Consider the following 101,083-nt stretch of genomic DNA (forward strand, 5'->3'; position numbering starts at 1 on the left):
TTTAGCTTATGACCTCGAGGGGCTAGCCGCCAGAGCTGGACAAGTCTCACCTGTCTCGCTTTTCCCGCAGGAGTCTTCGTCTTGCACTCCAATCACCTGCTAGAGTAGGCCAAACATCCACGCTATTCAATTTCATAGAGAAAAGAGTTAAACTAAACGCCCCCACGTTTTTAAGGTTTTTCATCATTTTTTAATTAAACCTGACTATAATCAGGCTTGTAAAGATAAAATAACAAAAGGAATATCTGATGAAAGGATGATGGTAGATGGGATATTATGATGATCAGGATATAAATAGAGAAGGCAGAACCAAGCAAAAAGGCAACCGGGGCGGCATGTTCCTTGCCGGGCTGCTTGGTGCGATCCTCGGGGCTATTTTAATTATTATCGCGATTCCTCAGTTACATAACCTCAATGTATTGCCATATTCAATCCAGCCGGATCAGGATTTGAAGGAAACGGACGAAGAGTATCATAATGGCACAAAGAAGAATGTTTCTGTGAACGTCACCACGGATGTGACCAAGGCGGTTGAGAAATCCAGTGACTCGGTCGTCGGGATCTCAAATATCCGTTCGCAAAGCTTCTGGGGACAGAGTGAATCCCAGGATCAGCAGGCTGGGACAGGATCAGGAGTCATTTATAAAAAAGAGGGGAATAAAGCCTATATCGCAACCAATAACCACGTCATTGAAGGCGCTGACCAGCTGGAAGTGACATTGTCCGATGGTACGAAGGTGCCGGCGACCCTGCGCGGTGCGGATGTGTGGACAGACCTTGCCGTACTCGAAATTGACGGAAGCAGCATTGCAAAGGACAGTGTGGCCGAAATCGGTAATTCAGATGAATTGAAAGCCGGTGAACCGGTCATCGCGATCGGGAATCCATTGGGTCTTCAGTTCTCGGGTTCAGTGACACAAGGAGTGGTGTCCGGAGTGGAAAGAACGATCCCTGTCGACATCAATCAGGACGGGATGGAAGACTGGAACGCCGAGGTCCTTCAAACAGATGCAGCCATCAACCCGGGTAACAGCGGTGGTGCTTTGATCAATATTTCAGGTCAATTAATCGGAATCAACTCCATGAAAATTGCCCAAGAAGCAGTAGAGGGCATCGGACTTGCGATTCCAATCAACTACGCGAAGCCGATCATCGATGATCTTGAACAATACGGTGAAGTGAAAAGGCCAGCCATGGGTGTCATGCTTGAAGATGTGAACCGGATTTCTGCTTATCACCAGCAGGAAACGCTAAAACTTCCGAAAGAAGTCAATTACGGTGTGATGATCAGACAGGTGGTTCCAAATTCTCCTGCAGCACAAGCGGGTCTACAGGAAATGGATGTAATCGTTGAACTTGATGGAGAGAAAGTAGAGAACCTGATTGATCTTCGAAAACATCTGTACAACAACAAAGACGTCAATGACCAAATGAAGGTCACGTACTACCGGAACGGAGAAAAGAAAGAACTGACGATGAAATTGACGGATGAATCACGTTTATAATCCATCGTTGTGGATAAGTAAGAAGCAGGAGGGGAAAAGCACCTTTCCTGCTTTTTCTTTACGTGATATGATAACCTGTGGATAAATATTTTGAATTATATTTTATTAAAAATAAGGAGGAATCCGCTTTGATTTACTGCTGTTTAGAGCACGTGGAGCTTGCAATGGATATCATTGTAGACGAGCATGAAGTAGCGCCGGATCTGAAAGAACTGTCCAAAGAAGAACAGTTATCCACAACCTGTGAATATTGTGGGAATAACGCAATATATATTGTGGCGAACTAATATTCCCATACAGCATGTGGACGGTTGATGTGGATATGTGGATAAGTTCTGTGGATAATGTGTTTGTAAATTGTTTGTAAAGCGAGGATGAAGTGTGAATATCACGATTGTAACGGTTGGGAAACTGAAAGAAAAATATTTGAAGCAAGGAATCAGCGAATATGTAAAGCGTCTCGGAGCCTACGCCAAGCTGGATATCATCGAATTGGCAGATGAAAAAGCACCGGAAGTTTTGAGCGATTCAGAAATGGAACAGGTCAAAAATAAAGAGGGAGAACGCATCCTGTCCAAAATCTCCCCCGATCACCATGTCATCGCCCTCGCCATCCAGGGCAAAATGAAATCATCCGAGGAATTGGCTGACAACCTGGACAAGTTGGCCACCTACGGAAAAAGCAAAGTCGCCTTCGTCATCGGCGGATCACTCGGGTTAAGTGATGAGGTAATGAAGCGGGCGAATGATACATTGTCCTTTTCAAAAATGACGTTTCCTCATCAGTTGATGCGGTTGATCCTGGTGGAGCAGATTTACCGGGCATTCCGGATTAATCGGGGTGAACCGTATCACAAGTGATGGTAAAGCAGAAAGTTGAAATTATTTTTGATAAAAAGGTTCTGGATTTACTTTTTCATTAAATAAAAAAAGGCTTGATGTGTAATCAAGCCTTTTTTTATATGTTTCATCAAGATTTTGAAGAAACTTTATTTATTTTGGAGATTAGTGTAAGTACCGATTTATACTCTGGATTAAAGACTGAACTTTCATAAACATATTCATTCTCTGATGCGTCAGTTATCCATGTTGTTGCCTTTACAATTTCGTCTTTAAATTCTTCTTTTTTATAGTTCTGTTTTATTAGATCAAATGCGATGCTTCTTTTATCTAAGTCAGAACCAGTATCTTTGATCTTTATACTATTTGAAAAAGATTTAGTTATTTTATTATTGTTATCTGAAAACACTACTGCAAAAGTATCATTATATTGTTCAACTAAACGGTTACAAAGAGATGTTAAAGAAACTTTATACTTTTCATCTGCCAACTGTTTTAGGTTAGATAAACTTGCATTTTTAGATTTGTAAATTGATAAATCCTTTTGTAAGTCTTCAGGTGGTGTAATGAGATTTGTTGTAAATGTATTTGCTTCCATTTCCTCTGTATTATCTGTTAATAGCGTCGATTGACCTTTCTTTCTATAATAGTAAATTTCATTAGTGTGCCAAGGAAGTATTAAATGTCCTATTAAGGTTGTAATAGCAAATTTAGTTCGAGATTCGTGCTTAAGTTTTTCATCTAAAATTATGGTGTGATTACTTTTAAATAATATTGCGTCAGCATCTTCTCTAATATTCCCATAAAGAATATTTACATTTAATTCGGTTGCAAGATTATATATATCTATTGGTAGTTTTTTGTCAAAATACTGTGAGTAGATATATGCTGCATATTGTTTTGGATCTGTAGACAATATTTCAGTTTGTTTTTTTTGTCCAGTTAATAACATTGCATAATTTATTATTTCTTCTTTTTTAGATACTGTTAAGCTTTGAAAAATCTTAATTAGTACCTCACTCATTGAATCAAGAGAATAATCACTTTCATCTTTAATTCCAGATATTAAGTAATCAACTTTTACCCCTAAGGCATTAGATAATTTAAGCAGTGCATCATAAGATGGATTTCTTGCTCCAGATTCATATTGACTTATTGCTGGAGGTTTTAGCCCTGCCCTTTTTGCTAATTCCGTTTGATTAAGACCTAATTCCTTTCTCTTTTGAATAATTCTATCTTTAACATTCATTGAAATGACCTCTCTCTTTAACATATCGTTAATATATAAAATAACATATGTTATTTTTTCTTGACAAGTATTATAACGAATGTTATTTTAATTATAACAAGTGTTATAATAAGATGGTAAGGAGTGGAAAAAAGTGAAAAAATTAATCACGGTAATCATTAATGCTGAGCCAAAGCAAGTTGAAAAGAGAGACTTCTCTTTTCAAGATGTAGTAATACTTGCATATGGAAACTTTGATGATTCTCAAAAGTCCTACACTATGGTGTCTACACTGAAAAATGACAAGGGTGAAAAGCACATCCATGAATATTCATTTGGTGACATGATTAAGATGAAAGAAGGAATGAGGATAAATGTCGATTCAACTAATAGATCATAATGAAGATTTAAAAAAGTTGAAAGATGAAGGATACAATATATCTATAATCAATGATAATATTGTTGTGAAAGGGATTCCATATGTTAATAAGGAAAAAAAGATAGTGTTTGGCACTATCTTTTGCCCTTTTACTTTATCAGGAGAAAATAAGGTGCTTCAACAAAACCATACTGTTAGGTTTGCTGGGGAGTTCCCTTGTGATCAATTTGGGAAAGAGGATAAGTCTTATGTTAATAGTCCGCAAACTTTTCCGCTTACAAATGACATTATAGGGAATTATTATTTCTCATCAAAGCCGCTGAGTGGGAACTATCCAGACTTTTATTCTAAAATTAAAAGATATGTACATTTGTTATCTGCACCAGCAAAGTCAATTGACCCTAGTGTAACTGCACAGAACTTTGATTTCGAAAGTTATAATGAAGTTAGTATATTTAATTATCCAGATACCAATACAGCTAGAGCTGGTTTAACACATATATCAGGAAAATTAAAAAACCAAAAAGTTGCTATAGTCGGATTAGGTGGAACTGGCTCTTTTGTTCTGGATTTTGTCAGTAAAACTCCTGTTAAACACATTTCATTGTTCGATGGTGATGTTATGTATAATCACAACGCATTTAGAATTCCTGGGGTAATAAGTGAAGAGGAACTAAGTCAAAGACCGAGTAAAGTATCTTTTTTAAAAAATAGATACGATAATTTAAGAGGTGGCATTATGCCATATGAGGTTTTTATTGATGGTTCAAATGTGAAACTATTAGAAGGACATGACTTTGTGTTTTTAGCATTGGATAAAGCAGAAGCCAAAAGTGTAATCATAGATTATCTAATGACTTCAGGGATACCATTTGTTGATTTAGGGATGGGATTATCAGTTGTGGGCGATTCAATAAGAGGAAGTGTAAGAAAAACTTTAGTTACACCTGATAATAGTTCAGCTTTAAATAAAATAGCCATAGGACAAGCAGCAGATAATGATGTTTACTCACAAAATATTCAAATATCTGAGTTGAATGCGTTAAATGCTATCCTAGGAATATTAGCTTGGAAAAAAATGAACGGATTTTATATAAGTGAAGAAACCATCTACAATTCTACTTTTATAGTGGACGAAGAGGAAATTAGTAATGCAACATAAATTCGTCGAATTCATACCAGCAGAAATTGAAGAGAACCTTCTATATATATCATTGGAGTATGATGTAGCCAAACACAAATGTGCATGTGGGTGTGGTGCCGATATTGTCACATCTATTTCACCTGCAAGATGGAAACTAACATATGACGGTGAAACTGTATCACTTTCCCCATCGATCGGTAACTGGAGTCATCCTTGTAAATCTCATTATTTTATAACAAACAACCAAGTGGTCTGGTCCGGCTCTTTCTCCGAGGATGCAATAAGAAATGTTATAAAAAATGACCGAGAAGATTTAAAAAGACATGTTGTATACGGTAGAAAAGGTAATCGTTTTCTTAACTTTATTAGAAATTTTTTTAAATAGGAATTTCTTATGGGAAAATGCATTAAATTTGTAGCGTTTCTGTAAATACAGAAACGTTTTCTTATTTTTAGAACTCGTTATAGAATATTAGTCAAATTTATTATCTTCTTAGTTACCATCAACAAATCTACAAATATGAACCTTATTCATGTAAACTATTAGTATTGCTTAAATAAGAGCGTACTAATAAATTTCATTTTTCAGTTTTATAGAGAGCGGTGGTAATAATGAATACGAACATTTCCAAAGAAAAAAGGGAACAATTAATTAAAAAGATTACAGAAGTAAAAAAATTCCTAGAAGATAGTGCTGATGATAAAAATAAAAGACACTTATTAAGCTACATAGCTGAAATAGAGAATGACATTTTTGCGAAGAAATATGGACTTGTATTTGAAGAACATGAAGAAGGAATAGATAAAAAATTAAAGGATAATATCCCTGTACTATCTGAAGAAAAGGAATTATTTATTAACAATGGTAAAAATATTAACTTTTTAATTGAAGGGGATAATTTGGCATCCATAGAGTTATTGAAAAAGACACATAGTGGGATGATAGATTTAATTTATATTGATCCTCCATATAATCGTGGGGATAACGACTTTGTTTACGATGATAAATATGTAGATAAAGAGGATACCTTCAAACATTCAAAATGGCTTTCTTTTATGGAGAAACGTCTTTTACTTAGTAAGGAATTGTTATCAAAGAGTGGAGTTATACTCATTCATATAGATGAAAATGAGGTTTTTAATTTAGTTCCGTTAATGAATGAAATTTATGGAGAAAAAAATGATTTAGGAATGATTGTCTGGAATAAAATGAATCCTAAAGGTGACCCAAAAGGTGTATCAACTATGCATGAATATGTTGTTTGTTTCGCAAAAAATAAGAGTGAATTTGCGAATTTGGAAAATACATGTATGCGAAATAAGCCCAATGCTGAGAAAATTATTAAAAAGGCAAATTCTTTATTTAAACTTTTAGGGAAAAAACGAATTCCAGAAGAAATTAAAAAAGTTGTAAAACCTTTTAATTACTCTAAAGCGTTACTAAAAGAATTTGAGGTTGAGTATACGTTAGAGTTAATAAATGAAGAATTTAAGGGTTGGTTGTCTCAACAACCATTCTCCAAAGGTGAAAAAGCCTATAAGTTTATTGATGAAAATGGCGAAGTTTATCGTGGTGTATCAATGGCTTGGCCAAATAAAAAGAAAGCCCCTGAAGATTACTTCATACCACTTATTCATCCAGATACTAAAAAACCATGTCCAGTTCCAAGAAGGGGTTGGAGGAACCCCCCTTCTACAATGAAAAAACTTTTGGATGGTAAGCGTATTTTGTTTGGGGATGATGAAACAAAGCAGCCAGAAAGGAAATACTTTCTTAAAGAGAATATGGCTGAAAACACACCTTCAATTTATGCTAGTGCAGCGAGTGACGACGACTTTTTCCTAGAGGAAGGACTCAATTTTGAATATGCTAAACCAATTGATACTTTACAATATTTTATTACCTCAATTCATCCAAATGCTAAAATGATTGTTGACTTTTTTGCCGGGTCTGGCTCAACTGGACACGCTGTAATGGAGCTAAATAAAAAAGATAACGGAAGCCGAAAATTTATATTAGGAACAAATAACCAAAATAATATATGTCGAGAGACAACATATAAAAGATTAAAAAATGTTATTGAAAAAGAAGGATATAGTGAAAGTCTAAAATATTATAAAGTGGACTTTATCGAAATAACTGACAAACTTTACTATGAATATGCTGATGAGCTTCTTCGACATGTGAAAGAACTAGTTGAGCTGGAAAATGGAATTAATTTCAGTGAAACCGAAGAAATTTCAATTATTCTAACAGAAGAAGAATTAGAGGAGTTTACTAATAATAAAGAGAAGTTAGCAGAGTGTAAAACGTTGTATTTGGGACATGATGTTCTTACTACTGGCCAACAAGATTATCTCTTTAAAAGTAATAAGATAAAAGTCAATGTTATTCCAAATTATTATTACAAAGAGGTTAGGGGGTAATATGAGTGGTTAATTTAGCAGATTTTCAATTAAAAGCAATGGGTAGTTTAATTGAAAGTATGGATGATACCAATCAAGAAGTTATGTTTAAAAGTCCAACTGGATCTGGAAAAACCATTGTTCTAACTCATTTTATGTACCAATACGGACAAGGTCACTTTAATAATGTATTTGTTTGGCTTACTCCTGGGAAGGGAGAATTAGAGGAACAGAGCAAGGATAAAATGGATAAATACATCCATAATTCTTCAACTAAGTTATTAGAAGAAGTTATGACTGAAGGATTTAAAGAAAATGATGCTTGTTTTATAAACTGGGAGAAGCTAACTAAAAAGGGCAATAATGCTTTAAAAGAAAGTGAGAAAGAGAATTTTCAAGATCTTATAATCAATGCACATAATAATGGACTTGAATTTATTATAATTGTGGACGAATCTCACCAAAATGACACTGTAAAAGCAAGTGATATCATTGATTTATTTAAACCAAAGAAAATTATAAGAACTTCCGCTACCCCAAGTGATTACCCAAATGCTACATTGATTGAAGTAAATGAGGAGGACGTAATTGCAGAAGGTTTAATTAAAAAAATGATTGTGATTAATGAAGATTTTGGTCAATCTTTAGAAATTGATAGCCAAGTAGGCTTTCTCCTAGATAAATCAATGAATAAACAAGAAGAATTAAAAGCTGCACTTAAGCAAAATGACTCAAGTGTCAATCCTTTAATCGTTGTTCAACTTCCAAATAATAGTGAGGTTATGCAAGACGAAGTTGAACGTTATCTAGCAACTAAAGACATAACTTATGAAAACGGCTTGTTAGCTGTTTGGTTAAGTGATAAAAAGCAAAACCTAGAAAATATTGAGGGAAATGATGCAAAGCCGATTGTAATAATAATAAAACAAGCAATAGCTACTGGTTGGGATTGTCCAAGGGCACATATCCTAGTGAAATTAAGAGAAAACACTGGTGAAACATTTGAGATACAAACAATTGGTAGAATAAGGAGAATGCCAGAATTAAGACATTATGATAATGATTTACTCGACTCGTGTTATTTGTATACATTTGATGAAAAGTTTTCAGAAGGTGTTCAGTTACATTTCGGTAATGGTGCTTTGAAAGGTAAGAAATTATTTCTAAAAAAAGAATACAGGGACTTTACTCTTATCAGTGAGCAAAAATCAATCTTAGGAGCTCCAAAAGACGCCCAGCAGTCCTTAAAAACACTTGTTTCGTATTATGATCAACAATATGGTACTTCTACCAAAACAACAGAAAATAAAACTCGAATGGAGACAAAAGGCTACATATTCTCTGATAAAATTATAAAAAATACATTTAGTGGAAAAATACACACTTTAACAGTAGAAGAATTCCAGAATCTTGATAAAATAGGGATGGTTGAACCACTTAATACACATACACATGGACGAGAATATCATAACCGTGTAAGTACTCTAGGTACAAAAATAGGCTTGTCTTATGAGCAGATGAATACAATTGTAAGAAGGTTATTTGATAAAACAGTTAATTATAGTCGTAAGATTCTTAGGTTAGATACACGTGAGGTTTACGCTTTTGTTATTAATAATTTTGAGAAATTAAAAGAAGATTTTAGAGAAGCAATGGCAAGTACATTTTTACAGATCACTTCTGAATTACCAGTAGTATCAGAAAAACCATTTTATATTCCCAAAGAAGTATTGTTTACATACAATGAAAAGAATAGAGTTCAAAGGGAATATATAAGTAATGTCTATAAAGGATACCTTTCTTCTGCTGAGGTGCGTTCAGACTCGGAAAAGACATTTGAAAAATATTGCAATGAATCAGAAAAAGTTGATTGGATCTATAAAAATGGGGATAAAGGAAATGAATATCTTTCAATAGTATATAGAGATAATTCAGGTACTCAAAAGTCATTCTATCCAGACTATATAGTTTCAAAAAGCGGGGAAGTTTGGATTATTGAAACAAAAGGTGGGTTTAACAGGAGTGGAGCAAGTGAAGACATTGACAAATTTTCTCCTAAAAAGTTTGAAGTTTTAAAACGTTATATAGATAAACATCAATTAAAAGGGGGATTTGTTAGAAAAGATAAAAGCAACAACGAACTATTTATTTGTATGAATAATTATAACGATGACATTCAAAGTGAAGAGTGGAAATTATTAGATGATTTTTTATAAAAACTACTATTTATGGAGCCAATTAATTGGCTCCATTTTTAAAATTTAGAATAAAATTTTAAAAATGGGAGGTATTTACAACGGGAGTATTGTACTATATTATAGGTGCCTCTATTTCAGGAGGAAATATAATTGAGTAAATACTATAAATCTAACGGTTTATATGACTATCTAGATAGTAATCCTAATCCTTCTTTAAAATTCCCCAAAGGGGAGTTATGGGCTCTAATATATGCTGATAAAGAAGATAACTTTGAACCTAGAGTACTTGCACTAGTAATTGGTGTAAATGAGACAGGAAAGATAGTTAATAACGCTGTAGAAACAAGAAAATTATTGAGACAAATAAGTACGAGGACGGGTTTACCTTTAGTTACAATAGTATTTAGAACTGACCTACCAACTATTGAAGAAGTAGATTATTCAGTGGGAGATAATAAACTTATGAAAATCTCCTTGAAGCAGCTCGCCGATGAGTTAAAAGACCTTGGCTTACCATTAAATGATCTACCTACAAGCCATGCTATTAATAAAGCCTCTTCAAGCGCTTATCAAAACTGGCAAAGAGAAAATTTAGGAAACAAAATTGTTGCAGTAGATATTGATATGTTTAAAGTATCAGATCAAGGTGATCTTGTAAGGTTTTACGAGTTAAAGCGTTCTTTTCAATCCTTTGAAGATTGGAAGCCTTATGTGGATGATTATAACAATTTCAGGGCGTTATCTAAGTTAGCAAACCAAACTGGTGTTGAATTTGATATTGTTTATAATATAAGAACTAATAACCCGTGGAATGATAATGTTCAAGAGTTAAACGTTTTTAATGTGGATTTTAGTAAACAAACTCCAATCTCAGAAGGTAGAAGGATTAGCTTATCGGATTTTATGGAATATTAATCTTAACCATCATAAATACTTAACAAATATTAGGGGCACCAACATTACATATTACAAATCTAGAAAATAAACCTTGGGATAGTCTAAGGTTTATTTTTTAGGTGAAAAACCTTTTCTCTTTGTTTATGAAAAAATATGAAAAGGTATCACTTTTGGAGAGAATTTTTTTTGATGTTATGCTTACGTACTTTTAAAAAATAGGAGTGCGTATAGATGCTGAAATATGAGAGTGCCAAAAAGGATAGACGATTAAATGCTTATTTGAATGAGAACTTTATAAAAAGAGGAGATATATTTTTAATTCAAGGAGAAGGAATTGATTATTATAAAAGAGAAACTGTTCCAGCTTTAGTATTACAGAACAATCGTGGGAATAAGTTTGCACCAACAACAATTGTTGCTCTTGCAATATATCAGTGTGAACTACATAAAGGGATAACTAAGTTTGACTTTATGAATATCACAACAATCGATAAGAGAAGGATTATAAGAAAAATTGGAAATTTTCCAAATTCAAAAAATATTAATTTAGATCAGGGGATAAGACATTCTGTAATTAATAGAAATTTTACAGATGTTATATTTGTTTGAGAAATTATTTGTGAAAAACGATAAAGAAAGCACATAGTAATGTACTTTCTTTATCGTTTTATATTTCGCTAAGTTTATTTATATACTTTCTTTTATCGTCCATACTAGGGGAAGCATATCTCAATGTAGTATTTACATTTGAATGCCCCATTAAGGAAGATAGTATATTAATAGGTATTCCAGAAGTTTGTAATAAATTGTTTGCAAAAGTCGCCCTTAAACGAATCGGGTATAGTTTAATATTTGTTTTTTGCTCAATTCTTTTCAATATTAGTTGAATACCTCGTTCACTAAGCCTTTCATTCCTTTGTGATGTGAAAACAAACTCACTACTTTGGTGATATATTTTTTCTGATCTATTCCTTTCATACATCCAACTATTCAATGCTTCTACAACATCTTTGGAAATTGGAATATACCTACTTTTTTGTCTCTTAGAGTTTTTAACAAGTATTGTAGGGTTTTCATTAAGAAGTATATCACTAACCCTCAGATTAGATACCTCGCTCACCCTAATTCCAGCTTTCATTAATATTAGTACCAAAGCATAAGTTTTCATTCCCATTTCTTTTGCTGTACTCAAAATTGATAACTCCTCCGAGCGAGTAAGGTACTGGCTATCAAAGTTATCTTCTATTTTTTGCAATTTAATGTTATTTGAAGGATTCACATTAATTTCACCTTTTTCTTTTAAAAAATGATAATAGGTTTTTATAGCGGACAATTTTTGATTAACGGATGAAGGAGAAAATTTCAGTAATAATGACTCTCTATATAATTTGATTTCTCTAATAGATATAATTTTCAGGTCATATATTTGATAACAATTGATTAACCAGAATTGGAACTTTTCAATTGTATCTAAATAGCTTTTAATAGTATTTAAACTTTTATCCTCATTTTCTAGAAATAATTTAAACTCTATTAAGTAATTCATAAAACTATCCTCTCCTTTTGTTATACGCTCAGTTTATATGGTACTTATAACGATGAGTTTATAAGGAAAACTACTGAATTATATATTTAATCACTTCTTTTTCAAAATTTCTTATCGCATAATAATATTTATAAGTTGAGTAGAAAGAATTTATTAAATAAAAAAATAAACTTTATTGAAACAGTTAATATAATTAATGGCTTTGTGAATATAACTAGAGTGGGATTAGTGAGAAAAAAAGATTGGTGGGGAAAGTATGAGAAGAAAGCTGTTCTGAGCAACTATGTAAGACAGGGATATTTAATTCCCTGCTATCTTAAAAGATAAAATTTCTTGGGCAAACGTATTTTGAGTGTCAAGGAGTAGACAGTTTTTCATTTCAACAGAAACTCTAAAGAAATCGTACTTACTTGCATCAATACTAATGATATGTCTGCAATAAACCAGGATAATATCAAATTTTATGCAATCGTATCTCAAAGTATCTAACATTATCTTATTGCTTGCAGGAGAGTCAACGTAGAAAAACAATTTTATGTTTGTGTGATCGTAAGGTGTTAGGAATTTTTTTATAGCTTTTTTTTGCTGCGAGAGTAATGAATTATGGTTGTAATAATAGATTGCTATGTTCATATTACCTCCTAAATTTTCTCTCTAATTTTCTTTGGTTAAATTCATCAACTAAATATGAATGGTTTTTATTTAGTTTACTACCATATTTCTTCACTAATTTTTCAGACAAATAAAAATCATCTTTGAAAAGTTCAGGTTTCTTATATCCCATATACAGATAGATTTTCTCAGTAATCATTAGACATAGGCCAGATAAGACACTTAGTAGGCTAAAAGCAATAATAAAGTTCAAGTCAAATAAAAACTCCATATTCAATCACACCCTTCCAGTTTATTCCATTATAAGGTATCTTGAAATCCTAGTAAATGAAAACTTCTAAATAGATTAATAGTATTTGTATTGGTGATACTAAAGAGTAGTTGAGTAAAGAGTAGTAAAGTTAGTTATAGAAGGCTATTTGATGATTAGTAGAAACGATGATGGATTAATAATATAATAGAAAAAAATTGAGGTATAATAAAAAAAAGATATAAACTTTGTTAAATTTTTCAAACTGTAAAGGATTGAGATATATTATTCATTAGATATATATCATATATATCTAACATATCTAACAGATATCTTCTATCTTATATATCTAATACATCCAATATCTTCATAGTATTAGTAAAGAAGCAACTAAAGTTGCTTCTTATTAATTATAGTTTGAAAAGATTCAGAGGAGCTTAACTTGTAAGGACTATGTAAACATTTCCATAAACCAATTCCAATAGCGTCACTTACATTATTGTCTAATTCACTTACATGATTGATTTGTGAATTTACATACTTATTCCAAATGATTTTATTATTTTTACTTAAGTCGCAAAAATGACCAACTGCACTACGCCAAGAATTTACTTGAACAAATTCGGATTCTAGATTATTACATAGGGAATAATATCTAAGAAAGAATTGTAAAAATGACAATTTTTTATATACAGCTACACCAATTTTTTTTTGATATTGTATATCTTCGACGATTAAATGAGTAATTTCTCTATTTGAATTAAGGATTTTATTTAAGTATCCTTCTATTGTTAGGATTCTATCAAAGTACTCTAGTTTATGATCTAATTTGAATTTACCAAAGGTTAATAAGCTACATTCATTTTTATCTACGTAATAAATAGAGTATCCAACTATTGATAAAGAAGGATCTAGGGCTAAAAGAAGCATAGTTAATTAGCCTCGAAAAGTAATTGCTCAAAATCTTCTCTATCACCATATTCTAGATACTCTTCATAGAATTCATCAGATCTTTCGTTTTCCTGACTCTTACTTTCAGCTGCAGATAAAAGAGAGAATAATCTAGTTTGGTAATGGTAGTCTTCAAATTTAATACTATCTAGATAATATTCATTAATTTTGTCTTTCAAAATATTTATTTGGATATCAACCGGTTCATTCTTCAATGTACCTTCTAATACTTCCAACTTCTTTTTATTTTCCTTAGTCAATCTACTTTCTGTTTGTTTGCGCTTTTCTTCAAGAGAAGACTCTTTCAAAGCCTGTTCAGATATTCCAAATTCACGAGCTAGTTCACTAATCATGTCGGTCTGAAAAAACTTATTTAGCTGTCCATATATAGTCTGCATATTGTCTCCTCGTTTGGAGTAGTTATATACTTTTTGGACTGTTTTTTCTATTTCAATATACCCTAAGTTCCCGCCTTGATTTTCCTTAAAGCAATGATGAATGAACATGTTAAAAAATTTAAATGATTCTTCAATATTTTTTTGTACGTCAATACCAGATCTACCGAGTAAACAGAAAAATTTAAAGCAGAGTTTAGCTCTTTTTACTTTCTCAGTATCTTTTTCAAAAAGAGTATAATTGTTAATGTTTTCCTTCGTAAAGTCAACAGTACTAACTTTTTTTACGACATTTGTTTCGTATGTGCCGTTGATTTTTTCTTCTAAATTATTTATATATTTAAGTGTTTTCTCTTTGCCGAATACTTTTTTATAAAAATAACCTAAGTTTACTAAGTCTTTCTCATTTGCTAGCTCTTCAACAAATAAGGGAATCGCCACTTTTGTAGACATGTAAAAATCAGTTTCTTTGACGCTATTCAAGGTTTTAACCTTTAAATGATTCTTACTATTTATAATAAAACCTATTCTATGAAGTTCATCCCAAACTGTGCCATTCCTGCCTTTTGTCTTTTTTCTTAAGGAATCTGCACTTACACCAACATCATTCGCTATTTTATACTTCTTATATTCATATACAAAATAGTTGCTAAGTAATATTGTATTATTTGAACTCAATTTTGAAGCATATTCATAGAGTGTATCGCCAATTAAAAAGGCAACCGGAGAAATTTCCCCTCTATGCAAAATACGAAACCTCTTCCAAGCGTTAGTAATTAAATCATTTTGGCTATATCCCATAATAAAGTTCTCTCCCAATAAGTATTTTTAAATATAATATATTGGGAAATAGAAATGTCAAATTTCTTAGGAAATCTTCCGGACAATTAATATAAGGAAATTTTCCTGTATAGAAACAGTAAATTTCAGTACTATAATTTTAGAATTATTAGCTTTAACAATCAAAATTATATTATTGTGAAGATGTCCTCCCTATAAATATAGAAGTAATAATCTAATTAAAACAATAAACCCTCCTCCTTAATAATAAAAATTTTCAAAGAATTTATTGACAAGAAAGAAACATCTTGCTAGGATGTATATTACCAACAAATGAAAGGTGGTAATTTATAGAAGACTACTTATAATTTTATTTTTAATAGACTAATTTATTCCAATACCTTCACTGGAAGGTGTTGAAATGCTAGATACCATACAACACAAAAATTTTTGTTTAGTATGGGGATCTAACTGTTAAATATGATGACTACTACCTATAGGACAAATGTGTTCATTTTGCTATTAGGTAAACTTACTCCTTATTAGGGAGTAGTATGCTCATTTAACAGTTATGCATTTTAGGTATTGGAATGGATTGGTCTTTTTTTTATACCAATCTTTAAGGTCTCCAATACTTTTGGGGACCTTTTTTGGTCTGTATAGAACTATTGCTCATTGACATTATTTAGTTAAAAGGAGATAACGGATCTCCATTATCAAAACGTATAGGGAAAGGGTCGTAAATGATAAATCCTATTCCCGAACTAGAAACATTATATATATTCAAAAGTAACCTTATTTTGTATTCGAATTAACTATTTGAAAAAGTTGTGAATAACTTGGAAAGGAAGATTAAAATGACAAGACAAATAATGCAGGATATGACTTGGGTTTTCAGGGTTCATAAAAATGAGTTAATTAGCGGAGAACTAGACATAGAATTATTAGCATCATTATTTCCATTCTTAGAAAAAAACAAAAGCAAAGATAAGTTTGAAATGAGATTTGATGGTTATCAAAATTTGCAACAATTGTACTTATCAAAAGAAATAAAATACCTATTTCAAGAGTTTTTCATTAGTTGCCCGTCCTTCTTATTTCTTTTAACAGAAAGGACCTTATTATTAGCATATCTTTGTCTCAAAGACAATGGATCTGTCAGACAATTATTAAATGATAGTTTAGAAGATTATATAGTTATGAATTTTTGTGTACCGAAGAAAACGAATAAAAAGAAGAAATATAGAACTGATTTACGTTTAAAACTTAAAGATGCTGAACAAATTCTACATACATCTGACTTTATAGATTTTCAAGAAGTTTCAAAAAAACGAGGTGAAAAAAATGAATTTAATAAATATTAAAATGACAAAGTTTCAATTGATTAATTCTGACTGGAACATTGAAATAGAATTTGATGTTGAAGCCCATATGTATACCTATACTTCAATTTATACCTTTAGTACAAGTGATTATAACTTATATTTAAACAGTATTTCCTATGTTGGGAGCCCAGATAAAAAAGCAGATGTTCAATTAAAAGAAATAAATGATAATATCCCATATATTATTAAGGAATTGAAAGAAAATAAAGAAATAGAATTAGGTTACATCCTTAAACTATTAAATAAACTTCCAAATAAAGACAAGAGTTTCGACGATATCCTGAACTTAATAAATATTGAGGAAAGTTATAATACCTTAGGTGGTGACTTTGGGGAACAGCCATTTAATGAATTAAAATACCAAGTTTATGACCAAAAAATGCTTAATAAGCTTTATGACTTAATTTTCACCAAAAATATAGATGGAGATTTTAATTTTATAAGGACATCACTCCATCAGGAAGGGAACTATCTTAGCATTATCTTTTTTGTGCATGAAAGTCAATATGATGATGAAGTTATGCACATATATAGATTCAGAAATGATGAATATGTCTTAACAGGATATTTTGAAGAATAGATTTAGCAGCTTTATAAAAGTAACTATGGAGAGTGATATTAATGTTTAATAAAAAAGAAATAATAGAATATATTAACAATAATAAAAATTGCGATTTTAATGTATTTGAAGAAGTTATGACATCTTGTGGCTATAAAGGTTTATGTATAGTGTCGAAAAAGCCAAATGTTAATAATGCATACCAAGTTTCAGCGGATTTAATACTAAATGAAGTTATAAGTGAGGTAGCTGTATTAGACTTTGTTAGATGTAAAGTATATACACATTACAGAGATTATGGGTTCGGGATTGGTAAAGTTATAAGATTTGAGCAAGAAGATTTTGAGAGATATGCAAGAAAAGATCCAAAAGCTATAGGGCAAGGAGTTCATATTAGAATTGAAACTTTAGCAATTCAGGAAGACGAATTGAAGAAAATTAGCGAAATGAATGAAATTGAAGATGTTATCAACTTCCTTCAAAATCTTTATCCAATGTCTAAGCCAAAACCCATTATAGACGGAGAGCCAACAGATTATGAATTACTTGAGAAGATTAATTATGAAGATAAGGATTTTAAAATTAGAGAATTTATAAATTGGGATAACATTGTTGATGGGTACTTAATAGAGGGTAAACTTACTGGAAATATACCAATCCGTCTTGAAGAATTAATAAATGGTGATAACGAAATAATAGAAGCAGTGATCTTTGTGAAAGATAAAGAGAATAAAGGATATATCAAATCTAAAAACGACGAAAGGTTTGTTGGTTTTGATCTTCCTGGATACATAAATCAGCCTAAATTAGATATAGATGATTCATATGTTGTTATCAAACTCTCTCTTAGTTTAGAAGATTTGCAGGAGATTTATCAAATGAACAATTTTGAAGAGGTTTTTAATTTTTTGGAAAGTAAATCTTTAATGTTGAACGGATAACAATTTAGTTATAAATATATGAAAAAGTTGCTAGATACTAGGAGATCCTTTCTTTTTCTAAATAGCAATAATATGTAACTCAAAACAATTAAGGAGAGATAATAATGAATGCTAAAAAAGAATTTAAAGAGATGAAATATTTATTAGAAAATGAATTATTACCAATGCTAAGTATATCCAGGGAGTACTCGTTATATAATTTATTTATATTTCAAGAAATGTTCAAAAGAATTGATAATAAAGATGATTTAAAGTCACATTTTTTTCTCGGGATTTATTTAGGAGAATTTTTACTTGGTAATTTCGAAAATTCAGGTTGGAAAATTGAGAAAAATGATTATTTCTATGACTGGAAAGTAACTATATTTTGTGATAATGATACATCTTTAACGCTTTTCCCTTGTAGGAGGGCTAGAAAATACTTGAACAATGAAGATTATGATCTAATTTCTTATGTTGAAGGAATAAAGTACTCTATGAAGGATCCAAATACTATAGCTCAAATTGAAATCTTTAAACATAACGGGGTTAGTTATAATATAAAAGAACTGAAAGACCGACTTAACAAAGATAATAAATAAAGTTTCCTACTAAGGGAAAAAGAATTCGTCCTTTATTAACAAGGGGAGAGTACTTAAGATTATAATGAAATACCTTTAAATAATTGAAATTTTGTTTTATAGAAACGTACATATTAGAGTTTTTCAGAGGACATGGATGTCCCTTTTTGTATAAGGAGTAGATAAAAAATGAGTTCCACAAACAATTCATATAAAAAATCAAATCTTATTATTTCAAACCAAGAAGAGTTAAAAAAGCAAGAATTGATTGATACACTTGCAGGATTACTGAAAAAATACGCTAATAAAAACAAATTAGATTGAATAATAGGGTGTGCGGGTAGTCACAAGCCTCCACACCCTTTTGATAAATAAATTTACTCTGTAGCTATTAGATAAAATTGAACAATCTTAACTTGAGGACAGATCCACAAATCTGTCCTTTTTAAATAAAGGAGGGTATAAAGATGAACAATAATAATAAAAAAGCAGCGTTATATATTCGTGTTTCTACGGAAGAACAAAATCAAAAAGGATATTCACTAGCAGGGCAAGAAGAAGAACTGAAAGAATATGCCAAACATAAAGGCTATGATGTACATGCCATCTATTCTGATGGTGGGTATTCTGGGAAAAACTTCAATAGACCTCAAGTACAAAGAATGTTTAGAGATATGTCTAACAAAATGTTTGATGTAATAATTGTTTGGAAAGTTGATAGACTGTCACGAAGTAACAAAGATGTTTTAAGCTTAATCGATGACGAATTAAAACCTAGGAATATGAAACTTCTAATTAAAACTTGTGATATTGATAGTAGTACACCAAATGGATATATGTTTATTTCTTTGTTAGGCACATTTGCTCAATATGAACGATCTATCATAATTGAAAGAGTAAATTCAGGAATGGAGAGGGTTGCAAGAGTAGGCAATTGGAACGGAGGAAAAGTTTTAGGGTATAATTCCGTTAATAAAAAATTAGAAATTAATAAAGAAGAAAGTAAAATTGTTAAAGATATTTATAAAATGAGAGCAGAAGGGCTTGGGTATAAAAAGATTGCAGATAATTTAAATGCAATTGGGAAAAAAACAAAAAAAGGTAACCCATTTAGTATTCCTGCTATAAAACTGATTTTAGAGAATGAAATCTATATTGGGAATATAATTTGGGGGAAATATAGAAATTGGGAAGAAAATAGACGTGGCGGTAAAAGTGAAAATCCTATTAGGGTAGAGAATAAACATGAAGCAATAATTGATATAGAGCTTTGGAATAAGGTACAACAAATAAAGAAGATTAACAAAAATACCTATTCAACAAACAGAAATTTTAAAGGTTCCTTATTCTTAACTGGTGTGCTTAAATGCCCTGTATGTGGTGCTGGAACTGTTATGAGTAAAACGCGCAAACGAAATAAAAAAGGCTATCATGTGTACTATATGTGTCAAAACTTCCACAGTAAAGGGAAATATATTTGTAAGCCTAATCTCATAAAAAGGGAAATTATTGAAGAGAAAGTACTGAAGGTAATAAAAGGCATAATAAGTAGTGATAATATTGTAAATGAAGTAATAAATCGATTAGAAGTAAGCAAAAGTAACGATGTTGTCGAATTAAAAGGTGAATTAACCATATTAAAAAGAGAGTTAAAGAAATCTGAAGAAGATCAGTTAAATTTAGATAAACGATTGCTAAATGGCGATAAACGTTTAAAAATTGATCATTTTAACCGTATTTCCGACCAAATTCAAGAGAAAATAAATGAGTTAAGTTCAAGTATCGAAAACATTAAAAGGTTAATTCAAAAAAATGAGTCTAATGTAACCTTGAATAGGGATGTAATTATAAATACTTTAAAGAATTTTGATACTTTATTTGAAAAGGCAAACGGAGAGGAGAAGAAGCTTTTGATTAGGTCTTTAGTGAAAAGTATTGAAATGGAAAAAGACAGAAAAGAAATAAAAAACATTGCTTTCTGGTTTTCAGACGGCGAAGACCTTCAACTGTCAAATGATTTACCACCTAATAAAGTTCGGAGAACCGTACCACAAGTAAAAAAGGTAACCTAAAAAAATAGATACATCACCGTTTCATGTATTGTGGAATGTGGTTTGGTGGCAAAGTTAGCTGTAACAATACAAAAAGGTAAACCGTCCACGTTCTGCCAACAAATAAGTCAGCCCCCCCCTATGTTACACACAGGGGGGGCTGACTCTTTTTTAGCACTTACTTAGATCCTCTTCCTTTACTACAGCTGCCATACTCAAGATATTTCTATATGAAATTTTCGATCCATCTTTTTTACCATTCTTTAGGCACATAGTTTAATTCTCTGAATAGTTTTGTGCGCTCCTTCTTTGATAAATCTCTCCATTGTCCAGGAGGAAGGTTGCCTAAATGAATATTCATGATTCGTGTTCTTTGCAATCGGTAAACTTCGTATCCTAATTCAGCGCACATACGGCGAATTTGGCGATTTAGGCCCTGGGTCAAAATGATTTGGAAATCAAATTTTGATAATTGATCCACTTTACATGGAAGTGTTTTTGTACCCAATATTTTGACACCCTCTGACATCTTCTTCAAAAATTCAGGAGTGATTGGCTTGTCTACTGAAACGATATATTCCTTTTCATGCTTATTTTCAGAACGAAGTATTTCGTTAACAATGTCGCCATCGTTCGTAAGAAGTATTAGGCCATCTGAATCTTTATCCAGACGTCCAATATTAAATATCCTTAATGGGTGGTTGACCAAGTCTACAATATTTCCTTTTACACCTTTTTCTGTGGTGCTTGTAATGCCCACAGGTTTATTTAAGGCAATATAGACGTTATTCCTTGCTACCCGCACTGGATTTCCATCTACTTTAACGTCATCTCCAGGTTCAACCTGGCTGCCTATAATCGCACGTTTCCCATTAATCGTAACCCTTCCATCGGCTACTAATTTATCTGCACCTCGTCTAGAAGCTTTTCCGGCTTCACTTATATATTTATTAATACGCATGTTAACACATCCTTCATCTACGATTGTCTTATTAAATACTAATATATTTTAAGTGAATTACAAAATCATATTTAAATGAACGGAAGCCAATGACCAGGGGGAAAATGATTTAAAAACAATAATTATGAATAATAACTTGGCAATTTTGGTCTTCTACCCTGTTTCTTGAATGCTGTACCTGTGTTATACCAGCCCATCATCTGGATTTATCAAATTCTTAAGGGAAAAGGAAAACATCATTGGTTCATGCACTGATTGTGGTCATTATTCAGAAAAATCAGGTATGATGGATACTAACGAATCCAATAGGAGGAAAATGTCCATGATAAACAAAAAAATCCGATGGGGAATCATCGGCTGCGGAGATGTGACGGAAAAGAAGAGCGGCCCTGCTTTTCAAAAGGTTGAAAACTCGGAACTTGTTGCAGTCATGAGGAGAACGGGTGAACTGGCAAGGGATTATGCAGAAAGACATCAGGTTCCGAAATGGTACGATGAAGCCGATGCATTGATTAATGATCCTGACGTGGACGCGGTCTATATCGCTACCCCGCCAGGCTCACATAAGGAATATACGCTGAAGGCAGCCGCTGCGGGGAAACCTGTCTATGTGGAGAAGCCGATGGCTCGCAACGCAGAGGAATGCAGCGAAATGGTGGCTGCCTGTAAAGCGGCAGGGGTTCCTTTATATGTGGCTTACTACCGCCGGGCGCAGGAGCGCTTTTTGAAAATAAAAGAATTGCTGGATCAAAAGGCGATTGGGGACGTTCGTTTTGTCTCCTCGACCCAGTATCAAAAAGCAAGGGATGATGTGCAGGACCCCGACCAACTTCCATGGCGCGTGCAGCCTGAAATAGCGGGTGGCGGCCTGTTCTTTGATCTGGCGAGCCATACCCTTGATATTCTCGATTTCCTGCTCGGACCGATCCAGGAAGCAAAAGGCTTCTCTTCGAATCAAGCCGGCTATTATGAGGCGGGAGATATGGTGACGGGTACATATCAGTTTCAATCCGGCGTCCATGGGGTTGGAAAATGGTGTTTCACTGCGTTTGAAGACGTGGATATGAATGAGATTGTCGGAAGTGAAGGGAGAATCAGCTTTTCTACATTTGGGGATGACCCCGTCATCTTGACGACCAGTGAAGGACAGCAGCAATGGAGCTTCGAACGCCCAGAGCATGTCCATCAGCCCCTTGTTGAAACGATTGTGAAAGAGTTGACTGAGGGCGGCAACTGGTGTCCAAGCACCGGAGAATCGGGTGCCAGAACCAACCGCGTGATGGATGAAGTTGTCGGGAAGTGAAAAATCTGAATAAGAAATGTGGTGAGTATATTATGAAAACCCGTAACCTGGGGAATACAGGAATCAGCGTGTCAGAAGTGGGGTTTGGCGCGTGGCAACTTGGCAATCAGAAGGATTGGGGAAATATGACCGATGAGGAAGCCATCTATTTAGTACATAAAGCCATGGATATGGGATGCAATTTCTATGATACTGCGCCTAACTATGGATCCGGTAAAAGTGAAGAACTTCTTGGAAAAGCATTGAAGGGAAAAAGAGAGAGTGTGGTCATCAGCAGCAAATGTGGACATCACTCCAATGATGAACAAAGCTTCGAGCCAGCGAAAATGATTTTGTCAGTGGAAGACAGTTTACGAAGATTACAAACTGGATATCTTGATAGTCTTCTACTCCATAATCCTCCTTTTTTGACCCTTAATGGAGACTCCCCGCAATTTGAAGTACTGGAGAAATTGAAAGAACAAGGGAAAATCAGAGCTTATGGGGCTTCAGTGGATACTGGAAAAGAGATGGATGAATTAGTAAACAAGACAGACAGTCAGATTATTGAGGTCATGTTCAACCTATTCCATCAGGAACCAGCCGCAGCCATGAAATCAGCTCACAAACAAGGGGTTGGCGTAATCGTCAAGGTTCCGCTCGATTCGGGCTGGCTTACCGGCAAGTATGATGCCACAAGTACATTCAGTGGAATCAGAAGCAGATGGAGTGAAAAAGAAATTCGGAGAAGAGGAATGCTGATAGAGAAAGTCCGTCGTATCCTCGGAGATGACATCTCCATGGCACAAGCAGCCCTGCAGTATGTCCTTTCACACGAAGCGGTGTCTACCGTAATTCCCGGAGCAAGAAATATTCAGCAATTAAATCAGAATATCTCTGCATCAGAAGGAAGCTTACCATTAAAAGTAATGAAAGAATTAGAGGGTATTTGGGACGAAGAAATAAAGGATTCCAAGTTAACATGGTAGTTGATCAAAGTGATTTAGATCTTCAGTGTCAGCGTAGCAAGTTTCTCCAACAAATAAAGAAGAAGTTTATCCACATTGAGATAAACTTCTTCTTTTCTTTTAACGTGTACAAATGTATTAACGTGCATCAGCAGACAACAAAACGTTCTTCTCCACTTCCAGTTTCCCGTACACTTGGGCAATGAACCACGCTGGCAAGCTGCAGCAAGCATTCCGATGGATGAAGGCATATCTTGGCTCAATTCCATTAAAAACTCTCCGAATAGTGACAATCTCTATAAAGATTTTATCAATCCAACTCAAATGTATGAATTGAAATTAAAACCCCGCCAGCGCCCTGGCATATTCAAAAGGGGTAGGCAGTATATAAGGAAGCACCCGGCGTTCATCCATGGTTCGCTTTGCTTTCCTTTCAGCAGCATAATTTGGCTGCATCTCTAACACCCAAACTTTGCATTTTTCATCTAATATGAAATCAAAAGCAACATCCCCGAGGTGTGTTTCTTCATCATTCTCCATCACGCTTAAAATCTTCATACATAATTGGGTGATTTCAACTGTTTTTTGTTTAACTTGATCTTCACTCAGAAGATAGATTTCTTTAAGAGCTGCTTCTCCCGGCATCACTTTCTCTCTGTTGCTTGAGTTTGAGATTACACTTCCGGCCTTTGCTACTTTCGTTTCCATCCCTGAATACTTCCAGTTTTTTGTTTCCTCCTTTTGAAGGTACAGCCGGAAGTCAATTTTTTTCCCAGAGTGGTTAAAAGGGATTTCCTGTTGAATGATATATCTACTATTTTTCATGATGCTTGAATGTAGTCTCTCTTCCAACGACTCTATGGATTCGATAAGAACCTTCTCTCCGGTACTGCTGGATAATAAATATCCTTTATCCGCTTTTTTTATATGGAAAATTCCCCTGCCTCTACTCAATGAGGCAGGTTTCAAGAAGACGGATTCATATTTTGTAAGCATTTGAACCAGACTGGCTGCTCCTTTATATCTTCTTGTAAAAGGCAAATGCTCTCGTATAAAAGGGATTCTGGACATGTTGAGCCAAAAAGAATATTTATTGTCATTGCGATATGGGTAGTTGAAGATCTTTTCCCCTATATGCTTTTTAAAGTGTCTATAGATGTCCGGCTTCATAGGAGAACGATTGTAGATGGCACCAGGATAAGGAAAGGTGCTTTTTATGAAGGTATTTGCAGTTGGGTCGTAATAATAGCCGGATATGGTTTTAGTAGATTGATGAATCGTTTTACTATTAAAAATATAGATTAACCCTTTAATCTTGTCATAATTTGAAAAACGCAGCTTCGAGGTCTCTTGTTTGGGATTGAACCAGGGTGTTTCCAGAAAACCGATCACCGGACCCAAGAATAATTGATTTTCATTAAAATAGGAATCATATGGGAGGTCCGGGATGGATAGATTTTCGTTCAAACAGGATGAGAGTTTCACTTGATTAAACTTCAGATTATGATCGATTTCAATCATAAGTTCTTTTTTGAAATGACCGAAATTCAGTATGATGGAGGTTGACTCAATGTTTAATCGTTTTAATGTTTCTTCATTCACATGAATATAAAGTGGATCAAGCTCCTTATCAAGATGCACTGAACAGAAATAGGGTTCTTTCATCGCTATGCAGCTCCCTTTATTTTTATAAAAAGCTTTATATCTATGTTGCTTTTTGTACCGCCAGTTTCGCCAGTAATAGAGTGGGATCAATCATCTTCATGTCTGTTTTGAATAAATGAAACAATAAGGGTACTTCAGTGCAGCCGCCTATAATCATGGAAACTCCGGTTTCTTTATAGACATTTAACATTCTATTAAGGTCTTTTATATATGGATTAGATGAAAGATTCCCCAATTTAACATCTTGAATGGCGTTATCAATGATCGTTTGTTCTTCTTTAAGAGGAGTGATTATTTCACAAGGGGTATGATGAAATGCTTTTTGATATAATCCATTATTAATGGTTGTTTCGGTAGCGAGTAAGAGGATTTTATTATGATTATGGGCAGAGTCTTCTTCTGAAAGGATTGATTCCACAGTGTTATCAATGATGCTATAGAATGGTATGTGAATGGCTGCTTTTATTTGCTCCAGCCATATATGGGCTGCGTTGCAGGGCATAATAATGAAATCTGCACCTGCCTTTTCCAATATTATTGCGGATTTGATGAGCTCGGGTAATGAATTAGATTGCTGCGTTCGAGGAGGGACTTTAGGGTTATTGTAAATCAAGATGCGATGATGGTCTTGTTCTGTTTGTACAGGAGTGTTTACTATAATTTTTTGAAATACGTCCAAAGTTGCTGCCGGCCCCATTCCTCCAAGAATTCCTATCGTTTTGGACATTTCATTCTTTCCTCCTTTTTTTAAATTATAAATGATCATTTTAGTAGTAATATATGTTTATGGAAGAGTTGTAGTGTGGACTTTATTCCTTATTATTCATAACTATTTCTAACTTAAAAGGAAAAAACCATACCATAAGTAGGAAAGCCTATTTATGGTATGGCATCTTTTATCTATTTATGAACGTGAACTCCCTGGCTATCGTTCGTTTTAACAAAAAGTTAGTGTTTTATTTGTGGAATATTTATATTTTTTTCATCTTTTAAAGAAACATGCAACTCAAGATTTCGATTAATTGAAGCAAAAAACACATTGTTTATATCGATATTTCCTTTATGAGATAATTGTTGTTCTATCCAAGCGTCATTAAGATTAAAATCCCTCAGGATATTGGAGTAAATTGTTCCTTCTACAATAACAGGAAAGGAAATTGCAGATGTTGTTTTTGTAATGTTCATATCTTCTAACGTCACTGAATTTTTTTGTGGTTTTTTTAATACGCTTAAAGCCCCGTTTGGCTCGATCATTGCTGTTTCAACTTCATTAATATCGAAAATCCCTTTTTCCCTAAGCATTTGAAGTATATTATCAATCGAATAACGAATTTTTTTTAGGTTTTTATCAAGGAATTTTCCATTCTGAACGACAACTGTTGGTTCAAATGTGAGTAATCTCCCTATTTTCCGATTGGAAATTTTCCATTTTGCCACAACCTTTTGGAGGATTCCAATCGCAATGATCGCTACAGCAGTCGGAAGATGTTTAATATTAGGGTCTGCAATGTCGGCTCCAACAACTGCGCCTAATGTTAGGATAACTAAAAAATCGAATATAGGTAACTCTCCGATTGCCCGCTTTCCCATAAATAGGGTGATAATTAATAGTAAGGGTAAAATAGTAATAATTCTCCCAAGGATCAAGAGTAGATCTTTCACAGGTTCAATCATTTTCCCACCCCTTTCTAAACTTTCTAATTTGTAGTGTAATGAAGTTAATCAGGGAAATAGCAATAACTAGCTTAATAGAGAATGGTATTCGTTCCACCGCTTATTCCCCCAGGATCATATCCTCTTTAAAAATAGTACACTATCATTCTTTCCAGGATTTAATCGAAAAATACATATTCAAAAAAATATTGTAATGGTTAGGTGATAGGTGGTGAAACATATCTTCAGAAGATGAGGTTTGGTTATTTCTTTTGCTACCGTGTATTTACGCCCTTTTATGTATAAGATAATGACATATAAAAGGTGGTGACTACTATGGAAACGGTATGGGTTTTTCTGGTTTTAGCAATAGTATCCTTTATTTCCTTATACATTCTCATGAAGAAAATGAACGCCACTAACGTCTTGGGTTCTTATTTTCTATCCAATATCCTGCTTACAAATACCGGTGTAATCATTAATTTAAATTTAAAATTAACAAAGCAAGATCCATCAAATGAGTTAATTTTTTGGACGCAAAAAATTCCTGAGTTGTCACTCAAGCCGGCACTCCTTGTGTGGATCATTTATATTTTGTTCTCTAGTAGACCTATTTTTAAAAAACTTATTCATCTATTCGTCTTTTTAACAGCACTTGTTTCAATTGAAGTCTATTTCGTATCCATTAATTATTTGGAATGGGTAAATTGGAATGTGTTTTATTCCTATTTGCGATACATACTTATTATTATTTTAATGGCTGTTTACGCATTTTATTTAGAAAAAGTTATGCATAGAAACAAAGAGGTGAATACGATATGATTTTCCCTCTCCCTGAGAAATTTGATGAAAATGAACTCTTTATTATCTTTTCCACCATCATTACTTGGGCCATTATGTTTATGTTACCGAAACGGATTTCAGCTGTTACGATCACGATTATTTGGACGTTTAATGTATTTCTTGCATTACTCGCCGATATTACTATTACTGTGAAACCGTATGAACTTTACTTTACGATCGATCATAAAGCGCATGAATTATTTGATGTGGTATTGCACTTTATAACGTACCCCACTCTTCCTTATTTTGTAGTGAACTCTTATCAACATTACAAACCTAAAGGGCTGAAGTTTTTATTATTTGTTGTTTTCTGGGGAGGGGCAGCCACAGCTTTAGAATGGACATCCGTACAATTTAATGTTTTCACTTATACCGGTTGGAAAGTGCATCTATCCTTTCTTGTTTATCTGATTGTGTTTGCCGCTACCATTTGGCTTGCGAACTTTGTTGAAAAGAAATATCCTTCCGTTTGGAATTCGAAGGATCTGAATATGAAAAAAGGGTCAGCCCCCCAGTAAGTTAACGCTCACTGGGGGCTGACCTCTTTTTTAATTAAGATGCATTTATTTTGAAACTGAAAAGCCCTCATCTTCCTTCACTACACTGGCATATTCGTCTAGCAAAGCACGTACTTCATCCGTGGTTTCTGTCTCCATCAGACGATTTCTGAGCTCGCTTGCGCCGCGGAATCCGCGGACGTAGATCTTGAAGAAGCGGCGGAGCGGTTTGAACGGCCGAGGCTCAAGTTCATCGTTGTACTGATCATGAAGATCCAGCTGCAGCCTTAGGAGGTCGAGCAGTTCTTCACTTGTGTGCTCTTTCTTCTCTTTTTCGAAGGCGAACGGATTCTGGAAGATCCCTCTACCGATCATGATGCCGTCTACGCCGTATTTCTCAGCGAGTTCAAGGCCCTTCTGGCGGTCAGGGATGTCCCCGTTGATCGTCAGCAATGTATCAGGGGCAATTTCATCACGGAGTTTCTTGATCTCCGGAATCAGCTCCCAGTGGGCATCGACGTCACTCATTTCCTTTTTCGTGCGGAGGTGGATGGACAGGTTGACGATATCCTGTTCCAACAGGTGTTTCAGCCAGTCATGCCATTCCTCCACTTTCGTATAGCCGAGGCGCGTCTTCACGCTTACCGGAAGACCTCCCGCTTTGGCTGCCTGGATCAGTTCCGCTGCGACTTCCGGACGGCGGATCAGGCCGGAGCCTTTTCCGTTCGCTGCGACGTTATGCACAGGACAGCCCATATTGATATCGATTCCCTTGAAGCCCATTTTTGCCATACCAATACTCATTTCGCGGAAATATTCGGGCTTGTCCCCCCAAATATGAGCGACGATCGGCTGTTCATCTTCCGTGAACGTCAGACGCCCGCGGACGCTGTCTTTTCCTTTCGGATGACAGTAGCTTTCCGTATTCGTGAACTCTGTAAAAAACACGTCAGGTCTCGCCGCTTCACTTACGACGTGGCGGAACACGACATCGGTCACGGCTTCCATCGGTGCCAACACAAAAAACGGCCGAGGCAACTCATGCCAAAAATTATTTTTCATAGTATATTAAACCCTTTCCTTAAGGGAAGCATGTTCCCAAAATTAAAAAGTAAGATGATTTAGTTTATCCACTCCCAGTCAGGGCGGATTTCAACCAGTATATACTTTAATGGTATTGAGCGAAAAGTGCAAGGGGACCGGTTTATAAAATAGAGGAAAAAATGGGTTGTTCCGCCAATGTACCAACTGTGGGGCATACTGGCGGAAGGACCATGCTTCTTGAACTTTATTAAATATAATAAACAAAATATGTAAAAAATTGCTATAATGATTCTTAGGAGTGCAGGGTAACTCCTGCATAATGAATGACAGTAAAGGGGAGCGGTCAATGGCTGAACTGAATGAAAATCCGTTAATAAAGAACGATGAAAAGAAACCGAAGATCAAGGTTGAAAGAAAAGAGGGAGAACCGACTTCCGCATTTAAAGGGGCGAGCTGGGCTGCTTTGGTGATTGGTGTTTCCGCTTATCTGATTGGCCTGTTCAATGCTGGAATGGAACTGAATGAGAAGGGGTATTACTTCGCTGTACTCGTATTCGGATTGTATGCGGCGGTGTCCCTGCAAAAAGCGGTCAGGGACAAGGAAGAGGATATCCCTGTTTCGGGCATTTATTACGGCCTCAGCTGGTTTGCCGTGATAGTAGCAATTGCCTTGATGGCCATCGGACTTTACAATGCCGGCAGTATCATCCTGAGTGAAAAAGGATTTTATGGTATGGCATTCGTGCTTAGTCTGTTTGCAGCCATTACCATTCAGAAAAATATTCGGGATACGCAGGTGGCCAGGGATAGAGATTAATAATAGGGGGCGGTACTGGTTGCGGTACTGCCCTTTTTCGTTCTCCAATTTCGCTTCAAACTCTTTCAGTAACAGGATACTTCCGAGCATTCTTCACCATCTTTTCTTCAATAATCTCTTTCACGTCCAAATCAAGTCTGGAGCAAAGCATGAGCGAATAAATCAGGACATCCGCGATTTCTTCTCGGATGTTTTCTTCATTTTTTTCGAGGGCTTCTTCGCTGCTGATCCACTGGAAGTCTTCGAGCAGTTCGGCGGCTTCTATGGAGATGGAGATGGCGAGGTCTTTCGGGGTTTGGTGGGGTCCCCAGTTTCGTTCGTCTATGAATTGGTTGAGTTTTTTTGTCAGTTCTTTTATTTCGCTCACTTTGCTTCCCCTTTCAAGTGAAAATAATTTAGAAGAGTGATATAGGTATATTTTAACATTATGTGAACGAAAGAACTGGCAAGAATCTTAAATTTCCTGCGCGACAAATACCAATCTGTCTGGAAAAACCCGCACCCATCCACTGAATACCTTGCTTTCAAGAAAAGCATGAAAAAGCTCAGAGATCATTCACCTCTGAGCCGCACTAATCATTTGAGGGTCTTTTCCCCATTATTATAAAGAAGTTGTATGATAGTCCACTTCGATATTCCCGCTTGTGGCCTTGGAATACGGGCAGACCCCGTGTGCTTTTTCAACAAGCTGTTCCGCTTCCGGGAGTTCCACTCCGCCAATCGCAACCGACAGGACAACACCAAGCTTGAAGCCTCCGTCAGCAGGGTCTTTTCCGATTGACACTTCAGCCGTCACTTTGGATTCAATCTTTTTCTTTGCTTGTCTTGCTACCAGGTTTAAAGCACTGTCAAAGCATGCGGCATAGCCGGCTGAGAATAGCTGCTCAGGATTCGTCGCTCCTTCTGCCCCGCTGCCTCCAAGGGATTTCGGCATAGCCAATCCAAGGTCCAATACACCATCACTGCTCTTTACTTTACCTGCACGGCCGCCTTCTGCCGTAGCCTTTGCTGTATATAATGCTTCCATTTCATAACACTCCTTTTAAAAAGTTATATTTCAGTTGTGTACAATTAAATGGTAATGCACATCAAAATGATTGTCAACAATTTAGTTGTGTGCAATTTAATTTGATAATTACTAATGGATTTTGTATGATTATCACAACAATTAGTATGTACAGGAAGGACAAAATAGATATGGATGATGTACTTTTATTGGAGAATCAAATATGTTTCAAAATCTACACAGCGGAAAGGGAAATCACGAGGTTATACCGCGGCCTCCTTGAGGAGATCGGGGTGACCTATCCACAGTACCTTGCCTTGCTTGTCCTTTGGGAGAAGGAGAGGATCACGGTAAAAGAATTGGGGAAAAAGCTGTTCCTTGATTCCGGGACACTCACTCCCATGCTGAAAAGAATGGAGAGCAACGGACTCTTGAGCCGTGAGCGTTCAAAAGAAGATGAACGCAGTGTCATCATCAGCCTGACGGAAAAGGGAGCCAGTTTGAAAGAAAAAGCAAGCTGTATTCCGACGCGGTTATTGGATAGTATAGACTTGGAGGGCGGCGAGCTTGAACAGTTTAATCAAACGTTGACCACGATATTGAGTAAATTAAAGGATAGGGAATAGCGGCTGGCAGGCCGCTATTTTTTTATTTGGGAGAACGTCACGGGGAAAGTAAAATTAGTGGTCATTTTAATAAGTTAGCGGCTTAGTTTTTACTTATTTCCCCAAATGATGGAATTATCATCGAAATTAAAAGATTAATTGTCTAAATTCAAAGATTTGTAAATTTATGGAACCTCATTAGGTTAAGACGACACTTACAAATTCAGCTAAATACAATAAACCTGATGGTTTTACCTGACAGTGGCTGTGGGACTGCTGGTCGCTGCAGTGATCAAGAGCTATGAGGTATTGAAAAAAGCGTTGTAAATGATGGTACCCAAAATGGGTCAGACTCCGTAAGAAACTGCAATCGTTTCCCCGGAAGTCTGACCCCATGTTATCGGTGCATCCAGCCATATTAACGCCCCATGTTTTTACTTTGCTGAAGAAGTTTCGATTCCCCCGTACGCTCCCATTCCTCTACCGTTTTGTACGCATCTTCAGGAGTGTAACCTTTCCCTACAAGAACTCCCATGAGGATGAATTCCTGGAGGATATGGGTGGCATTGATGCCTCGTTTCACGTCCTCCAAGCCTTCTTTTACTAAAAATTCCGTGTGCTTTACCCATTCATCCGGAGTCTTTCCGTGCACTATCTGATTTCCATTTACATTCTCGCTTTCCATCGCATCCGCTTTGGTCGGATGGACCGTCCCGGATGGATGGTTCGGCGGGGCATAGATGGAGTACAGTTTCAACGGGGTGCTGCCTGTGTTGATCACATCATGCCACGTCCCGGCAGGTACAAAGATGGCTGAGTCATCGGCTACATTGCGTTCGAAGGTCAAATTATTTTTGTCTTTCCCCATCCGGACGACTCCCTGGCCTTGTTCAATACGAAGGAATTGATCAACATCAGGATGTACCTCAAGTCCGATGTCATCGCCGACGTCGATGCTCATCAGCGTGACCTGCAAGTGTTCCCCCGTCCACAGGGCCGTGCGGTAAGTATTGTTCTGTTTGGCTGCTTCGTTGATATTCAGTGCAAGTGGATTGGGACCGTAGTCTTTTAATGGGATGGCACGATTTTCATATAAAAACCTCGGATCATAATAGTGGTTTACATTTGCTCCGCCATTAGGGTAAGCAGGGTGAACAGGCTGTCTTACATGCTGTACATTCGCATAATAAGGATAGTGGTGCTGCCATGAATACATGTTCTGACCATTGTACATTTTCCTCAATCCCTTCATAAGTTTTTTCATTTTATCCTATGCATGGGTTGGGGGAATGTACTTAATAAAAAAACCGCCTCCCCCGAGACGGATTTCCGATGATGCCACTCATAAAATGACCCCGCTTCCTCATCATCACGGATGACATAATTTCCGTATTTAATCGATGTCCTAGTGAATTCGATGCCTATCGACAGGATCATCGCCACTATAAAGAGCATGACCAGGACCAACGATAGAGGTTTCAATTTATCAGGTAATTTTGTAAAAAATTCTCAAATATATCTTGCAATACAAGATAGTGGTGAATATAATGAAAATATATATTGCATTACAAGGTAATGGAAGGAGATATTCGATGGCAGATACAACTCAGATGTTAAAGGGGATCCTGGACGGCTGTCTTCTATCCATCATCAAAGACGGGGAGATCTATGGGTATGAGTTAGCAGCGCGGCTTGAGTCTTATGGTTTCACCTCGTTCAGTGAAGGGACCATATACCCTTTATTGCTGCGGATGCAGAAGGAAGGATTGGTCAGTGCCACGTTAAGAAAGTCGACGGCCGGGCCGAAAAGGAAATATTATTCCCTGACCGAAAAAGGTGAGGGGGAATTGGAGTCATTTATCAAGAGATGGGGACAGTTGAGTGCCACGGTTAATAATGTGTTGAATAAAAGGGAGATGTGAGAAATGCTTTCCAAAGAGTCGGAACAGTTTTTGATTGAACTTCGCATGCATTTGATTTCGAAGGGGAAAAACGATAACGAAATCAATGAAATTACGGAAGAATTGGAAGACCATCTGCTCCAGGCAGAGGCAGAGGGGAAAGATGTCACGCATATCGTCGGGGAAAGCCCAAAGAAATATATGAAAAGCATCGGCGAATCGATGAAGACGGATTATCGGCAGCTGGTGGGACTGGTACCGCTGTTCATCCTGTTATTGGCTGCATATTTCAGCCTTGGGCCAGCCATTGAAGGGAAGTTTTCGCTGTCGGGAGGCATGATCATGATCGCATCGGTTGGGGCAATCATCGGGGGGCTGATCTATGCTGTCCTATTATTCAAAGTGCTGCCTGGATACATCCAGTCTAAATGGAGGTACTTCCTGTTACTGGGGACCATGCTTCTCGTCACCGGATTAGGCGTCGCCGTCTTGTTTTGGTATAATACGCAGGATTTTAAGCCGGTTTTTACAGCGACACCTTTACAAAATAATCTGATTCTCGCTGCTTGTATCTTGATCTTCATTGCAGCGGCCCTCTATACAAAAACGTGGTTTACGATCATCATCCCTCTGTTTCTTTCGCTTGGTCCGATTGCGAGCCGGTTCATTCCGGAGGATGTCAATGAGGATCCGACTATGCTTCTATATACGATCATCCTGCTGGCGGTCATTTCTACTATTGCCATTTTCGTTTTGATTAGGAGGAAGAAAAAGCAGAAACAGCCTACGGTATAGTTTCAACATTGAAGCTCATGGATTGCTCCTGGGCTTTTTTAATATGATTCTTTCATTTTAAAATGTGAGAGAAAAGGTGTATACCCATATGTGTATATCAGGTGAGGGATTAACGGAATATGTTGAAAAATCGGTAGTTCGCGCATATATTTTAGATTTCGCTCTTAAAAAGAAAATTTCGCTCTTAAATTTAGAATTTCGCTCATAAAATCAAATTTCCGCTCATAAATCCTGCCCAATACCCCCGCCACTCCGAAACTTCATAGGAATTTCAGAGCCGGAGCGACAAAACGCCAGCGGAAATCAAGATTTCTTTTATAAACATTTAAAAAAAGCAAAAACGCATGGTGATTTCTCGTGAAAACCCATGCGTCGTTGCCTTGTATAGCTTATATATAGAAGGTCCGTTACGATTCTACAATCGAATCAGTTTCTTCTATCAAGCCTCTTTCCTTTTCTTAGTGAAGTAGATAACCGCTTCAACAACAAAAATCACCAATACCGACAACCCGAACAGCGGCATAAGGATCCCAAGGATCGCCAGGGTGGCGAGGGCTCCAATCGACCATGGCTTGTTGATCCTCTTCGGACCCTTCGCTTCACCAGGTTTCATCCGCTTCATCCATGACATGAAGCCCATCGCGATCGCTGCGAGGAAGGCGATGCAGACGAGCAGATTCAGGATCTTGTTGGCCATCCCGAATAGATGCCCTTCATGAAGGGGGATTCCCCACGTGAACCATTTGCCGATGATACCGTAATCCTCAAAGTCTATTTGGGCGATCAAATCCCCTGAGTACTGATCGAAGTAAGCGGTTGTTTCTTCGTCCGGATTGACATCTAGTCCGGTGACACCTGTGTTGCTTCCTTTAGACACCGTGAAAACACCCTTTTCATCAGAAGGATAGACAATGGAGAACGGTCTTGAAATATGTTTCTCCCCGGATTCCGTGATGATATCTTCGATGGTTTTCTGGCCGTCTATGGTGTCATGTGAGCTGCTATCGGTGTGATGTCCCGCGTGCCCCTTATGTTCCGAAGCGGGCTGGTCCAGGCTTCTAGTCGCCCATGGAATCTCATCGACATCCGATTGTGGGGGATTGTAGCGCAGTTCCGTCCTGCCCCAATCAGGATGATCGGCTGCGAATTGCCCAATTTTACTTCCTGTAAAAACAGACCATGGGATCCCGGTCAACACAATGATGATGAGAGGTACGGCAACAACAAGTCCCAGGGCGGCATGAATATTTTGGAAGCGCAACTTCCTGGATTGACTCTGAAACAGCTTCTTCCTGAATGTCATATATGTCCCCGACACGATCAGGAAAATCGCCCAGCAAGCCGTGAGTTCGACCAGATAGCGGACAAAGGTATGCTCGGTCAACAAAGAACTGTGGAAAGTCCTCATGAAATTGGAATAGGTGTTTTTTGAATCCAGGCTTGCGACGATCTGGTTGTTCTCGTCGAGGAACACGTACTGTGACGTCCCTTGGTCATTACTGATCGTTACCCTGTTATTATAAGGCTCCTCAATCATGCTGATCTTACTGACGGAGTAGCCGTTGTATGTATCTTTTATTTCTTCGATCGCTTCATCCATGCTTTGCCTTTCCTTGTTATCACTTTGCCCGAAAAATTCATGTTCATAAATCATATTTTCGACTTCAGGATAAAAGAGAAACCCGATCCCTGAAAGGGTCAGTGTCAGCAATAATGGTGTGATGAACCAGGCTGCATAAAAATGAAGCCTTCTGAATGGATTGAATGTGTTCCTGTTCATATGAATCTCCTTCTCTTGCTTTATTCGGACTGAATCGTCTTCATCATTTATTCTAATAAGAAAATGTGTTGAAAGAATGAAATATAAAGAGTTTTTTTCAACAGTTTAAGAAACCTTGGCATCGCTAGAAAGATGGGATAAAAACCGAAATTGCTACCTATTGAAGAACAATATTATTGTGGATTCTATATGCCGCTATTGATTTCCGGGTAAGACTTCGCTTTCCGCGGGTGACCCGTGATCCTCCTCGGTCGTACCTCCCTGCGGGTTCTCACATTAGTCACTTCTCCCGCAGTAGTCTGCGAATTGCACTCCAATCAACCGCTGGACAAAACAAAAAAACCGAACTATGTTGAATCCCAAATTCAACATAGTTCGGACTTGCTTAGAATAAAAAGTTTAGTTCCAGCCTCTTCTTAACTATTTCAAAAATCTCTTCAGGAGCAGTACTTCCTCATACGTAAATGGTTTACCGCCGTAGCGGACCTTTTCATAAATCGGTATGATTTCTACCGGGCCTTTTATCCGTCCGAACCATTCGTGGATGGTTTCGTGGCTCCGTTTTCTGTTTAGAGTGTTTAAATGACTCTCCCAGTCGAACAGTAACTGACGGATCACGTTTAAATTTTCTTCGGAAATGGTAAAGGCCATTTCCGAAGAATCTTGCATTTCATTGGATATAACAGCATACCGGGATTGATCTGGATCCGGCGGACCTTCTTCTTTATCTTTCCGCTTTTTCTTTTTGTAACGGATATACCAGAAGAAGAAAACAACAGAGAGAATCACGTAAACCCCGTATTTCTTCACTGCATCCACAAAACCCTTCCCACTTCCATCTTCACCCGAAAAAGGATCCACAAACCAAGGTAAATATTCATCCACAACGATTGGCTCATCGAGACGTCTATCACCCCATCCTCCGCTCCAGGGTTTCGAATCGAAGACCCACTCTCTATCAGGATCCTCTACATGATAATAGTCCTTGACCTTTCCGGCTGCCACATTAAAAACATTCATCAACACTAGGCTCGCACCTGCACAGATAAGGATAAAAAGGATCGTAATCCCTGCTTTTTTCAACTCAGTCACATCTACTCATTCCTCCTTCATCTCTTGATATGAAGCAGCTGTTCACGCACAGTCGGCTCAGGTGGAGTCCCGATGATCAAACCTAGTGATTTAGTATCTTTTGCCCTCAGTGAATGCTGGTAGAAGCGTTCGGAGGGAAAGAATCTCCCATTGGGGTTGATGAGTGCAAGTGTCTCGATCAACTTCCTCAGTTGTGAGCGGTCGAGGTCGTTCTTGAGGCGCATAATGTCATGGTGTTCCGTCGCATAATTCACCCAAAGTTCCACCTTGCAGCCCTCTTTTATGAGGTAGAGGCAGACCGACACGGTGTATTCGATCAGTTCCTCCATGTCCTTCCTGAGATGAAACTGTCCGGCTCCGACCATGTTGAGGAAGATGGAATAAAGGTCGCCGTGGACTTTTTGATATTTTTTCGCAAGGAGTTTGTTCTCTTTTGCGGTAGCGAGCCAGTGGATATGCCTGAAACTCTCATTCTCGTAATCTTTCGTCCCGATGATGCTCGTCTCATCCATAAATAAGGAGTAGTTTGTCTGTTTGTATCCCTGAAGAATGGATTTCAGTTTTAAATCACGGATCTTCTCGATACGGGGAAGAATTTTGAATGAAGGAAGGTCATTCTTTCCGCTTTCCACCCGATACGCTTGGAGGAACAGCGGATCCTTCACTAAAAACTCAAGATTACTCAACCGGTGTATTCCCCGGCCTTTCCCCTTAAGGGTGACGGTGATCGTTTTTTGTGTTCTCGCGGGGAGGTCCAGGGATATGGAGAAAATGCTGCTTTCATCATCCCCGCCAGTAAATACCACTTCACTCCCGCTCCTGCTCTCCATGTTCAATTTCAGGCGATACATGGGGAGAGCGGAATCGTTGCGGATCTCAATCTGGCAATTTACCAATTCATCGATACTTGATGCGTCATGGTACTTCTTGATCTTCCAGGAAACCTTCTTAACCTGCATATTTAGATAGATTCTCGAGAAGAGTGCCAGGGAGAGAACTGCAGAGAAGAGAAAGGCAAGAATGGAATACCCTGCGAAGCTGCTGATGATAAGCAGGATCACGTTCAAGATCAAGACCAGCGGCGTAAAGAGGAAGGGTGGTTCGTTATGGATCTTCATGGTGCTTCGACCGGTACGGAAATGCTGTCAAGAATTTCGTAGATGACCGCTTCCTTGGAGGTTTTCACTTCCCCTTCCACATTCAGCGAGATCCTGTGCGCCAAGATCGGCAGGGCCAGTTCCTTTACATCATCCGGTATACTGAAATCCCTTCCATACAAAAAAGCCCTTGATTGGGCAGCTCTCATGTATGCAAGAGATCCCCTGGGGCTAACCCCGACATCCACATACTGGTGCTGTCTAGTTGCCTGGACGATTTCCATCAAATAATCCTCGACCTCTTCTGAAACAACAACATCCTTCACCTTCTGCTTCAACTGGATGACGTCTTCGATGGAAATCACACTATCGATGATGTCGAGCGGATTGGATGAACGGAATCTTCTCAACATCATTTTTTCTTTTTCAGGTGACGGGTATCCCTGCCTGATCGTGAGCAGAAAGCGGTCCAGCTGTGCATCCGGCAAAGGGAAGGTTCCGATGGAGTCGTATGGATTCTGTGTTGCGATGACACAAAACGGCTTGGGCAGATGATAGGTGGCACCGCCGAGAGTGACATGCTTTTCTTCCATCAGCTCAAGCAGGGCGGACTGTGTCCTCGGGACGGCACGATTAATTTCATCAATGAGGAGGACATTGTTAAAAACAGGCCCCTTCCTGACTTTAAAGTCACTCGTTTTCACGTCAAAGTATTCCTGTCCTACAATATCGGAAGGAAGTGTATCGGGGGTGAACTGGAGCCGGTTGAACGTCCCGTCGATACTTCTCGAAAAACATTTCGCCATCGTTGTTTTCCCTGTGCCGGGAACATCTTCGAGCAAGATATGGCCGTCACTCAACAGGGCTATAATCATTAACTCAATTTCTTTCTCCTTATCGATCATTACTTTTGCTACATTTTCTTTTATATGCTGCAGCATTTCCTCACCCCTTTTCGTTTAGTCTGAACATTCCAATTATAACATTTTTTTACATTTATGGTGGAATTCATTTCCGAATCTGATAGATAAAGTGGCTCCTGTTTTGCAAGAATAGAAGGCAGGATTAAAGCCTGACTTCCCGCTTAAAGCAATGGGAATCAGGCTTTATTTATAAACGCAGGTGAGGATTTATTTACTCTTTCAACACCAATCCATCGCTCATCTTCACGATATGGTCGGCATATGATAGCATGTCTTCGTCGTGTGTGACCATCAGGGTCGTGATGTTCAGGGTTCTGGTCAGCTCCCGGATTAACCTCATCACATCTCTGGATCTTTTTGAATCGAGGCTTGCAGTCGGTTCATCTGCGAACAGGACGCTTGGTTGATGGATGATGGCCCGTGCCAGTGCAACGCGTTGTTTTTCCCCGCCTGATAAAGAAGGCGGGTAGGCGCGTTTCCGGTGGTCCATTTCAACCAGCTTTAGAATGCGGTTGATTTCCTTTGTCTGTTCATGTTTCTTCAATGTCGTTTCGGAAGCATTGAACATTAAGAGTAGTTGTTCTTCGACTGTGAGAAAAGGGACGAGATGGGCAAATTGGAAGACGAAGCCGAATTTGCCTGCCCGTATTTTCCGGATTTGCTCAGCGTTCATTTCCGTCATGTTTTCACCTTCAAACAGCACCTGCCCGCCCGAAGCCGGCTGCAGACCGGCTGCTAAGGTCAGCAGTGTACTTTTCCCGGAACCCGATGCACCCACGAGCGCGGTGATTTCACCTTCATGAAGGGTGAGGTTGATTCCTTTAAGGACCTCTTCCTTCACTTCGCCATTCGTGAATGTCTTCTTGATGTCTTTAATCGTGAATATCGCCATCTTACACCTCTCCTTGTTGAATCGCTTGTAATGGTTCCACCTTCTTGATTTGGATACCTGATAGTGTGGCGCCGATGAATCCGATCACAAGGAAGACCAGAGACAATTGGATGGTTGCTTCAGGCGTCAAATTGAACGGCATCCCATCTGGCGCGATCATCGTAAACAGCTGACTGCAGGTTACGGACAGAAAAAGGGCAAACATTGTAATTACAAGCATTTGCGTCCACATCATCTTAAATAACGTACTCGTTTTCACGCCAATGGCTTTCAAGATACCGTAGAGTCCCATTTTTTGAACGTTCATCATGTAGAAGAAGATGGCAAACAACATCCCGCTGATGACAACCAGGAACCAAACCATCATGTTTAAAGACATTTGCTCTGCATTGTAACTCGGCATCGTTTGGAGGAATTCTTTTTTTGAAAAAGAGTCCAGCCTGTTGATTTCGGTTGGTTGGTCACCTGGGAGGAACAACAGCTGCATTTCTTCGACGCGGAAAATGTCTTTGAAGTCCTCTCTATTGATATACGCAACGGGTGCGTGGCTGTATTTCTTCTGATCGACAAAGCCTTTTACGGTCAATGTGCCACTGTATTGAGCGGTGGTTAAGGTATCCCCGACCTTGATGCCATCCTCCTCCAATGAACGATCCAGGACGACTTCCCCGCTTTTTACATTTGTAAAGAGCGGTGAGTCGGTAGAGGTGACAAAGGCGGCGCTGCGGCGATTCCCGGATTCATCACTCAAAAAGCTCATCTGGATGGAAAGGGCAGCAGCACCCTTATGGTTGTGTAGGATGTCCTCTTGTACCTTTTTATCTATTCTCGAGAATGTATAGGTTTCATCCGCATCTTCATCCATATAGAATTGTCCGTCAGGCAAGGATTTAATGAGTGAAGCATTATCCTGTGAGAGTCCATTTGCAAGACCGGAAATAAGGAAGGTCAACAAGCTGACCAGAAAGATGATCGAACCCAGAATCATAAACCGGACCTTATTTCTTTTCATTTCTTTCCATGCAATGTTCATGTCATGTCCCCCGTTTTCTTTTGATGGTCTATGCCATTAATCTACAACCTCAATATGAACGGAAGATGAACATTACATGACAAAAAAGTGTTATGCCCTCCCATGGACTTTTTCAGGGAAGACATAACACTTTTTAATGTCAATATGAATGAATGGGCAACTCGACAACGAAAGCCGTTCCTTCATTTTCTGTGCTTTTTACATGGATCTGACCGTTATGCAGATTGACGATGGAGGAGACGATGGACAACCCGAGTCCTGTTCCTTCGACGGACCGGGAGCGAGCTGTATCCACCCGGTAAAAGCGGTCAAAGATTCTTTGCTTCTCGTCCTCATTCATTCCTATACCCGTATCTTCAAAGGTAACGAAAATCGATTCTTCTCTTTCTTCAATCTGGATTTCAATACTGCCGTCTGGCTTATTGTATTTAATCGCGTTTGTTAACAGGTTCTCCCAGACCGTGTGCAGCAGTGAAGGGTCCCCGGTGATTTCTGTATCGGATAAGGAGTAGCCGAGCATGATGCCTTTTTCGCTCACCTGCCACTGATGGTTCCGTATTACTTCCATGATCTGCTTCCCGACATTGAAGGATTCTTTTTTCATCCCTTCTTCATTCCGGTCTAGCGAGGCAAGAAACAACAGCTGTTTCGTCAACGTAGAAAGCCGGTCGATTTCACCGTTGATGACAGAGACATAACCCTTCTTTACTTCCGGATCTAGTGACTCATTCTCCAACAGGTTGGTGTATCCTTTAATATTGGAAAGAGGGGACTGGATATCATGGGAAATGTTTGAGATGAATTCTTTCCTCATGTCATCGACTTGTTCCAGCTTGCGCGCCATTTTCAGAAAACTGTGGGAAAGCTCTCCTAATTCATCCCGCCGGTCATCATCAACTTCAACATGGAAATCCCCATCCGAAAGTGCTTTAGTGGCTGCCGTAAGCTTTGATATCGGCTTTACTAAATAGTGTGTGCTGAAGAGTACCAGCAGGATGCTTAACAGGATTGTTAAAATAAGCAGCCAAGCAAACAGGAAGTGCATCTCGTTAAACAGAAGCTTGATATCGGGTCTGAAGAATAGTGCGTACCGTTCACCGTTATGCTCCAGCGGCACCCCGATCGAGTTCTGTAATTCGTTCGCGAAAAAACCAGTAACGAATGTTTTCCGAGGAAAGTGAAGAATTCCGTGGTAGACGCGACCGTTCACCACACGTTCCTTGACTGAACCGGAAAGGGTCTTGTCCTTAAACGGTGCGCCGAAGAAGGTCCCTTCCCCGGAATCATCCACCAAGTAGAGCTGATAGCCGACAGCAGAAAGATTCTCTAAGTATTCCTCCAAATCAATGTCGGGATGCCCTTCAGCAAACTCAGCGATATTCAGTGCGATCATTGTATTTTTCCGGTCATTTTCCGGCTTTAATTTCTGCTGATAATAGGTATTGGATAACAGAAAGGAAACGATTCCGCTTAGAATCATGATCCCGATCGTCATCACGACAAACTTCACATAAAGAGACCTCATACGCGTCTGGTCTCCATTAAATAACCGACCCCGCGCACCGTTTTTATTTGAAAATCATCCGTTAATGCAGAAAAGCGTTCCCTTAATCGTTTCACATGGACATCCACGGTCCGTTCATCCCCTTCATAATCCATTCCCCAGATGCGTTCAATCAAGTGCTCCCGGGAAAACACCTGCATGGGGTGTGAAGCCAGGAAATAGAGGAGTTCGAATTCCTTTAAAGGCAGAAGGATGGTCCGGTCCCCGATCTTCACTTCGTAATTTCGTTTATTGATCGTCGTCCGGCTGAGCCTGATGGAAGGGTCACCCGTCTGTTTATCATAACGCCGCAGCAGAGCCTCGATGCGAAACAGCAATTCTTTCGGTTCAAATGGCTTGACCAAGTAATCATCCGTACCAGACCTGAATCCTTCTTCCTTATCCTCGATTTGACTCTTTGAGGTTAAAAGGATGACCGGAATGTCGTATGTCTGCCGGATTTCCCTTGTTAACGAAAAGCCGTCCATAAAAGGCATCATCACATCCACAACCGCCAAATCACACACTTCCCGATTTAGAATACTCAAGGCTTCAGTGCCGTCTTTTGCCTGGAAAACATGATAACCCGCTTCGGATAAATGGATCGTCACCAGCTTTAAAATATTGATATCGTCATCTGCAATAAGAATCGTTGACATGTCGGACTCTCCTTACTCGCCATTCTGTTTAATTTAAACATACATTCATAAGCCTCTGATTTCAATCGCAGGAAAAAGAGGAAGAAATTTTTAAGAGTCAGAATAAGCCAGTTGAAGTTGCTGTATCGGATGCAGACCAGTTCAAATGAATCAAAATAAAAAAACGATAGAGTCGATCTACCGTTTTTGTTTGAGCTCTTTTAAATTGTGATCGTTCTTCCGTCAAATTTGGTGAATGTGAATCCTTCGAAATCTTCATTGTACGTAGCCTTGTAATCCCGCAGGATCCCGATGGCTGCCTGCTCCCCAAGGTTTAAACCGTTGAGACCGCTCGCCCGGAAGTGGACACCTGCTGCGTCCCGTCCATTCGCGATATTATAGGCAAGCTTGTTCAATTCCCCGCCGACAGTGAGGGGTGGACCTTCGTAGTCTATCAATTGCAGGCCGTCGCTTGTGGCGATGACAGGGTCTGGAATCACGAAAGATTCGTCGAACAGTGCCTTCAGCATGGTCACCATCGCACCGACAAATGCTGCATGTCCTGCGGGGTAGGCTGGATGTAAGGGGCAGCCTTCCGGATAAGCTTGCGGCAAGAGGTAGGATCCATATGTTTCATAGATTTTTGCAAGTGCCTCTGAGTTCAGTACATCCGGGTGAATGGGATAATCGGCCTTTCCCATCAGTTTGTTGTGGATGCGTCCGCCGAATTCTTCCGGGCGGAGACGTCTGTGGACAAGCCATTTCTGGAACCATGCTGCTTCCAAACCGGGACGGGCTGCTCTTGTGACAAAATCCAGGATATGTGGAACTCCAAAGGTCGAGAATCCGATCTGGGTATCAGAGTCGAGGTAGGGGTTGTTTTTGTCCCAAGCGGCAGTGCCATAACGGAGGATGATCAAACTAGCGGCTAGTCCGCTTTCGACGGATCGGTCATTGTATACAAATTCGGCCATATCCCGCGCAGTTCGTATATACCTTGGAGTGGGATCATAATCCGGACCGGGCGGGATGGAGCCATTCTGAACAGCAAGCCATTCATCATAATCTGTTAAGAAGTCTTCTCCTGCCTTCGTTGTCCGGTATCGCTGAGTGATCGTTGTGGATACATACGGAATGTCCTTCCAAAGAAATTGTGAGATATACGGACCTGTCAAAGCTCCTGGGAGATTGTCCCTGAATAATGTCCCTGGTGTCACTTTTCCATCAATTTTAGGTCCCCTGAAATCTGTTAGGCCAGATAGTTCATTTGCAGCTGCCAGCGTTAAAGGGTTCGTGTCATATTCATTGAAAGGGACATCACGCGTAAGGGCATGCCAGTACAGCTCGACCATTTCAGCAGCCATTTCAGCACTGCTGAAGCTTGGAGCGGGCGGTAAAACCAGTTGGTGACTGTCAGGTCCGACCATTTCAAATGCATAAGCTGCTTGAGGATTAACCATCTTTCTTTCACCCTCAAGAGGGAGGTCTTCAAAATCTTCTGGATCTCCTGAATTCAATATCTGGATATACTCGTCATAATCATCGACATTGACCTCTCCAAGTTCGTTATGCGGCATCCCTTTTGAAAAATTGGCTATTTTGTTCTCATATCGTAATTCGTCTTTGTTGGTGGGGTGGCTGATCACGGGCTGTTCTTTGTAGAACTCGGCTGCCTCTTCACGAATTTTAAAGGCCTTCTTCAGGCGCCGCTTCAACGCTTTTAAATCGCCTTTCAAACTTCCTTTTTTGTCTTTCAATTTTTCTCCTCCTTTCCATAGGACTTGTATTATCTTATGTTGAAAAATGCTGAATGGAATAGACAGATAGATTAGTCATCTGTAATAAGCATAGAAAAAATCAGATGAAAATCAGTTTTTTGAAATAACGTGTTTTCAAGTGATAACGAAATAAAAATGTGGGGCCCTTATCTGTAACCACGTAAAAAAATAAATGAACGGTTTATTCACAGCGAAAAAAGCCTTAACCCTTGGAACAAGCTGGGTGAAGGCCTTTTTTTCGATATTCTCTTAAGACACGGGAGAGCAGTTTGCACTTTTTTATTATCTTTAAATAGTTTATAATTATCAGATAAAGGAAGTCGTTTTTATCCATCAATCATTATAATAGACTATGATATATTTAGTATGAGACAGAGAAGATGTGTTCCTGGAGTGACGCCTTGCTTTTTGTGAAACCAAAGCAGGAGCGCCTGCTCTTTTTTGTGAAAATATAAAAGGTAAGGAAGGTTATCATGAGCAGCATACAGAAGAAAACAGACGTTATCTTAATTGGTGCCGGAGTCATGAGCGCGACTTTGGGATCATTACTGAAAGAATTGGCACCACAATGGGAAATCACAGTATTTGAGAAACTCTCAGAGTCAGGGGAAGAAAGCTCTAACGAGTGGAATAATGCGGGTACAGGACATGCTGCATTGTGCGAGCTTAACTATACATCCGAAAAACCTGACGGCTCTATCGATATCACCAAAGCGATAAAAGTGAATGAACAGTTTCAGGTTTCAAGGCAATTCTGGTCGTATCTTGTTAACAGCAATCTGATTCAGCGTCCACAGGACTTCATCATGCCGCTTCCTCATATGAGTATGGTTCAAGGGGTAAAAAATGTGGAATTTTTGAAAAAACGATTGGAAGCGCTGTCAGGAAGCCCGCTGTTTCAAGGGATGGAATTCTCGGATGACCCTGAAAAGCTGAAGGAATGGATCCCGCTGATCATGGAAGGCCGTACATCGGTTGAACCGATAGCCGCAACCAAGATCGATTCAGGGACGGATGTCAATTTCGGGGCTTTGACACGCATACTATTTGACCACTTAAAGAGTCAGAACGTCGAGCTTAATTACAAACACAGTGTCCAGGATATTAAACGTACCGGTGACGGCTCCTGGGAAGTGAAAGTACATGATCTTGAAAATGGGAGAATTGAAAACCATACCGCAAAGTTCGTCTTTATCGGAGGCGGAGGCGGAAGTCTGCATTTACTTCAAAAAACGGGTATCCCGGAATCCAAACAAATCGGAGGGTTCCCGGTAAGCGGACTCTTCATGGTGTGCAATAATCCGGAAGTTGTCGCCCAGCATCATGCAAAAGTATACGGTAAGGCTAAAGTTGGAGCGCCTCCAATGTCTGTTCCGCATCTAGATACACGCTTCATCGACAATAAAAAATCACTGTTATTCGGTCCGTTTGCCGGCTTTTCTCCAAAGTTCTTAAAGACCGGTTCAAACCTCGATTTAATCACTTCTGTAAAACCGGATAACGTCTTCACGATGTTAGCGGCAGGCGCTAAGAACATGCCGTTGACGAAGTATCTGATTCAGCAAGTGCTGTTATCAAAAGAAAAGAGAATGGAAGAGCTGCGGGAGTTCATCCCTAACGCCAAAAGCGAAGATTGGGATATCGTCGTAGCCGGCCAGCGTGTGCAAGTGATCAAAGACACTGAGACAGGCGGCAAAGGGACACTTCAATTCGGTACGGAAGTTGTCAGTGCATCTGACGGCTCGATCGCGGCTTTGCTTGGCGCATCACCGGGTGCTTCCACTGCTGTACACGTGATGCTCGAGGTATTGGATAAATGCTTCCCGCAGCACATGAATGAGTGGGAACCGAAAATAAAAGAAATGATTCCTTCTTATGGCCTGTCTTTAACGGATAATCCTGAGCTGTTCAACGAAATACATGCTTCGACGGCCCACGCGCTTGGGCTGAACGGGAAAGAGCTGGCTCACAGCTAATTGTTATTGTGTGAAAATAAAAATGTAGACAAGGGAACCTTTGATCTGTAGTTGGATTGGAGGTTCTTTTTTTATTGTTTCCGATAGTAAATATAGTGTGCGGGTCTTCGGCTTAGCTGGATTGATCTACTGCTTGCCAACCTAAAGATTTTTCGACAAAAAGATCATATATTTTCAAACAGGATCATAAATCTTAAAGATACGATCATAAATATATAAGCAGGATCGTAAATCTCGAAACAAGATCATAAATTGTGAAACAGGATCATAAATCACGCCTCCCTTCCCGTTCAGCCGCTGGATATCCACTCTGAAACTAAAAAATAGCTGATTTACCCTCTCCAGCACCTTAATTCCCTTAAAAAAGCACTCAATCTCATCAAAAAACTGCCCTTTACCATTTAATCTAGTAAAAATAGCTCAAATTCTACTACTTCAGGTTCCGACTCTATTATTTTTTTAAAAATATTATTGTATATTTATACACATGAATGTTATCTTATTTATATTCAGAAAATTAAACGAACGAAAATGGACAAGAATTACGTAAACGGGAGGGTTTCATTATGCAGGCAGAAAAGCTGCAACATGCTGAAGGGGTTACTGGTAGAAAAGAGTTTACAGCGAAGCAATATTTGAAGTTTTGGCTGCCTTCATTGATCGGGGTATTGCTGTTTTTGATCCCGATTTCCATAGATGGAAAGGTGACGATCGGGCTTGGCATCCTGGCCGATGGACTGCAGGGGATGATTGGGAACTACATACCTTTAATCATGACCGGAATCATCTGTCTTTCGGCGGTTGCTAGTTTAGTAGTGAGATTTACGGATTTGTCAATGATCAAAAAGAGCACATTTCTGACGGCGTTATTCGATGTTACGCCATTTTGGCTGGCACTGCGCTGGATCGGGGCTTTATTCGCGGTCTTTACGTTCTTTAAGGTTGGTCCTGAATATATCTGGTCGGAGATTACAGGCGGGGTCGTGCTTTATGATTTGATACCGGTATTGATGGTGTGGTTCCTTTTCGCATGTTTATTCATGCCGCTGCTGCTGGAGTTCGGCTTGATGGACTTCTTCGGTACATTGGTACGGAAAGTGATGGTACCGCTGTTTAAACTGCCGGGCCGGTCCTCCATCGATGCCCTTGCATCATGGATGGGGAGCGGGACTGTCGGTGTCCTGTTGACGACCCAGCAATATGAAGGCGGTTATTATACAAAACGTGAAGCGGCGGTTGTTGCGACGAACTTCTCGATTGCGTCGATTGCCTTCAGTTTGGTGATTGCCAAGTTTTTGAGCATTGATCATCTGTTTGTCCAATTTTATCTGACTGTGGTCGTGACCGGTGTGATCGCTGCGATCATTTGCCCGCGGATTCCGCCTCTTTCTCTGAAAAAAGAAACGTATTATGAGCCGGTCGGGAAGCAGATCGAAGAGGACGTTCCTTCCGGGGTCTCTAATTTCCGCTGGGGTCTCGAAACCGCAGTGGAAAAGGCAGGCCAGGTCAAGAGCTTCCGCAGTGTGGCAGGCAGCGGAATTAAAAATGTAGTGGATATTTGGTTCGCGCTGATTCCGCTGGTCATGGCGATCGGGACGGTAGCTCTAGTGATCGCTGAATTCACTCCGATTTTTGACTATTTATCTTATCCTTTTGTACCTTTCCTTGAGTTGCTGCAGATTCCTGAGGCAAAAGCGGCTGCCCCTGCGATGATCGTCGGCTTTGCAGATATGTTCCTGCCGGCAGTCGTCGGAAGCGGGATCGAGTCGGAACTGACCCGTTTCGTCATCGGGGTCATGTCATTATCTCAGCTGATCTACATGTCTGAAATCGGAATTCTTTTGTTGAAATCAAAGATTCCTATTTCGTTCCTGCAGTTGTTCATCATCTTTTTACAGCGTACGATCATCACGCTGCCGGTCGCAGCGTTAATGGCACATTTGTTTTTCTTTTAAAGAATGTTTCACGTGGAACATTCACGGAATAAACGAAAGCATTGGCACTCGTCAATGCTTTCTATTTTTTTGAAGAGGAGTTCGGGGTTTAAGGTAGATGCCCCCAGGTTCTTCCTATACAATAAAACTAAACAATGAATGGAAAGGTGTTTGATCGCGTGAATCCGGAATCTTTTTTTTCAAAGGATATTAAACCCGCTTTACAGAATGATCCGCCAGGGGAGTGGATGCCTAAAATCCCGGATGATTGCATCCGGCTGAGTTCGGGTTATCCGGATCCGGAGCTTGTCCCAGTGGATGAGCTAAAGAACTCGGTAATGAAGCTTTTGGAAGAGGAGAAGGATCTGCCGCTTCATTACCTCGGGAGCCAGAAGGTCGAGGATCTAAAATCTTTCATACAAAATCTGATGGTGGATCGTTCGATGCTGAATGACAATGATGAAGTACTGATCACATCGGGTGCGTGCCAGGGAATCGATTTAATCGCCAGGACCCTTATGGACGACGAGACGGTCGTTGCGGTGGAGGCACCGACATATATGGAAGCATTGGAAATCTTCCAGAACTATACGAAGCACTTTATCAGTGTCGAGGTCGATGAGCATGGACTCCGCACGAATCGATTGGAAGCGTTGCTGGCTGATAGAAAAAGGAAGGGGCTTAAGCTTCCTAGGGTGTTGTATACGATTCCGACGTTCCAAAATCCAACGGGGACGACGATGACGGAGGAACGCCGGAAACATCTTATGAAGCTCGCTGTGGAGTATGATTTCCTAGTGATTGAGGATGATGCCTATGGGGAAGTATATTTCGAGCAAGGGATGAAGTCATTGAAGTCTCTATGCGGCGGTGCTGATCCTCGCGTGTTGTATGTAGGCTCTCTCTCGAAAGTGGTGGCTCCCGGGATGAGGATTGGCTGGGTCGCTGCCGATCAGGTATTCATTCGTGCCCTGGCTTGGTTTAAGAAAGATCTTGACCAGCCATTTGCCCAGGCGAGCATGGGTTCTTTTCTGGAGAATGTGGACCTGGAGAAGCACTTTACCAACTTGAGGAAAGTATATGGTGATAAGTGTGACCTGCTGCTTTCCGAACTGGAAAAGCATTTGCCTGACTCTGTTTCCTGGTACGTACCCAAAGGCGGCTATTTTGTTTGGGTTAAGGTACCGGGTGTCGATACGTCGAAGCTGCTGGAAGATGCCGTTGAAGTAGGAGTTTCTTATGTACCCGGCAAGTACTTCTTTTTGAATCAGGAAGAAGGCCTTGAGTATCTGCGGCTTTCGTTTAGTTATGCGAGTGAAGGTGACATTGTTGAAGGTGTTAAACGATTGGGGAAAGTGATTTGGGCTGTAGTAGAAGATCTGTAAATGATAAAAAAGCATTCATCTCGTCGGGGATGAATGCTTTTTCGGTTCTTCTCGACTTTTTTCTGCTGAATACTACATGAAACTACTGATTATGCCGGAAAGAGTCGTAAAGTTTTCCCCAAGTAATAAAGGAAATTAGATGCAAACAATTTAAATATATAAGCTGTTGGAATTTTTAGATAAATAAAAGGGAGGGATTGGCTACATAGGAAGCAGAGTCAGAAAATCATTGATTATATACAAGAGAGGATGAAACATTGGTGAAAACAAATTTTTCTAAAGTTTTATTTAGTTTCATTGCATTTGTCTTGATTTTCTCAACTTTTAGTTTTGGAGCATCCGCTAATGGCGGCAAACAATCACAAATTCAAATGACAGAATTACCGTTGGCGGAGATCTTCGGGGATATTGAATTATCTTCAAAGAGGCCGACCTCGGTCATTGTTGAATTAAAAGCCGAATCCATCGTCGAAGCAAAACAAAAAGGAAAAAAGCAGACGAAAGCTGCCTTGAAGACTGAAAGAGGAAAAGTCATCAATGAGTTAAAAAAATCAGTGAAGAATGCTGATGTGAATAGAGAGTATGATTATGTATTTTCTGGATTCTCTGTGGAACTCGCTGCCAATGAAATTATCAAACTAGCAGCCATTCCTGGAGTAAAGGCCGTTTATCCAAACGTGCATTATACAGCTGACGTCATTTCCGCGGAGGAAATTCCGCAAGAAGCGTTCAGCCCTGAGATGATGAACAGTGCACCTTTCATCGGTTCTGATGAAGCATGGGAAGCCGGCTTTACCGGGGAAGGCGTGACCGTAGCCGTAATCGATACCGGTGTTGATTACACTCATCCGGATTTAGTCCATGCATTTGATGATTATAAAGGATATGACTTCGTAGATGATGACACTGATCCGCAAGAAGGCGCCGGACAGTACCATGGTACACACGTCTCCGGGACAGTGGCAGCAAATGGAGCTATAAAAGGGGTTGCACCTAATGCAACATTATTAGGCTATCGCGTACTGGGTGCAAACGGCGGTACCACTGAAGATGTTGTAGCAGGGATCGAACTTGCTGTTCAAGACGGCGCTGACGTCATGAACTTATCTTTAGGAAATTCATTGAACAACCCTGACTGGGCAACTTCCATCGCTCTTGACTGGGCCATGGCAGAAGGTGTAGTCGCCGTCACGTCAAATGGGAACGCTGGTCCGAATAACTGGACGGTGGGGTCTCCGGGGACTTCTCGTGATGCGATTTCTGTTGGGGCAACTCGACTGCCGTATAAAGTATATACATCGGAAATCTCTACAACAGAAGGTGTGGAATACCCTAGTGCTAAAGTGATGGGATTTCCTTCTGATGAACAGTTATTATCTTTGAATGAAGGGGAATATGAATTTGTTTACGTAGGGTTAGGGGCTGAAAGTGACTTTGAAGGAAAAGACCTAAATGGGAAAATTGCTTTAATCAGTCGCGGGGACTTTGCATTTGTTGATAAAGCTCAGAATGCTAAAGATGCGGGTGCAGTTGGAGCAATCATCTTTAATAACGTTGCTGGAGAGCAACCGGATGTTCCGGGTATGGCCGTTCCAACAATTAAAACAACTTTAGCAGATGGTCAAAAGCTATTAGCAGAACTTGAAGCAGGAAACGATGAAATTTCTTTCAACATTGCATTCAATAAAGATGTTGACGAAACCATGGCAGACTTCTCTTCCCGCGGTCCGGTCACACACACATGGATGATCAAGCCTGATGTGTCTGCACCTGGTGTGAATATCGTAAGTACCTTCCCGGGTGAAGGGTATGCAGCCTTACAAGGAACCAGCATGTCTTCCCCTCACGTAGCGGGTGCGGCAGCATTACTGCTACAAAAGAACCCTGAGTGGGAAACCGAAAATGTCAAAGCTGCATTAATGAACACAGCGGTAGACGTGATTGATCCAGCTACAGGAGAAGGGTACGCGCATAATACACAAGGAGCAGGAAGTATCCGTTTGGTGGAAGCACTCAATACAACAACACTGGTCGCTCCAGGCTCTCACTCCTTTGGTAAATTTGTGAAAGACAGCGGAAAACAGGTAGAAAAACAAAGCTTTGAAATTAAGAATCTTTCTAACGAAAGAAAGAATTATAGCTTTGATGTGGAGTTTGCCGGCACTCCTGAAGGCATCAAGGTGACGACAAGTAAAAACCTGAAAGTGCAGCCAGGTAAATCACAGCAAGTGAACTTTAATGTCCAGGTTGATACTTCTAAAATGGAACCTGGCTATTACGAAGGTTCTATAACAGTCAGCGATGGGAAGCAAACCATTGAAGTTCCATCCATTCTGTTTGTCGGGGAGCCTGATTATCCAAGGGTGACTGGCGCATTTATGGATAAGGAATCAGAGGGTAATTACTTCGTAGGTGCTTACTTGCCGGGCGGTGCTGAAGTATTAGAGTATGATTTATATGTATTTAATCCCAACGGTTCAATTGGCGGATTTGTCGACACCCTTGGTTCATTCGAAAATGCTCCTGTACCTTACCATGAGTTCGAATGGGACGGCACCGTACAAAACGGTATTGACCTCCCTAACGGCGATTGGGTACTGGCAGTATACGTAGAAAAAGAAGGCGTTACAGAATATAAAGCATATTTAGTAACGAAAGAGTAGGAAATAAAAAAGGAATTTCGGTTAGCATTGCTAGCTGAAATTCCTTTTTTTGGTTGTATATAGGAATGTAAGTTGGTTAACCACAATCCCGGCATCTTCTAAAAAGATGCTGCTCTTATTCAGGTCCGCTTCTCCAAGTTACCGGCAGTTTCACTATTTGTTGTCTGAAAATTAAAACATTAAATATTTAGTGCATTGTTGACGATTAGTATAGAGGGTTATACCATTTCTTTTTTCACTAACTTTAGTATAATTTAACATGTATACCATTATTGGTATTTCTATTTCAATTTTAAATGAGGTTGTTTTATGTTTTCATTACCGGATTCACAAGACATTCATATACTTCAAGGGGAATTTTCCCTCCCGATGGTTGTGTTGTCGATTGTGATTGCATGCTGCGCTTCTTATACGTCGCTTTCCATGAACCAGAGGATGCAGCAGAACAGTTTTTTTCATAAGTCATTCTGGCTTTTACTGGCATCGGTGGCCATGGGGTTAGGGATCTGGTCCATGCATTTCATAGGGATGAGTGCTTTTATGCTGCCGGTTTCCATGACATATGATCTGTTTTTGACGATTGTTTCTGTGTTCCCGGCTGTGTTTGCCTCTTATTTGGCCTTTTATTTTGCCAACCGAAAGAATACAGGCCATTTTCCATCTATCATAGCCGGGCTCATCATGGGGGCGGGAATCTCGGCGATGCATTACATAGGGATGGCTGCAATGGTGATGGAAGTGGAGCATGTGTACAAACCGTGGATTCTCTTTGCCTCGGTGCTCATTGCCGTGATCGTTTCCTATGTTGCTTTGTTTATTTTCTCCACCCTGCAGAAGTATATGGGGAATCAATTGATTAAAATAGTGACCTCGATCCTGATGGGGCTTGCGATCACGAGTATGCACTATACAGGGATGGCGGCCGTGGTCTTTTATACAGAAGACGGACTGCACAGCGGAACACATGAAATGCACAGGATGGATATGCCCCTCTTCGTTGTAGTGGTGACAATCGGTATTTTTGTGTTGCTGGCGATCTCGAGTCTTGCCAGTCTGCTGGATCGTTATGTTGACTATCGATTGCATCATTTTGATGCGTTGACACTGCTGCCGAACCAAAGGCAGTTCGAACAGGATCTCAAAGCTTCCAAGACAGCCGGGAGTCTCGCCATCATCCATCTCCATGACCTGGAGAAATGGATCAGCGGATATGGGTATACATTTGGTGATCGTGTGATAAAGGCTGTCGGAGAAATTATTGCAGACCTTAAGGCAGGTACTTCAAAGGTCTACCGGATAGAAGGAAATCGTTTTGCGATATACCATAGCGAAGAGCATGAATTTGAAAAGTTGAAAGCTTCCATGGAAAAGGTCCTTTCTGAACTGAAAAAGCCTTTGCTGATTGATAACTACCGAATCGTGATCGAAATGGTATGTTCCCTCTCTCATAGTAATAATAAAGAGGCAAAACAACTCTTCTCCAATACGATGGCTGTCCTTCAGCATTCTTCGACCACGTATCAGCACCAAATCATCGAATATGACCCGGACATTCATACGTATAGTTTTGAGAGACAAATTGTTCAGGATATTAATAGAGCGATAGACTCCAATGAGCTATTTATGGTTTATCAGCCGAAAGTTTGGCCCGGGACGGGGGATGTGACAGGAGTAGAGGCGTTATTGCGCTGGAATCACCCTGTTCAGGGGATGATTTCCCCTGGTGTATTCATCCCCGTGCTGGAGAAAAGCGGGAAGATATTCGAGGTGACAGACTGGGTCATAGAGAATGTCTGCCGTCAGGTTTCCCTGTGGCTGGAGGAAGGCGTGGCGTTCAAGCAGGTCTCCATCAATATTCCGGGACCGTATGTGACGTCCTCCAGGTTATTGAATGTCTTGAATGATAATCTGATGAAGTACCAGCTCGACAGCCGCTTCATAGAACTTGAAATCACTGAAACGAGTGTCATCCATGACATCGATAACGCGATTACCGCAGTCGGACGTTTCAGGGATATGGGGTTGTCCGTGGCACTGGATGATTTCGGGACAGGACTATCATCCTTATCGTATTTAAGAAAAATTCCTATCACAACAATCAAGATCGATAAATCTTTTGTGGATGGTGTGCCATTGTCTGAAAAGGATTCCGCTTTACTGAGGGCAATCATCACATTATGCACGTCCTTAAAGTTGAAGGTGGTCATTGAGGGAGTGGAGACGCAAGAGCAGATCGATTTCATTACTTCGATGGTCGAGACGCCTTATATCCAAGGATATTATTTCTCGCCTCCATTGCCGGAGGGGGAATTTACTGACTGGCTAAATGAAAGGGAAGTGGTGGAGAGGCCTGGTAGTATTCTTTCGCTTTGATTTTGCATCTATTGTTCTTACGAGATACATTACTTCACGGGTACACGACTGACCACATCAAGGATGGATTGACCGCCCTTCCACGGTCACCTCGGGCTCTCCTAAGAATACTATGAGGGTAAAAATAACAGAGGATGATCAAGATGTCCATATCATTTCCTGTAAGCATAAAAACAAGAATGATCAGCAGCGGACCGAAGCAGACGGTCTTTTATCCAAAAGCGGTTGAGATGCAAAAGCGGAATGTTCAACGATTCATCAACCGTACCATTGTCCATGAGACCCAAAAGCTGATCAATGAGCAGGCCGGCAATATGCCGACAACCGTCGAAGAGATGCTTGGGTCCTTTGAAATCAAGAACAACCAGCGCGGGGTGCTGAGCCTGTCACTTTCGAATTATACGTATCACTACCAGGCGGCACACGGATTGACGATCATCAAGTCGCTGACATTCGATCTCGAGAAAGAGAAGCTTTACAGTTTAGAAGATTTATTCAAGCCGGGCAATGATTATGTGAAGAGGCTTTCTGACCTTGTGTCCCAGCAGATCAAACAGCGTGATGTTCCGCTTCTGGGCGAGTTCCAGGGCATCCGCCCCGAACAGGACTTTTACATCGCAGACAAGGCGCTTGTGATCTATTTTCAACTCTATGAAATCACGCCATACGTATACGGTTTCCCGATGTTCCCGATCTCCGTCTATGATCTCCAGGATATCATCGAGGAAAGCGGACCGCTTGGAAGGATGGTGGTCAATAATTAAGCCGTGGAGGCATGCCCTCCACGGCTTTTTTTCCATATTAAAAAATAGAAATCAATTTCGTCACGGCAAGAATCGCGAATAACAGGATACACGCAGCAAAGACAAAATTGGCCAGCGGACTGTTCCGGTAGTCCTTGTCCACTTTCTTTGAGTTTAACAGCCAAATCAAGCTGAATGATAAAAACGGCATGAACAACGCACCCAATGCTCCGTATAAGATGATCAGCTGGACCGGTTTACCGAAGAACAAAAGCAGCAAAGGCGGAAATGTGAGCCATGCAAGGAAGAGGCGGTATGCCGGGTCCTTTTCCGTTACAGGGCGGTCTGTCCGTTTTTTTACAACACGTACGAAATCGGCAAATAGATAAGGGACCCCGTTCCATACACCGAGCAGGGATGAAAATGCCGCAGACCAGAATCCGATCAGGAACATCCAGGAAATGAATCCGCCATATTTATCCCCAAGCAGACCCGTTAGTTTGATCAAGCCTTGTTCCCCTTCAATTTCTACGCCTGTCCCATATAAAAATTGGCTCCCGACAATGAGCAGGGCGAGCGTGAAGATGGCTGTCATCGTGTAGGCTGCCTTGGAATCCAGGCGCATCGTCGGAATCCACTCCTTTCCGCTCCATCCCTTCTCCTTCAGCCAATATCCGTAAGAAGTCATCGTGATCGTCCCGCCGACTCCTCCCACTAATCCGAGGGCAAGGAGGAATGAACCTTCAGGGATGGTCGGCACAAAGCCTTTCATGAAATCACCGAGGTTCGGCAGGAATAATAGGGCAGACCCGACAACCGTGGCGAACATCAATCCGATCAGAAACATCATGACCTTTTCAAATACCAGGTAGCGGCCGGTCCACACCAACAAGAAACCGGCAATGGCATGGATGACTGCCCATGCCCAGAAAGGCATGACCGGAAACATGGTGGTCATGGCAAGCGCACAGGCGGAGGCTGCGGCAGCGCCGTAGACAAATCCCCAGATGACAGCATAAATACCAAAGTATCCAGTCGCCCATTTGCCCATCTCCTGCCAGCCTTCAAGTATCGTTTTCCCGGTGGCGAGGTGCCAGCGGCCGACTCCTTCATTCAGGAAATGTTTGAGAATGGAACCGACTACTATCGCCCAGACAAACACGAGTCCGAACCCTGCTCCGGCCACCAGGGCAGCAACGAGATCCCCCGTACCGACCCCCGTTGCCGCGGCAACGAATCCGGGACCGATCAGGGCTGCCCGTTTCTTAAAAGATGTAGGTGCTTTTGGATTAGCTGTGTTCACTTCTAATGACATTTTGCTGCTCCTTTCTTGATGTAAGCGAGTACATTTTTCTATACGAGAAAACCATGTAGCAGAAAATAACCTTATGTACGAAAAATTTAGAATATTAACACTTTACTATGGTAAACGCTTTTATACAATCGATTCAACCCATCTTTACTGCAATTAAGACAGAGGTCTGATAGTCTCTGGGTCTTAGTCCTCCTGTTGTTCTATTGAAATAGTTCACAATGCCCAACGGCAAAACAAAAAGCCGAACACCATCATGTTCGGCTGCTTTCAATATCGGAAATCAACGTTAACACCAGACAATTATTTTATAAGGTGTGGTCTGGGCAGGGATGCTTTTCGTAGAGGGACCATAAACGACGATCAGATTTCGGTTGGCAGGACTGCGTGTGAAAAGCTGCCCATTTCGCAGAAGTATTTGGGTATAGGGTGATAGATTCAGCTTTAAGAAACCGTCGCTGCTCATCAATTGCGAATTAAAGTAATCAACTTTTACATTGCGGGCCGGACTTTCCTTCACCATGATCAGTGCCCGGTATTGTGGCGGATAGATAAGCGGTACAGGCGCATTTCCATCATAATATCCCGTCACTCTATCTCCAACTGCAACCATCTCATGATCAACAAAATAGGTAGACGGTTCCACCACAAAGTTGACGGATGCCCCTGTTCCATTCATAACGGACAGGAGTTTATAACAGCCTTCTCCTTCTCCATTCTGCCCTATTAAAAAATCACTGATCCCGGTAATCGTCCCCTGAAAGAAATTGAAATTGATCATTTGCACTCCTCCAAAATGAAGTTAAATAACTTTGAAATTCAAGGTTATCCATATGCATAATGGAGGATGAAAAGAACAAGTGATTCTTTATTGGGAGTCTGTTCAGGATAAAGGTATGAGCCAGGCCCGGGTCTTCATAAATATAAGATGTAAAAAATAGTAAACAGTCTGGAGGTTAGCGAATGTATAGTATGTATCCATATCGAACCAACCCGCAAGCACCTTCCAATGGACCGATGCAAGTGGTTGTAGTTGAGCCTTATGTTTATGCTGCCCTAAAAAGTCTGATCGGGAAAAGAGTGGTCATTGATACATCACGGGGCTCGGTAAGCGGGACAGTTGCTGATGCAAAGCCTGATCATGTTGTGGTTCAGGAGCATGATTCTTCCTTTTTTGTCCGTATCTGTGAAATCGTCTGGGTTATGCCGGAAAACTGAAGCCATTTAAAAAAGTGTCTGCAGCTGGTGCGCAGACACTTTTTTAATTGGGGTCCTATAAACACCGCTGTTGATTTCCGTGCAAGACTTCGCTTTCCGCGGGTGACCCGTGAGCCTCCTCGGCTTCGCCTGCGGGGTCTCACATTGGTCACTTCTCCCGCAGGAGTCTTCGTCTTCCACCCCAATCAACAGCTGGAACCAGCTTTTTTAAAAACCAATACTGTAACACAGCCATTTTTTAAGCATGAGAGTCGATTGATTTAACGATCCTTTCACAGATCTCATGGGTAGTGAAGGAGTCATCAATCGAAGGATCGGGTTTCTTGTTGTTTGCGACACAATCGATAAAGTGATCGACTAATTGGTAAAAGCCGCGTTTGTAAAGGGTCGGTTCCCAGTCACCGGATTTTGTCAGGCTAATTTCTTTGTTATGGTAATGAGTTGTTTCAACAAGACTGTTGACGACATATTTATGCTGGCCTGTATGATACTCGATGGTTTCTTCCGTCACTCCGCCATTTCGGTTCATGATTCCGATTGCGGTACAGCCGTCGCCGATGAGCTGGATGATCAGGTGGTGCAGTACCTCCCCATCTTTCAGGCATTCCACTTTTACGTCTTGGACATCCGTATCCATCAGGAAGCGTAGCGTATCGACTACGTGAATGAAGTCTTCCACGACAAATCTTCTTACATGGTCAGGAGATGCGAATCGATTCTTCTGCATCAAAATCATGCTTGCTTTTCCTTGGTCCTTCAGCTCATTTACATGTGGGATGAATCTTCTGTTGAAGCCGACCATGGCGATCTTATTTTGTTCCTTAGCCAGGGTGACGATTCTTTCGGTTTCCCCGATGTTCATTGAAATCGGCTTGTCAATGTGAACATGAATCCCGTTTTCAAGGAGTTTTTCGGCTATTTCAAAGTGGGCTTCCGTTGCCGTGCTGATAAAAGCGGCGTCTATTTCTTTCTTGAGCAGTTCATCAACCGAGGTAACCTTCTCCTCAATCCTATACTTTTTTGCCAAAGTGTTTAACGTGTCTTCGCTTCTTGTACATAGGACGAGCTCAATTCCCTCTTTTTCTGAAAGAACGGGCAAGTATGCTTTTTTGGCGATATCGCCTAAACCGATAATGGCTAATTTCATCAAAATGCCTCCTGTCTATTTTTTCGATCCACTGAACTGTATAAATTTTTCTAAATCAGTCAAAGATGATGAAAGCAATGATAAGTAGGTGTGTATATGTATTTACTATTGGTGATTGTAGTTTGGATTCTGTTTGCGTATAAATTTGTTGATTGGTCTCAGTGGATAAAACAGTATCCGACGTTGTTATTTTTCATGCTGGTCAATTTTGTATACAATTATTTTTATTATGAGCATACTCTCTGGGCATTCAGGGGTGTCACTGCAGAGTGGCTGAATCATTCCATCATCAACACGGCGTTTACCTTTTTTATCTGTCCGGTGGGAATCACGATCTATCTGCAGCGATTTCCCAAAAAGAGGAACAGCCAGCTTCTCTATATTTTGATTTGGACAGCATTTTATACTGCCATTGAGGCTCTTTTCGCGCACAAGGGCATGTATGTATATGACCATGGATGGAATGGCTGGTGGAATATCCCGTTAAACCTTGTATTGTTCAGTGTACTGTATCTGCATTACAGGAATCCACTGAGAGCCATCGGTGTGTCGGTTTTACTTGTGGCAGTCTTTTACTTATTATTCCCGTTCCCTTTGGAAAGTTTAAAATAATCAGGGGTGTGACGTCATGTTAATCCAAGATGTTCTATCAGTACCGGTCTTCTTATTCTTATTATTCGCCACGTACATCGCAATGTGGGTGTATTTAAGGAAAAAAGCCGTTAATAAAAGCAAACAAAAAGAGTAGATGGGATTTTCCCCGCATATAAGCAAACCATTTGATGAAAGAATCTCTCTTTCATCTTTTTTTTGTGATTGCAGCAGACACCATTTGCCAAAAAATTCTATTAATTGTGGTAAAGTAGTAATAAAAAGGAGTGACCGTTTGATGCAGGAGGAACGTAAAGGTCAAAACCGTCCGAGAGCCTGTGCGGCGATCATTAAAGACGAGCATATCCTGATGGTGAAAATGAAGCGCGGGGATAAAGTGTGGTGGTCTCTGCCAGGCGGAGGGCAGGGAGAAGGGGAAAACTTCGAAGAGACTGTTGTGAGGGAAGTGAAGGAAGAGGTAAACCTTACTGTAAAGGCTGGCCGGCACTTATTTACCTATGACTACGGTGAGGGGGAATGCCGTATCTTTTCAGCCGATATCATTGGCTCCCATATGCCAAAGCTTGGATACGACCCGGAATATGCCGGCGATGAACAAAAGCTTCAAGAAGTAAAGTGGTGGCCGCTTGAAATAGTGAAGGATGACCTCGAAGTCTCCAGGGTCATCGAACAGATGAACATCATGCCGAAATAGATACATAAATAACCTGACTGACTATCCATGATTCAGTCAGATTTTTTATAGTTTTCCTTTAGTGATTTAACGCATCGAGGGACGGGCCTTTGAATCGGCTTTTGTTGTATAGGGGTTGTACAGGCGGGTTAGATTGAATGTTCAAGCAGACTTCTTTATTTACAGGGTGTAGACGGCTTTTTCATATTGAATGAATGTTATTTGTGGCAATTCATTTTTAATATGTGTATAATGATTGTATAACTTTTGTACGATAAGGAGGTCGAGTACGTGAGGAAGATCATCGTGATTGGAGCAGGTCCGGGAGGTTTGGCGGCGGCCATGCTTCTGGCCGGTAAGGGATACGAAGTTAACGTTTTTGAAAAGCAGGATTATATCGGCGGCCGGAATGCCGAGGTCCGGCTGGGAGATTACAAGTTTGATATGGGACCTACATTTTTATCGATGTTTCATATTGTCGAAGAACTATTTTCCGCTGCGAACAGAAAGGCGGCTGACTACATGGAGGCGGTTGAACTCAAAGCCATGTATGAGCTGATCTTCGAAAACCGCAAAGTTGTCATGTCACGGGACCGGGAGCGCATGAAACAGGAGATTGAAACCCATTACCCGGGTAACGGGGAAGGGTATGAACGCTTCATGAGGGAAACGGCGAAGAAGATGGAGGCGCTCTCCCCGGTCCTGCAGTCTAAGATGGACCGCTTCATGCACTATTTTCAGCACAAGGTGCTTCAGGCGCTCCCTGAGCTCGAACTTGGACGTTCCCTCTATGATGTGCTGTCGCGTTATTTCACCGAAGAGGAGCTGAAGCTCGCCTTTACGTTTCAGTCGAAATATCTTGGCATGTCGCCGTGGGAATGTCCCGGCGCTTTCTCGATCCTTTCCTACATGGAACATGCCTATGGTGTCTTCCACCCGATCGGCGGCGTGAATCAGCTTTCGAAGGCGATGGCACGGGTGACAGAAGAGCACGGCGGCCAGATTCATACCGGCTGCGGAGTGAAGAGTCTGTGGATCGAAGGAAAAAAGGTACGTGGTGTCCATCTTGAAGACGGCCGGAGCGTGGAGGCCGAAGAGGTCATCATCAACAGCGATTTCGCCCATACGATGAAGAATCTTGTCGGTGAAAAACAGCTCAAGAAGTACTCGCCGAAAAAACTCTCCCAGAAGAAATATTCGTGTTCGACGTTCATGCTGTACCTCGGTCTCGACACGATTTACAAGGATATGCCCCATCACACGATCGCTTTTTCAAAAGACTATAAAAAGAACGTCGAGGAAATCACGAAGGAGAAGATCCTTTCGGAAGACTCCTCCCTTTACATCCAAAATGCAAGCGTGACCGACCCGACGCTTGCACCTGAAGGGAAATCCACCCTCTATATCCTGGCCCCGGTGCCGAATAACTTCAGCGGCATCGACTGGGAACAGGAGAAAGAAACATTCCGTGAACTTATCCTGAAAACGGTCGAAGAAAAGACAGGATTCAAAAATCTTGAAGCTCACATAGAGGTGGAAAAAATGATCACGCCAAAGAACTGGGAACAGGATCTCTACGTCTATCAGGGAGCCACATTCAACCTGGGGCATCAGCTGTCGCAGATGATGGTGTTCAGACCTCATAACCGCTTTGAAGAATTGGAATCCTGCTGGCTCGTAGGCGGCGGGACCCATCCGGGGAGCGGGCTTCCGACCATCCTAGAATCGGCCCGCATCACTGCCAACGGCATCCTGGAACAGGATCTGCAGGAATCAATCCCTGTATCCCCTCTTCCTATTGTGGAGGGATTGTAATGAATACAGCGATTATCGGAGGCGGCATCGGCGGGCTGATGAGTGCCCTGCTCCTGTCGAAACAGGGTGTGGACGTGACCATTTATGAAAAAGAAGCACAGTTGGGCGGTAGATTGGCGTTTGTGGAAAGGGACGGTTACCGGATCGATCAGGGACCGACCATCGTCCTTCTCCCTGAAATGTTTCAGGCACTGCTGGAAGAAGCGGGAATTTCCCGGGACAGATACGAACTGCTCTTATGCGACCCGCTCTATTCCCTTCAATTCCCCGACGGCCTGACATTTACGAAATACCCTGATCAGGACCGCCATCTCGAGGAAATGGAGAACGTGTTTCCTCGTGAGGTCGAGGGATTCAGGCAGTTTTTAAAAGAAGGAAATGAACGTTTCCAAATCGGGAAAAGATCGTTCCTGGAAGAGTCGTTCGTCAGTCCATTTGATTTCTGGAAACCGGGCAATCTCAAGTCGCTTTTCAAACTCAAACCCTATCAATCTGTCAAAGCATTGATGGCCGGCTACTTTCAAGATGAGCGGCTGCAGACAATCTATGCGCTCCAGTCCCTCTATATCGGGGGCAACCCGTTTCAGTCGCCTGCCATGTATTCGCTCGTATCATTTGCCGAACACGAATACGGCATCCATTACCTGAAGGGCGGTTATGCAAGCCTTGTCCCTATTTTGGAAGAAGAGCTCAGGAGACGGAATGTGGCGATCCATCTCAATTGCGAGGTGACGGATATCCCGAGAAAGGGCAAGCGGGTAACGGGCGTAAGGACAAAGGATGGAATGCAATCCTACGATTCTGTGGTCTTTAACGGAGACTTCCCGGGAGTCGACCCATTGATGAAGCGAAAGCAGGCCAGGAAGTATGTGCCTTCTTCCGGCTGCGTGCTGCTATATTTTGGCTTGAACAAAGTGTTTGACGAGGTCAACGTACACCACTATGTGATGGGCGGAAGCTTTTCCAAACATATGAGAGATGTGTTTGATGAAAAGAAAATCCCGGATGATCCCGCCATTTATACATTTCATCCGTCCAAGATAGATGAAAGCCTGGCACCCGAGGGGAAAGGCGTGCTTTATGCACTCATCCCGGTACCTTCTGACACGGATATCGATTGGAAAAATGAGAAGGAGTGGATCGATGGGTTGATCGACCGGTTGGAAAAGCGCGCATTCCCGGAACTTCGTAAAGCAATTGAATGGATGGAAGTCCGGACCCCGCAAGATGCAAAGCAATTCGGACTCCACAGGGGCGGGAGCTTCGGCGTTGCACCGACCCTCTTACAATCAGGTGTGTTCAGACCACAGGTCAAACCGTATCGCATCGACAATCTTTACGCAGTCGGGGCGTCCATCCATCCGGGAGGCGGCATCCCGCTGGTCATGCAAGGGGCAAGGCTACTGGCCGATCAAGTGTTGAGTGACCAAACAGATCCAGCGATAAAAGGAGTGAATGTTCATGTATAGTATTGAAGAAGCTTATAAACATTGTGAAAACGTCATATCGCACCATTCCATAACCTTCTATAAAGCCTTTTCCATGTTGCCGAAGAGTGAACGCAATGCTGTGTGGGCCGTTTATTCCTTTTGCCGGAAAGTAGATGATATCGTGGATGAAGGAAGTAACCCGGAAGTGGAACTTGCCCAGTTTAAAGTGGAATTTGATCTGTTTCTTAAAGGAACCTATGACGCTGTGAACCCTTCCTGGATCGCCCTCGAGGATGTGTTCAAGCGTTATGAGATGAACGAACGGGCCTTCCATGACTTGATCAGGGGTCAGGAAATGGATTTAACGATCAACCGGTATGAAACCCTTGATGAACTGCTCAATTACTCCTATCATGTCGCCAGTACGGTTGGGCTGATGCTTCTGCCAATCCTTGCCCCTGGTAAAACTGACGTGTTGGAAGAAGGCGGTGTGTCGCTCGGGCTTGCCATGCAGCTCACCAATATTCTGCGCGACATCAGTGAGGACCTTGAACGCGATCGCATTTACCTCCCCCGGGAGATTATGAAGCGTCACGGAGTCACGGAAGGGTCGCTCCGAGCCGGGATCGTCGACGCTTCCTTCATCGATATGTGGGAAGAAATCGCCGGCCATGCCGAATATTACTATGGTGAAGCGTTCAAGACGATGAAAGAATATCCGCTTTCTTCTAGGATTCCGGTAAAGGGTGCGGCGTATCTGTATCGTGCTATCCTTCCGACGATCCGTTCGAAGGAATACACGGTGTTCGGTCAGAAACATTATGTTGAAGATGAAACGAAGAAAGAAATTGTGGTTGGTTTGAGCTCACTTTGCTGATAGAAGTGGGCTTTTTTAATTGCAAGGAGTGAGGGTGGATTTTTTTTGCCGGTTATTGGCTCGATTTACCGATTTTTCGACAAGATTCGAATGTTATATACTTGCGCGCATATGCAGAATTTGATCCCGAATCCAGATTCATAAAGGCAACAGGTCGAAGCTGAGCAGTATAACACTGGATGTATACCATATAATAAAAAACGAAACAGGATGTCGTCTGACTTCATCTCCCACTCCTTCATTGAAAATGTATACATACAGGAACGGATATCCTTGATGTGCCGGCCGATTCGAATCACCCGATAAACTATTCTTTAAAAATGACAGGCGGGGAAGTACAATAGGAGTTATATGACATGCACCTATGATGAAGGAGAAAATATATGGCTGAAAATTTAGTATTGGCATTTGGATTGACATTGATGGCAGGACTGGCTACCGGCATCGGGAGCTGCCTTGCGTTCTTTGCTTCAACCACGAATACGAAGTTCCTGTCGATATCGCTCGGTTTTTCTGCCGGGGTGATGATTTATGTGTCGATGATCGAGATTTTTGTAAAAGCGAAGGATTCGCTTGTTTCTGCAATGGGCGTCACTCAAGGGAACTGGTTGACGGTCGCTGGGTTTTTTGGGGGAATATTGCTGATTGCGATGATCGATAAATTAATTCCAAAGCAGGGGAATCCCCATGAACTGAAGAAAGTTGAAGACATGAATGAACCGGGGAATGCAAAACTTTTAAAAATGGGTACCTTCACGGCACTCGCCATCGCGATCCACAACTTTCCTGAAGGAATCGCCACGTTCACTTCCGCCCTGCAGGACCCTTCCCTCGGAATTGCCATTGCAGTCGCAGTGGCAATCCATAACATCCCTGAAGGAATTGCGGTTTCTGTGCCTGTTTATTTTGCGACGGGCGATAAGAAAAAAGCGTTCAAACTTTCCTTTCTCTCAGGGTTGTCAGAGCCGGTCGGTGCAGTGGTGGCATACTTGATTCTCATGCCGTACCTCAACGATATTATGTTCGGGATCATCTTTGCAGCTGTCGCAGGAATCATGGTGTTCATCTCGCTTGATGAACTGCTTCCTGCTGCGAAACAATACGATGAAGCCCACTTATCGATTTATGGAACAATCGCAGGTATGGCTGTCATGGCGGTCAGTCTGCTGCTGTTTATTTAGTGATTGATTGAGTTTTAGAGACGCATGCTTTGCGTCTTTTTTCTTTTTAGAGAGTTATATCTCCCTGAACGTTTCCAGGGGGGATGAATGATTGACAGCATTCTGCTCATACTAAAAATATGTACATAGAATTGAAGGTTGGAGGAATGGCCCATGCACGAGAAACCGGCTTTAACTTCGTCAGAACTAGGTGTTTTGTGGACTACCTATCAACAAAAGACGATGACTCAAAGAATGCTTGAGCACTTCATCAAACATGCTGATGATAGTCAGGCAAAAATAATTCTGGAAAATTCTTATCATGAATTAAGTCCTTATCCAGATAAAATAAAGGACATGTTTCAACAGGAAGGTGCAGTGGCGCCGATAGGCTTTACCCAGGAAGATGTGAATCTTGATGCTCCTAAATTATATGATAATGGATTTGATATCACGTTGATCCGCATGGTTAAAGAAATCAGTATGGGGATGCATACGCTGAATATCACGATGTCCTATCGGGAAGATGTGATTGAACTTTTCCAAGAGATGACCGCCATCACTCAAAAACATTATGCAATCTGTACAAACTATCTGTTGGAAAAGGGCTTGCTATGCCGTGCACCTTTTGTACCGATGCCAAAGTCAGTAGAATTCATTAAAAATACAAGTTATTTAGGAGGCCTCACTCCCTTATCCAAGACACGCCACTTAAATACAGTGGAATTGGCCAATATGTATCACGGGGTAGAAGCAAACATATCCGGAATCATTATGATTGATGGCTTCGCTAAAGTTGCCCGGAAAAAAGATGTACGAAAGTTTTTCGAAAGAGGCAGTACAATCGCGAAGGACATCGTTCATGATCTAAGTGAATTGATGATGAAAAGCAAACTTCAGGTCCCCGTTGCGGCAAATGGGAATGTTACAGATTCCTTCGTGCCTCCTTTCTCGGATAAATTGATGATGTATTGTGTCAGTTTGTTCTGCAGCTTTTCTATCGGCAGCGGATCGATTGGCACGGCTTTCTCCTTGCGCAACGACTTGCCGGCAAAAATGGTCGTGATCATGGAAGATATCTTCAGCTATGGCCATGAAGGGGCTAAAATCATGATTAAACATGGCTGGTTGGAAGAACCCCCTCAGACTTAAAAGAGAAAACACCTGGTTTCATGATTCCGGGTGTTTTTTTATTGTCTCTAATAAAATCCGATGCATGTTGTCAGAAATTCTGTGAGTTTAATAGGATTTCGGAAGGATACGTAGAATACTCTTACAATAAGACAATGTCAGGGGGGAGCACATGAAACGATTATCAGCTGCCGAAACGGCTTTTTCATCGGTGCAATGGCTTTTTTTTATTTTTGCCAATACAGTGGTGGTTCCTATCTCGGTAGGAATGGCCTTTGAGCTGCCATCTCATGAAATCGCCGTGATTCTTAGAAGTTCCCTCATCTTTACAGGGATTGCCTGTATGCTGCAGGGGCTCGTCGGGCATAAATATCCGCTCATGGAAGGTCATTCAGGGGTCATGTGGGGAGTTGTGCTCAATCTGAGTGCCGCTGCACCTGCACTTGGGATGAGTCTGCCATCTGTCGGAGGCGGGATTGCAACAGGGATGCTTTTGTCAGGCGTTGCGGTTCTAGTGTTAGGAGCATTTGGTATGCTGTCCTTGATACAGAGAATCTTTACGCCGATGGTTATGAGTGTTTATTTATTCCTGCTGACTTTTCAGCTGATTTTAATCTTTTTTAAAGGGATGCTGACCATCTCGGAGGATGGAAGTCTGGTGCTGCCGGTCAGCTTGTTTTCAATATCGATTGCGGTCCTCGTCAGTCTGTTGAAAATCAAGGGGACACCCTTACTTAGTAATTTCTCGATCCTGATCGGGATGGTGGCGGGATGGATTGGATACCTTATCTTATTTCCGTCTGAAACGATGGGAAGTGCAGCACAGGGGAGCTCTTTTTTTATGTTGTTTCCTTTCGGTGCACCCAACCTGAACACGGGGATCGTCTTTATCACATTCCTGGCAAGTTTCATGAATTTAAGCAATACAATCGCTTCCGTACAGGCTGCATCCCAGCTTTTTGAAGAATCACCGTCAGAAAAGAGATATACCCGGTCATACTTATTATCAGGTATGTATTCGATTGTCGGGGCGTTCTCTGGACTTGTGTCATATGCTCCCTTTGCTTCCTCAATCGGATTTCTGGAAAGCACGAGGATCTTCTATTTAAGGCCTTTCCTTATCGGCGGTGCCCTTATGTCTCTTTTGGGGATTGTACCGTTTCTAGGGGGCATTCTGGCCACTCTGCCTATCACTGTCGGGAATGCTGTCTTGTTTACGGCATACTTGCAGCTATTTGGCACCTCATTGAAGAGTCTGCAGGGAACGGTGTTTAATTCTGTGACCATTTATCGGCTGGCAGCTCCGGTTCTCGTCGGGATCTCGATCATGAACATGTCTCCCCGACTATTCACAAGTTTTCCGGTCTTCATACAGCCTATCGTTTCAAATGGATTCATCATGGGAGTGCTGATTTCGATTGCATTGGAAAAACTGGTGAATTGGGAAAAGGATGAGGAAATAAATCGAACAAAGTATGCATGAAGAGGGGAGGGTGCTTGTATCCTCGATTCATAAGCAGAGAATAAATAGAAAAAGCTCCCGTCAGAAAACGACATTTCTCCCGGGAGCGCTCTTTTGATTATTTTTTTAAAATTCCTTCTTCACCTAGAACTGCCTCCATACCCTTGCGTCCTTCGTGGAGGACGGATTTCTTCCATTCTTCACTTAATGGGTAAAACATCTCCCTGAACTCGGCGAGGATCCAATCCCTATCACCCTCGTTTTCCGCTCCTTCCCAGTACAGCCGGTTTTCAAGTACGATCGTCATAAACTCTCGTAATTCTGCTTGTTTACCAGTTCCGAACGTTCCAAATTCAAAGAGGGCAGAGAATAGATAGTTTGTTGAATATTGCTCGTTTTTTAATTTATGGAAGTGGTTGGTCGAATCACCTTTCACTTTTTCGGGTGTAAATTTTTGGATATTATTCAAGTCGTATTTTGCATTTAGTTCCTCTTCACCTCGTTCATCTTCAGAGGAAACGACCATGGTAATCTCATTGGTCGGGCCTAGGGCGGTGTGCCAATCCATATGGATAACGCGCGGATAGTCGGATAATAGCTGGTTTTGTATCTTTTTCAGGAAAATTGCCGTTTCTTCCTCTTTTTCGCCTCCATAATAGACGCCGCGTTCATATTCAAACTGTCCCATACCCTTAGCTTCTTTAATGGCACTGTAGCCCTCTTCGGCCAACGCTTTAACCAACTGAGCCTGAAGCTTCATTTTCTCTTGTGATAGGTCCGTTATTTTTCCATCAGGAAGGAAAAGTTCGCTTTCTTTTTCATAGTTCTTGTTCACATCCTCGGGCACACTGGAACGGTTATACAAGTAATTTCGATTTAAGTCGACATTATTCTCGGTCACTCGTCTAAAGTTTTTCATCCCCCAAGGGTTTAGGGCATGGATGAAACAGATGCCCGTGGTCTCGGGATCGACATGGTGCAAGTATTCATCGACAAACAACTGAATCATTGCAGCTCCTGCATATCCTTCAATCCCGTGCTCACCCGTCGTGAAGAATAACACTTGCTCATTGGTTTTTGTTGCTTTCGAGGAAATCATATCGATTGTATTGTCTGCTTCTTTACCGATGGATACCGTCGTCAGCTCCGCATCCGGCCATTTATCCTTTATTTCAGACAGGTGTCCACGAAATGATCTTCTCGATTGTTCATAATCTGCTGGAAAATACTGATTTAGTTCCTTCATTTGATCATCACCTTAATCTATGTTTTTTTATTCAGCTTTTCTCATCATTTTTTTGTTTCCTTACCTTTTCCCGTTTTGCTTTTTCATAAACAGCTGTTATATGAGTGAATACCATTTTTTTCAAATGGTAGATTCGTAGAATTGGAGAATAAAATAGTACTATTTTTCATGAAAATAATGGATGTTTACATTTTTGTATACTTGTGTACATTTTCGTACACAATTGTAAACAAATATGTGTACAAGTATACAAATGTGTGTACATGTTGTTATATAAATATGTGTACAGTTTTGTATACAGATATACATAAATGTATACAAATAGGACTAACATTACAGTTGTGTGATAGAGTTGAAAGTAGGATTGACCACAAGTGCGAAGTGATTTAATCTTTGATTAAGAGTTTAAATTTTTGATAAATTTTTACTTATATGAAAGGATGATTTTTTTGACGAACTCTCGAATTGCTGCAATTGATGTAGGTAATGATTCTCTTAAAGGTATTTTTGGAAAGTTGGATAGTGAACTGAATATCCCGAACGTGATTGCACGAGACATTGAAGATCGTCCGATTATCGGAATCGAGGAGCTGGACAAGCAAGATCCTCTAGATGGTATACATATTCGTGTCCACTCCCCTGCCCTTCAGGACAACAATGCGATTTATCGTGTAGGTAACTTAGCGACGAAAAGCAATAACTCGACTGAATTGGATCCGGGAAGCAGTAAATCAGAAGAAGATCAAACGCTGATCATGCTGTTTGCTTCTCTGGCTCTGGATGCAGCTGAACAGGATTCACTTTTTAAAAAGAATAATAATGTCATAGAAGCAAACTACACTCTTGGTACTGGTCTTCCGCTTCGTGAAGTAAAAGAAGGTAAGGATGTCGGCTACCGTTCTAAGCTTCTTGGATCTGTGCATCAGGTCGAATTTCTTGTAACACCGCGCCATCAAGGAATCAAAGTAAACATTAAATTTGATGAAGTGAAAGTATATCCAGAAGGATTCGCAGCCTTCATCAATCTTGTGATGGACAATAATGGGAACATCATCAATAAAGATCTGATTGACAAGCGCATCTTGATTCAGGATATCGGAGGTCTTTCAACGGATATCGCCGTGATCAAGAACCGTAAAGTAGATGACGACAAAGCACAAGGTTTCAATCTGGGCGTATCTGAATCACTTGAATGGATCCGTGAAGAAATCCGTTCGAAATACGGCATCGAGCTTGACAGCCGTCGTGATGTAGTGGAAATCATCACGAAGAAAAACGACCGCAATCACATCATGGTCAAAGGAAGCCGTACAAGCGTGCATGAAATCGTTGACCGTATCCTTGTTGAACTTGCAAAGAAACAATACCGCCACCTTCGCAATATGTGGCAAAAGAACTCACAGACAGAAATCTGCTACTTCATCGGGGGCGGATCAAGCGTTCTGAAAGAGTATATCAAGACGCTCAACAACAATCTTGACGGCTACAATATCGATTTCTTTGAAGATGAAAATGAGAGCATTTGGATGATGGCGAATGCGTATTACAAATTAATCGCTGATTTCTCAAGAAAGAATCAAAAGCACGATCATAAAAAAGAAGACGAGAAAAAATTAGCGAAAACCAAATAGGGTGATTATATGAAAGAAAAGGGGATGTCAAGGGGGCAGCCGATCACATTTCGAATCCCCTCTGATACACCTGATCACATACTGAAGCATTTGCAGAAGCTCAAGGAAACGGAGAAGCGAAATTTTTCCGGTAAAATCGCGGAGCTTGTTGTAAGTGGTGTCAATGATTCAGTTTTGAAGCAGCGTGAAGCGATTACCATCCCGCTGCCGAGGGCGCTGGAGAAGTCCCAGCGCGACTGGTTGAAGCATGAGCACTCCGAGGCATTGTTGGGAAGTATCGTGTATCAGTTATTAACAAATCCTGTTCGAACCGCTTCCCTGTTGGCCTCATTGAGCAGCAGTGCGTTAGATATAGATGAAGCGCTGTATCTTCAAGAGGAAACTGCAGCAGGAAAGGACTCCGACTCCAAGCGGGAATGGTCGATCGATTCTGTCATTGATGATCAGCCCGAGGAGCCGGAAGTGGAAGAACGGAAGCATTCAACAGATGAAGACCTTGATGATTTTGATTGGGAAAGTGCCATGAAATCACAAGATGGTGAAGAAAAAGAAGAACCGAAGGAAGAAAGCATGGAAGACTTGCTTGGTGACTTCCTTTCACAGATGAATAAATAATCGAAGGCCCGTCCCTCGCTGCTTTAAAGTGGTGAAGGGCAGGCCTTTCTTTATTGTTAGTGGTCTGTGTGGGCATTTTCTTCTTCATCGGGATTTCGATTTCTAAGGAAGAAGTGTTCACCTGCGAAGATGGAAATCATAAATGCGATTGATACACCGACTACAAGCAGGTCTGATTGTGCTTTAACCCAAACGAATGCTGCCAAGACAATGGCGTCGAGGACGAGTGCAGTCAGGACGATGACTGGATTGGCGTTTACTTTGTTCCTGAGATGCTTATAGACGCCCCAATGGACCATCATATCCATGACCAGGTAGAGAATCGCTCCCATTGATGCAATCCTGCTTAAATCAAAGAAGATGGTGAGGACCATTGCCGCAACGATTGTATAGACGAGCGTGTGCTTTTGGATCCGGCCCGGCATCCCGAAATGCTTATGCGGGATCAATTTCATATCTGTCAGCATGGCAAGCATGCGGGAAACGGCGAACACACTAGCGATGATGCCTGTTATGGTTGCGATGATCGCGATAATGACGGTAAACCAAAGTCCTGCATCACCAAATGCCGGTCTGGCCGCTTCCGCAAGTGCATAATCCTTCGCTTTGATGATTTCTGTCAGCGATAAGTTACTTGAAACAGCCCATGCCAGCAGTAAGTAGACCGCCAGACTGATCAAAATCGAAATCGTAATCGCTCTCCCGACATTCTTCTTCGGCTGCTTGATTTCCGATCCGCTGTTTGTAATGGTCGTAAATCCTTTGAAGGATAAAATTGTTAACGCAACTGCTGCAATATAACTTGCCATAGATGGGTCGGGTGGGTTCGCTCCCCCTTCTGCCGGTTGAAAAGTGAATCCAACAACCCATAACCCGGCAATCGCGAATACGGCCAAGCCTGCAATCTTTACCAGTGAAGCAATACCTGTAAAGGTCTGGATGAAGCTGTTACCCGAAATGTTCACAAGAAAAGCAAACGTCAATAAGCCCACACCCAATAAGGGAATGAGGTAATTAGACTGCTCCCCGTCGACCAGCTGCAGCGTATAGGTACCGAACGTCCTCGCTACAAGGCTCTGATTGATGACCATCGAGAAAGCCATCAAAAGCGCTGCCGAAGCCGTTAACGTCCCCTTCCCGTATGCCTTCACCAAATACATACCAATTCCGCCGGCTGACGGATATTCATTACTCATTTTTACATAAGAATAAGCGCTGAACCCGGTCACAATTCCCCCGGCAATAAAAATAAGCGGGAACCAGGTGCCAGAAAGTTCAGCTACCTGACCGAGCAGTGCGAATATCCCCGCACTGATCATCACCCCGGTACCGAGCCCGACTGCACCGGTCAGCGTTATACTATCTTTTTTATAATCTGAATTAGACATTTTTCCACCTCACTAGTTAGAATTTCTTGTGTTTGTAATTTGTATACCCCCAGAGTATGCAATTTAAATGCAGAAATCGTTATTTAAAAAAGACTCTGGGTATAAATACAAGAAAGGAGTGAACTTAAATGCCGGTAAATCTCAAACGAGCATACGAAGATAAATCTGAACAAGACGGCGTTCGCGTACTCGTCGACAGACTGTGGCCTCGTGGAAAATCGAAAAAAGACCTGGGGATTGATCGCTGGATTAAACAAGTGGCCCCCTCCCCCGATTTGCGCAAATGGTTCGATCACGACCCCGATAAATTTGATGAATTCAAAGAGAAATATAAAGATGAACTGCATAATGATGAAGATAAAATGGAAGCCCTGGAAGAGCTGAAGCAGATCGTGAAAGAAGAGAATAAAGAAGTGAGCCTGATATACGGAGCAAAAGATGAAAAGTATAACCATGCCGTAGTTTTAAAGGAAATCCTCGATCGACAACAGGTTTAGGGAGAAAAATTCTGAGACTCAGTGGCTGAGCGTTGAACGTTTTGTAGTGAAGAAACGGGCAGTCTTGTTTAGCAGAAGGAGTGAAAATAACTAGGTTTTATCGATAGTATTAAATTCTTTTTGATAATAAGTAGCGTGTTGCGATAATATAAATCCTCTTCAAACACTTTTCGATAATAAAATGGCCGATTTCGATAATATACTTTAAGAATTCGATAATAAAACTTCGATTTTCGATAATAAATCTAAAAATGAACTTCGTAAATCAATTTTTTCTTTCAAATTGAATACCTTTACCACTAAAAAATCTTTAAAACCTCATAGGAAAGAATGAAAATCCAGAAAATCATGTTTTCAAGGTAGATTATCAGTAAAATTGCTCTGATAATGTTGGTTGCTCATTTAACTATTTCCAGCTGTTGATTGGAGTGCAAGACGAAGACTCCTGCGGGAAAAATAGCTGATGTGAGACCTGTCCAGTTCTGGGGCTTATAGGCACATGTCATAAGTCAACTCATCCAAGAACACCTTCGTTGGCGATTCGCCATATGCCACCCGCCTCTGAGCAAAGACCCTCCGCTTTTCTTTCCCACAGGCAGCGCCGAGGAGGCTCACGGGTCACCCGCGGAAAGCGAAGTCTTGCACGGAAATCAACAGCGGTGATTAAAGTACAACCTATATTAAGAAGCCTCAACGGAAAGCCCCACACCATTTTTTTTTAAAAAACTACCCCTGAAACAAAACTCATTCAAATGTAATCATTTTGTCTTAATTGTTTTGTGTTCCATCAATTTCTTGTGAAAATCGTTGAATTTCCAGACTTCCATTTGTTACAAAACCAACGTTACTTAGTCAAACATGTATAAAAAATTCCAGTTAATTTCAAGTATTACCCACACCAGGTTTTGAGGGTATCGGATCGAGGTAAACATGGAGTAAACCAAATAGCAACTCTCATTCAATTTGACCTTTGACAGCGTTTTGATGATGAACCAGATAACTTCCATTAAGAGAGGAGTGAAAGGATGAGTATTCAAAAGACTACGGATAGTTCCAGTCTGGCAGAAGTAATTGACAGGATTTTAGACAAAGGAATTGTAATTGATGCATTTGCAAGAGTGTCACTTGTAGGAATTGAAATTCTTACAGTCGAAGCAAGAGTGGTCATTGCAAGTGTGGATACTTGGCTGCGTTATGCAGAAGCAGTCGGCCTCCTCCGTGATGAGGTTCAGGAAGAAGGTCTTGAAAATCAGCAAAATGAAAGAAAATCAGAATTCAGCATTTAATTAATAGAAATAAATTTTTGAGATAAATACATCTATAAGAAAAGAGGATGAAAGATGGCAGATAAGGAAAAGCAAGAAAAAAACAATAATCAGGAAGAAAAAAATAACCAGACAGAAACAAAAGATGGCGGACGCTCAGCGATGAATGTGAATTACGCCATCATCGGCGGAGTTGTCGGAGCAGGTGTCGGGTTGTTGAGTCATCCCGGCACGGGTAAAAAGGTGGTAGGCAGCCTCGGGAAATCTGAAGTCGTGCGCATGGCAGGGAACGAACTGCGCAGGTCTGCACAGGAATTCATTACTGAACAGGCACTTATTACGTTAAGGCAGACTGCTACCGGGTATATGAGCAAATACGAAAACGGGGGGCTATTGCCTTTCAATAAGAAAAAACAAGATGAAACAGCAGAACAGGAACAGGAAGAAAATTCGTCTTCCGCGCAAAACGACGAAATTGAAGAAATCAAAGAAGAAAACAAGAATCTGAATGAGCGATTGGAACGAATCGAAGAAATGCTCAGCAGCCTTGTAGAGTCAAAAAAGTAACGGTTCAACTTAAGTGGGCGTTTCCAAAGGGGGAATGACATGAGTAAGTCAGCAGCAAAAAAAGCAGCCGGTAAAATGGCTGAAACAATCGTTGAGTACACCCCTGAACCGGTCAAGGACAAAGTGAAAGACAAGGTGAAGGAAAAAGCCAAGGAAAAATTTGTGGAAGGCGTCCAGGACAAAGTTGAAGACGGTATTCAATCAAAAGGCAATGAGGCCGCTGAGAAGCTTCAAAAAGCGAAAGATAAAAACGCAGACAAGGTTCACACAAGAGCTGAGGAAGCAAAGGAAAAAGTACAGGACGTATTGCTTTCAGTGCGTGAGAAGTTAGGAAATGCCAAGGAAGCTGGTGAAGAATTTCAAGATAAAATCTCTTCATCGAATAAAGACAAGACGAAACTGAAGAGTGTTTCGGATATAAAGGGAGTAAGTGATATTAAGAGCTCCATGAACATTAAGAGCTCGACTGAAATCAAAAGCTCCACCAACATTAAATCATCGACAGACATCAAAACGATCAGTTCACGGTAAAAGCATCGAAGGGAGATTTTTTAAATGGCAATTCAAAAAACAACAGACAGTTCAAGTTTAGCAGAGGTTATTGACCGTATTTTGGATAAAGGGATCGTAATCGATGCCTTCGCACGGGTTTCAGTGGTCGGTATCGAAATATTAACAATTGAAGCACGTGTCGTAATCGCAAGTGTTGACACATGGTTGCGTTATGCAGAAGCAGTCGGATTGCTTCGCGATGACGTGGAAGAAAACGGCCTTGCCACTCAGAATAATGAAAGAAATTCTGAAAGAAGTTCACAATTTAGTATTTAAAGTTTGACCTAAAGGGGAAGTTAAAAAGGGGACCCGATCAGGGTCGCCGAGGTGATCCATTTCGGATCACCTTCTCCCTTTTTTTATGTCTAGAGTAAGGAGGTCCTTATGAAAATCAAAGAGATCATGGGAAATGTATCTGATTTCTTCAATGAACACGTGGCACCTGTCCACAAGATTACTTCAGTCGAAGTAAGAGAAGAAGAAGGCTGGCGTGTAATTGTGGAAGTAATTGAAGAAAAGGAATACATGAAGAAATATGCAAAGGACGAAATGCTGGGCACATACGAAGTACTTCTTGATAAAGACAAAGAAGTCACTTCGTTTAAACGCCTTGATGTTCGTTATAGAAGTGCGATTGGACAGGAAATGTAGCGGCAAGCGTCAGGAGGGAGAACCAACGTGACAGTCTTACGGAACAGTATCAAAAAAGACAGCAGGGCAATGATACAGGATGATGAGACGAAGGAGTTAATGACTCGTTCACTGCACTATCTGAAACTTGGTTACCCTGTACATTTTACAGGCCCCTCGGGAGCCGGGAAAACCTCCTTTGCGCTCGCTTTAGCCAAGAGAAGAAAACGGCCCGTCATGCTCATACACGGTAATCATGAACTAAATAATAGAGATTTAATCGGTGACTTTACGGGCTATACAAGCAAGAAGGTTGTCGACCAGTATATACGCTCCGTTTATAAAAAGGATGAAAGCGTAACAGAGACCTGGAGAGACGGCCGTCTGCTTGAAGCAGCTAAAAACGGCTATACACTGGTATACGATGAATTTACGAGATCGCAGCCAACCACGAATAATATCTTTTTATCCATTTTAGAAGAGGGAGTGATTCCTCTATACGGAACGAAATTAACAGAACCGTTTGTAAAGGTCCATCCGGAATTTTCAGTGATTTTCACCAGTAATCCGGCAGAATATGCAGGAGTCTACGATACACAGGATGCACTGTTGGACCGGATGATCACCATTCCGATCGATTTTATGGACAGTGAACGTGAAGCACTGATCGTATCAGAGAAAGCGGACTTGGTGATAGAAGAAGCGAAGACCATAACATCGATTGTCTCGCATTTACGTGAACAATGTACAAAGGAAAATGAACATGGGCCGAGCTTGCGTGCATCGTTGATGATAGCAAGGCTCGCCATTGAATTGGATATTCCCATAGACGGTGGAAATGAAGAATTTCAACGTTTGTGTATCGATATAACAGGAAACAGTATGAAACGAGGCATTGAAGCCGATAACCCGAGAGAAAAAGCGGAACAATTGATTATAGATGCATGCGAAAGCGTGAACCGATAAACAAAGGAGAGTCTTACTCATGAGCCAAGAGAATGGAATTTATGTATTTTGTGCAATTCAAACGGATAAAGAGGAAGAATTTGGAACGATCGAATTAGAAGGAGAAAAACGAGACGTTTTTACAATCAAGTATAAAGACGCAGCAATGGTTGCGGCCGAAGTTCCCATGAAAATCTATCACCCGAAGAAAGACAACCTGCTTATGCATCAGGAAACCGTTTCCGAAGTGATGAGCCAGAATGATACTGTTATTCCGATCAGCTTTGGTAATGTTTTTCAAAGCAAAGAGGATGTAGAGGCACTGCTTGAAAACCTTTACCCGCAGTTTGAAAAGCTCTTCCCTGCGATAAAAGGAAAGATTGAAATAGGACTTAAAGTGATCGGAAAGAAAGAATATCTTGAAAAAATGGTCAAAGAGAACCCTGAAATGGAGAAAATGTCTGCTTCCGTGAAAGGCAAATCAGAATCCGCAGCTTATTATGACCGCATCAAATTGGGCGGCATGGCTCAAAAGCTATTTACTTCCCTGCAAAATGAGATGAAGAAGGAAGTATTCGAGCCACTTGAAGAATCGGCTGAATCAGCGAAAGCAAATGAACCATCCAGTGAAACGATGCTACTGAATGCGGCATTCCTGATTGATCGGGATAAAGAGGAACTATTTGATCAAAAAGTGAATGAAGCACATGAAAAGTGGAAGGATAAGGTCGACTTTCATTACAGCGGACCATGGCCGGCGTATAACTTTGTCAACATCCGCTTAAAGGTAGAGGAAGCCGGATGATCCATAAATTGGTGAGTGCGCCAATTAATATGGTTATCAAAGTCGGTGAAAAGGTCAAAGAAGAAGCTGACAAAGAACTGTACGACCTTCCTACCATTCAGCAAAAGCTGATTCAGCTGCAAATGATGTATGAGCTGGGTGAAATACCTGAAGAAGCCTTTCAGGAAAAAGAAGACGAACTGCTGGCACGATATGAAATCGCGAAGCAGCGTGAGATGGAGCAATGGGAAGAATTGACGAAGAAGAAAGAATGAGGGTGAAAGAATGAGCGACTTACTTTATTTATATGGCTTGATCCCAACGAACGAAGCAAATGATCAATCGCTTCCCTCCGTAACGGGTTTTGATGGTGAAAGCGAGCTTTACACCATCGAAGTTGGTAATGTGACAGCCATCGTGTGCGATATAGATTCCGATAAACACTCGGAAGAAGATTTAAAGGATAAGATTGAAAATGATATGGAATGGCTGCAGGAGAAAGCCTTTCATCATCATGAAACCGTATTGATGGTGTCGAAAATGTACACCATCGTCCCTTTGAAATTCTGTACACTCTACAAAAGTGAGGACAGCTTAAAGAGCAGCGTCGAAAGTAATCGTAATAAGCTGCAATCCACCTTTTCAAAATTGAAGGGAAACGAAGAATGGAACCTGAAGATATTCTGCAACGACAAAGAGCTCAGGGAACAAGTGAGTGAAAGCAATCCAGCGATAGAAGAAAAAAGAAAAGAAATCAGCGAATTACCAAAAGGAAGACAATTCTTTGAAAAGAAGAAAATCGATCAGTTAATCGATCAGGAGCTTGAAAACGAAAAAAACCGGATCTGTGAAGAGGTCCATGAAAAGCTGAAAGAAAAGGCGCTTGAAGGCAGTGTGAAGAAAAATTGGGGCAAAGACGTCACCGGACGTCAGGAAAACATGGCCTGGAACAGTGTATTCCTGATTGCCGAGGATAAAGTGGATGACTTCATCGAAGAAGTGAATCGATATAAGGAAGAGCTCGAAAGCGCAGGCTGGAGTTTCGAAGCTTCCGGACCATGGCCTCCTTATCATTTCTCAAGTTTTTCATAAATTTGGCTGTTTCAAATAGGTCTTCCGAGGGAAATTAACCAGTATAAGATCGAATAGAAAGGGATTGTGCGCTATGACAGTGAGAGAATCGATTGAAAACAAAGAAATTGCACTCATAGATATTTTAGACGTGATTCTCGATAAAGGTGTAGCGATCAGAGGAGACCTTATGATTTCGATTGCAGGTGTCGATCTCGTCTATTTAGACCTTAGAGTATTAATTTCCTCGGTAGAAACGCTGGTACAGCATAAGAATGGCACACGGAAAGAGATTAACTCAGAAAAACTTGATAAAGAAAGGGAGGAATTGATTCATGCAACAGGTCAGCCAAACAAATGGACGTAGCAGGATCAACTTCGATTCAGATAATCCCGAGGATGGGTTGGCACAACTAGTCCTCACTGTCATTGAGTTAATAAGACAAATCGTGGAAAGACATGCCATGAGGCGTGTGGAAGGCGGTACACTGACAGATCAGCAGGTTGAGGATCTAGGAGTTGCCTTAATGAATCTTGAAGAAAAAATGGAAGAATTAAAAGAAATCTTTGGTCTCGATGCAGAAGACCTTAACATAGATCTCGGGCCTTTGGGAAGTTTAATGTAGCCTTCCCCTTGAGCCGAAGGAGGACAACTATATGCCTATGGAACATTCAATGCAGTCCAATACGATTGTGGATGTTTTAGAGAAAGTCTTGGATAAAGGGGTTGTCATCGCCGGGGATATCACGGTCGGGATAGCCGATGTGGAGCTCTTGACCATCAAAATCCGTTTAATCGTCGCTTCTGTCGATAAGGCAAAGGAAATCGGAATGGACTGGTGGGAAACAGATCCTTTCCTAAGTTCCAAAGCGGCTGATAACAATACAAAAGCACTTGAAGAAGAGAATAAAAAGTTACAGGAACGTCTTGAATCACTCGAGAAAAAGATGGACACAAATCGTTTAAAAACTACCAATCAATCAAACTAATCGGAGGTTTTAATCATGGCAGAGAAAAATACTAAAGTAGAAGACACTACAGTAGAAAATCAAGATAAGAAATCAACAAATGAGAAAAAGAAAAGAATGAGTGGTCCGATTAAACGTACAGTGGCAGGCAGTGTGCTAGGAGCAACAGTCGGCTACCTGGCTACTCCTGAAAACGGCAAGAGGCTTCTTGGTTCAATCGATCAGGAAAAATTGAAAAGCAAATCCCTGGACTTCGGGAAAGCCGCTAAAGAAAAATCAAGAAGTGCGGTGACATCGTTAAAATCTTCTACCTCAAACCTCTTCAAACGTGATAAAAATGAAGAGAATGAAACGGAAGAAGAAAACGAAACAACATTAAGCTCTGATTCCGATCAATCTGAGGAAGAAGAGACAAACGAGGAAAACAAGCAGGACAATGACTATGACTCTCTTAAACAAGAAAATGAACAACTTCAGGATCGACTTCAAAAATTAGAAGATATGTTAACAAAATTGACTGATGACAATGATGATACAGAAGACGATGAGGAAGAGGAAGAAGAAGAATCAAAAGCAAAGAACTCAACGAAATCATCTGACAAAAAAGCAGAGGAAAAAGAAGACGACTCGGACGAAGAGGATGAGGACGAAGAAGAAGAATCGAATGAGTCAACCAAAGCAGCTAAAAAAGAAAAAAATGAAGAAAACGATGAAGATGAGAATGAAGAAGATGATGATGAAGAGAATAAAGATGATAAGAAAAAAGGCAAGTCAAATTCATCTAAGAGCAAGAAGCGCTCTACACGCAAATCATCAAAATCCAAAAAATCATCTAAAAAAGAAGATGAAAATGATGACGAAGAAACTACACTTTCAAGTGATGACGACACATCTTCTTAAAAGACAGATAGAAGGGAGAAGTGAAAATGAGCTTAGAATCAGGTGCTAATAAAGATGCAATCCTGGAATTCTTTGTACAAGCAGCCAATAAGCATGATTTTACATTAGATATCACCCTGAATGTAAATGGAGCTGTCGTTACAGGCACACTCGTTTCAGCGAAAGACTACTTTGACGCACTAAGTGAAAACTTTGAAGACGGCAGCGATGTCGCTCAGAAGCTGAGTGAAGAACTAGCCAAAGCAAGTGAATCAGTAGAAGAAAGCGGCAGCAGCGAAGCGAATTTCATTCATTTGAAAAATACGAAAGTATACTGCGGAGACAGCAAGCCTACTCCATCCAAGGGAAAAATCCTCTGGAGAGGCAAGCTGAGCGAAGTGGACGGATTCTTCTTAGGGAAGATATCTGAGTCAAAGAGCAGCAGTAAATAAATGAATATCAGATATAAACAAACGCTCAGGGAGTTGTCTCTGGGCGTTTGTTTATGAGAAAAGGTTATACCCTTCTTTTACAATTCGTGCATCATTAGGGCAGCTTCAGGACGTGTTGGCATCCATTCATGTCCACCTCTTTAATTGTACTGACCTTAACCTTTTGGAAACTGATGTTGGACAAATGAATTCGGAGAGTCCCCGTCCCATACATAACCCATTTGATAGGCTTCGTACCGGAATCCCCTTTTCTGTAGAATAAATGGATATATCGAATAAAAAAGACCCTCGTCCCAGAAGGAGAGGGTCTTCAGCATGTTACTGATTTATGGTGATGGTCTCTGCTGAATTTGCTGGAACAGTTACCTCTATTTCAAGGTACTGTTTACCATCAGAAGGATAGTTTTGCTTGATTGTGCCATTTGAAGCTTTATATTTTCCTTCCTTCATGTAAATAGGCACGGTAACCGTCAGCGGTTTATCCAGTCGATTCGTGACGGTGGCCTCTTGAGAAGACGCACTTCCGTCGTTTGCATATTTATAGTCTGCCTCATAAGACATCACGCCGCCTTTCGTATCGCCGTTTTCATAAACAGGGATGGAATGACCCGATTCATCATAATGGTACGAGGAAATCTGTCCGTCATTTACGGTGAAATTCCTGAATCCTACCCAAGGCTTCCCTGTTAACTCGATGGCGGTTGTGGTCGTGTAAAGAATGCCGTCTTGTTTTGTGACGTTATCTATATGCGTATGACCGTGAAGACTCACGTTAACATGATTGTTTTTCATCACATCGATTAATTCCTGTGCATTTTCTCCATGCCATTGCTGGTCATACTTGATACCAAGCTTTTCACCAAGCAGCAATGTATCTAGACTTTGCGGGTTATTCTTCTCATCATATTGCTTCCAGTATTTTTGGACTTCGGGATCATCCTGCGGCCAAATTTCGCGGTCACGCCATAATGGATTGTGGTGAGAGAACAGACCTCTAATCTGACCTTTCTGTGCTGTTTCGGCATTCTTCTGCAGATCTTGTTTAACCCAATTCAATTGTTCTTCACGGATTTGTCCGCCCCATGTCGGAACAGAAACGGTTCCATGACCGCTGCGGTCGTATTTATGCCAATCAAATGAATTGTATCCAATGAAGTGAGCATATGGGCCGTAATCAAACGAAAAATATTGCGGACCGAAATACTTTTCCCAGTACTTCGCACCGTCGGCCAGCGTAGCATCCTGAGCATAGTAATCATGGTTACCAGGTACGATATAGACAGGGACATTCAGTTTTTGAAGCATTTTATAGGTTTCTTCATACTCATAGATATATTCCTGCGGGTTCATTTGGCCGTACATTAAGTCGCCGGTCACTACAACGAAGTCCGGATTCTTCAGGTTTACTTCTTTAATAGCTTTTTGCAAGTAAAGCCAGCGTTTTTCCGGATCTGGATTCCACATGCCTGCTTCCCTTGCCAGATCAGGGTCTGTAGAGGTTGGATCTTCAGGATCACCGAGGTTTCTAGGTGAACCGATATGAGTATCAGTTAGATGTAAGAAGGTGAAATCCTTCTTGTACCCGTCCACCACTTTAACAGAATGAGGCTGTTTATCTGTGATTCTTTGTCCGTTTCCTGTGTATGTCACTTCCAAATCATATAATTTTTCAGGTGTACCTTCTGGAATCTGCACTGTGACATCCTTTATAGAAGAGCTGTCCTTCCAATGGGATTGTCCTTCTTTGACGGATTGAACGGGTAATTCATATTCGCTGGTGAGTGAAGAGTGATTTGTTTGCTTAAGTTTAACGTTCCACTCTCCTGCTGTTTTGCCCTGTGTATCAATCTTCAGAGTGAGGGTTTCCCCCTTTTTCTTGATTGCCGGAGTGGCAAAGAGAGGGTAAAGAATTTGATTGACCTTTGAATCAACCGATATATTCGGTGCAGCATCCAGATAATTGGTGCTGTTACCGATTCCGCCGTCTCTTTCTCCCGCTGAGCTTATAGGGCTTTCGAGAGCTTCTACGGAAATCGGAATGAGGGATAATACAATAAGTAAGATTAAACCTTTGTTGAGCCAACTTTTCATCATGACTACCTCCTTTATTTGATTTTAGAGTAGCAAGCCATTGTAAATGGAATGTGGATTCTCTATTACAAAATAAATCTTCCAAAAAGTACTTGATATACAAATAATCTACTAGGAGAGTATGAAGTTTCTATTCGGGGAGGATGGGTTTTCTTTTCCCTTGTAACGGGTAAACATTACATAACAAAGGAGGTTGCCTTTTATGAAACGTTTAATTGGAAGATTGATCAAATGGGGACCTATCATTTACCCAATGTACAAAAAGTATCGGAATAAGAGAAGATCTCGTAAATTGATGACGTATTAAGATGGAAAAACAGCCTGCGGGCTGTTTTTTTGTTGGTTATTGGCTTGTCCTTAGGGGTTTTAACGTAAATGGCAGGTGTTTTGCTGATGCAGGGGGGGTGTTTTTTAAAGAGAGAAACGGGATATGATCCGTTTTGGAGATATATGATCCTAACTGAAATTTTATGATCCTGTTTCGGAATTTATGATCCTATCTCAAAAAATATGATCCTAATCCGTGATTTATGATCTTTTGAGAATCATTCTAATGAGCAGATTCACTTTTGGGAAACGGAATTCTAGATAATCTAAAAGCGTGCTGAACACCAGAAACGCCACAGCCGATCCAAGGTGCACCCCCCGATCCGCGAGCCACAAACTGCATAAAAAAACTCCCCGAGAGTCATCTCGGGGAGCTTTCCAAATCGTTTAAATTAATGAGATGTTCTTCTCATTCCTCTTAATAGCAAGCTTAGAAGGAATACGAAGATGATGGCTCCGATCAATGCTGGAATAATGGCAATTCCGGCGAGTGTCGGACCGAAGCTTCCCAGTAATTCACCGCCGATCCATGCACCGATGATACCGGCAATGATATTTCCGATGACTCCGCCTGGAACGTTTTTACCTAAAATTAGTCCGGCTAACCAGCCAATGATTCCTCCAACGATTAAATATAAGATGAATCCCATAATTATTACCTCCATTGTTTGTTTTTTACCAGAATTGTTATTAGTTTTGTAATTCCCGTTTTACGAGTATTTAAACCTTTAATAAGTAGTGACTTGGAAGATTTTTTGTAAAAAGTACATGATGTATTTAAATGCAGGGAGTTTGTCCTGATACTTTTCATACTTCACGGTATACGTGCCGTCTTCGTTGTTCCAAATCCGCTTGAAATGGTCATCAATGGTACGGATGAATTCGCTATCTGTAGTTGAGACGAGCTTGATGTTTTCCTCAAGGTTGTAGTCATCAAGGTTGCGTGACGTGTAATTCGTAGAGCCGCCGATGACGGTGGATTGCGTCTTTCCTTTTACATAGATGAATTTAGAATGATATTGTTCTTTGTTGGTGTCATACCAGCGGATGGTGATGTTCTCCTTGTTGAGGTTATGCAGCTCGGATGCGATCGGCAGGTTGGGGAGCCCGATTTTTTCCTGACCGAATGCGTTTTGGTTCGGGTCGAGCACTAACCTCACTTCAACCTTCCGCTCTGCTGCATCTTCGATAGCGTCAATGATATCGCGGTCGGCTAAGTAAAACATCCCAATCCAGATTTCATCCCCTTTTTCGGCTTCGTCCATCGCTTTGACGACGTGGTCCTGCACCTTACTTTCGGTGAGGATCTGTGCCTTCACAGGAGGGCCTTCCACCGAATCTTCAGGCTTGATCAGCCTGTCCAGCGATTCGTCTGTTGGAAAGGCACTTTCATCTCCATCGGAATAAGCAGCCACCGCTTTTTCGGCTTTTACCATGTCCTTCAGGATCTCACCCTTCACTTTGAAGGCGATATTCGAATGAAACCCGCTTGCGTCATGGGGATTGGCTGAAAGAATTAATCCGGTGTCCTCTGTGATAACCGTTTTCCGGTGGTTCGCTTTGACGTTCAGTAGTTTTAAATAAGACCGTGCAGTCACTTTTGGTGCTGATGGAGCCATCGGGTTAGGCAGCCAGCCGGTCCCTTCCTGCCCAAACCATCCGAGGGCAGCTCTCCAGACCCCTGAATAGATGATGTTCGGGTCGCGAAGCCGGTTTAAATCGGTATAGATGACTTCCGCCCCGAGCTTTTCGAGAGGTGCGATTTGATGAGCGGTATGTGAAGAATAGGTCGTATTGACGTGGTCTGTGATGAAGACGACTTTTAAGTCAGGATTTTTCTTCATTTGCTCCTGTATTTTCTTTGATAATTTTTCACTTAGTTTAGGATAAGGCCGTTTGCCGTCCGTATAACCGTTAACGAGAAAGAGGTCGAGGATGAGAAAATCGTCTGCTTCCTCAATGGTTTTGTAAACTTCATCAAAGATGGAGTGGTCATATACTTCCTTGCCATTCTTTTCATACGTAAGGTCGTACAAAAACTCAACGTTTTTTTGAGGAAGCGTGTAAACGTCTCCTTCAAAAGATATGCCCTGCGGTAAAGGTTTGACCCGGTGGTATAGCATGATTGCTGCAAGAATAAGGATGACTGCACCGCCGATCCACCATTGTTTCTTTTGATACCATTTTTGCTTCTTTTTCAATTGAATTCCCCTGTTCTTCTATTTTTTCTTACTATACCCTTTACAGTGGGAAAAGAATCCTATTTGAAAAGGGTGGATGAAAATAATAGAAGGTGTTGGTGAAGGCTATCAGTTTGTTAATAAGGAAATCTCCTTTATCATAAGGATAAGAACTATCTAAACAGGTTGTGAGGAGGAAGTAGATATGACAAAGCCGATGATAAAAGCATTCGTATTCGATGCCTATGGTACGCTGTTCGATGTTCATTCGGTCATTGAAAAATGCAATGATTTGTTTCCCGGCAAAGGGGATACAATCAGTGGGATCTGGAGGCAGAAGCAGCTGGAATACAGCTTTTTACGACAGTTGATGGGAAAATATATGACATTCTTTGAGATAACCAGGGATGCCCTCTATTATGCTTGCAAGGAGGCGGAGGCCGAGCTTACGGACGAAACGGAAAAAGAATTGATTGATTCTTATCTGAAGCTTCAGCATTATGAAGAAACGGAAGAGGTGTTGAAGAAGCTGGAGTCCTATCAAACGGCGATTTTCTCCAACGGTTCATTTGATATGCTTTCTCCATTAGTCGAACAATCCCCTTTTGCTTCCCTGCTCGATGAAGTGCTTTCTGTGGATGAAGTGAAGCAGTTCAAACCGACGCCGATGTCTTACCAGCTGGTCCTTGATAAGCTTGGTGTCAGAAGGGAAGAGGTCCTCTTTATGTCTTCGAATACATGGGACATTGCAGGAGCTGCAAGCTTCGGCTTCTACACGGCGTGGATCAATCGCCAGGGAAAAGAAATGGACGAGCTGGGCGTCAAACCTCACTATGAATACGGAGATTTACGCGGGATACTGAATCATGCGGAATAAGTGAATGGACATCAGCCGCTTTGGCTGATGTCCATTTTTCATTTTTGACAGGTAAACTCGTCTTTGATGGCGAAAATGTAGAAAAGAATGTTCTAAAGGAGCTGTATTGGAATGATGCCTCAACATGTTGCGGTTAAGGGAGTAGGCGTAGATTCGAAAACCAGGTGCCGGCATTATCATAGTGAAAAAGATATCATTGCCATCAAATTCAAGTGCTGCAATACATATTACCCGTGCCATCTTTGTCATGAAGAAACGACAGATCATGAGCCCATTCGCTGGTCAAAGGACGAATGGAACGTAAAGGCAGTACTTTGCGGGAAGTGCAGGAATGAACTGACGGTCCTTCAATACATGAATTGCCAATCAGTTTGTCCCTATTGTCAGTCTTCTTTCAATCCCGGGTGTCAGACTCATTATCATCTTTATTTTGAAGGGTGAAGGAAAAGCGGAAGGGGTTTGAAGAGAGGCGGGCGCGGCTTATGACAAGTGCCTCTAAGCCCTGGAGCTGTATAGATAAAACGTATCCAACGACCGCCAATAAAAAGCGAGATCATATACAGGTATTAAATCACATGTTCCACGTGAAACGAAGGAGTGATGAAATGGCACAGGAGAAAGCGACCTTTGCAGGAGGATGTTTTTGGTGTATGGTTGAGCCGTTTGATGAACAAGAAGGAATCATCGACATCAGCTCCGGTTATACAGGGGGGAAGACTGAGCATCCGAGCTATAAAGAAGTGATATCGGGCGATACGGGTCATGTTGAAGCGGTGCAGATTACATTCGAATCCGATATGTTTTCTTATAAAAAGCTATTGGAGCTGATTTGGCAGCAGATCGACCCGACGGATGCCGGGGGTCAGTTTAAAGACCGCGGTGAATTCTACAGGACAGTGATTTTTTATCATAATGAAACACAAAAGGAGCAGGCGATACAATCAAAGAAAGACCTTTCAGAGAGCGGCAGATTCAGTAAACCGATCGTAACGGAAATCCTTCCGGCGCTGCCTTTCTTCGAGGCGGAACAGTATCATCAGGATTTTTATAAGAAAAATGCTTTCCGATACGCGTTGTACAAAAGAGGGTCGGGAAGGGAAGAGTTTAAGCGGATGCACTGGCCGAAGGACCGTTCGCATCTGCGTGTATCGCTAGGCGATATGCAATACCATGTCACTCAGGAAAACGGGACGGAGCCTCCCTTTGAGAATGAGTATTGGAATAATACAAAAGAGGGTCTTTATGTCGATGTAGTAAGCGGAGAGCCGCTGTTCACTTCAAAAGACCAATATGACAGCGGATGCGGATGGCCAAGTTTCACGAAGCCTGTGATGGACGCGAGTGTGAAGGAGCGATATGACCTTTCGCATAAATCGACACGTGTTGAAGTGAGAAGCAGGGAAGGTGATTCCCATCTCGGGCATGTGTTCACGGATGGTCCTGGACCTAAGGGACTCAGGTACTGCATTAACTCTGCTGCTCTGAGATTTATCCCGAAGGAACGGTTGGAAGCTGAGGGGTATGGGGATTTCTTGATTTTGTTTAATAGCAGAAAATAAACGTGTCCGCAAGAGATTCTGCGGGCACGTTTTACGTATCGGGTGGCGATATACTCTTTATTTCACTTGTGCTTCTACTTTTTCAAACAGGTTTTCGACACCCTGAACCCGTTTGATGGATGTGATCGTCCCCTGGTGCAGCCCTTCATGCCAATTGGCAAAGGAGAGCACTTCTCCCAAAGTAGTGAAGGTGGCAGTTCCCAGATCGAACGGCTTTTCACCCTGTTCATCGAGACGGCCGGCGAACACCTTTTTCACTCGATTCGGCTGATCTTCAAGCAGGTCGCGAAGCTCCTTTAAAGACGGAGGAGTCAAACCATTTTCCTCCCATGTCGAAGGACTAGTGTTGAAGCCGAACATCTCATGGTAATGAGCGGGAATCCCTTTTCTTTCATTTTCTCCTGCAAAAGAATAGACCATGTTTTCTTGTGATAATAAGATATGACCGAGATTCCAGCGGATCGAGTTCCGGAAGCCCTCAGGCATTTGGTCAGCCTGTTCCTCAGTGGTGGCATCCAAAAAGGCAATTGTGCGCATTCGGATAAATTCCATTTGTTGAAACACCATCTGTTCGTTCATTTTATCTTCCTCCCCAAAATAGTCTGCTCTTGTTGTATTCGGGATGAACGGTTCGTATTCCTTTCAGGGGAAGAAGAAATAAAAAAGTGCCCTAGCATCTAATCAAGGGCACTTGATGTAAATATTATCAGTCTTGAGGACGGTTCTTCTGCGGCTTGGCCCGTCCGGTTGTAAACTCCACTAATTCAGAGCTTGTGCGATTTCCTCTTTTAGCATTTGTATTTGCCTGTGCATTGCGGTTTCCCTGCTTTGTGCGGCCCATACTTTCCCCTCCTAAAAAAATACTCTTGCCTTTATAGTGTGGAGACTTAAAGGAGGAAATATTCCTTCATATCATTACCAGAACAGCGTCAAAAACTGACATATTTCGTTTTTATCTGTGATATTTCCCGGGCTATATTCGACATTATTTGAGTTGATCTTCCAGTCGGCTAAGTGGTTCTTTGGCTGGGCCTTCAATAACAGTCCCGTCTGTAGAGAACCTTGACCCGTGGCAAGGGCAGTCCCATGTGTGGTCACCATGGTTCCATGAACATTCACAGCCCATATGGGTACAGGTGGTGTCCACCACGAAAAGTTCTCCTTTTTCGTTTCTGTACCCGCCGCACCGTCTGCCGTTCACCAATACTATGGCTCCTTCTCCATTCTGTATGTCATCTGCTTTTTTTGTCGGGATATCAAGCTTTCCTTTTGCCAATTGAGCCGCTACGTTAGCATTTTCTTTTGCGAATCTTTTGATGCTTGGGTCCGCTTTGAATCGTGATGGCTTAAAAAGGTCGCTGTAAAGATTATGATTACCGAGTACATGGTCTGAAAGAATTTGCCCGGAAAGCGTCCCGAGTGTCATACCCCATTTTCTAAACCCGGTTGCGACCAGGATGGCAGGGTGTTTTTTGGTTAGAGGACCTATGTAAGGAACCTTGTCCAGGGTGGTGAGGTCCTGTGCAGACCATCGGTACTTCACTTCCTCGATCCCGAGAACTCTATTTCCGAATTCTTCAAGAGCATTGTAGTGTTCCATTGTGTCTTTTCCTTGCCCCGTCTTGTGGTTATCGCCCCCGATCAACACAAGTTTATCGCCGTTCTCATCTTCTGTGTAGCGAAGGGAGCGGGTAGGGTCTTCAGCACTGAGGTACATGCCCCCTGGGTACTCTTTAGTTGTTTTAACTCCCAGTATATACGACCGGTCAGGCTTGAGGCGGGCGAAGTAGCCTCCCATCCCGTCATAGAATGGGAAATGCGTGGCGATCACCACATATTCGCTGTCGAGGTGATAGCCGTCTTCCGTCACTACCTGCGTACTTTCTTCCTCGTTGATCGTCTTTGCCATTGTCTGTTCGAAAATTTGTCCGCCGTTGTTAACGATACTGTCCACAAGAGCCTTGAAGTACTTTAAAGGATGGAATTGTGCCTGATTTTTCATGATCACAGCATTTTTTATCTGAAGGTCGATCGGCAGCTGTTCCATCAGTTCAGTATCTATCCCCAATGTGAGATAAGCTTCAAATTCTTTCTCTACCTTTTTCTTGTATTCATCGGTAGTGGAATAAATATAAGCATCCTGTTTTGTGTAATCGCAGTCGATGTTTTCAGTCTGAATCGTGTTTTCCATGAAAGAGAGGGCCTTCATATTTCCTTCGTAATACTTCTTCGTAAATTCTTCACCGAAGTGATTGATGAGTTCATCATAAATCAATCCATGCTGGGCAGTGATTTTTGCCGTAGTATGCCCGGTGGTTCCATTGATAAGGCGGCCCGCATCGATCAAGGCAACCCTTTTACCGCCTTTTGCCAGCAAATAAGCAGTCGTGATCCCAACGATTCCTCCGCCTACAACGGTTACATCCGTCTTGATGTTTTTTGAAAGTTTCGGAAATACAGGAAGCTGAGCCGACTCACGCCAAAATGGCTCGGGTGGCTGGTTAAATGCGTTATTGTTCTTAGTGTCCATGGATCTGCTCCTTTTATATGTATTTATAAACATTTTCCCCCAATTTCATAAGAATAAGCAGAGAATTGGAAAAGAAGACAAAAAGAGATTAACCCTTAAAAGAGCTAATCTCTGTGCTGGTGTGGTTTATGAAGATTTTTTTAGACGTTCGGCTGTTTTTTCAGCAGAATCGACGGTTTGTTTGAGAAGCATCGAAATCGTTACAGGACCGACTCCGCCGGGTACCGGTGTGATCGCCCCGGCTTTTCTGTAACAAGAGTCATAATCGACGTCTCCGATGTTCCCTTTATTATATCCGGCATCAAGGATGACCGCGCCTTCTTTCACCCAGTCTCCCTGGATGAAATTTGGCTTTCCTACGGCGGCGACCACTATATCGGCCTGCGATATGATCTCTGGAAGGTTCTCGGTGTATGAATGACAAGTTGTGACTGTAGCATTACGGTTTAAAAGCATCATGGATACAGGCTTGCCGAGAATCGGACTTCTACCGATGACGACGGCATGCTTTCCTTCGACAGGCACATCATAGAAATCAATCATGTTCATGATGGCGGCTGGGGTGCACGATGGATATTCGCCGAAACCAAAGGATGTCTGCCCAAAACCGAGGCTTGTCACACCATCCACATCCTTTTCGATGGAAATCGCTTCGAACGCGGCTCGCTCATCGATATGCTTTGGAACAGGATGCTGAAGAAGGATCCCATGCACATCCTCATCCGCGTTTAATTCGTTCAGGACTTTCAGCAATTCAGCTGTCGTCGTTTCTCTCGGAAGATGAATCCTGCGGGACTCCATGCCGATTTTCCTGCAGGCATTCCCTTTCATTTTCACATACGTTTCCGAAGAGGAATCATCGCCGACAAGCACAGTGGCAAGACAAGGCGTTATGCCGCTTTCCTTTAAAGCGGACACCCTCAACGTCAAGCTTTCCTTCACTTCTGAAGCTACTCGTTTTCCGTCTAAAATTAATGGTTCCATTGCAATCCCTCCTGTTAATGATTAAAGACTGTTTTCTGAAAAATCGCTGCTTATATGACGGGCCTTGAAAAGAATCAGGTCATCCAACGAATAAAGCAGCAAGATATGTGAAAAGAGTCCATTAAAAAAAGACAAGGGCATACACAGGTCCCTTGCCTTTGCCCAGGCGAACGGCATAATGGCTAATGATAAATGAAAAGTCGCAGCTCCCTTGTGGTTCGTTCCACGTTTTCGCCAGTCACTGCATATATTTAAGTTCAAATTCATTATAACACGAATATAAATAAATTATCCAGTTAAAATGTTCGTGTTTTTATAAAATCTACATCGTTAGGCTGAAAAGAATCCCGGTCTAATTTTCTATGTTTCATCCTCCCTAATAGCCGATTTGCGGACTTAACCGTTTTCATAAACTAAAAGTAATAAAATTATTAGGGAGGAAAAATAATGTTACAAAATAAAATGGTGATGATTACAGGAGCGTCAAAGGGATTGGGAAAGGAGTTAGCTTTACAATTTGCAAAGGAAGGGGCGAAACTGGCCGTTTGTGCACGAAATCAAGGTCCTTTGAAAGAAGTGGAAAGGGAAATCAGGGCGCTTGGTGCTGAAGTCGTTGCATTGACGGCAGATGTGTCAGATAGGAAGGATGTCGACCGTTTTGTCTCGGTGACGGAAGAGGCGTTCGGAAGGATTGATGTGCTGATCAACAATGCGTCCATCTTCGGACCAGGTCCAAGGCTTCTGGCAGATTACCCTGAAGACGATTTTCTTGAAGTATTAAAAGTCAACGCGTTCAACCCATTCATCGTCACCAAGCGGGTTCTGCCGGGGATGCTGATGAGGAATGAAGGTTCTGTCATCAATCTAACTTCTGAGGCGGGGAAAACCGGTTTTGCTGAATGGGGAGCTTATGGGGTATCTAAATTTGCGGTGGAAGGATTGACTCAGACGTGGGCGGAGGAGCTACAGGGATCCGGTGTCAGAATGAACATGGTGGACCCCGGTGAAATGAACACTGATATGCATGACGAGGCTGTGCCGGAGTGTGATTATGCATTGGCTGAACCGAATGAACATATGGATGTCTTCTTGTATCTTGCATCGGATGCTTCCCGCGATGTGTCCGGCAGCCGGTTTGAAGCACAGGAGTTTCAGTGGGATCGGGGTGGGGACGATGAATGAAGCGATCTTTGATATACCGGAACAGTTGAATGCATCAACTCCGATCGAGCTTACGGGTAAGAACAGGGATGAAGTGAAACTGATGGTATTGAACAGAAAAACGGGTACATGCCTTCATTCCCGCTTTGACCAGCTGCAAGCCCAGTTGAAAAAAGGAGACGTTCTGGTGGTCAACAACAGCAGGACGATCCCGGCTTCCCTTAAGGGGAAACAAGGGAATCGGCAGGTTGAAGTCCGGCTTTCCCGGAAAGTGAGCAGCGGTGAGTGGGATACGTTGATCCTCGGCTCCATGTATGACACGCGGCTGCCCATCTCATTCGGTGACGGGGTGAATGCTGTCATGGCGGGTAAAGGAAGTGAAGAGCCTTTGCTGCGTTTGGCATTTAATGTGGAAGGCGAGGCTTTCTATGATTTTATCTATCGGAAAGGTCAGCCGGTCCGCTATGAATACATCGCTACACCATGGCCGCTCGACAAATACCAGACCGTATACGGTTCCGTGCCTGGATCCGTGGAAATGGCTTCTGCCGGCAGGGCGTTTTCCTGGAAACTGATCTCCCGGCTTCGCGCGGAAGGGGTAGAAATGGCCACACTGCAGCTTCATGCTGGACTCAGCTATTACGGAGATGACCGCTGGCCGACTCCAAAGAACCATCCGGAGGAATACCATCTTCCACAGGAGACGGTGGACAGTATCCGAAAGGCGAAAAAGAATGGGAACCGGGTGATAGCGGTCGGGACGACGGTCGTTCGTGCACTTGAAACCGTTGCCGCCGAACATGATGGTGAACTCGCTGCAGCGAGCGGCGTGACAAATCTGTATATCACAAAAGAAAGTCCCCTTCACGTCGTTGACGGACTCATCACCGGGCTTCATGAACCCCAGGCGAGCCACTTGGATCTCTTACGGGCATTTGTCTCTGATGAACATCTGTTCCGTGCCTACCGAAACGCGCTGGCGAAGAGTTATATGTGGCATGAGTTCGGGGATATGAATTTGATTTTGTGAATTTAGATTTAGGAGGCTTTGATACTGTATGCGTCACCTTGGATATCGAGGAAATTCGACAAGTCGAGCAAAAATCCTAGGCTTTCGCGCATAAAGGGTGAAGATTCGAGCAAAAACAAATTTTTTCGAGCATAAAAGTGAACATTTCGAGCAAAAGACCATGTTTCATACCCATTCAGTTGTCAAAGCCATTCATTACGAGAAGGAAATCAGGTGAAACTATGAAACTTCATCACATCGGCATCAATGTCAGCAGCCTGAAACATTCAAAACGGTTTTATCAAACTCTTTTCGGTTTTAAAGAGGTGTTCACTGCTGACATCGAGGGAGAGGAAATCGTATTTTTAAAGAGGAATGAGGATTGGCTGGAACTGATCGAGGACCAGGATAATGGCCTGTCAAACTCCCGTGTCCACTTCGGATGGGAAAAGGCAGACCTTGAAGCAGAAATAAAGCGGCTCGCTCGGCTGGATTTGGCACCTGTCGAAGGACCAATCCAGCTGGATAACGGCTGGAGAGCAGTCTTTTACAAAGGGCCGGATGGTGAACTGATTGAGCTGATATCCATTAAATAGGTAACTGGATTTGTTAATGTTAACCCGTTCCAGCAGTTGATTGGAGTGGAAAACGAAGACTCCTGCGGCAAGAGTAGCTAATGTGAGACCCCACAGGGAGGAACGACCGAGGAGGCTCACGGGCTACCCGCGGAAAGCGAAGTCTTCCACGGAAATCAACTGCGGTATTAAAAGGTCAATACCACACCAACCCGATAGGTTTTATGAAATTTTTTTGTTTTCCCATCTGTGTTACAGTTATCCGGGTATTAAGGAAATTATACAGATTGGGAAGGGATTTTCATGAAAAGAGAATTCGTGATTCGCTGGGCGTTTTTCTTTGTTGGCTTGTTTGTACTGGCCTTAGGGATCACCCTGACGATCAAAGGGAAGGATCTCGGAATCGGCCCATGGGATGTGTTTCATTATGGACTGTTCAAACAGCTTGGTCTGACGATCGGAACGTGGTCGATCATCGCTGGATTTTTGATTCTTTTGATTACCGGCATTGGAACGAAGTCGTTTCCTAAGATCGGTGCATTTTTAAATATGTTATTAATCGGTATTTTCATAGATTTATTTAATTACCTTATTCCTGATCCAGAGTCGATCCTGGCACAGACCCTTGTGTTTGCAGTCGGAATCATTGTCCTCGGGTATGGAATAGGACTGTATGTTTCAGCTGACCTGGGAGCAGGACCGAGGGACAGCCTCATGCTTCTAGTGGTCGAAAAAACAGGCTGGAAGGTCCAATGGGTGCGGAATGGAATGGAAATTCTCGTCTTCATCTTTGGATGGATGCTTGGCGGACCAGTCGGCATCGGGACGGTTGTCATTGCGCTGGGCCTCGGCTCAATCGTCGGCATCTCACTGCCGCAAAGCAAGAAGCTTCTCGAATACGTCCTTACAAAACAATTAACGAAAAGAGACAATCCCCTGGCAAGTTAAGGGGGTTGTTTTTTTATGCAGTTCTCAGGTAAGTCCACTCAATCATCACAGGCAGGTAATCCAAAGTAGTAACAAGGGATTTCTTCCATAAAAGGAGAACTAATAAAGTAAAGGAGTGATTGTATAATGGAATTTACCTATCATGTATGGGCCACGAAAAGATTATTGGTTCACTTGAAGAGCCTACCCCGTGAGGTTTTTCAGAAAGAGATTCAAAGTGTGTTCCCATCGGTGGAAAGGACGCTTTATCATCTCTATGAAGTGGATGCATTGTGGTTTTCTAGATTGAAAGGTGAGCCTGCCTTGGTGGATAAGAAAATGTTTGAGACGATTGAAGAATGCGAAATGGATTTTTCCGATTTACATAACGAGATATTGGAATGGCTTGGCGACATGTCTGATGAGCTTGTTTCCGTCAGCTATACGACTTCTAAAGATGAAGTTTTTGAGAATACAAGAGAAGAAATACTGAAGCACCTTGTCAACCATGGTACCTATCACCGCGGGAATATTGCGGCCATGCTCTGGCAGATCGGTGAAAAAGGTGTTCCAACGGATTATATTTACTACTTGAGGGAAAAAGAGGACATGCTACTATGAAAGAACTTGTAGGTCACTGCGACTCTTGTCAAAAGCCGATTTATTGCCTGGATGGTTTTTTTAATGGTGTGAAGAAAGACAGTGGTAAGATCATTTGTTTCGACTGCGATGATGAGGAGGAAGCAGAAGGTGGGTCATGAGTATGCGGATCGATTGGTTTCATTATTGAAAGAGAATCAAAATGAGGAAAACCGGGAAGCGATGGAGAAATATATGCGCAATCAATTTGTGTTTTTTGGCATCAAGACCCCGGAGAGGAATGCTTTGATGCGTGAGTTTCTGAAAGAAAATGGAAAACCGCCAGTGGAAGAGCTGCCAGCGATTGTTCGTTCACTATGGAGAGAGCCGCAGCGTGAGTGCCAATATGCTGCGATGACTCTTTTGGATAAGCGGACAAGGTATCTTACGAAAGATGATCTGCCCCTTATAGAAGAGCTGATATTGACTGGATCATGGTGGGATACGATTGATCTTATCGCCTCGAATATGGTGGGCAGCATCCATGAAAAGGATGAAGCGGAAGAGCATCTGGAAAAGTGGATCCACTCAGATAACTTCTGGCTGAACCGGACGGCGATCCTTCATCAGTTGAAATATAAGGAGAAGACGGATGAAAGTCGGTTATTCCGTTACATCCTCATGCACAATGATTCCAAGGAATTTTTCATCCAGAAAGCCATTGGGTGGGCACTTAGGGAATATTCGAAGACGAACCCTGAAGCCGTCCGGCAGTTCATCGATAGGGAGAATCTCGCTCCTTTAAGTAAGCGGGAAGGTTTGAAGCATATCAATAGGCTGGAAAAAGCGAAGGGGTGATCCCCTTCGCTTTTTGCCTACAACACATAGATTAATAGGGTTCCAAACAAGCCGCCCATTAAAACATATAGGATCATTGGAAGCAGTGTGATCCTGATGATCTGACCTTCTTTTCCGCTAAGTCCGACAACAGAGGCTGCCGCGACAACGTTCAGCACGCAGACCATGTTCCCGGCATTGGCACCAAGCACTTGAAGGGCAAGGATCACATCCGGTGCCGCTGAGATTTGGTCGGCTACACTGAATTGAAAGAGTGAAAACATCATATTGCTGAAGGTCGCACTGCCGGAAATGAACGAGCCGAGAGCGCCGATCAAAGGCGCTGCCAGCGGCCATCCATCCCCGATTGTCCCTGACATGAGTGTGGCAAGCTCCATCGGCATGCTGAGGAGTCCGCTTTCATTCAGGTCAGAATTTATGAAGATCCTCACCATCGGTACTGCAGTCATTAAAGAAATCATGGTTCCTTTCATTGTGATAAAAGAGCTCTTAAACGTGTCTTTGATTTGCACCGGCTCCATTTTGTGAATGAAGAATGTAATGACCATCACAGTAAAGAAAATGGTGCCCGGCAGATAGAGTGGCTCAAACTGAGTTGAAATCGACGTCCCGAGTATATCAGTCCAGCCCACTTTGATACTGCGGAGCCAAGTTTTAAAAGGGAGGAAGTCTAATCGGGTGACGACAAGAAACAGAGCGACCAGGATGTACGGAGACCAAGCGAGCCATATTGGCATGCTCCGAACAGGAATATCTTCCGGGCCTCGTTCTCCTTGTTTCACCTGGAAATCCCACACTTCATCTGGCAGCAGGAATCCTTTTTTGGCTGCCGGCACGACCAAGACCAGCCCGACCAGCCCCCCGATTATTGAAGGGAATTCAGGTCCCAGGAAAGTAGCGACGAGCCAAGCTGGGATCGTAAAACTGAATCCTGCGAAAAGGGCAAACTTCCAAACAGCCAGTCCTTCTTTCCATGAACGATTTTCTCCAAAAAAGCGAGTCAATATCGCCACCAGTAACAACGGGATAAAACTTCCTATAAACAAATCGATGCTGACAGTCTGACTGGCAACGGAACTTAGATAGTCGAGCATATTCTGATTCCCGATTTGCTGAGATACTAGTTCTGCAAGAGATCCACCTTGTCTCAGTCCTTGATCAACACCCACTAGTACCGGTGTCCCTACCGCGCCGAAAGATACCGCACTGCTGTCGGCGATCAGAGCAAGCGAAACAGCGGCGAGGGGCGGGAAGCCCAAGGCGACGAGCAATGGCGCCCCGATGGCAGCAGGTGTCCCAAAGCCTGCTGCACCCTCTATGAAAGAACCGAATAACCAGGCGATGATGATCAGTTGGACACGGCGGTCAGGGGAAATCACCGAAAAGCCATTTCGGATGGATCCCATTGCACCACTGTTACTCAACGTATTTAAAAGGAGGATGGCTCCGAATACAATCCATAAGATAGAAATAGAAATAATGATCCCTTCGATCGTTGCTGCCCCCAGCTGGATGAATGGGATTTTCCACACAGCATACCCCAGTAAAGCCGTGACTAGGAAGCTGACCGGCATCGCAATGGAAGCCGGCAGACGGAATAATACAAGAAATATAAAAACGGAAAGGATGGGTGTCAAAGACGTGAGAAGCTCAAGGAAACTCAAGATGTTCACCTGCTTTTGTATTTTATACTTCTATTGTACATCTAATTGCTCACCATTTCACAAACTTTTATGAACGATTTATGACAACGTATAAAAGTGTGGGGTTCACACGAAAGGAAGGCGGAGAGAGTTCTGTAAGCCGTATATTTTGAATGTTTCTTCCCCTATTCGGTATGATAGAAATACAAAGAATGAGGAGGTTATTCCATGGACTTTATGCTTGAACGTCCCGATTCACAAGAAGAAGTGAACATCAAGACCCTTCTTCAAAACAAGAAATCCGCGGTCATCTTTGTCCGTCACCTTGGCTGACCGCTCTGTCGGAATTACCTCATGCAGTTGCGTGAGCGCGTTGAAGAATTTGAAAAAAGAAACATTGAGCTGGTGGTCATCGCACCTTCAAAAGGAAGCTTTGTCTCGCAATTCCTGGATTCATTCGGTCCGTTTCCATTTACGATTTACGGCGACCCTCGCCGCGAAGGATACAGACAGGCAGGTACGGTCACGATGCCGAAATGGAAGCTGCTCGGTAAAGCACTGTTCGGATTTGTCACAGGAAAAGTAAAGAATTTTCTCCCTAAGGAAAACGAACAGAAAAAATTCGTCCAGAAATCCATGAAAACCCAGGATGTCTATATCCAGGGCGCGACATTTCTCTTTGATGAAAATGGAAAAGTCGTATGGAAGCATATCGATCAGTCGCCGGAGGATCATGCCAGTATTGAGACTTTGTTGGATAATATAGATTCGAATTTATAAAAAAACTCTATGTTGTGTAGAACTAGAGAATCTAGAGTGATCAATAATTTCAGAGGGTTCCAGCAGTTGATTGGAGTGGAAGACGAAGACTCCTGCGGGAAAAGTAGCTAATGTGAGACCCCACAGGGAGGTACGACCGAGGAGGCTCACGGGCTACCCGC

Annotated in this window: 101 protein-coding genes, 1 pseudogene and 1 riboswitch; of the genes and pseudogenes, 67 read left to right on the plus strand and 35 right to left on the minus strand. The window is 41.5% G+C overall.

Going from position 1 to position 101,083, the window contains the following annotated elements:
* Positions 1-266: 266 nt before the first annotated feature.
* From AAEO50_RS07285 to rlmH, 3 genes are all read left to right on the plus strand, one after another.
* Positions 267-1,505, plus strand: coding sequence for a S1C family serine protease (locus tag AAEO50_RS07285; protein ID WP_341982016.1), 1,239 nt, complete (start codon positions 267-269; stop codon positions 1,503-1,505).
* A gap of 128 nt (positions 1,506-1,633) precedes the next feature.
* Entirely contained in the window at positions 1,634-1,792 is a 159-nt protein-coding gene (locus AAEO50_RS07290) for a CxxH/CxxC protein (RefSeq protein WP_341982018.1), read from the plus strand.
* A gap of 94 nt (positions 1,793-1,886) precedes the next feature.
* Entirely contained in the window at positions 1,887-2,366 is a 480-nt protein-coding gene (gene rlmH / locus AAEO50_RS07295) for a 23S rRNA (pseudouridine(1915)-N(3))-methyltransferase RlmH (protein ID WP_341982020.1), read from the plus strand.
* Between the two features lie 109 nt (positions 2,367-2,475).
* Here the strand turns inward: rlmH and AAEO50_RS07300 are convergent, their stop codons facing one another.
* Positions 2,476-3,594 carry a helix-turn-helix transcriptional regulator gene (locus AAEO50_RS07300; protein WP_341982021.1) on the minus strand — a complete coding sequence of 373 codons (1,119 nt, stop codon included), beginning with the start codon at positions 3,592-3,594 and terminating at the stop codon, positions 2,476-2,478.
* Positions 3,595-3,727: 133 nt separating this feature from the next.
* Between AAEO50_RS07300 and AAEO50_RS07305 the strand changes: the two genes are divergently transcribed.
* The 7 genes from AAEO50_RS07305 to AAEO50_RS07335 all read left to right on the plus strand — a co-directional run bounded on the left by AAEO50_RS07305 (position 3,728) and on the right by AAEO50_RS07335 (position 11,206).
* Positions 3,728-3,973 (plus strand): hypothetical protein, encoded by a 246-nt coding sequence (locus tag AAEO50_RS07305; RefSeq protein WP_341982022.1) that lies wholly within the window; start codon positions 3,728-3,730, stop codon positions 3,971-3,973.
* Positions 3,948-5,114 carry a ThiF family adenylyltransferase gene (locus AAEO50_RS07310; RefSeq protein ID WP_341982024.1) on the plus strand — a complete coding sequence of 389 codons (1,167 nt, stop codon included), beginning with the start codon at positions 3,948-3,950 and terminating at the stop codon, positions 5,112-5,114. Before AAEO50_RS07305 ends, AAEO50_RS07310 begins: the two co-directional genes overlap by 26 nt.
* Complete coding sequence (locus AAEO50_RS07315; RefSeq protein ID WP_341982026.1) at positions 5,104-5,481, plus strand: DUF6527 family protein; 378 nt, start codon at positions 5,104-5,106, stop codon at positions 5,479-5,481. Before AAEO50_RS07310 ends, AAEO50_RS07315 begins: the two co-directional genes overlap by 11 nt.
* 227 nt (positions 5,482-5,708) lie before the next feature.
* Positions 5,709-7,523: a site-specific DNA-methyltransferase gene (locus AAEO50_RS07320; RefSeq protein ID WP_341982028.1), complete on the plus strand. Its 1,815-nt coding sequence runs from the start codon at positions 5,709-5,711 to the stop codon at positions 7,521-7,523.
* Between the two features lie 5 nt (positions 7,524-7,528).
* Positions 7,529-9,718, plus strand: coding sequence for a DEAD/DEAH box helicase (locus tag AAEO50_RS07325; protein ID WP_341982030.1), 2,190 nt, complete (start codon positions 7,529-7,531; stop codon positions 9,716-9,718).
* 132 nt (positions 9,719-9,850) lie between these two features.
* On the plus strand, positions 9,851-10,615 hold the full coding sequence (locus AAEO50_RS07330) for a hypothetical protein (RefSeq protein WP_341982031.1): 765 nt from the start codon (positions 9,851-9,853) through the stop codon (positions 10,613-10,615).
* Positions 10,616-10,828: 213 nt separating this feature from the next.
* A complete protein-coding gene (locus tag AAEO50_RS07335) occupies positions 10,829-11,206 on the plus strand; it encodes a type II toxin-antitoxin system PemK/MazF family toxin (RefSeq protein WP_341982033.1) in 378 nt (125 codons plus the stop codon).
* Between the two features lie 58 nt (positions 11,207-11,264).
* On the opposite strand, the gene AAEO50_RS07340 is transcribed toward AAEO50_RS07335, so the two are convergent.
* From AAEO50_RS07340 to AAEO50_RS07350, 3 genes are all read right to left on the minus strand, one after another.
* The gene (locus AAEO50_RS07340) at positions 11,265-12,143 is read right to left on the minus strand and encodes a tyrosine-type recombinase/integrase (protein ID WP_341982035.1); all 879 of its coding nucleotides are present in this window, start codon (positions 12,141-12,143) and stop codon (positions 11,265-11,267) included.
* 1,252 nt (positions 12,144-13,395) lie between these two features.
* Entirely contained in the window at positions 13,396-13,935 is a 540-nt protein-coding gene (locus tag AAEO50_RS07345) for a hypothetical protein (protein ID WP_341982037.1), read from the minus strand.
* Between the two features lie 2 nt (positions 13,936-13,937).
* Positions 13,938-15,152 carry a hypothetical protein gene (locus AAEO50_RS07350; protein WP_341982039.1) on the minus strand — a complete coding sequence of 405 codons (1,215 nt, stop codon included), beginning with the start codon at positions 15,150-15,152 and terminating at the stop codon, positions 13,938-13,940.
* 836 nt (positions 15,153-15,988) lie between these two features.
* Here AAEO50_RS07350 and AAEO50_RS07355 point away from each other — a divergent pair.
* From AAEO50_RS07355 to AAEO50_RS07380, 6 genes are all read left to right on the plus strand, one after another.
* A complete protein-coding gene (locus AAEO50_RS07355; protein WP_341982041.1) occupies positions 15,989-16,495 on the plus strand; it encodes a hypothetical protein in 507 nt (168 codons plus the stop codon).
* The gene (locus tag AAEO50_RS07360) at positions 16,476-17,096 is read left to right on the plus strand and encodes a hypothetical protein (protein WP_341982042.1); all 621 of its coding nucleotides are present in this window, start codon (positions 16,476-16,478) and stop codon (positions 17,094-17,096) included. The genes AAEO50_RS07355 and AAEO50_RS07360 overlap by 20 nt, the downstream gene beginning before the upstream one ends.
* A gap of 41 nt (positions 17,097-17,137) precedes the next feature.
* Complete coding sequence (locus tag AAEO50_RS07365) at positions 17,138-18,016, plus strand: hypothetical protein (RefSeq protein ID WP_341982043.1); 879 nt, start codon at positions 17,138-17,140, stop codon at positions 18,014-18,016.
* A 104-nt stretch (positions 18,017-18,120) separates the two neighbouring features.
* A complete protein-coding gene (locus AAEO50_RS07370) occupies positions 18,121-18,597 on the plus strand; it encodes a hypothetical protein (RefSeq protein WP_341982045.1) in 477 nt (158 codons plus the stop codon).
* Positions 18,598-18,765: 168 nt separating this feature from the next.
* Positions 18,766-18,900: a hypothetical protein gene (locus AAEO50_RS07375; RefSeq protein WP_341982047.1), complete on the plus strand. Its 135-nt coding sequence runs from the start codon at positions 18,766-18,768 to the stop codon at positions 18,898-18,900.
* Between the two features lie 143 nt (positions 18,901-19,043).
* Entirely contained in the window at positions 19,044-20,648 is a 1,605-nt protein-coding gene (locus AAEO50_RS07380; protein ID WP_341982049.1) for a recombinase family protein, read from the plus strand.
* A gap of 232 nt (positions 20,649-20,880) precedes the next feature.
* Here the strand turns inward: AAEO50_RS07380 and rluF are convergent, their stop codons facing one another.
* Positions 20,881-21,588 (minus strand): 23S rRNA pseudouridine(2604) synthase RluF, encoded by a 708-nt coding sequence (gene rluF, locus AAEO50_RS07385; RefSeq protein WP_341982051.1) that lies wholly within the window; start codon positions 21,586-21,588, stop codon positions 20,881-20,883.
* A gap of 322 nt (positions 21,589-21,910) precedes the next feature.
* Between rluF and AAEO50_RS07390 the strand changes: the two genes are divergently transcribed.
* Both AAEO50_RS07390 and AAEO50_RS07395 read left to right on the plus strand, forming a co-directional pair.
* Positions 21,911-22,891: a Gfo/Idh/MocA family oxidoreductase gene (locus AAEO50_RS07390; protein WP_341982052.1), complete on the plus strand. Its 981-nt coding sequence runs from the start codon at positions 21,911-21,913 to the stop codon at positions 22,889-22,891.
* Between the two features lie 32 nt (positions 22,892-22,923).
* Positions 22,924-23,859: an aldo/keto reductase gene (locus tag AAEO50_RS07395; protein WP_341982054.1), complete on the plus strand. Its 936-nt coding sequence runs from the start codon at positions 22,924-22,926 to the stop codon at positions 23,857-23,859.
* Between the two features lie 14 nt (positions 23,860-23,873).
* Here the strand turns inward: AAEO50_RS07395 and AAEO50_RS07400 are convergent, their stop codons facing one another.
* The 4 genes from AAEO50_RS07400 to AAEO50_RS07415 form a co-directional block, all read right to left on the minus strand.
* Positions 23,874-24,107 (minus strand): hypothetical protein, encoded by a 234-nt coding sequence (locus AAEO50_RS07400; protein WP_341982056.1) that lies wholly within the window; start codon positions 24,105-24,107, stop codon positions 23,874-23,876.
* Between the two features lie 70 nt (positions 24,108-24,177).
* Positions 24,178-25,503 carry a YheC/YheD family protein gene (locus AAEO50_RS07405; protein ID WP_341982058.1) on the minus strand — a complete coding sequence of 442 codons (1,326 nt, stop codon included), beginning with the start codon at positions 25,501-25,503 and terminating at the stop codon, positions 24,178-24,180.
* A gap of 40 nt (positions 25,504-25,543) precedes the next feature.
* Positions 25,544-26,230: an aspartate/glutamate racemase family protein gene (locus AAEO50_RS07410; RefSeq protein WP_341982061.1), complete on the minus strand. Its 687-nt coding sequence runs from the start codon at positions 26,228-26,230 to the stop codon at positions 25,544-25,546.
* 221 nt (positions 26,231-26,451) lie between these two features.
* On the minus strand, positions 26,452-27,177 hold the full coding sequence (locus AAEO50_RS07415; RefSeq protein WP_341982063.1) for a DUF421 domain-containing protein: 726 nt from the start codon (positions 27,175-27,177) through the stop codon (positions 26,452-26,454).
* A 315-nt stretch (positions 27,178-27,492) separates the two neighbouring features.
* Between AAEO50_RS07415 and AAEO50_RS07420 the strand changes: the two genes are divergently transcribed.
* Positions 27,493-27,978, plus strand: coding sequence for a hypothetical protein (locus tag AAEO50_RS07420; RefSeq protein WP_341982065.1), 486 nt, complete (start codon positions 27,493-27,495; stop codon positions 27,976-27,978).
* Positions 27,975-28,517 (plus strand): hypothetical protein, encoded by a 543-nt coding sequence (locus AAEO50_RS07425; protein ID WP_341982067.1) that lies wholly within the window; start codon positions 27,975-27,977, stop codon positions 28,515-28,517. The genes AAEO50_RS07420 and AAEO50_RS07425 overlap by 4 nt, the downstream gene beginning before the upstream one ends.
* Positions 28,518-28,562: 45 nt before the next feature.
* Here the strand turns inward: AAEO50_RS07425 and AAEO50_RS07430 are convergent, their stop codons facing one another.
* Positions 28,563-29,558, minus strand: a complete 996-nt coding sequence (locus tag AAEO50_RS07430; RefSeq protein ID WP_341982069.1) for a tRNA-dihydrouridine synthase — start codon at positions 29,556-29,558, stop codon at positions 28,563-28,565.
* Positions 29,559-29,886: 328 nt separating this feature from the next.
* Between AAEO50_RS07430 and yiaA the strand changes: the two genes are divergently transcribed.
* Complete coding sequence (gene yiaA / locus AAEO50_RS07435) at positions 29,887-30,357, plus strand: inner membrane protein YiaA (RefSeq protein WP_341982071.1); 471 nt, start codon at positions 29,887-29,889, stop codon at positions 30,355-30,357.
* A gap of 55 nt (positions 30,358-30,412) precedes the next feature.
* On the opposite strand, the gene AAEO50_RS07440 is transcribed toward yiaA, so the two are convergent.
* Together AAEO50_RS07440 and AAEO50_RS07445 are read right to left on the minus strand one after the other, a co-directional pair.
* Positions 30,413-30,724, minus strand: coding sequence for a nucleotide pyrophosphohydrolase (locus tag AAEO50_RS07440; protein ID WP_341982073.1), 312 nt, complete (start codon positions 30,722-30,724; stop codon positions 30,413-30,415).
* A gap of 234 nt (positions 30,725-30,958) precedes the next feature.
* The gene (locus AAEO50_RS07445; RefSeq protein ID WP_341982075.1) at positions 30,959-31,384 is read right to left on the minus strand and encodes an organic hydroperoxide resistance protein; all 426 of its coding nucleotides are present in this window, start codon (positions 31,382-31,384) and stop codon (positions 30,959-30,961) included.
* Between the two features lie 170 nt (positions 31,385-31,554).
* Between AAEO50_RS07445 and AAEO50_RS07450 the strand changes: the two genes are divergently transcribed.
* Positions 31,555-31,989 carry a MarR family winged helix-turn-helix transcriptional regulator gene (locus AAEO50_RS07450; protein ID WP_425383168.1) on the plus strand — a complete coding sequence of 145 codons (435 nt, stop codon included), beginning with the start codon at positions 31,555-31,557 and terminating at the stop codon, positions 31,987-31,989.
* Positions 31,990-32,386: 397 nt separating this feature from the next.
* Here AAEO50_RS07450 and AAEO50_RS07455 read toward each other — a convergent pair whose 3' ends face one another.
* A complete protein-coding gene (locus AAEO50_RS07455) occupies positions 32,387-33,184 on the minus strand; it encodes a cupin domain-containing protein (RefSeq protein ID WP_341982079.1) in 798 nt (265 codons plus the stop codon).
* A gap of 376 nt (positions 33,185-33,560) precedes the next feature.
* Here AAEO50_RS07455 and AAEO50_RS07460 point away from each other — a divergent pair, with 376 nt between their 5' ends.
* Positions 33,561-33,890 (plus strand): PadR family transcriptional regulator, encoded by a 330-nt coding sequence (locus tag AAEO50_RS07460; protein ID WP_341982081.1) that lies wholly within the window; start codon positions 33,561-33,563, stop codon positions 33,888-33,890.
* Between the two features lie 3 nt (positions 33,891-33,893).
* Complete coding sequence (locus AAEO50_RS07465; RefSeq protein ID WP_341982083.1) at positions 33,894-34,664, plus strand: DUF1129 family protein; 771 nt, start codon at positions 33,894-33,896, stop codon at positions 34,662-34,664.
* 439 nt (positions 34,665-35,103) lie between these two features.
* On the opposite strand, the gene AAEO50_RS07470 is transcribed toward AAEO50_RS07465, so the two are convergent.
* The 9 genes from AAEO50_RS07470 to AAEO50_RS07510 all read right to left on the minus strand — a co-directional run bounded on the left by AAEO50_RS07470 (position 35,104) and on the right by AAEO50_RS07510 (position 45,419).
* Complete coding sequence (locus AAEO50_RS07470) at positions 35,104-36,444, minus strand: PepSY domain-containing protein (RefSeq protein WP_341982085.1); 1,341 nt, start codon at positions 36,442-36,444, stop codon at positions 35,104-35,106.
* A gap of 420 nt (positions 36,445-36,864) precedes the next feature.
* Positions 36,865-37,536 (minus strand): hypothetical protein, encoded by a 672-nt coding sequence (locus AAEO50_RS07475; RefSeq protein WP_341982087.1) that lies wholly within the window; start codon positions 37,534-37,536, stop codon positions 36,865-36,867.
* A 17-nt stretch (positions 37,537-37,553) separates the two neighbouring features.
* On the minus strand, positions 37,554-38,654 hold the full coding sequence (locus AAEO50_RS07480) for a DUF58 domain-containing protein (protein WP_341982089.1): 1,101 nt from the start codon (positions 38,652-38,654) through the stop codon (positions 37,554-37,556).
* Positions 38,651-39,574 (minus strand): MoxR family ATPase, encoded by a 924-nt coding sequence (locus AAEO50_RS07485; RefSeq protein WP_341982091.1) that lies wholly within the window; start codon positions 39,572-39,574, stop codon positions 38,651-38,653. Before AAEO50_RS07485 ends, AAEO50_RS07480 begins: the two co-directional genes overlap by 4 nt.
* A 193-nt stretch (positions 39,575-39,767) precedes the next feature.
* Positions 39,768-40,448 (minus strand): ABC transporter ATP-binding protein, encoded by a 681-nt coding sequence (locus AAEO50_RS07490; protein ID WP_341982093.1) that lies wholly within the window; start codon positions 40,446-40,448, stop codon positions 39,768-39,770.
* A gap of 1 nt (position 40,449) precedes the next feature.
* Positions 40,450-41,481, minus strand: coding sequence for an ABC transporter permease (locus AAEO50_RS07495; RefSeq protein WP_341982095.1), 1,032 nt, complete (start codon positions 41,479-41,481; stop codon positions 40,450-40,452).
* Between the two features lie 139 nt (positions 41,482-41,620).
* On the minus strand, positions 41,621-43,006 hold the full coding sequence (locus AAEO50_RS07500; RefSeq protein ID WP_341982097.1) for a HAMP domain-containing sensor histidine kinase: 1,386 nt from the start codon (positions 43,004-43,006) through the stop codon (positions 41,621-41,623).
* Positions 43,003-43,683, minus strand: a complete 681-nt coding sequence (locus AAEO50_RS07505; protein WP_341982099.1) for a response regulator transcription factor — start codon at positions 43,681-43,683, stop codon at positions 43,003-43,005. The genes AAEO50_RS07500 and AAEO50_RS07505 overlap by 4 nt, the downstream gene beginning before the upstream one ends.
* Positions 43,684-43,883: 200 nt before the next feature.
* Entirely contained in the window at positions 43,884-45,419 is a 1,536-nt protein-coding gene (locus AAEO50_RS07510) for a vanadium-dependent haloperoxidase (RefSeq protein ID WP_341982101.1), read from the minus strand.
* A gap of 494 nt (positions 45,420-45,913) precedes the next feature.
* On the opposite strand from AAEO50_RS07510, the gene AAEO50_RS07515 reads away from it, so the two are divergent.
* The 6 genes from AAEO50_RS07515 to AAEO50_RS07540 all read left to right on the plus strand — a co-directional run bounded on the left by AAEO50_RS07515 (position 45,914) and on the right by AAEO50_RS07540 (position 56,535).
* Complete coding sequence (locus AAEO50_RS07515; RefSeq protein ID WP_341982103.1) at positions 45,914-47,416, plus strand: malate:quinone oxidoreductase; 1,503 nt, start codon at positions 45,914-45,916, stop codon at positions 47,414-47,416.
* Between the two features lie 566 nt (positions 47,417-47,982).
* Positions 47,983-49,371, plus strand: a complete 1,389-nt coding sequence (locus tag AAEO50_RS07520; protein WP_341982105.1) for a YjiH family protein — start codon at positions 47,983-47,985, stop codon at positions 49,369-49,371.
* Positions 49,372-49,529: 158 nt separating this feature from the next.
* Positions 49,530-50,735, plus strand: coding sequence for a PLP-dependent aminotransferase family protein (locus AAEO50_RS07525; RefSeq protein ID WP_425383169.1), 1,206 nt, complete (start codon positions 49,530-49,532; stop codon positions 50,733-50,735).
* Between the two features lie 260 nt (positions 50,736-50,995).
* Positions 50,996-53,398, plus strand: a complete 2,403-nt coding sequence (locus AAEO50_RS07530; RefSeq protein WP_341982109.1) for a S8 family serine peptidase — start codon at positions 50,996-50,998, stop codon at positions 53,396-53,398.
* A gap of 309 nt (positions 53,399-53,707) precedes the next feature.
* Positions 53,708-55,771, plus strand: coding sequence for a putative bifunctional diguanylate cyclase/phosphodiesterase (locus AAEO50_RS07535; protein ID WP_341982111.1), 2,064 nt, complete (start codon positions 53,708-53,710; stop codon positions 55,769-55,771).
* A 143-nt stretch (positions 55,772-55,914) separates the two neighbouring features.
* On the plus strand, positions 55,915-56,535 hold the full coding sequence (locus AAEO50_RS07540) for a DUF3298 and DUF4163 domain-containing protein (protein WP_341982113.1): 621 nt from the start codon (positions 55,915-55,917) through the stop codon (positions 56,533-56,535).
* A 37-nt stretch (positions 56,536-56,572) separates the two neighbouring features.
* Here AAEO50_RS07540 and AAEO50_RS07545 read toward each other — a convergent pair whose 3' ends face one another.
* The gene (locus AAEO50_RS07545; protein ID WP_341982115.1) at positions 56,573-57,829 is read right to left on the minus strand and encodes an Nramp family divalent metal transporter; all 1,257 of its coding nucleotides are present in this window, start codon (positions 57,827-57,829) and stop codon (positions 56,573-56,575) included.
* 286 nt (positions 57,830-58,115) lie between these two features.
* Positions 58,116-58,607, minus strand: a complete 492-nt coding sequence (locus tag AAEO50_RS07550) for a hypothetical protein (RefSeq protein WP_341982117.1) — start codon at positions 58,605-58,607, stop codon at positions 58,116-58,118.
* Positions 58,608-58,789: 182 nt separating this feature from the next.
* On the opposite strand from AAEO50_RS07550, the gene AAEO50_RS07555 reads away from it, so the two are divergent.
* A complete protein-coding gene (locus AAEO50_RS07555; protein WP_341982119.1) occupies positions 58,790-59,044 on the plus strand; it encodes a YuzF family protein in 255 nt (84 codons plus the stop codon).
* A 238-nt stretch (positions 59,045-59,282) separates the two neighbouring features.
* On the opposite strand, the gene AAEO50_RS07565 is transcribed toward AAEO50_RS07555, so the two are convergent.
* Positions 59,283-60,191 (minus strand): Gfo/Idh/MocA family oxidoreductase, encoded by a 909-nt coding sequence (locus tag AAEO50_RS07565; RefSeq protein WP_341982121.1) that lies wholly within the window; start codon positions 60,189-60,191, stop codon positions 59,283-59,285.
* Positions 60,192-60,287: 96 nt separating this feature from the next.
* Here AAEO50_RS07565 and AAEO50_RS07570 point away from each other — a divergent pair, with 96 nt between their 5' ends.
* The 8 genes from AAEO50_RS07570 (at position 60,288) to AAEO50_RS07605 (ending at position 69,372) form a co-directional block, all read left to right on the plus strand.
* Positions 60,288-60,803, plus strand: coding sequence for a CBO0543 family protein (locus AAEO50_RS07570; RefSeq protein WP_341982123.1), 516 nt, complete (start codon positions 60,288-60,290; stop codon positions 60,801-60,803).
* Positions 60,804-61,080: 277 nt separating this feature from the next.
* Entirely contained in the window at positions 61,081-61,497 is a 417-nt protein-coding gene (locus tag AAEO50_RS07575) for an NUDIX hydrolase (protein WP_341982125.1), read from the plus strand.
* 321 nt (positions 61,498-61,818) lie between these two features.
* Positions 61,819-63,291, plus strand: a complete 1,473-nt coding sequence (locus AAEO50_RS07580; protein ID WP_425383170.1) for a phytoene desaturase family protein — start codon at positions 61,819-61,821, stop codon at positions 63,289-63,291.
* Complete coding sequence (locus AAEO50_RS07585; RefSeq protein ID WP_341982128.1) at positions 63,291-64,760, plus strand: phytoene desaturase family protein; 1,470 nt, start codon at positions 63,291-63,293, stop codon at positions 64,758-64,760. Before AAEO50_RS07580 ends, AAEO50_RS07585 begins: the two co-directional genes overlap by 1 nt.
* On the plus strand, positions 64,753-65,598 hold the full coding sequence (locus AAEO50_RS07590; protein WP_341982129.1) for a phytoene/squalene synthase family protein: 846 nt from the start codon (positions 64,753-64,755) through the stop codon (positions 65,596-65,598). Before AAEO50_RS07585 ends, AAEO50_RS07590 begins: the two co-directional genes overlap by 8 nt.
* Positions 65,599-65,981: 383 nt before the next feature.
* Positions 65,982-66,779, plus strand: a complete 798-nt coding sequence (gene zupT / locus AAEO50_RS07595) for a zinc transporter ZupT (protein ID WP_341982131.1) — start codon at positions 65,982-65,984, stop codon at positions 66,777-66,779.
* A 153-nt stretch (positions 66,780-66,932) separates the two neighbouring features.
* Positions 66,933-67,910, plus strand: coding sequence for a DUF3231 family protein (locus tag AAEO50_RS07600; RefSeq protein WP_341982133.1), 978 nt, complete (start codon positions 66,933-66,935; stop codon positions 67,908-67,910).
* A 151-nt stretch (positions 67,911-68,061) separates the two neighbouring features.
* Complete coding sequence (locus AAEO50_RS07605; protein ID WP_341982135.1) at positions 68,062-69,372, plus strand: uracil/xanthine transporter; 1,311 nt, start codon at positions 68,062-68,064, stop codon at positions 69,370-69,372.
* A gap of 97 nt (positions 69,373-69,469) precedes the next feature.
* On the opposite strand, the gene AAEO50_RS07610 is transcribed toward AAEO50_RS07605, so the two are convergent.
* On the minus strand, positions 69,470-70,597 hold the full coding sequence (locus AAEO50_RS07610) for a M14 family metallopeptidase (protein WP_341982137.1): 1,128 nt from the start codon (positions 70,595-70,597) through the stop codon (positions 69,470-69,472).
* Between the two features lie 449 nt (positions 70,598-71,046).
* Between AAEO50_RS07610 and AAEO50_RS07615 the strand changes: the two genes are divergently transcribed.
* Positions 71,047-72,228, plus strand: a complete 1,182-nt coding sequence (locus tag AAEO50_RS07615; protein WP_341982138.1) for a ParM/StbA family protein — start codon at positions 71,047-71,049, stop codon at positions 72,226-72,228.
* Positions 72,229-72,237: 9 nt separating this feature from the next.
* On the plus strand, positions 72,238-72,843 hold the full coding sequence (locus tag AAEO50_RS07620; RefSeq protein WP_341982140.1) for a hypothetical protein: 606 nt from the start codon (positions 72,238-72,240) through the stop codon (positions 72,841-72,843).
* Between the two features lie 56 nt (positions 72,844-72,899).
* Here the strand turns inward: AAEO50_RS07620 and AAEO50_RS07625 are convergent, their stop codons facing one another.
* The gene (locus AAEO50_RS07625; protein ID WP_341982142.1) at positions 72,900-74,231 is read right to left on the minus strand and encodes an APC family permease; all 1,332 of its coding nucleotides are present in this window, start codon (positions 74,229-74,231) and stop codon (positions 72,900-72,902) included.
* 128 nt (positions 74,232-74,359) lie between these two features.
* Here AAEO50_RS07625 and AAEO50_RS07630 point away from each other — a divergent pair, with 128 nt between their 5' ends.
* The 15 genes from AAEO50_RS07630 to gvpU all read left to right on the plus strand — a co-directional run bounded on the left by AAEO50_RS07630 (position 74,360) and on the right by gvpU (position 82,842).
* Positions 74,360-74,728 carry a DUF488 domain-containing protein gene (locus AAEO50_RS07630; RefSeq protein ID WP_341982144.1) on the plus strand — a complete coding sequence of 123 codons (369 nt, stop codon included), beginning with the start codon at positions 74,360-74,362 and terminating at the stop codon, positions 74,726-74,728.
* A gap of 1,025 nt (positions 74,729-75,753) precedes the next feature.
* Positions 75,754-76,014 carry a gas vesicle structural protein GvpA gene (gvpA, locus tag AAEO50_RS07635; RefSeq protein WP_341982146.1) on the plus strand — a complete coding sequence of 87 codons (261 nt, stop codon included), beginning with the start codon at positions 75,754-75,756 and terminating at the stop codon, positions 76,012-76,014.
* Between the two features lie 54 nt (positions 76,015-76,068).
* Positions 76,069-76,560 (plus strand): GvpT/GvpP family gas vesicle accessory protein, encoded by a 492-nt coding sequence (gene gvpT, locus AAEO50_RS07640; protein ID WP_341982148.1) that lies wholly within the window; start codon positions 76,069-76,071, stop codon positions 76,558-76,560.
* A gap of 39 nt (positions 76,561-76,599) precedes the next feature.
* The gene (gvpQ, locus tag AAEO50_RS07645) at positions 76,600-77,091 is read left to right on the plus strand and encodes a gas vesicle protein GvpQ (RefSeq protein ID WP_341982150.1); all 492 of its coding nucleotides are present in this window, start codon (positions 76,600-76,602) and stop codon (positions 77,089-77,091) included.
* 24 nt (positions 77,092-77,115) lie between these two features.
* Complete coding sequence (gvpJ, locus tag AAEO50_RS07650) at positions 77,116-77,388, plus strand: gas vesicle protein GvpJ (protein WP_341982152.1); 273 nt, start codon at positions 77,116-77,118, stop codon at positions 77,386-77,388.
* A gap of 108 nt (positions 77,389-77,496) precedes the next feature.
* Positions 77,497-77,763: a gas vesicle protein GvpO gene (gene gvpO, locus AAEO50_RS07655; RefSeq protein WP_341982154.1), complete on the plus strand. Its 267-nt coding sequence runs from the start codon at positions 77,497-77,499 to the stop codon at positions 77,761-77,763.
* Positions 77,764-77,790: 27 nt separating this feature from the next.
* A complete protein-coding gene (gvpN, locus tag AAEO50_RS07660; RefSeq protein ID WP_341982156.1) occupies positions 77,791-78,708 on the plus strand; it encodes a gas vesicle protein GvpN in 918 nt (305 codons plus the stop codon).
* Positions 78,709-78,727: 19 nt separating this feature from the next.
* Positions 78,728-79,492 (plus strand): GvpL/GvpF family gas vesicle protein, encoded by a 765-nt coding sequence (locus tag AAEO50_RS07665; RefSeq protein WP_341982161.1) that lies wholly within the window; start codon positions 78,728-78,730, stop codon positions 79,490-79,492.
* Positions 79,489-79,746 carry a gas vesicle protein GvpG gene (locus AAEO50_RS07670; RefSeq protein ID WP_175989914.1) on the plus strand — a complete coding sequence of 86 codons (258 nt, stop codon included), beginning with the start codon at positions 79,489-79,491 and terminating at the stop codon, positions 79,744-79,746. Before AAEO50_RS07665 ends, AAEO50_RS07670 begins: the two co-directional genes overlap by 4 nt.
* Before the next feature lie 10 nt (positions 79,747-79,756).
* On the plus strand, positions 79,757-80,563 hold the full coding sequence (locus AAEO50_RS07675; protein ID WP_341982165.1) for a GvpL/GvpF family gas vesicle protein: 807 nt from the start codon (positions 79,757-79,759) through the stop codon (positions 80,561-80,563).
* A gap of 73 nt (positions 80,564-80,636) precedes the next feature.
* Entirely contained in the window at positions 80,637-80,909 is a 273-nt protein-coding gene (locus AAEO50_RS07680; protein ID WP_341982167.1) for a gas vesicle protein, read from the plus strand.
* Positions 80,878-81,168, plus strand: a complete 291-nt coding sequence (locus AAEO50_RS07685; RefSeq protein ID WP_341982170.1) for a gas vesicle protein K — start codon at positions 80,878-80,880, stop codon at positions 81,166-81,168. The genes AAEO50_RS07680 and AAEO50_RS07685 overlap by 32 nt, the downstream gene beginning before the upstream one ends.
* A 31-nt stretch (positions 81,169-81,199) precedes the next feature.
* Positions 81,200-81,532 (plus strand): gas vesicle protein, encoded by a 333-nt coding sequence (gene gvpJ / locus AAEO50_RS07690; protein WP_341982171.1) that lies wholly within the window; start codon positions 81,200-81,202, stop codon positions 81,530-81,532.
* A gap of 15 nt (positions 81,533-81,547) precedes the next feature.
* Positions 81,548-82,411, plus strand: coding sequence for a GvpT/GvpP family gas vesicle accessory protein (gene gvpT / locus AAEO50_RS07695; RefSeq protein ID WP_341982173.1), 864 nt, complete (start codon positions 81,548-81,550; stop codon positions 82,409-82,411).
* A gap of 26 nt (positions 82,412-82,437) precedes the next feature.
* Positions 82,438-82,842 (plus strand): gas vesicle accessory protein GvpU, encoded by a 405-nt coding sequence (gene gvpU, locus AAEO50_RS07700; RefSeq protein WP_341982175.1) that lies wholly within the window; start codon positions 82,438-82,440, stop codon positions 82,840-82,842.
* Between the two features lie 318 nt (positions 82,843-83,160).
* On the opposite strand, the gene AAEO50_RS07705 is transcribed toward gvpU, so the two are convergent.
* The 3 genes from AAEO50_RS07705 to AAEO50_RS07715 form a co-directional block, all read right to left on the minus strand.
* Positions 83,161-84,933, minus strand: a complete 1,773-nt coding sequence (locus tag AAEO50_RS07705; protein WP_341982177.1) for a metallophosphoesterase — start codon at positions 84,931-84,933, stop codon at positions 83,161-83,163.
* Positions 84,934-85,652: 719 nt separating this feature from the next.
* Positions 85,653-85,910, minus strand: coding sequence for a GlsB/YeaQ/YmgE family stress response membrane protein (locus tag AAEO50_RS07710; RefSeq protein ID WP_341982179.1), 258 nt, complete (start codon positions 85,908-85,910; stop codon positions 85,653-85,655).
* A 78-nt stretch (positions 85,911-85,988) separates the two neighbouring features.
* Positions 85,989-87,461 carry a phospholipase D family protein gene (locus tag AAEO50_RS07715; RefSeq protein ID WP_341982181.1) on the minus strand — a complete coding sequence of 491 codons (1,473 nt, stop codon included), beginning with the start codon at positions 87,459-87,461 and terminating at the stop codon, positions 85,989-85,991.
* Positions 87,462-87,645: 184 nt separating this feature from the next.
* Here AAEO50_RS07715 and AAEO50_RS07720 point away from each other — a divergent pair, with 184 nt between their 5' ends.
* The 3 genes from AAEO50_RS07720 (at position 87,646) to msrA (ending at position 89,876) form a co-directional block, all read left to right on the plus strand.
* Positions 87,646-88,317 (plus strand): haloacid dehalogenase type II, encoded by a 672-nt coding sequence (locus AAEO50_RS07720; protein ID WP_341982183.1) that lies wholly within the window; start codon positions 87,646-87,648, stop codon positions 88,315-88,317.
* Positions 88,318-88,428: 111 nt separating this feature from the next.
* The gene (locus AAEO50_RS07725) at positions 88,429-88,758 is read left to right on the plus strand and encodes a CHY zinc finger protein (protein ID WP_425383167.1); all 330 of its coding nucleotides are present in this window, start codon (positions 88,429-88,431) and stop codon (positions 88,756-88,758) included.
* A gap of 164 nt (positions 88,759-88,922) precedes the next feature.
* Positions 88,923-89,876: a peptide-methionine (S)-S-oxide reductase MsrA gene (msrA, locus tag AAEO50_RS07730; protein ID WP_341982185.1), complete on the plus strand. Its 954-nt coding sequence runs from the start codon at positions 88,923-88,925 to the stop codon at positions 89,874-89,876.
* A 57-nt stretch (positions 89,877-89,933) separates the two neighbouring features.
* On the opposite strand, the gene AAEO50_RS07735 is transcribed toward msrA, so the two are convergent.
* The 4 genes from AAEO50_RS07735 to AAEO50_RS07750 all read right to left on the minus strand — a co-directional run bounded on the left by AAEO50_RS07735 (position 89,934) and on the right by AAEO50_RS07750 (position 93,390).
* Positions 89,934-90,455: a DinB family protein gene (locus AAEO50_RS07735; RefSeq protein WP_341982187.1), complete on the minus strand. Its 522-nt coding sequence runs from the start codon at positions 90,453-90,455 to the stop codon at positions 89,934-89,936.
* Between the two features lie 127 nt (positions 90,456-90,582).
* Positions 90,583-90,717, minus strand: coding sequence for a hypothetical protein (locus AAEO50_RS07740; protein ID WP_281358059.1), 135 nt, complete (start codon positions 90,715-90,717; stop codon positions 90,583-90,585).
* A gap of 144 nt (positions 90,718-90,861) precedes the next feature.
* Entirely contained in the window at positions 90,862-92,406 is a 1,545-nt protein-coding gene (locus AAEO50_RS07745) for an FAD-dependent oxidoreductase (RefSeq protein WP_341982191.1), read from the minus strand.
* A 126-nt stretch (positions 92,407-92,532) separates the two neighbouring features.
* Positions 92,533-93,390 (minus strand): bifunctional 5,10-methylenetetrahydrofolate dehydrogenase/5,10-methenyltetrahydrofolate cyclohydrolase, encoded by an 858-nt coding sequence (locus tag AAEO50_RS07750; protein WP_341982193.1) that lies wholly within the window; start codon positions 93,388-93,390, stop codon positions 92,533-92,535.
* A gap of 153 nt (positions 93,391-93,543) precedes the next feature.
* Positions 93,544-93,642: riboswitch (ZMP/ZTP riboswitch) on the minus strand.
* 195 nt (positions 93,643-93,837) lie between these two features.
* Here AAEO50_RS07750 and AAEO50_RS07755 point away from each other — a divergent pair.
* From AAEO50_RS07755 to AAEO50_RS07785, 7 genes are all read left to right on the plus strand, one after another.
* Complete coding sequence (locus AAEO50_RS07755) at positions 93,838-94,572, plus strand: SDR family oxidoreductase (protein ID WP_341982195.1); 735 nt, start codon at positions 93,838-93,840, stop codon at positions 94,570-94,572.
* Positions 94,460-95,581 (plus strand): S-adenosylmethionine:tRNA ribosyltransferase-isomerase, encoded by a 1,122-nt coding sequence (locus AAEO50_RS07760; protein ID WP_341982197.1) that lies wholly within the window; start codon positions 94,460-94,462, stop codon positions 95,579-95,581. The genes AAEO50_RS07755 and AAEO50_RS07760 overlap by 113 nt, the downstream gene beginning before the upstream one ends.
* Before the next feature lie 221 nt (positions 95,582-95,802).
* Entirely contained in the window at positions 95,803-96,156 is a 354-nt protein-coding gene (locus AAEO50_RS07765) for a VOC family protein (protein ID WP_341982199.1), read from the plus strand.
* A 282-nt stretch (positions 96,157-96,438) separates the two neighbouring features.
* Positions 96,439-97,083, plus strand: a complete 645-nt coding sequence (locus AAEO50_RS07770; RefSeq protein WP_341982201.1) for a YitT family protein — start codon at positions 96,439-96,441, stop codon at positions 97,081-97,083.
* 126 nt (positions 97,084-97,209) lie between these two features.
* Positions 97,210-97,683, plus strand: a complete 474-nt coding sequence (locus tag AAEO50_RS07775; protein ID WP_341982203.1) for a DinB family protein — start codon at positions 97,210-97,212, stop codon at positions 97,681-97,683.
* On the plus strand, positions 97,680-97,823 hold the full coding sequence (locus AAEO50_RS07780) for a hypothetical protein (RefSeq protein ID WP_341982205.1): 144 nt from the start codon (positions 97,680-97,682) through the stop codon (positions 97,821-97,823). The genes AAEO50_RS07775 and AAEO50_RS07780 overlap by 4 nt, the downstream gene beginning before the upstream one ends.
* The gene (locus AAEO50_RS07785; RefSeq protein ID WP_341982207.1) at positions 97,813-98,499 is read left to right on the plus strand and encodes a DNA alkylation repair protein; all 687 of its coding nucleotides are present in this window, start codon (positions 97,813-97,815) and stop codon (positions 98,497-98,499) included. The genes AAEO50_RS07780 and AAEO50_RS07785 overlap by 11 nt, the downstream gene beginning before the upstream one ends.
* A 17-nt stretch (positions 98,500-98,516) precedes the next feature.
* Here AAEO50_RS07785 and AAEO50_RS07790 read toward each other — a convergent pair whose 3' ends face one another.
* Entirely contained in the window at positions 98,517-100,163 is a 1,647-nt protein-coding gene (locus AAEO50_RS07790; RefSeq protein WP_341982209.1) for an L-lactate permease, read from the minus strand.
* A 324-nt stretch (positions 100,164-100,487) separates the two neighbouring features.
* On the opposite strand from AAEO50_RS07790, the pseudogene AAEO50_RS07795 reads away from it, so the two are divergent.
* Positions 100,488-100,922, plus strand: a pseudogene (locus AAEO50_RS07795) (peroxiredoxin-like family protein); the annotation flags it as partial.
* Between the last annotated feature and the right edge of the window lie 161 nt (positions 100,923-101,083).

The sequence above is a fragment of the Rossellomorea oryzaecorticis genome, assembly GCF_038405515.1.
Taxonomy (GTDB): Bacteria; Bacillota; Bacilli; order Bacillales; family Bacillaceae_B; genus Rossellomorea; species Rossellomorea oryzaecorticis_A.

Excerpts from the sequence above, each read along its gene's own strand:
- AAEO50_RS07680 (WP_341982167.1), top strand. The coding sequence starts at position 80,637 with ATGACAGTGAGAGAATCGATTGAAAACAAAGAAATTGCACTCATAGAT.
- AAEO50_RS07540 (WP_341982113.1), top strand. The coding sequence starts at position 55,915 with ATGTCCATATCATTTCCTGTAAGCATAAAAACAAGAATGATCAGCAGC.
- AAEO50_RS07600 (WP_341982133.1), top strand. The coding sequence starts at position 66,933 with ATGCACGAGAAACCGGCTTTAACTTCGTCAGAACTAGGTGTTTTGTGG.
- AAEO50_RS07670 (WP_175989914.1), top strand. The coding sequence starts at position 79,489 with ATGATCCATAAATTGGTGAGTGCGCCAATTAATATGGTTATCAAAGTC.
- AAEO50_RS07585 (WP_341982128.1), top strand. The coding sequence starts at position 63,291 with ATGAATACAGCGATTATCGGAGGCGGCATCGGCGGGCTGATGAGTGCC.
- AAEO50_RS07735 (WP_341982187.1), bottom strand. The coding sequence starts at position 90,455 with ATGAACGAACAGATGGTGTTTCAACAAATGGAATTTATCCGAATGCGC.
- rluF (WP_341982051.1), bottom strand. The coding sequence starts at position 21,588 with ATGCGTATTAATAAATATATAAGTGAAGCCGGAAAAGCTTCTAGACGA.
- AAEO50_RS07300 (WP_341982021.1), bottom strand. The coding sequence starts at position 3,594 with ATGAATGTTAAAGATAGAATTATTCAAAAGAGAAAGGAATTAGGTCTT.
- AAEO50_RS07665 (WP_341982161.1), top strand. The coding sequence starts at position 78,728 with ATGAGCCAAGAGAATGGAATTTATGTATTTTGTGCAATTCAAACGGAT.
- AAEO50_RS07770 (WP_341982201.1), top strand. The coding sequence starts at position 96,439 with ATGAAAAGAGAATTCGTGATTCGCTGGGCGTTTTTCTTTGTTGGCTTG.
- AAEO50_RS07480 (WP_341982089.1), bottom strand. The coding sequence starts at position 38,654 with ATGAAGATCCATAACGAACCACCCTTCCTCTTTACGCCGCTGGTCTTG.
- AAEO50_RS07335 (WP_341982033.1), top strand. The coding sequence starts at position 10,829 with ATGCTGAAATATGAGAGTGCCAAAAAGGATAGACGATTAAATGCTTAT.
- AAEO50_RS07765 (WP_341982199.1), top strand. The coding sequence starts at position 95,803 with ATGAAACTTCATCACATCGGCATCAATGTCAGCAGCCTGAAACATTCA.
- AAEO50_RS07380 (WP_341982049.1), top strand. The coding sequence starts at position 19,044 with ATGAACAATAATAATAAAAAAGCAGCGTTATATATTCGTGTTTCTACG.
- AAEO50_RS07315 (WP_341982026.1), top strand. The coding sequence starts at position 5,104 with ATGCAACATAAATTCGTCGAATTCATACCAGCAGAAATTGAAGAGAAC.
- AAEO50_RS07590 (WP_341982129.1), top strand. The coding sequence starts at position 64,753 with ATGTATAGTATTGAAGAAGCTTATAAACATTGTGAAAACGTCATATCG.
- AAEO50_RS07365 (WP_341982043.1), top strand. The coding sequence starts at position 17,138 with ATGTTTAATAAAAAAGAAATAATAGAATATATTAACAATAATAAAAAT.
- AAEO50_RS07420 (WP_341982065.1), top strand. The coding sequence starts at position 27,493 with ATGGAAACGGTATGGGTTTTTCTGGTTTTAGCAATAGTATCCTTTATT.
- AAEO50_RS07495 (WP_341982095.1), bottom strand. The coding sequence starts at position 41,481 with ATGAACATTGCATGGAAAGAAATGAAAAGAAATAAGGTCCGGTTTATG.
- msrA (WP_341982185.1), top strand. The coding sequence starts at position 88,923 with ATGGCACAGGAGAAAGCGACCTTTGCAGGAGGATGTTTTTGGTGTATG.
- AAEO50_RS07425 (WP_341982067.1), top strand. The coding sequence starts at position 27,975 with ATGATTTTCCCTCTCCCTGAGAAATTTGATGAAAATGAACTCTTTATT.
- AAEO50_RS07780 (WP_341982205.1), top strand. The coding sequence starts at position 97,680 with ATGAAAGAACTTGTAGGTCACTGCGACTCTTGTCAAAAGCCGATTTAT.
- AAEO50_RS07400 (WP_341982056.1), bottom strand. The coding sequence starts at position 24,107 with ATGGAATTGAGCCAAGATATGCCTTCATCCATCGGAATGCTTGCTGCA.
- AAEO50_RS07535 (WP_341982111.1), top strand. The coding sequence starts at position 53,708 with ATGTTTTCATTACCGGATTCACAAGACATTCATATACTTCAAGGGGAA.
- AAEO50_RS07485 (WP_341982091.1), bottom strand. The coding sequence starts at position 39,574 with ATGCTGCAGCATATAAAAGAAAATGTAGCAAAAGTAATGATCGATAAG.
- AAEO50_RS07285 (WP_341982016.1), top strand. The coding sequence starts at position 267 with ATGGGATATTATGATGATCAGGATATAAATAGAGAAGGCAGAACCAAG.
- gvpA (WP_341982146.1), top strand. The coding sequence starts at position 75,754 with ATGAGTATTCAAAAGACTACGGATAGTTCCAGTCTGGCAGAAGTAATT.
- AAEO50_RS07710 (WP_341982179.1), bottom strand. The coding sequence starts at position 85,910 with ATGGGATTCATCTTATATTTAATCGTTGGAGGAATCATTGGCTGGTTA.
- AAEO50_RS07775 (WP_341982203.1), top strand. The coding sequence starts at position 97,210 with ATGGAATTTACCTATCATGTATGGGCCACGAAAAGATTATTGGTTCAC.
- gvpO (WP_341982154.1), top strand. The coding sequence starts at position 77,497 with ATGAAAATCAAAGAGATCATGGGAAATGTATCTGATTTCTTCAATGAA.
- AAEO50_RS07470 (WP_341982085.1), bottom strand. The coding sequence starts at position 36,444 with ATGAACAGGAACACATTCAATCCATTCAGAAGGCTTCATTTTTATGCA.
- AAEO50_RS07570 (WP_341982123.1), top strand. The coding sequence starts at position 60,288 with ATGTATTTACTATTGGTGATTGTAGTTTGGATTCTGTTTGCGTATAAA.
- AAEO50_RS07740 (WP_281358059.1), bottom strand. The coding sequence starts at position 90,717 with ATGGGCCGCACAAAGCAGGGAAACCGCAATGCACAGGCAAATACAAAT.
- AAEO50_RS07345 (WP_341982037.1), bottom strand. The coding sequence starts at position 13,935 with ATGCTTCTTTTAGCCCTAGATCCTTCTTTATCAATAGTTGGATACTCT.
- AAEO50_RS07750 (WP_341982193.1), bottom strand. The coding sequence starts at position 93,390 with ATGGAACCATTAATTTTAGACGGAAAACGAGTAGCTTCAGAAGTGAAG.
- AAEO50_RS07725 (WP_425383167.1), top strand. The coding sequence starts at position 88,429 with ATGATGCCTCAACATGTTGCGGTTAAGGGAGTAGGCGTAGATTCGAAA.
- AAEO50_RS07705 (WP_341982177.1), bottom strand. The coding sequence starts at position 84,933 with ATGAAAAGTTGGCTCAACAAAGGTTTAATCTTACTTATTGTATTATCC.
- gvpT (WP_341982173.1), top strand. The coding sequence starts at position 81,548 with ATGGCAGAGAAAAATACTAAAGTAGAAGACACTACAGTAGAAAATCAA.
- AAEO50_RS07720 (WP_341982183.1), top strand. The coding sequence starts at position 87,646 with ATGACAAAGCCGATGATAAAAGCATTCGTATTCGATGCCTATGGTACG.
- AAEO50_RS07310 (WP_341982024.1), top strand. The coding sequence starts at position 3,948 with ATGTCGATTCAACTAATAGATCATAATGAAGATTTAAAAAAGTTGAAA.
- AAEO50_RS07405 (WP_341982058.1), bottom strand. The coding sequence starts at position 25,503 with ATGAAAGAACCCTATTTCTGTTCAGTGCATCTTGATAAGGAGCTTGAT.
- AAEO50_RS07745 (WP_341982191.1), bottom strand. The coding sequence starts at position 92,406 with ATGGACACTAAGAACAATAACGCATTTAACCAGCCACCCGAGCCATTT.
- AAEO50_RS07575 (WP_341982125.1), top strand. The coding sequence starts at position 61,081 with ATGCAGGAGGAACGTAAAGGTCAAAACCGTCCGAGAGCCTGTGCGGCG.
- AAEO50_RS07500 (WP_341982097.1), bottom strand. The coding sequence starts at position 43,006 with ATGAGGTCTCTTTATGTGAAGTTTGTCGTGATGACGATCGGGATCATG.
- AAEO50_RS07490 (WP_341982093.1), bottom strand. The coding sequence starts at position 40,448 with ATGGCGATATTCACGATTAAAGACATCAAGAAGACATTCACGAATGGC.
- AAEO50_RS07520 (WP_341982105.1), top strand. The coding sequence starts at position 47,983 with ATGCAGGCAGAAAAGCTGCAACATGCTGAAGGGGTTACTGGTAGAAAA.
- AAEO50_RS07555 (WP_341982119.1), top strand. The coding sequence starts at position 58,790 with ATGTATAGTATGTATCCATATCGAACCAACCCGCAAGCACCTTCCAAT.
- AAEO50_RS07455 (WP_341982079.1), bottom strand. The coding sequence starts at position 33,184 with ATGTATTCATGGCAGCACCACTATCCTTATTATGCGAATGTACAGCAT.
- AAEO50_RS07630 (WP_341982144.1), top strand. The coding sequence starts at position 74,360 with ATGCCGGTAAATCTCAAACGAGCATACGAAGATAAATCTGAACAAGAC.
- AAEO50_RS07370 (WP_341982045.1), top strand. The coding sequence starts at position 18,121 with ATGAATGCTAAAAAAGAATTTAAAGAGATGAAATATTTATTAGAAAAT.
- AAEO50_RS07760 (WP_341982197.1), top strand. The coding sequence starts at position 94,460 with ATGAACATATGGATGTCTTCTTGTATCTTGCATCGGATGCTTCCCGCG.
- AAEO50_RS07620 (WP_341982140.1), top strand. The coding sequence starts at position 72,238 with ATGAAAGAAAAGGGGATGTCAAGGGGGCAGCCGATCACATTTCGAATC.
- AAEO50_RS07375 (WP_341982047.1), top strand. The coding sequence starts at position 18,766 with ATGAGTTCCACAAACAATTCATATAAAAAATCAAATCTTATTATTTCA.
- AAEO50_RS07450 (WP_425383168.1), top strand. The coding sequence starts at position 31,555 with ATGGATGATGTACTTTTATTGGAGAATCAAATATGTTTCAAAATCTAC.
- gvpJ (WP_341982152.1), top strand. The coding sequence starts at position 77,116 with ATGGCAATTCAAAAAACAACAGACAGTTCAAGTTTAGCAGAGGTTATT.
- AAEO50_RS07465 (WP_341982083.1), top strand. The coding sequence starts at position 33,894 with ATGCTTTCCAAAGAGTCGGAACAGTTTTTGATTGAACTTCGCATGCAT.
- AAEO50_RS07445 (WP_341982075.1), bottom strand. The coding sequence starts at position 31,384 with ATGGAAGCATTATATACAGCAAAGGCTACGGCAGAAGGCGGCCGTGCA.
- AAEO50_RS07430 (WP_341982069.1), bottom strand. The coding sequence starts at position 29,558 with ATGAAAAATAATTTTTGGCATGAGTTGCCTCGGCCGTTTTTTGTGTTG.
- AAEO50_RS07755 (WP_341982195.1), top strand. The coding sequence starts at position 93,838 with ATGTTACAAAATAAAATGGTGATGATTACAGGAGCGTCAAAGGGATTG.
- AAEO50_RS07505 (WP_341982099.1), bottom strand. The coding sequence starts at position 43,683 with ATGTCAACGATTCTTATTGCAGATGACGATATCAATATTTTAAAGCTG.
- AAEO50_RS07610 (WP_341982137.1), bottom strand. The coding sequence starts at position 70,597 with ATGAAGGAACTAAATCAGTATTTTCCAGCAGATTATGAACAATCGAGA.
- AAEO50_RS07390 (WP_341982052.1), top strand. The coding sequence starts at position 21,911 with ATGATAAACAAAAAAATCCGATGGGGAATCATCGGCTGCGGAGATGTG.
- AAEO50_RS07320 (WP_341982028.1), top strand. The coding sequence starts at position 5,709 with ATGAATACGAACATTTCCAAAGAAAAAAGGGAACAATTAATTAAAAAG.
- AAEO50_RS07395 (WP_341982054.1), top strand. The coding sequence starts at position 22,924 with ATGAAAACCCGTAACCTGGGGAATACAGGAATCAGCGTGTCAGAAGTG.
- AAEO50_RS07565 (WP_341982121.1), bottom strand. The coding sequence starts at position 60,191 with ATGAAATTAGCCATTATCGGTTTAGGCGATATCGCCAAAAAAGCATAC.
- AAEO50_RS07605 (WP_341982135.1), top strand. The coding sequence starts at position 68,062 with ATGAAACGATTATCAGCTGCCGAAACGGCTTTTTCATCGGTGCAATGG.
- AAEO50_RS07675 (WP_341982165.1), top strand. The coding sequence starts at position 79,757 with ATGAGCGACTTACTTTATTTATATGGCTTGATCCCAACGAACGAAGCA.
- AAEO50_RS07415 (WP_341982063.1), bottom strand. The coding sequence starts at position 27,177 with ATGATTGAACCTGTGAAAGATCTACTCTTGATCCTTGGGAGAATTATT.
- AAEO50_RS07350 (WP_341982039.1), bottom strand. The coding sequence starts at position 15,152 with ATGGGATATAGCCAAAATGATTTAATTACTAACGCTTGGAAGAGGTTT.
- yiaA (WP_341982071.1), top strand. The coding sequence starts at position 29,887 with ATGGCTGAACTGAATGAAAATCCGTTAATAAAGAACGATGAAAAGAAA.
- gvpU (WP_341982175.1), top strand. The coding sequence starts at position 82,438 with ATGAGCTTAGAATCAGGTGCTAATAAAGATGCAATCCTGGAATTCTTT.
- gvpJ (WP_341982171.1), top strand. The coding sequence starts at position 81,200 with ATGCCTATGGAACATTCAATGCAGTCCAATACGATTGTGGATGTTTTA.
- AAEO50_RS07355 (WP_341982041.1), top strand. The coding sequence starts at position 15,989 with ATGACAAGACAAATAATGCAGGATATGACTTGGGTTTTCAGGGTTCAT.
- AAEO50_RS07545 (WP_341982115.1), bottom strand. The coding sequence starts at position 57,829 with ATGTCATTAGAAGTGAACACAGCTAATCCAAAAGCACCTACATCTTTT.
- AAEO50_RS07580 (WP_425383170.1), top strand. The coding sequence starts at position 61,819 with ATGCTTCTGGCCGGTAAGGGATACGAAGTTAACGTTTTTGAAAAGCAG.
- AAEO50_RS07410 (WP_341982061.1), bottom strand. The coding sequence starts at position 26,230 with ATGTCCAAAACGATAGGAATTCTTGGAGGAATGGGGCCGGCAGCAACT.
- AAEO50_RS07460 (WP_341982081.1), top strand. The coding sequence starts at position 33,561 with ATGGCAGATACAACTCAGATGTTAAAGGGGATCCTGGACGGCTGTCTT.
- AAEO50_RS07360 (WP_341982042.1), top strand. The coding sequence starts at position 16,476 with ATGAATTTAATAAATATTAAAATGACAAAGTTTCAATTGATTAATTCT.
- gvpQ (WP_341982150.1), top strand. The coding sequence starts at position 76,600 with ATGAGTAAGTCAGCAGCAAAAAAAGCAGCCGGTAAAATGGCTGAAACA.
- AAEO50_RS07625 (WP_341982142.1), bottom strand. The coding sequence starts at position 74,231 with ATGTCTAATTCAGATTATAAAAAAGATAGTATAACGCTGACCGGTGCA.
- AAEO50_RS07340 (WP_341982035.1), bottom strand. The coding sequence starts at position 12,143 with ATGAATTACTTAATAGAGTTTAAATTATTTCTAGAAAATGAGGATAAA.
- AAEO50_RS07685 (WP_341982170.1), top strand. The coding sequence starts at position 80,878 with ATGCAACAGGTCAGCCAAACAAATGGACGTAGCAGGATCAACTTCGAT.
- AAEO50_RS07515 (WP_341982103.1), top strand. The coding sequence starts at position 45,914 with ATGAGCAGCATACAGAAGAAAACAGACGTTATCTTAATTGGTGCCGGA.
- gvpT (WP_341982148.1), top strand. The coding sequence starts at position 76,069 with ATGGCAGATAAGGAAAAGCAAGAAAAAAACAATAATCAGGAAGAAAAA.
- zupT (WP_341982131.1), top strand. The coding sequence starts at position 65,982 with ATGGCTGAAAATTTAGTATTGGCATTTGGATTGACATTGATGGCAGGA.
- AAEO50_RS07550 (WP_341982117.1), bottom strand. The coding sequence starts at position 58,607 with ATGATCAATTTCAATTTCTTTCAGGGGACGATTACCGGGATCAGTGAT.